Origin of the sequence: Actinoallomurus sp. CA-142502, assembly GCF_050936355.1 — a bacterium.
Lineage (GTDB): Bacteria > Actinomycetota > Actinomycetes > Streptosporangiales > Streptosporangiaceae > Actinoallomurus > Actinoallomurus iriomotensis.
In genome coordinates this window covers 7390725-7506067 of sequence record NZ_JBNJMY010000001.1, presented here as the reverse complement: position 1 = coordinate 7506067, position 115343 = coordinate 7390725, and the positions used below count along the sequence as shown (strand labels likewise).

General features: G+C 72.2%; 92 protein-coding genes (2 of these 92 cut by a window edge). 48 read left to right on the top strand and 44 right to left on the bottom strand.

Features of this window, described 5'->3' with window-relative positions:
* The 3 genes from ACQEV1_RS35185 to ACQEV1_RS35175 all read left to right on the top strand — a co-directional run.
* Window positions 1–114, top strand: the end of a protein-coding gene (locus ACQEV1_RS35185; RefSeq protein ID WP_285629656.1) for a hypothetical protein. Its footprint begins 621 nt before the window's first position; 114 of the gene's 735 nt are visible here — the last part of the coding sequence; the start codon falls outside the window, past its left edge; the stop codon is at window positions 112–114.
* Between the two features lie 444 nt (window positions 115–558).
* Window positions 559–1476, top strand: a complete 918-nt coding sequence (locus ACQEV1_RS35180) for a hypothetical protein (protein ID WP_433399793.1) — start codon at window positions 559–561, stop codon at window positions 1474–1476.
* A 123-nt stretch (window positions 1477–1599) separates the two neighbouring features.
* Complete coding sequence (locus ACQEV1_RS35175) at window positions 1600–1728, top strand: hypothetical protein (protein ID WP_433399791.1); 129 nt, start codon at window positions 1600–1602, stop codon at window positions 1726–1728.
* Window positions 1729–1733: 5 nt separating this feature from the next.
* Here the strand turns inward: ACQEV1_RS35175 and ACQEV1_RS35170 are convergent, their stop codons facing one another.
* Window positions 1734–2582 carry a spermidine synthase gene (locus ACQEV1_RS35170; RefSeq protein WP_433399789.1) on the bottom strand — a complete coding sequence of 283 codons (849 nt, stop codon included), beginning with the start codon at window positions 2580–2582 and terminating at the stop codon, window positions 1734–1736.
* 175 nt (window positions 2583–2757) lie between these two features.
* On the opposite strand from ACQEV1_RS35170, the gene ACQEV1_RS35165 reads away from it, so the two are divergent.
* The 6 genes from ACQEV1_RS35165 to ACQEV1_RS35140 all read left to right on the top strand — a co-directional run bounded on the left by ACQEV1_RS35165 (window position 2758) and on the right by ACQEV1_RS35140 (window position 8041).
* Window positions 2758–5106 (top strand): MFS transporter, encoded by a 2349-nt coding sequence (locus tag ACQEV1_RS35165; RefSeq protein ID WP_285629659.1) that lies wholly within the window; start codon window positions 2758–2760, stop codon window positions 5104–5106.
* Window positions 5103–5567 carry a MarR family winged helix-turn-helix transcriptional regulator gene (locus tag ACQEV1_RS35160; protein WP_285576913.1) on the top strand — a complete coding sequence of 155 codons (465 nt, stop codon included), beginning with the start codon at window positions 5103–5105 and terminating at the stop codon, window positions 5565–5567. Before ACQEV1_RS35165 ends, ACQEV1_RS35160 begins: the two co-directional genes overlap by 4 nt.
* 25 nt (window positions 5568–5592) lie before the next feature.
* Entirely contained in the window at window positions 5593–6369 is a 777-nt protein-coding gene (locus ACQEV1_RS35155; protein ID WP_285629660.1) for an MSCRAMM family protein, read from the top strand.
* A 14-nt stretch (window positions 6370–6383) separates the two neighbouring features.
* A complete protein-coding gene (locus ACQEV1_RS35150) occupies window positions 6384–7184 on the top strand; it encodes a YceI family protein (protein WP_285576916.1) in 801 nt (266 codons plus the stop codon).
* Between the two features lie 67 nt (window positions 7185–7251).
* Complete coding sequence (locus tag ACQEV1_RS35145) at window positions 7252–7611, top strand: hypothetical protein (RefSeq protein WP_285629661.1); 360 nt, start codon at window positions 7252–7254, stop codon at window positions 7609–7611.
* Entirely contained in the window at window positions 7604–8041 is a 438-nt protein-coding gene (locus ACQEV1_RS35140) for a hypothetical protein (protein WP_433399784.1), read from the top strand. The genes ACQEV1_RS35145 and ACQEV1_RS35140 overlap by 8 nt, the downstream gene beginning before the upstream one ends.
* Window positions 8042–8048: 7 nt before the next feature.
* Here ACQEV1_RS35140 and ACQEV1_RS35135 read toward each other — a convergent pair whose 3' ends face one another.
* Window positions 8049–8786: a hypothetical protein gene (locus ACQEV1_RS35135; protein ID WP_433399782.1), complete on the bottom strand. Its 738-nt coding sequence runs from the start codon at window positions 8784–8786 to the stop codon at window positions 8049–8051.
* 42 nt (window positions 8787–8828) lie between these two features.
* Entirely contained in the window at window positions 8829–9491 is a 663-nt protein-coding gene (locus ACQEV1_RS35130; RefSeq protein WP_433399780.1) for a PhzF family phenazine biosynthesis protein, read from the bottom strand.
* Between the two features lie 96 nt (window positions 9492–9587).
* Between ACQEV1_RS35130 and paaZ the strand changes: the two genes are divergently transcribed.
* Window positions 9588–11618: a phenylacetic acid degradation bifunctional protein PaaZ gene (gene paaZ / locus ACQEV1_RS35125; RefSeq protein WP_433399777.1), complete on the top strand. Its 2031-nt coding sequence runs from the start codon at window positions 9588–9590 to the stop codon at window positions 11616–11618.
* 19 nt (window positions 11619–11637) lie between these two features.
* Here the strand turns inward: paaZ and ACQEV1_RS35120 are convergent, their stop codons facing one another.
* Window positions 11638–12738, bottom strand: a complete 1101-nt coding sequence (locus tag ACQEV1_RS35120; RefSeq protein WP_285629666.1) for a lysylphosphatidylglycerol synthase transmembrane domain-containing protein — start codon at window positions 12736–12738, stop codon at window positions 11638–11640.
* A 465-nt stretch (window positions 12739–13203) separates the two neighbouring features.
* Between ACQEV1_RS35120 and ACQEV1_RS35115 the strand changes: the two genes are divergently transcribed.
* A complete protein-coding gene (locus ACQEV1_RS35115) occupies window positions 13204–13560 on the top strand; it encodes a BlaI/MecI/CopY family transcriptional regulator (RefSeq protein WP_285629667.1) in 357 nt (118 codons plus the stop codon).
* Between the two features lie 438 nt (window positions 13561–13998).
* On the opposite strand, the gene ACQEV1_RS35110 is transcribed toward ACQEV1_RS35115, so the two are convergent.
* Entirely contained in the window at window positions 13999–15471 is a 1473-nt protein-coding gene (locus tag ACQEV1_RS35110; protein ID WP_433399774.1) for a hypothetical protein, read from the bottom strand.
* A 430-nt stretch (window positions 15472–15901) separates the two neighbouring features.
* Between ACQEV1_RS35110 and ACQEV1_RS35105 the strand changes: the two genes are divergently transcribed.
* Window positions 15902–16444: a hypothetical protein gene (locus tag ACQEV1_RS35105; protein WP_285629669.1), complete on the top strand. Its 543-nt coding sequence runs from the start codon at window positions 15902–15904 to the stop codon at window positions 16442–16444.
* Window positions 16445–17191: 747 nt separating this feature from the next.
* Here ACQEV1_RS35105 and ACQEV1_RS35100 read toward each other — a convergent pair.
* Window positions 17192–18799: an MFS transporter gene (locus ACQEV1_RS35100; RefSeq protein ID WP_433399771.1), complete on the bottom strand. Its 1608-nt coding sequence runs from the start codon at window positions 18797–18799 to the stop codon at window positions 17192–17194.
* A 424-nt stretch (window positions 18800–19223) separates the two neighbouring features.
* Between ACQEV1_RS35100 and ACQEV1_RS35095 the strand changes: the two genes are divergently transcribed.
* Window positions 19224–22184: an FHA domain-containing protein gene (locus ACQEV1_RS35095; protein ID WP_433399769.1), complete on the top strand. Its 2961-nt coding sequence runs from the start codon at window positions 19224–19226 to the stop codon at window positions 22182–22184.
* Window positions 22185–22418: 234 nt separating this feature from the next.
* On the opposite strand, the gene ACQEV1_RS35090 is transcribed toward ACQEV1_RS35095, so the two are convergent.
* From ACQEV1_RS35090 to ACQEV1_RS35060, 7 genes are all read right to left on the bottom strand, one after another.
* Window positions 22419–23474 (bottom strand): glycosyltransferase family 2 protein, encoded by a 1056-nt coding sequence (locus tag ACQEV1_RS35090; RefSeq protein ID WP_433399766.1) that lies wholly within the window; start codon window positions 23472–23474, stop codon window positions 22419–22421.
* 514 nt (window positions 23475–23988) lie between these two features.
* The gene (locus ACQEV1_RS35085) at window positions 23989–24825 is read right to left on the bottom strand and encodes a TIGR02452 family protein (RefSeq protein ID WP_433399763.1); all 837 of its coding nucleotides are present in this window, start codon (window positions 24823–24825) and stop codon (window positions 23989–23991) included.
* Window positions 24826–24883: 58 nt separating this feature from the next.
* Window positions 24884–25825 carry a winged helix-turn-helix domain-containing protein gene (locus ACQEV1_RS35080; protein WP_433399761.1) on the bottom strand — a complete coding sequence of 314 codons (942 nt, stop codon included), beginning with the start codon at window positions 25823–25825 and terminating at the stop codon, window positions 24884–24886.
* A gap of 876 nt (window positions 25826–26701) precedes the next feature.
* Window positions 26702–27754 carry an agmatinase family protein gene (locus ACQEV1_RS35075; protein WP_433399758.1) on the bottom strand — a complete coding sequence of 351 codons (1053 nt, stop codon included), beginning with the start codon at window positions 27752–27754 and terminating at the stop codon, window positions 26702–26704.
* 23 nt (window positions 27755–27777) lie between these two features.
* Window positions 27778–28794: an ROK family protein gene (locus tag ACQEV1_RS35070; RefSeq protein WP_285629676.1), complete on the bottom strand. Its 1017-nt coding sequence runs from the start codon at window positions 28792–28794 to the stop codon at window positions 27778–27780.
* 327 nt (window positions 28795–29121) lie between these two features.
* The gene (locus ACQEV1_RS35065) at window positions 29122–30522 is read right to left on the bottom strand and encodes an amidase (RefSeq protein ID WP_433399755.1); all 1401 of its coding nucleotides are present in this window, start codon (window positions 30520–30522) and stop codon (window positions 29122–29124) included.
* Window positions 30522–31496 (bottom strand): D-2-hydroxyacid dehydrogenase, encoded by a 975-nt coding sequence (locus ACQEV1_RS35060; protein WP_433399753.1) that lies wholly within the window; start codon window positions 31494–31496, stop codon window positions 30522–30524. The genes ACQEV1_RS35065 and ACQEV1_RS35060 overlap by 1 nt, the downstream gene beginning before the upstream one ends.
* A 242-nt stretch (window positions 31497–31738) precedes the next feature.
* Between ACQEV1_RS35060 and ACQEV1_RS35055 the strand changes: the two genes are divergently transcribed.
* From ACQEV1_RS35055 to ACQEV1_RS35040, 4 genes are read left to right on the top strand one after another with little or no spacing between them, the layout of a single operon-like run.
* Window positions 31739–32233, top strand: a complete 495-nt coding sequence (locus ACQEV1_RS35055) for a DUF3830 family protein (RefSeq protein ID WP_285576957.1) — start codon at window positions 31739–31741, stop codon at window positions 32231–32233.
* 26 nt (window positions 32234–32259) lie between these two features.
* The gene (locus ACQEV1_RS35050; RefSeq protein ID WP_285630262.1) at window positions 32260–33009 is read left to right on the top strand and encodes a maleate cis-trans isomerase family protein; all 750 of its coding nucleotides are present in this window, start codon (window positions 32260–32262) and stop codon (window positions 33007–33009) included.
* Between the two features lie 39 nt (window positions 33010–33048).
* A complete protein-coding gene (locus tag ACQEV1_RS35045) occupies window positions 33049–33771 on the top strand; it encodes a maleate cis-trans isomerase family protein (protein ID WP_285629679.1) in 723 nt (240 codons plus the stop codon).
* Between the two features lie 2 nt (window positions 33772–33773).
* Window positions 33774–34442, top strand: a complete 669-nt coding sequence (locus ACQEV1_RS35040; RefSeq protein WP_285630264.1) for a GntR family transcriptional regulator — start codon at window positions 33774–33776, stop codon at window positions 34440–34442.
* A gap of 356 nt (window positions 34443–34798) precedes the next feature.
* Here the strand turns inward: ACQEV1_RS35040 and ACQEV1_RS35035 are convergent, their stop codons facing one another.
* Complete coding sequence (locus ACQEV1_RS35035) at window positions 34799–36268, bottom strand: NAD-dependent succinate-semialdehyde dehydrogenase (protein WP_433399749.1); 1470 nt, start codon at window positions 36266–36268, stop codon at window positions 34799–34801.
* A 153-nt stretch (window positions 36269–36421) separates the two neighbouring features.
* Here ACQEV1_RS35035 and ACQEV1_RS35030 point away from each other — a divergent pair, with 153 nt between their 5' ends.
* Both ACQEV1_RS35030 and ACQEV1_RS35025 read left to right on the top strand, forming a co-directional pair.
* Window positions 36422–37672, top strand: coding sequence for an aspartate aminotransferase family protein (locus ACQEV1_RS35030; protein ID WP_433399747.1), 1251 nt, complete (start codon window positions 36422–36424; stop codon window positions 37670–37672).
* 57 nt (window positions 37673–37729) lie between these two features.
* Window positions 37730–38182, top strand: a complete 453-nt coding sequence (locus ACQEV1_RS35025; RefSeq protein ID WP_285629682.1) for a MarR family winged helix-turn-helix transcriptional regulator — start codon at window positions 37730–37732, stop codon at window positions 38180–38182.
* 602 nt (window positions 38183–38784) lie between these two features.
* Here ACQEV1_RS35025 and ACQEV1_RS35020 read toward each other — a convergent pair.
* Window positions 38785–39669 carry an SGNH/GDSL hydrolase family protein gene (locus ACQEV1_RS35020; protein WP_433399743.1) on the bottom strand — a complete coding sequence of 295 codons (885 nt, stop codon included), beginning with the start codon at window positions 39667–39669 and terminating at the stop codon, window positions 38785–38787.
* Here ACQEV1_RS35020 and ACQEV1_RS35015 point away from each other — a divergent pair.
* The 3 genes from ACQEV1_RS35015 to ACQEV1_RS35005 are packed head-to-tail and all read left to right on the top strand — an operon-like array spanning window position 39650 to window position 42209.
* Window positions 39650–40324 (top strand): response regulator, encoded by a 675-nt coding sequence (locus ACQEV1_RS35015; RefSeq protein WP_433399740.1) that lies wholly within the window; start codon window positions 39650–39652, stop codon window positions 40322–40324. The genes ACQEV1_RS35020 and ACQEV1_RS35015 overlap by 20 nt on opposite strands.
* Window positions 40325–40326: 2 nt before the next feature.
* Window positions 40327–41733, top strand: a complete 1407-nt coding sequence (locus tag ACQEV1_RS35010; protein WP_433399737.1) for an ATP-binding protein — start codon at window positions 40327–40329, stop codon at window positions 41731–41733.
* A gap of 5 nt (window positions 41734–41738) precedes the next feature.
* Window positions 41739–42209: a hypothetical protein gene (locus ACQEV1_RS35005; RefSeq protein WP_433399734.1), complete on the top strand. Its 471-nt coding sequence runs from the start codon at window positions 41739–41741 to the stop codon at window positions 42207–42209.
* Here the strand turns inward: ACQEV1_RS35005 and ACQEV1_RS35000 are convergent, their stop codons facing one another.
* Complete coding sequence (locus tag ACQEV1_RS35000) at window positions 42210–43412, bottom strand: acyltransferase family protein (protein WP_433399732.1); 1203 nt, start codon at window positions 43410–43412, stop codon at window positions 42210–42212. It lies immediately after the preceding gene.
* A gap of 90 nt (window positions 43413–43502) precedes the next feature.
* Entirely contained in the window at window positions 43503–46301 is a 2799-nt protein-coding gene (locus ACQEV1_RS34995; protein ID WP_433399729.1) for a glycosyl hydrolase 2 galactose-binding domain-containing protein, read from the bottom strand.
* A gap of 208 nt (window positions 46302–46509) precedes the next feature.
* On the opposite strand from ACQEV1_RS34995, the gene ACQEV1_RS34990 reads away from it, so the two are divergent.
* Window positions 46510–48231, top strand: a complete 1722-nt coding sequence (locus tag ACQEV1_RS34990; protein WP_433399726.1) for a cellulose binding domain-containing protein — start codon at window positions 46510–46512, stop codon at window positions 48229–48231.
* 73 nt (window positions 48232–48304) lie between these two features.
* Here the strand turns inward: ACQEV1_RS34990 and ACQEV1_RS34985 are convergent, their stop codons facing one another.
* From ACQEV1_RS34985 to ACQEV1_RS34975, 3 genes are all read right to left on the bottom strand, one after another.
* Window positions 48305–51340, bottom strand: a complete 3036-nt coding sequence (locus ACQEV1_RS34985; RefSeq protein WP_433399723.1) for a BTAD domain-containing putative transcriptional regulator — start codon at window positions 51338–51340, stop codon at window positions 48305–48307.
* A gap of 320 nt (window positions 51341–51660) precedes the next feature.
* Entirely contained in the window at window positions 51661–52821 is a 1161-nt protein-coding gene (locus ACQEV1_RS34980; protein WP_433399720.1) for a permease, read from the bottom strand.
* 442 nt (window positions 52822–53263) lie between these two features.
* Window positions 53264–54484 carry a serine hydrolase domain-containing protein gene (locus ACQEV1_RS34975; RefSeq protein WP_433399717.1) on the bottom strand — a complete coding sequence of 407 codons (1221 nt, stop codon included), beginning with the start codon at window positions 54482–54484 and terminating at the stop codon, window positions 53264–53266.
* A gap of 113 nt (window positions 54485–54597) precedes the next feature.
* Between ACQEV1_RS34975 and ACQEV1_RS34970 the strand changes: the two genes are divergently transcribed.
* The 3 genes from ACQEV1_RS34970 to ACQEV1_RS34960 all read left to right on the top strand — a co-directional run bounded on the left by ACQEV1_RS34970 (window position 54598) and on the right by ACQEV1_RS34960 (window position 57957).
* Entirely contained in the window at window positions 54598–55752 is a 1155-nt protein-coding gene (locus tag ACQEV1_RS34970; protein ID WP_433399714.1) for a histidine kinase, read from the top strand.
* Window positions 55740–56384 (top strand): LuxR C-terminal-related transcriptional regulator, encoded by a 645-nt coding sequence (locus ACQEV1_RS34965; RefSeq protein WP_433399711.1) that lies wholly within the window; start codon window positions 55740–55742, stop codon window positions 56382–56384. Before ACQEV1_RS34970 ends, ACQEV1_RS34965 begins: the two co-directional genes overlap by 13 nt.
* 184 nt (window positions 56385–56568) lie before the next feature.
* Window positions 56569–57957 (top strand): gluconate:H+ symporter, encoded by a 1389-nt coding sequence (locus ACQEV1_RS34960; RefSeq protein ID WP_433399708.1) that lies wholly within the window; start codon window positions 56569–56571, stop codon window positions 57955–57957.
* 57 nt (window positions 57958–58014) lie between these two features.
* Here ACQEV1_RS34960 and ACQEV1_RS34955 read toward each other — a convergent pair whose 3' ends face one another.
* Window positions 58015–58515 (bottom strand): hydrogenase maturation nickel metallochaperone HypA, encoded by a 501-nt coding sequence (locus ACQEV1_RS34955; RefSeq protein ID WP_433399706.1) that lies wholly within the window; start codon window positions 58513–58515, stop codon window positions 58015–58017.
* 229 nt (window positions 58516–58744) lie between these two features.
* On the opposite strand from ACQEV1_RS34955, the gene ACQEV1_RS34950 reads away from it, so the two are divergent.
* The 3 genes from ACQEV1_RS34950 to ACQEV1_RS34940 all read left to right on the top strand — a co-directional run bounded on the left by ACQEV1_RS34950 (window position 58745) and on the right by ACQEV1_RS34940 (window position 61735).
* Window positions 58745–59557, top strand: a complete 813-nt coding sequence (locus tag ACQEV1_RS34950; protein ID WP_433399703.1) for an SAM-dependent methyltransferase — start codon at window positions 58745–58747, stop codon at window positions 59555–59557.
* Between the two features lie 304 nt (window positions 59558–59861).
* Window positions 59862–60560 (top strand): hypothetical protein, encoded by a 699-nt coding sequence (locus ACQEV1_RS34945; protein WP_433399701.1) that lies wholly within the window; start codon window positions 59862–59864, stop codon window positions 60558–60560.
* Entirely contained in the window at window positions 60557–61735 is a 1179-nt protein-coding gene (locus ACQEV1_RS34940; protein ID WP_285584711.1) for a zinc-dependent alcohol dehydrogenase, read from the top strand. Before ACQEV1_RS34945 ends, ACQEV1_RS34940 begins: the two co-directional genes overlap by 4 nt.
* A gap of 18 nt (window positions 61736–61753) precedes the next feature.
* Here the strand turns inward: ACQEV1_RS34940 and ACQEV1_RS34935 are convergent, their stop codons facing one another.
* Entirely contained in the window at window positions 61754–63358 is a 1605-nt protein-coding gene (locus tag ACQEV1_RS34935) for a serine/threonine-protein kinase (RefSeq protein WP_433399697.1), read from the bottom strand.
* A gap of 185 nt (window positions 63359–63543) precedes the next feature.
* Here ACQEV1_RS34935 and alaS point away from each other — a divergent pair, with 185 nt between their 5' ends.
* Together alaS and ACQEV1_RS34925 are read left to right on the top strand one after the other, a co-directional pair.
* Window positions 63544–66144 carry an alanine--tRNA ligase gene (gene alaS, locus ACQEV1_RS34930; protein WP_433399694.1) on the top strand — a complete coding sequence of 867 codons (2601 nt, stop codon included), beginning with the start codon at window positions 63544–63546 and terminating at the stop codon, window positions 66142–66144.
* 42 nt (window positions 66145–66186) lie between these two features.
* Entirely contained in the window at window positions 66187–69042 is a 2856-nt protein-coding gene (locus tag ACQEV1_RS34925) for a CHAT domain-containing protein (protein WP_433399691.1), read from the top strand.
* A gap of 166 nt (window positions 69043–69208) precedes the next feature.
* On the opposite strand, the gene ACQEV1_RS34920 is transcribed toward ACQEV1_RS34925, so the two are convergent.
* The 5 genes from ACQEV1_RS34920 to ACQEV1_RS34900 form a co-directional block, all read right to left on the bottom strand.
* The gene (locus ACQEV1_RS34920; RefSeq protein WP_433399688.1) at window positions 69209–69883 is read right to left on the bottom strand and encodes a DUF6338 family protein; all 675 of its coding nucleotides are present in this window, start codon (window positions 69881–69883) and stop codon (window positions 69209–69211) included.
* A 3-nt stretch (window positions 69884–69886) separates the two neighbouring features.
* The gene (locus ACQEV1_RS34915) at window positions 69887–70294 is read right to left on the bottom strand and encodes a hypothetical protein (RefSeq protein WP_433399685.1); all 408 of its coding nucleotides are present in this window, start codon (window positions 70292–70294) and stop codon (window positions 69887–69889) included.
* A gap of 82 nt (window positions 70295–70376) precedes the next feature.
* Window positions 70377–71192, bottom strand: coding sequence for a M15 family metallopeptidase (locus ACQEV1_RS34910; protein WP_433399682.1), 816 nt, complete (start codon window positions 71190–71192; stop codon window positions 70377–70379).
* Window positions 71193–71453: 261 nt separating this feature from the next.
* The gene (locus ACQEV1_RS34905; protein WP_433399679.1) at window positions 71454–72476 is read right to left on the bottom strand and encodes an extracellular catalytic domain type 2 short-chain-length polyhydroxyalkanoate depolymerase; all 1023 of its coding nucleotides are present in this window, start codon (window positions 72474–72476) and stop codon (window positions 71454–71456) included.
* A 29-nt stretch (window positions 72477–72505) separates the two neighbouring features.
* Entirely contained in the window at window positions 72506–73834 is a 1329-nt protein-coding gene (locus ACQEV1_RS34900) for a tannase/feruloyl esterase family alpha/beta hydrolase (protein WP_433399676.1), read from the bottom strand.
* 301 nt (window positions 73835–74135) lie between these two features.
* Here ACQEV1_RS34900 and ACQEV1_RS34895 point away from each other — a divergent pair, with 301 nt between their 5' ends.
* The 5 genes from ACQEV1_RS34895 to ACQEV1_RS34875 are packed head-to-tail and all read left to right on the top strand — an operon-like array spanning window position 74136 to window position 78684.
* Complete coding sequence (locus ACQEV1_RS34895) at window positions 74136–74891, top strand: ABC transporter ATP-binding protein (protein WP_285584690.1); 756 nt, start codon at window positions 74136–74138, stop codon at window positions 74889–74891.
* Window positions 74878–75570 (top strand): ABC transporter ATP-binding protein, encoded by a 693-nt coding sequence (locus ACQEV1_RS34890; RefSeq protein WP_433399673.1) that lies wholly within the window; start codon window positions 74878–74880, stop codon window positions 75568–75570. Before ACQEV1_RS34895 ends, ACQEV1_RS34890 begins: the two co-directional genes overlap by 14 nt.
* An 11-nt stretch (window positions 75571–75581) precedes the next feature.
* Entirely contained in the window at window positions 75582–76823 is a 1242-nt protein-coding gene (locus tag ACQEV1_RS34885) for an ABC transporter substrate-binding protein (RefSeq protein ID WP_285629720.1), read from the top strand.
* Window positions 76823–77686, top strand: a complete 864-nt coding sequence (locus tag ACQEV1_RS34880) for a branched-chain amino acid ABC transporter permease (RefSeq protein WP_285584683.1) — start codon at window positions 76823–76825, stop codon at window positions 77684–77686. The genes ACQEV1_RS34885 and ACQEV1_RS34880 overlap by 1 nt, the downstream gene beginning before the upstream one ends.
* Window positions 77683–78684: a branched-chain amino acid ABC transporter permease gene (locus ACQEV1_RS34875; protein WP_433399668.1), complete on the top strand. Its 1002-nt coding sequence runs from the start codon at window positions 77683–77685 to the stop codon at window positions 78682–78684. Before ACQEV1_RS34880 ends, ACQEV1_RS34875 begins: the two co-directional genes overlap by 4 nt.
* 14 nt (window positions 78685–78698) lie before the next feature.
* Here ACQEV1_RS34875 and ACQEV1_RS34870 read toward each other — a convergent pair whose 3' ends face one another.
* The 3 genes from ACQEV1_RS34870 to ACQEV1_RS34860 form a co-directional block, all read right to left on the bottom strand.
* Window positions 78699–80564 carry a helix-turn-helix domain-containing protein gene (locus ACQEV1_RS34870; protein ID WP_433399665.1) on the bottom strand — a complete coding sequence of 622 codons (1866 nt, stop codon included), beginning with the start codon at window positions 80562–80564 and terminating at the stop codon, window positions 78699–78701.
* 18 nt (window positions 80565–80582) lie between these two features.
* Entirely contained in the window at window positions 80583–81350 is a 768-nt protein-coding gene (locus tag ACQEV1_RS34865; protein ID WP_285629725.1) for a 3-hydroxybutyrate dehydrogenase, read from the bottom strand.
* Between the two features lie 97 nt (window positions 81351–81447).
* Complete coding sequence (locus tag ACQEV1_RS34860; protein WP_433399662.1) at window positions 81448–82083, bottom strand: hypothetical protein; 636 nt, start codon at window positions 82081–82083, stop codon at window positions 81448–81450.
* A 368-nt stretch (window positions 82084–82451) separates the two neighbouring features.
* On the opposite strand from ACQEV1_RS34860, the gene ACQEV1_RS34855 reads away from it, so the two are divergent.
* From ACQEV1_RS34855 to ACQEV1_RS34845, 3 genes are all read left to right on the top strand, one after another.
* Window positions 82452–82931: a hypothetical protein gene (locus tag ACQEV1_RS34855; RefSeq protein ID WP_433399659.1), complete on the top strand. Its 480-nt coding sequence runs from the start codon at window positions 82452–82454 to the stop codon at window positions 82929–82931.
* A gap of 149 nt (window positions 82932–83080) precedes the next feature.
* Window positions 83081–83362: a hypothetical protein gene (locus ACQEV1_RS34850; protein ID WP_285584675.1), complete on the top strand. Its 282-nt coding sequence runs from the start codon at window positions 83081–83083 to the stop codon at window positions 83360–83362.
* A 137-nt stretch (window positions 83363–83499) separates the two neighbouring features.
* Entirely contained in the window at window positions 83500–86574 is a 3075-nt protein-coding gene (locus ACQEV1_RS34845) for an NACHT domain-containing protein (protein WP_433399656.1), read from the top strand.
* Window positions 86575–86597: 23 nt separating this feature from the next.
* On the opposite strand, the gene ACQEV1_RS34840 is transcribed toward ACQEV1_RS34845, so the two are convergent.
* A complete protein-coding gene (locus tag ACQEV1_RS34840) occupies window positions 86598–87329 on the bottom strand; it encodes a TetR/AcrR family transcriptional regulator (protein WP_433399653.1) in 732 nt (243 codons plus the stop codon).
* A gap of 105 nt (window positions 87330–87434) precedes the next feature.
* On the opposite strand from ACQEV1_RS34840, the gene ACQEV1_RS34835 reads away from it, so the two are divergent.
* From ACQEV1_RS34835 to ACQEV1_RS34810, 6 genes are all read left to right on the top strand, one after another.
* Window positions 87435–88937 (top strand): FAD-dependent monooxygenase, encoded by a 1503-nt coding sequence (locus tag ACQEV1_RS34835; RefSeq protein WP_433399650.1) that lies wholly within the window; start codon window positions 87435–87437, stop codon window positions 88935–88937.
* An 87-nt stretch (window positions 88938–89024) separates the two neighbouring features.
* Window positions 89025–90422 (top strand): cytochrome ubiquinol oxidase subunit I, encoded by a 1398-nt coding sequence (locus ACQEV1_RS34830; protein WP_433399647.1) that lies wholly within the window; start codon window positions 89025–89027, stop codon window positions 90420–90422.
* Window positions 90423–90438: 16 nt separating this feature from the next.
* Complete coding sequence (gene cydB, locus ACQEV1_RS34825) at window positions 90439–91464, top strand: cytochrome d ubiquinol oxidase subunit II (protein WP_433399644.1); 1026 nt, start codon at window positions 90439–90441, stop codon at window positions 91462–91464.
* Window positions 91461–93116 (top strand): thiol reductant ABC exporter subunit CydD, encoded by a 1656-nt coding sequence (cydD, locus tag ACQEV1_RS34820; protein WP_433399641.1) that lies wholly within the window; start codon window positions 91461–91463, stop codon window positions 93114–93116. The genes cydB and cydD overlap by 4 nt, the downstream gene beginning before the upstream one ends.
* Window positions 93113–94831, top strand: a complete 1719-nt coding sequence (gene cydC / locus ACQEV1_RS34815) for a thiol reductant ABC exporter subunit CydC (protein ID WP_433399638.1) — start codon at window positions 93113–93115, stop codon at window positions 94829–94831. The genes cydD and cydC overlap by 4 nt, the downstream gene beginning before the upstream one ends.
* Before the next feature lie 106 nt (window positions 94832–94937).
* Entirely contained in the window at window positions 94938–96467 is a 1530-nt protein-coding gene (locus tag ACQEV1_RS34810) for an MDR family MFS transporter (RefSeq protein WP_433399635.1), read from the top strand.
* Between the two features lie 117 nt (window positions 96468–96584).
* On the opposite strand, the gene ACQEV1_RS34805 is transcribed toward ACQEV1_RS34810, so the two are convergent.
* From ACQEV1_RS34805 to ACQEV1_RS34795, 3 genes are all read right to left on the bottom strand, one after another.
* Entirely contained in the window at window positions 96585–96797 is a 213-nt protein-coding gene (locus ACQEV1_RS34805; protein ID WP_433399632.1) for a hypothetical protein, read from the bottom strand.
* A 92-nt stretch (window positions 96798–96889) separates the two neighbouring features.
* Window positions 96890–97744 carry an SAM-dependent methyltransferase gene (locus ACQEV1_RS34800; RefSeq protein ID WP_433399629.1) on the bottom strand — a complete coding sequence of 285 codons (855 nt, stop codon included), beginning with the start codon at window positions 97742–97744 and terminating at the stop codon, window positions 96890–96892.
* Window positions 97745–97859: 115 nt separating this feature from the next.
* Window positions 97860–98750: a LysR family transcriptional regulator gene (locus ACQEV1_RS34795; protein ID WP_285630266.1), complete on the bottom strand. Its 891-nt coding sequence runs from the start codon at window positions 98748–98750 to the stop codon at window positions 97860–97862.
* A gap of 90 nt (window positions 98751–98840) precedes the next feature.
* Between ACQEV1_RS34795 and ACQEV1_RS34790 the strand changes: the two genes are divergently transcribed.
* Window positions 98841–99401, top strand: a complete 561-nt coding sequence (locus ACQEV1_RS34790; RefSeq protein ID WP_285629750.1) for a NuoB/complex I 20 kDa subunit family protein — start codon at window positions 98841–98843, stop codon at window positions 99399–99401.
* A gap of 16 nt (window positions 99402–99417) precedes the next feature.
* Here ACQEV1_RS34790 and ACQEV1_RS34785 read toward each other — a convergent pair whose 3' ends face one another.
* The 8 genes from ACQEV1_RS34785 to ACQEV1_RS34750 form a co-directional block, all read right to left on the bottom strand.
* Window positions 99418–100812, bottom strand: coding sequence for a tryptophanase (locus ACQEV1_RS34785; protein ID WP_285629752.1), 1395 nt, complete (start codon window positions 100810–100812; stop codon window positions 99418–99420).
* Window positions 100813–101430: 618 nt separating this feature from the next.
* Window positions 101431–101955 carry a chloramphenicol phosphotransferase CPT gene (gene cpt / locus ACQEV1_RS34780; RefSeq protein ID WP_433399625.1) on the bottom strand — a complete coding sequence of 175 codons (525 nt, stop codon included), beginning with the start codon at window positions 101953–101955 and terminating at the stop codon, window positions 101431–101433.
* 21 nt (window positions 101956–101976) lie between these two features.
* Window positions 101977–102666: an ABC transporter ATP-binding protein gene (locus tag ACQEV1_RS34775; RefSeq protein WP_285629756.1), complete on the bottom strand. Its 690-nt coding sequence runs from the start codon at window positions 102664–102666 to the stop codon at window positions 101977–101979.
* Complete coding sequence (locus ACQEV1_RS34770) at window positions 102653–103600, bottom strand: ABC transporter ATP-binding protein (protein ID WP_285629757.1); 948 nt, start codon at window positions 103598–103600, stop codon at window positions 102653–102655. Before ACQEV1_RS34770 ends, ACQEV1_RS34775 begins: the two co-directional genes overlap by 14 nt.
* Entirely contained in the window at window positions 103597–106257 is a 2661-nt protein-coding gene (locus ACQEV1_RS34765; RefSeq protein WP_433399620.1) for an FtsX-like permease family protein, read from the bottom strand. The genes ACQEV1_RS34770 and ACQEV1_RS34765 overlap by 4 nt, the downstream gene beginning before the upstream one ends.
* Window positions 106254–109505 (bottom strand): FtsX-like permease family protein, encoded by a 3252-nt coding sequence (locus ACQEV1_RS34760; protein ID WP_433399617.1) that lies wholly within the window; start codon window positions 109503–109505, stop codon window positions 106254–106256. The genes ACQEV1_RS34765 and ACQEV1_RS34760 overlap by 4 nt, the downstream gene beginning before the upstream one ends.
* Before the next feature lie 205 nt (window positions 109506–109710).
* Window positions 109711–109929 carry a three-helix bundle dimerization domain-containing protein gene (locus tag ACQEV1_RS34755; protein ID WP_285583772.1) on the bottom strand — a complete coding sequence of 73 codons (219 nt, stop codon included), beginning with the start codon at window positions 109927–109929 and terminating at the stop codon, window positions 109711–109713.
* Between the two features lie 40 nt (window positions 109930–109969).
* Complete coding sequence (locus ACQEV1_RS34750; RefSeq protein ID WP_285583773.1) at window positions 109970–110371, bottom strand: luciferase family protein; 402 nt, start codon at window positions 110369–110371, stop codon at window positions 109970–109972.
* 140 nt (window positions 110372–110511) lie between these two features.
* Here ACQEV1_RS34750 and ACQEV1_RS34745 point away from each other — a divergent pair, with 140 nt between their 5' ends.
* Complete coding sequence (locus tag ACQEV1_RS34745) at window positions 110512–110961, top strand: type II toxin-antitoxin system PemK/MazF family toxin (RefSeq protein ID WP_285583774.1); 450 nt, start codon at window positions 110512–110514, stop codon at window positions 110959–110961.
* A gap of 69 nt (window positions 110962–111030) precedes the next feature.
* Here ACQEV1_RS34745 and ACQEV1_RS34740 read toward each other — a convergent pair whose 3' ends face one another.
* On the bottom strand, window positions 111031–111630 hold the full coding sequence (locus ACQEV1_RS34740; protein ID WP_285629763.1) for a hypothetical protein: 600 nt from the start codon (window positions 111628–111630) through the stop codon (window positions 111031–111033).
* Window positions 111631–111715: 85 nt separating this feature from the next.
* A complete protein-coding gene (locus tag ACQEV1_RS34735; protein ID WP_433399611.1) occupies window positions 111716–113386 on the bottom strand; it encodes a serine/threonine protein kinase in 1671 nt (556 codons plus the stop codon).
* A gap of 267 nt (window positions 113387–113653) precedes the next feature.
* Here ACQEV1_RS34735 and ACQEV1_RS34730 point away from each other — a divergent pair, with 267 nt between their 5' ends.
* Window positions 113654–115343, top strand: the 5' portion of a protein-coding gene (locus tag ACQEV1_RS34730) for a beta-glucosidase (protein WP_433399608.1). It continues 389 nt past the right edge of the window; the window shows 1690 of its 2079 coding nt (coding positions 1–1690); it begins with the start codon at window positions 113654–113656; its stop codon lies off the right edge, out of view.

Below are 115343 nucleotides of genomic sequence, written 5' to 3'. Positions count from 1 at the left end.
CGGGTGGAGCGGCTCCAGCGTGCGGTGAAGTTCGCCCGTGAGGAGGCCAACGGCGCAGAGGTCACCGACCAGCGCACCGGTGACGCCATTTTCGGCTACCTGTTCGAGGGGTAGTCTCAAAGACTCCCCCGCCCCGGGCGGGGGATGCGTGAGGAGCGCAAGCTGAAACTGAAGCTCAGTTTGAACGCGGAGAGAAAAGTGGGGGTTCGAATCCCCCTCCCGGCACCACACGCCGGGATGGCCCAATGGCAGAGGCGCACCAGCCGCTCAAACTCAGACTCTCGCTCCAGATTCAGCATTCGCCGTTCAACACCGGATCGACCGAGTGCGGACGACACTCGCCGAGGTGCCGGTTCGAGCCCGGCATGCCGCTCCACGTGCGGCGTTAGCTCAATAGGAAGAGCGCGGCGACCTCAGGACTGATCCGCTCTCTTAAACGTGCCGGTGTGTGCAAATGGGCGGCACACCGGGGTCCGGGGGATGGACAACGCCCCCGGACCCCACCGAACGCTCCCGCGTCCGATGAGGCGACGCGCCGGTTAGGGGAGGGAACACACGGTGAAGGGCGACGCCGAGGCGAGTCCTCTTCCGGCCGAGGTCGCAGCGGGGCTTGCCGAGGTCGCGTCCGGCTTCGCCCACGAGGTCGGTGGTCCGATCACTCTCGCGGAACTGCTGGAAGTCCTCGGCTGGGCGGTCCCGGCGAACAGTGAGGCCACCGACGGCACCTTCCCGCAGCCGCTGACGTATCAGGTCACCTTGGCGGGCGGCAGGCCGTACGCGGGCGGGCGGCCGTCCCGCGTGCCGGAGTTGAACGACGCCGTCTTCGTGGACGCGGGGGAGTGGCAGACCGCGCTGGCCGAGCGGCTCAGCGCCGTCTCCGGTGTCCCGGTCACCCCGCAGCGGTTCGCGGAGGCTCTGCTCCGGGTGCTGCGCTCCGGGTGCGTTCCGCTGGCCGACGTCCAGGGCGCGGACATCGGCGGGCTCACGGCCGAGGTGCCGGAGAAGCGCATCCCCGGACCGAGGCCCGGAGACGTGCTGGCGATCCCCGCACGCGAGGGTGGTCACCACCTGGCCCTCGTGCTGACCCGGAACCGCTTCGGCACCGCGCTCGGACTCTTCGAGGGGCGCTCACCGTACGGACGGCTCGGCCCGGACCTCCGTGCGAGGGCCCGGCGGCATCCGGTGTACACGGAGGAGAGCCAGATCAAGAACGGGACCTGGGCGGTCGTCGGTCACGACGAGAGCCTGCTCGCCCTCTTTCCCGCCGACCCGCCGATCTATCACCGGCCTGACGCCTGGCCCGGGATCGTGGACACCGGCGAGTTCGGCGCGGCGGAGACCGCCGAGGGCTCCCTGCGGTTCATCGACGCGGACGAAGCGCGCGAGGTCGGCCTTCAGGACGGGACGTACAGGTCCACCCATGTCGCCTCGTTCCTGCAAAAGGTGCTGGACGACGGTGGCGTGTCACGCTCGTGACAGGTTCTCGGCGCAGGTGGTGAGGAGCGCGGCCAGTCGCCGTACCTCGCCGTGGTGAGCCCGGCGAGCACGTCCCGCAGTGACGGGCGGGTGACGAAGGCGCGGTGTCATCGGGGGAGTGCCATGTCCGCCGACGCCTTCCACGCCATGCTCGACGATCCCGCGGCCCAGGAGCACATGCGCGAGGCCGCCGCCATCGCCGATCACCTCGAACCCCACCTGTACACCGTGAAGTCGGTCCACCATCGGTGAGCGGCTCAGCCGAAGACGCCCTCGGGCGGGGGCGGTGAGGGGCGGGCCGTCGCGTCGGTGACCGGGGCCGCGCCCGAGGCGAACCTCGTCAGCTCCTCCCCGTACACCACCCGGCCCGGGAACGGGTCGCCGGCGGCCCTGCGGGTCAGTTCGGCCACCGGCGGCGGTGTACGGCCGGCCACCAGGACGAGATTGCCGAACCGGCGGCCCCGCAGCACGGCCGGGTCGGCGATCAGGCAGACCTCGGGCAGGACCGTGCGCAGCGTCGCCACCTGCGCGCGGGCGAAGGACAGCGGCGCGCCGTCGGCCAGGTTGGCGGCGTAGTAGCCCCCCGGGCGCAGTGTGCGCGCGGCGGCGGCGTGGAACTCCGCCGACGTCAGGTGCGCGGGTTGCCGCCCCGCGGCGTAGACGTCCGCCACGACCAGGTCGAAGGTGTCCTCGGGCGCGCGTGCCAGGACGGCGCGCGCGTCGCCGACGCGGATCCGGATCCGTGCGCCGCGGTCCAGGGGAAGCCGCCGCCGTACGAGGTCGACCAGGGCGGCGTCGATCTCCACCACCTGCTGGGCGGACCGCGGCCGGGTGGCCGCGACGTACCGCGCGAGCGTCAGGCCGCCGCCGCCGAGGTGCAGCACGCGCAGCGGCCGTCCTCGCGGGGCGATCAGGTCGACGACGTGGCCGAGCCGCCGGACGTACTCGAAGTCCAGGTACTCCGGATCGTCCAGGTCGACGTGCGACTGTGGCGTGCCGTCGACCTCCAGCGTCCAGGAGCGCGGCCGGTCGGGGTCCGGGACGAGCGTGGCGACGCCCGAGTCGATCTCCTCCTCGACCGGAACCGGCCGCTGTCGATGCGCCATCAGTCCAGTATCGAGCAGGGGCGTGCGCGAATGATGACTCGTGGCCTGGTGAGTGGGTTGTCACACTCCGAAGGGGATTGAGAGCACTGTGCGTAGGCGTATAGTTAGTTAGCACTAAGCAACCTTTGTTGCGAAAAGATTACGAGCAAGAGAAGCACAGGAGCGCAGACCCCTTATGACAGCGCCCGCCCAGACGCACAGACGTGCGGAACAGGCACGGCCCCTCGGACCGCACTACAAGTGGATCGCCCTCTCGAACACCACGCTCGGTGTGCTGATGGTGACGATCAACCAGTCGATCGTCCTCATCGCGCTTCCGAATATTTTTGATGGAATCGGGCTCAATCCCCTCGATTCCGGCAACACGAGTTACCTGCTGTGGATGATGATGGGCTTCATGGTCGTCACCGCCGTCCTGGTGGTGGCGTTCGGCAAGCTCGGCGACATGTTCGGCAGGGTCCGCATGTACAACCTCGGCTTCGCGGTGTTCACGGTCTGTTCCATCCTGCTCTCGGTGTGCTGGATGCACGGCACGACCGCGGCGCTATGGCTGATCGGCTGGCGTATCGCCCAGGGAATCGGCGGCGCCCTGCTCTTCGCGAACTCCACAGCGATCATCACCGACGCGTTCCCCGCCACCCGGCGCGGCACAGCGTTGGGCATCAACGCCATCGCGGCGATCGCCGGATCGTTCATCGGCCTCATCCTCGGCGGTGTCCTCGGCCCGGTGAACTGGCACTGGATCTTCCTTGTGTCCGTCCCGGTCGGCATCTTCGGGACGTTCTGGGCCTTCATCAAGCTGCACGACACCGGCATCCGCCGGAAGGCAAAGATCGACTGGTGGGGCAACCTTTCCTTCGCGATCGGCCTCATCGCCGTGCTCGTCGGCATCACCTACGGCCTCCAGCCGTACGGCGGCCACACCATGGGCTGGACCAACCCCTGGGTGCTCAGCGCCCTCATCGGCGGCGTCGTCGTCCTGATCATCTTCCTGATCATCGAGAGCAAGATCAAAGACCCGCTCTTCAACCTGTCGCTGTTCCGCAACCGCACCTTCGCCGCGGGCAACATCGCCAACCTGCTGACCGCGCTCGGCCGCGGCGGCCTGCAGTTCATGCTGATCATCTGGCTGCAGGGCATCTGGCTGCCGCAGCATGGCTACAGCTTCGAGGACACTCCGCTGTGGGCGGGCATCTACATGATCCCGCTGACGATCGGCTTCCTGCTGGCGGCTCCGCTGTCGGGGGTGCTCTCGGACAAGCTCGGCCACCGCTACTTCACCGTCGGCGGCACGCTCATCACCGCCGCGAGCTTCGGGCTGCTCCTCGCCATCCCGGTGAACTTCTCCTACCCGGTGTTCGCCGTGCTGCTGATCGTCAACGGCATCGGGTCCGGCATGTTCGTCTCGCCGAACCGCGCGGAGATCATGAACTCCGTCCCCGCCGACCAACGAGGTGTCGGCGCCGGGATGAACGCCACGTTCATGAACGCCTCGATGGTGCTGTCGATCGGCATCTTCTTCAGCCTGATGGTGGTGGGCCTGGCGTCGAACCTGCCGGACACCATGTACAACGGCCTGGTCTCGCAGGGCATCCAGCCGCAGTCGGCGCAGACCATCGCGCACCTGCCGCCGATCGCGGTGCTGTTCGCCGCGTTCCTCGGCTACAACCCGATGAAGCAGCTGCTCGGGCCCGAGCTGGGCAATCTGAAGGACCACGGCGCCTACCTGACCGGCCGCAGCTACTTCCCGCACCTGATCACCAAGCCGTTCCACCAGGGCCTGGTCATCGCGTTCACGTTCGCCATCGTCGCCTGCGTCATCGCCGCTGCCGCGTCACTGCTGACCAAGCGCGCCAGGAAGACCGCCCAGCGCGAGTCCCTCGGTTCGGAGCTGGCCGGCGTGGCCGGTGAGGCCGGCGGCATGAGCGAGCTGAACGTCCCGCAGATGGTGCCCAACGGCTCGGGCCCGTCCCCCCGCGAGTCCTTCGTCCACGAGGGCACCGGCGAGTCCGGGTCGCACGGCGTACGGGGCCTGGTCCACGACGGCGCCGGCAACCCGGTGGCGTACGCGGCGATCACCATCGCCGGTCCGGACGGGCACCAGCTCGGGCGCACCAACACGGGACCCGACGGCCGGTACGCCTTCCAGGCTCCTCCCGGCGACTACCTCGTGATCACGAGCGCGCCCGGGTGGACGCCGCAGGCGGCGACGGTGCTCGTCGGCGCGTCCGGCGCGGTGCAGGACTTCGCCCTCGACGGCGACGACTCCGGCCCGACGGGGGAGATGCGCGGTGTCGTCCGCTCGCCCGACGGCATCCCGCTCGGCGGCATCACGACCACGGTCACCGACGAGACCGGCGAGGTCATCGCGACCACGACCACCGGCTATGACGGCACGTACCACCTCACCGGTCTGGCGGACGGGCACTACACCGTCGTCGCGGCGGGGCACCGTCCCGCCACGGTCGCCGTGCGCATCGACTCCGGCGAGCCCGCCACCGTACGCGTGGCACTGGGCGAATGAACACGGGTCCCGCGGAGACGGCCGAACGGGTCGCGTCGGCGGAACCGGCCGCGACGGCAGGACGGCTCAGGCTCGCGATGGCGAGCCTGAACCGCAAGCTGCGCAAGGACTGGCCCGACGACCTGACACCGAGTCGGCTGTCGGCGCTGGCCACCGTCGCGGCCGGTGAGCCGCTGTCGGTGGGGGAGCTGGCCAAGCGGATGGCGGTCAGCACGCCCACCGTGTCGCACATCGTCGACGCGCTGGACAAGCTCGGTCTCATCGACCGGCTGCAGGACCCGAACGACCGGCGCGTCTGCCGTCTCACCGCGAGCGCGGCCGGGACCGAACTGCTGGAAGAGCTGAGCAGGCGCACCACCGGAAGGCTCGCCGAACGCATCCATCAGCTGCCGCCCGCTCAGCGGTCTGCGCTGGAGGCCGCCCTGCCCGCCCTCGAGGCCCTCGCGGCGGCCCCGGAATAGCCATTAATCGGAGGAAGAGATACTCATGGTTGAGAACGCGGCGCTACGGGAGACGCTCACCGTCTTCGGCACCGTCCGGCGCACCGAGGGCCCGCCGGTCTCGGGGGCGGTCGTGACGCTGGCCGACATGGCGGGACGCAAGATCGGCTCGGCGTACACCGGGCCGGACGGGGAGTACCGGCTCAGCGTCAACAACGGCGGCACGTACCTCATCATCGCCTCGGCGCAGGGGCACGAGCCGATCGCCTCGCTCGTCGCCGTCGGCGACGACACCGTCCGCCACGACATGACCGTCGCCGGCGTCGGCGGGCTGACCGGCACCGTGCGGATCGCCGGCAGCGGCACGCCCGTGCCCAACGCCACCATCACCGTCACCGACGTGCAGGGGGAGGTCGTCGGCACCGCGCGTACCGGCGAGGAGGGCGGCTTCTCCTTCATCAGCCTGCCCGAGGGCATGTACACCCTGGTCGTGTCCGCGTCGTCCCACCAGCCGGCCGCCGCCGCCGTCACCATCCGCCAGGGCACCCAGGCGCGCCAGGACCTGGTGCTCGCCGCCCGCGGATCGCTGCACGGCGAGGTCTGGAACCACGACAGACCGTACGAGAACGCACGAGTCACGCTCATGAACGAGGAAGGGAAGATCGTCGCGAACACGATGAGCGACGCGAACGGTTCGTTCTCCTTCGGCGACCTCGCGCTGGGGAACTACACGCTCGTCGCCGCCGGACACGGTCCGGCCGCGGTGTCCGTCGAAGTCAAGGACGGCCAGGCCACCGACGCCGACGTCACCCTGAGCGCCTGAAAGGGGCCCCTCTCGTGAATCCTTCAGTCACGGTCCGGGTGCTCGCGCCCGGAGGCTGGCCGGTCGAGCACGCGGTCCTCACCCTCACCGACACGGCGGGCCAGCAGATCGGCCGTACGACGGTGGACTCGGCCGGACGCGCCGCCATCCCCCAGGTGGCGCCGGGCGCGTACACGCTCATCGTCTCCGCGCCCGGCCACCAGCCGGTCGCGCGCAGCGCGGTCGTCGGCGCCGGCGGCCTCGACCTGGGCGAGATCCAGCTCACCACCACCGGCGATCTCCGGCTGCCCGAGCCGGGCGTCTGGGACATCGACCCGGTGCACTCCTCCGTCCACTTCCGCGCCCGGCACCTCGGGCTGGCGAGTGTGCGCGGCCGCATCGCCGAGTTCGGCGGCGCGGCGACGATCACCGAGCCGGTGGAGAACTCCGTCGTCGAGGTCACGCTCCAGGCCGGCAGCGTCGACACCGGCAACGCCGACCGCGACACGCACCTGCGCAGCAAGGACTTCCTGCACACGGAGGCGTTCCCCGAGATCGCGTTCCGGAGCAAGAACCTGCGCCCGCAGGGCCAGGACCGCTGGGCGATGGACAGCGAGCTGACCATCCGCGGCGTGACCCGCCAGGTCGTGCTCGACCTGACCTACCTCGGCGTCGGCCCGGACCCGTGGGGCGGCACGCGCGCGGCCTTCCACGCGGTGACCGAGCTGCGGCGCGAGGACTTCGCCATCGACTGGAACCAGGCGGTGCGGGTCGGCATCGGCGTGGTCGGCGGCATCCTCCAGGTCGAGCTGGACGTCGAGATCGTACGTCGCTGACGCCTTCTACTACGTTGCGTAGTACTGTCTCGTCCCGTAATGGTCGGGTCGAGGGGAAGGCTGACGCGTGGTCGACACGCTGGCGGTGACACTGATCGTCGGCATGCTGGTCCTCGCCGGGCTGAGCCTGGTGATGACCGCGCTGGACCGCCGGGTCGGCAGGCTCCTGCTGGCCGCGGCGGTCCTCGGCGAGGCCGGGCTGCTCGTGCAGGTGGTGTGGGCGATCGTCCGCCTCGCCGCCTCGGCGCGGCCGGTCGGCGGAATGGCGATCTTCATCGGCTACCTCGCCGGGTCGCTGGTCATCCTGCCCATCGCCGCCGCGTGGGGGCTGGCGGAGCGCACCCGGTGGGGACCGGCCGTCGTCGCGGCCGGCTTCCTGGTGTCGGCCATACTCATCGTTCGAATGCAGCAGGTGTGGCATGGCTGAGAAGACCCCGACGGCATCGCCGGCGACCGACGAGCGGGCCGCCCGTCGCAGCGGTCCCGGTCGCGTACTGATCGCGGTCTACGGGGTGTTCGCGCTCGCCGCCGGAGCGCGGGCCGGCGTGCAGATCGCGACGAAGTACCACGAGGCGCCGGTGGCGTACCTGCTGTCGGCCTTCGCCGCGGTGGTCTACATCGTGGCCACGGTGACGCTGGCCCGGTCCGGACGCACCTCTCACCGCATCGCGGTCACCTCGTGCACGATCGAGCTGGTCGGCGTGATCGTGATCGGCACCTACAGCCTCACCGACAAGGCCGCCTTCCCGGACGCGACCGTGTGGTCCGGGTACGGCAGCGGGTACGGCTACGTGCCGCTCGTCCTGCCGATGCTCGGCCTGCTGTGGCTGTGGCGCACCCGCCGTACGGCGAGTTGACGAGGGTTCAGTTCGGCTCGTCGGTGCCGGTCATGATCCAATCGCCGGGTAGCTCGGTCCGTACCGTGGTCAGCGCCTCGCACGTGCGGGCGCGGACCCACATCCAGGTTCGCTGATCGTCGCGGATGATCACGTCGCGTCCGGCGAACCAGCGGATCGCGGGGACGGTCGTCTGGGACGTCGGGTAGTCCGGCAGGGGCAGGCGGGTGTAGTGCCGTTCCAGCAGGTCGGACTCGCCGTCGTCGATTCCCCGGTTGTCGCCGAGTTCCTCGGAGACGAACAGCGACTCGGACAGCACGATCTCGACGCACGCGAGCGAGAACCGGTCCAGCCACGGCTCCCAGCGCTCGGCGCTCGGGTCGGCCAGGCTCGCGCGTACCACCACCGAGGGGTCGGGCTCCTCCAGTTCGGAGGCGGGGACGCCCCAGTGGACGACGGCCTGGTTCTCGACGCGGAACACCAGCACCTCCCCGTCCAGGTGGAGCCGGTCGGGGCTCAGCAGCACGTCCTGGTTCGCGGTGAGATCCTCGCGGCGGCCGAACAGCCGGTACGCCTCGCGCAGCGCCGTGGGCAGCCGCAGCCCGAGTCGCGCCTCGGCGGCGTCGAGGTCCGACGCGGGGCAGCCGTCGTCGTCGGTCAGCGGCGCCTGCCAGCCGGCCGCGAAGCCGCGGATGAACCGCCAGGCGTCCGCCCGGTCACCGATACCCGTCGCGAGCTCCCGGCCGACGTCGAAGATCTTGGTCATGCCCCGAGACGTTATCGATTCCGCCCGGTGACCGCCGGGGAATCAGGCGCGGCGGACGCGGCCGCCGACCTCGATCAGCTGGTGGTTCCCCGCGCCGGTCCCGGCCGGGACGGCGGCGGTCAGGATCTGGGAGCCGCGGCCCTGGGTGATGGTCAGGGCGCGGCCCAGGCGGGCGGTCAGCAGGAGGGCCGCCGCGCCGGTGGCCTCGTCCTCGTCGATGCCGTCGCCCCGGCCCGGAAAGGCGCGGGCCCGGACCCGGCCGTCCGCCTCGTCCTGCCACGCCCACGCGTACACCCACTCGCCCGGCGGCGGTACGGGCAGTGCGTCCACCTCGGCGGGTGAGCCGTACCGCCGCAGCGTTCGGGGCGGCGCCCACGCGGCGCGCGCGGCGATCCACACGAGGCCGTCGGCGTTGCGTACGGTCACCTCGCCCGCGGGCGTGACCAGGCGCGGGACGCCGAGCAGCCAGGCCGCGCCGACACACGGATGGCCGGCGAACGGCAGCCGCAGCGTCGGCGTGTAGATGTCGATCAGTCCGCGGTCCGGGTCGTCGACGAACACGGTCTCGCTGAAGCCCAGTTCCCGGGCCAGCGCCTGCCGGCCGGACTCGTCCGGGACGGAGGCGCCGTCGCGTACGACCGCCAGCTCGTTGCCGTGCCGGCCGCCGGAATCGCAGAAGACGCGCAGAACCTCGTGGTCGGTCATCCCCGCAGTCAACCAGCCGTCTCACCGGCCTGGGGCGGCCGGGCGGGACGGGTTACGATCGGCCGGTACGGTCCACCGACGAGGAGGTCGGGTCCGATGGCACCACTGGCCAGTTACGTCTCCGGCGCCTGGCATGTCCCGCACGACGAGGGCGCGCCGCTGCACGACGCGGTGACCGGCGCGGAGATCGCCCGGATCTCCTCCTCCGGTGTGGACTTCCGCGCCGCGCTCGAGCACGGACGCCGGGTCGGCGGTCCGGTGCTGCGCGAGATGACCTTCCACCAGCGGGCCGCGCTGCTCAAGGCGCTGGCCTCGGAGCTGCGGGGGCACCGCGAGGAGCTGTACGACCTGTCCCTGCGCAGCGGCGCGACGCTGAACGACGCCAGGTTCGACGTCGACGGCGGCATCGGCGTCCTGTTCTCCTACTCCAGCAAGGGTCGCCGCGAACTGCCCGACGACACCGTGTACGTCGAGGGCGGCCTCGAACCCCTGAGCAAGAGCGGCGGGTTCGCCGGCCAGCACGTCTGTACGCCGCTGCGGGGCGTCGCGGTGCAGATCAACGCCTTCAACTTTCCGGTCTGGGGGCCGCTGGAGAAGCTCGCGCCCGCGTTCCTGGCCGGGGTGCCGAGCCTGATCAAGCCGGCCGCGCAGACCGCCTATCTCACCGCGCGGCTCGTCGAGCTGATCGTCGAGTCGGGCCTGCTGCCGGAAGGCTCACTGCAACTCGTCTGCGGCGACGCCGGTGACCTGCTGGACCACCTCACCGAGCAGGACCTCGTGGCGTTCACCGGGTCGGCCGCGACCGCCGCGCTGCTGCGTTCCCACCGGGCCGTGGTCAGCCGGTCGGTGCGCTTCAACGCCGAGGCCGACTCGCTCAACTGCTCCATCCTCGGCCCGGACGTACGACCCGGTGACCCGGAGTTCGACGTCTACGTCGGGCAGCTCGTCACCGAGATGACGGTCAAGGCCGGGCAGAAGTGCACCGCCATCCGGCGTGCCCTCGTTCCGGCCGGGATCATCGACGACGTCGAGCGGGCCGTCGCGGAACGCCTCGCGGAGGTGACGGTCGGCAACCCGGCCGACCCCTCCGTACGGATGGGTGCGCTGGCCGGCCTGGGGCAGCGCGAGGAGGTGCGCCGGTCGCTCAAGGCGCTGTCGGCCGCCGCGCGTACGGTCTTCGGTGACCCGGAGCGCGTGCGGGTCGTGGACGCCGACCCCGAGCGCGGCGCGTTCCTGTCCCCGATCCTGCTGCGCGCCGACGACACCGGCCGGGACGAGCCCCATGAGGTGGAGGCGTTCGGACCGGTCAGCACCCTGCTTCCGTACGGCACTCCCGACGAGGCCGTCGCGCTGGCCGCGCGCGGCCGGGGCAGCCTCGCCGGCTCGGTGGTGACCGGCGACCCGGAGTTCGCCCGCGCGATGGTGCTGGGTGTCGCGCCGTGGCACGGCCGGCTGCTCATCGTCGACGCGGAGACCTCGCGGGAGTCCACCGGGCACGGTTCACCGCTGCCGGCCCTCGTCCACGGCGGGCCCGGCCGTGCGGGCGGCGGCGAGGAGATGGGCGGCATCCGCGGCGTGCTGCACCACATGCAGCGCACCGCCGTGCAGGGCAGCCCGCGGATGCTCACCGCGGTCACGGGCCGGTGGACGCCCGGCGCCGAGCGTACGGTCACCGACGTCCACCCGTTCCGCAAGCACCTCGGCGAGCTGCGGGTCGGTGACACGGTGGTGGCCGGGCCGCGCACCGTGACGCTGGCCGACATCGAGCACTTCGCGGAGTTCACCGGCGACACGTTCTACGCGCACATGGACGAGGAGGCGGCGCGGGCCAACCCGTTCTTCGACGGCCGCGTCGCCCACGGCTACCTGATCGTGTCGCTGGCCGCCGGTCTGTTCGTGCAACCCGACCCCGGCCCGGTGCTGGCCAACTACGGCCTGGAGAACCTCCGCTTCCTCACACCCGTCTACCCCGGCGACGAGCTGACCGTGACGCTCACCGCCAAGCGGATCGAGCCGCGGCACGGCGCGGAGTACGGCGAGGTGCGCTGGGACGCGGACGTGACCAAACAGGACGGCTCGTCCGTGGCCAAGTACGACGTGCTGACGCTCGTCGCGAAGGGTGACTAGGGCCTGGCGGTCCGCGCGGTCAGAGGCCGCCGCGGCGGCGGAGCCAGCGCGTGCTCAGCACGCCCGCCGGCACCGGGGCCCAGAACGTCATGACCCGGAACAGCAGCACGCCGGTCGCGGCCTGGGCGGCCGGGATGTGCACGGTGGCCAGCGCGGCGATGAGCGCCGCCTCCGTCGACCCCACACCGGCCGGCGTGGGGACGGCGGCACCCGCTGTCGCGCCGAGGAGGTACAGCGCGATCAGTGAGCCGACCGACCCCGTCGGGACGCCGGGCACGGCCATGACGCTCATCGCGAAGGCCAGGGCGAGCGCCAGGTCTGCCAGCGTCGCGGCCGCCACCAGCGTCAGCAGGCAGCGGGGCCGCCGCAGCAGGTGACGGACGGAGTGCCCGACGCCGGCGAGCGCCTCTCCGAGCCGGAACCGCGTCTGCCGGCGTCGCCAGACCAGCGCGGTGGCGACCAGCGCGCACACGGCCACGCCCGCGACGATCGCCGCGGGCACCAGCATGCCGGAGTGGCGCGCGGCGAGGCGGCTGACGTTGCCGACGGGTCGCAGGGCCTGGCCCAGGCCGCTCCACAGTGCGATCGCCAGCGTGACCAGCGCGAGCTTGGTCAGCCCGCGGACCAGCCCGACGACGGCCACCGTCGTGGTCGCCGCGCAGGCCGGCAGGCCGCGCCGGGTCAGGTAACGGCAGGTGACGGCCGCGGTGCCCAGCCCGGCGGGCGCGAGCCGGTTCGCCGCGGCGCCGGCGAACTGCGCGCCGGTGATCTCCCAGACGCCGAGCCGGTCCGGCCGCGCGGACTCCGAGGCGCCGGAGGCGGTCGCCCGTACGCCGAGTGCCGAGGTCAGATAGTGCAACGCGGTGAGAGCCGCGATCAGGGGGACGAGTCCCCAGCGGATCCGCGCGGCGCCCTGGGAGACCCAGTCCGCCCCGTCCCACAGCCCGCCCGCGACGTCGACGTCGGCGAGCCCCGCCCCGGTGAGCCCGATGGCCAGCGCGGCCAGCAGCAGCACCGCGACGAGCCGCACGCGGACCGGACCTCGTGCGCCGACCGATCCGTCGGCCTGAATCGTCACGAGATCAGACGGCGGCTGCCGTACGAGGGCGCTTCGACTCATGGACTCTAATGTTCCCTTAGTGGATCGACACCGGTGAAACACGAGATGAAGAACGGGCACCTGGACCGGTAGTGGCCGGGTGACGAGGCGTCAGTGGCCGCAGGCGCTCAGCGGACCGGTGGGCCGGCCGCGATCATGCGCTGTCCGCGGCGTCGAGTGAGGCGACTGCTCGGTGGTCTTCGAACCGGTGCCGATTGGACTGCGGGCTCCTCGGCGGGTCGTTGACGATGTCGCCGCTCTCGTGGCGACTGTCGGCCCGTACCGCGGCATTCGCACGTGTCCGTCCACCGCTCCCGTGTATCGCGACTGCACTACTACCCAGATAGTACAGCCGCGCCGGTGACGGGGGGAACGATTGGGTCACGGCCCTTCCGCCGCCGGGCGTCCGGCCGGTACGGCGAAAGGGGAAGAATCGGGACAAGCATGTACCCGCATATCCGGATGTATCACCGGTAAAGTGACCATATGGCCGGAGGACGCCGAGGTGCCGGGCAGCTCGAGGAAGAGGTCCTCCACGCTCTGCGGGCGACCGATCGGCCGCTGACGCCATCCGAGGTCCAGACGCGGATCGGCGACGGCGAGCTGGCTTACAACACGGTGCACACCATCCTGAAACGCCTCTGGGACAAGGGGCTCGTCGTCCGCGACGCCGAGGGCAGGCGCGGCGCCTACCTGCCCGCCAAGGACGCCACCGAGCACGCGGCCCAGGTCATGCACGAGGCCCTGCGCCGCGAATCCGACCGCGCCGCGGTGCTGCAACGGTTCGTCACCGGCCTCGGCCCGGACGACGAGGAGATGCTCCGCCGCCTTCTCGCGGGCTGACGCCTCCCTGGCGCGGTGTTCACTCTTTCCCGACGTTGGTGGATCCTCAACGTGAGGCGAGCGACTCCTCGCCGCCCGCAGGGTGCGGGCGAGGCGGGCCACCGCAGGCCTAGGGGCCTGTCTCGCGTCGCCGTGATGAGGGCGACCGGCAGATCACGCCGGGATCGCAGGACGCCTGGCCGGCACCCGCCGATCTCGACGGTGCGTGGGACGACGGCGATCGCGGAGGCGTGGCCGTGTCACTCCACCGGCCGCAGCCCGGTGCGTGGCCGCGGCGCCAGGGTCTGTCTCGCCGTCCCCGTCCGTGGCGAGCGGTGTCCAGGCGTCGCGTCGCAGGGCGGAGAAGGGAGTCGGCCCGGTGCCGGCCGGCGACTTTTCCCCGCGGCGAGGCGTCGCCTGGACGCCGTGCGGTAGGACCGCGGGGCTTCGAGACAGGCCCTAGCTTCGCGGGGCGGCGGGTGGGCGTGGCGGCAGGAAGACGCGCCACGTACGGCCGGTCGGCGTGCTGAAGGTGTAGTGGTGCCACCCGCGGGTGTAGCGCGGGCGTGGGTTGGTGTGCTCCACGACGGCCAGGCGGGTGACGTCCGCCTGGGCCAGCAGGCCGGACACGCTCGTGGATGCGTCGTTCCCGGCGATCTGCATCGATCGGCAGCCGGCGTAGAACGCGAGCACGGGGGCCTGCTCGCCCGCCAGCGTGCACGGGGCCCGTACGCCGAGGCCGCGCAGTTCTCCGGCGATGACGCCGTAGTCCTGGCGTGCCTTGTGCTGGGTGCGGACCATGCGGCCGAGGACGATCTGCTGGCCGCCCGCGTGCACGGCCAGACCCACCGCGACCAGGCCGGCCGTCACGAGCCGCCAGCGCCCCTGGCCCAGCGTCGCCGCACCGCGTACGAGCTCCGCCGCGGGGATGGCCAGCAGCGCGTACGCCGGGATGAGGAAGCGCGGCGCGGCGTACCCGACGAGCAGCAGATAGGACACGCCGATCACGGCGCCGCAGACGGCGGGCAGCGCGACCAGCCGCCCGCGCCCGCCGCGCGCCGCGAGCACGAGCCCGGCGGCCGCGAGCGCGGGCATGAGCGGCCACCAGGCCGCGAACGGCGCCACGTGCCAGGTCGCGCCGGTGCAGGGGCGGCACAGCAGCCGGTCGTTGAGCGCGTGCAACTCCATCCGGACGCCCTCGGGATGCCAACCGAGGCCGCCCTCGGTGCGGCTCGACGCCCGCAGCCGCTGCAGCGGCCCGCCGAACCGTGTGTACGCCTCGACGATCCACTGGGCGGAACCGGCCACCGGCCCGGCGACCACCGCCGCCAGCGCGATGCGCCGCCGCCTCGGCGCGAACGCGACCGCGCCGAGCAGCGGAAGCACGAGCCACGCCGCGTCACCCGGCCGCATGAGTGCGACGAACGCCAGACTCAGCACGAGCCAGACCGGCGCGAGCCGGTTCGTGCCGCGGATCGTGTGCGCGAACCAGCCCACGGCCGCCACCGCCCCGTACGCGACGTAGACGTTGGGCATCACCTCGTTGCCGTAGAACTGCGTCACCCACAGGACGGTGAGCAGCAGCGCGGCCAGCGCCACGGTGACCGGCCGCAGCAGGCGGGTCCAGGGCCAGTACGCGACGACGAGCCCGGCCGAGGACAGCACGGTCATGTAGAGACGCAGCCCGGTCAGCGAGGAGGTCAGCCCGACGATCGGAGCGACCAGCAGGGTGATGCCGCGGGCCCGAGGAGCGCTGAAGAACGCCGTCGGCACGTGCGGGCTGACCTGGCTGACGTACACGCTCTCGTCCCAGCCGAGCCCGATGCGCGTCGTGACGGCGACGACCTGCGCGGCCGCGTACAGCGTGGCGACCAGGATCAGGGGGAGGCCGGGGTGGGTCAGGTGCCTGCCGTACCGGTCACGGGGGTTCACCCTACATATTGTAGGGTCGCTGTCATTTCCGCGTATCGAGTAGGTCAAGGTCCGGCGTGTCCGCCGAACCGTCCGCGACAAGGAACCGTACGCACCTGCTGCCTGCTGCACCGTCCGCACGCCGCACGCTGCGTCGCCCATCCGCTGCCCGCTGCCCGCTGCACCGTCCGCCCGCCATCCGCCGCCCAGCCGCCCGCTGCCTGCCGTGCGGCCTGGCCGTACGGGTGCGCGCGGTCAGGCCGGGGTCTGCCGGCACCGCGCGGCCGCACATCAACGAGGCATCAGACCGTCGGCGCGACCGCGACACGCCACGGTATGCGGGCGATTCGGCGCGATAACCCCGCGCTCACCATCCGATCCCTACAGGGGCCGTCGACGATCATCGGCCGGGAACACCGGCCCGCGACCCATCTCATCGAGGCGGAGAACCATGCTCAGCGATCATCTGGCCGTCGCACCTTGGCTGCACACCGCGGCCGTGGCGTGCGCGAAGGCGGACCCGGTGCTGTTCGCGGCCCTGCTCTGCTGGGCGTGGTGGGCGGCGCGGCGGGAGCGGGCCGGGGTCATGGCCGCCGCGCTCTGGGCGCCCATCGGCGCCATCGCCGCGGTGGCGGCGAACGAGCCGGTCGAGCGGATGCCCACCGTTCACTGGACCGCCTTCCACGGCCTGGTGGTGCACTCCTCGGACCTGCCGGCGCCGAGCGACCACGCCGCGCTGGCGGCGGCCACGGCCGCCGGACTGTTCCTCGCGGGCCGCCGGTTCGGCCTGGCGGCGTCCGGCGGATGGCTGGTCGTGGCCGCCGCCCTGACGCTCGCCGGTGCGGCGCCGGACGACATCGCCGGCGGCACGGTCGTCGGTGTCACCGTGACGCTGATCGGCTACGTGCTGTTCGAGGGCCCCATGAACCGCGCCGTGGTCTGGCTCCGCCGCACGCGCCTGCGCTCCTTCACCGGCGAGGGAAAGACCTCCTGACCTGAAGACACACCGCCACGCCGCTCGCGCCGGGTGGTCTCTCAGCGGCGCCGTAGGAGAACGCGAACCGCGGCCGAACCGGTAGCGGCCGGGGACCGGGGCGTACGGCCGGGGCCGCCTTTGGAGACCGTCCGGTGGTGCCACGCCGCCGGTGACGGGCGGTCTCTCCGGAGGGGTGTTGCCGGGGGGCAACCGCCGCCGAGCCGCCAGGGACCGGAGCCGTACGGCCGGGGCCGCCTCTGTGGACCGTCCGGTCGGTGCCGTGCCGTTCGCGACCGGCGATCCGTCAGCAGGCGGTGCCGCCGGGAGTTGGTGACTGCCGTCGAGCGGGCTTGGGCGGGCTCTGGGGACCGTCTGGTCGGTGTCGTGTGGTTCGCGGCCGGTGGTCCACCAGCAGGGGGTGCCGCGGGGGAGCTGGCGGCGGCGGTTGAACCGGTGGCGGTCGTGGACCGGGGCGTACGGCTTGGGCCGTCTCTCCGGAGGGTGCCGCGGGGGAGCTGGTGGCGGCGGCCGAGCCGGTGGTGGTCGGGGAGCGGGGCGTACGGCCGGGCTGGCTTTGGAGACCGTCTGGTCGGTGCCGTGCCGCTCGCGACCGGCAGGCCCTCAGCAGAAGGTGCCGCGTCGCCTCCAGAGGGGTGCCGCAGGGGAGCTGGCGGCTGTGGCCGAGCCGGGGATCGGGCCGTACGGCCGGGGTCGGACCTGGAGGACGGTCCGGTCGGTGTCGTGTCGTTGGCGACCGGTGGTCGCTCAGCAGGGGGTGCCGCGGGGGAGCTGGTAGCTGCCGCCGAGACGGTAGCGGCCGGGGACCGGGGCGTACAGCCGGGTCCAGTCGCCGGCCTGTGCCAGGCAGCCCGGGCCGCCGTCGCGTACGCCGACCCATGGCGACCATGGCACGCGGATGAGCACCCAGCCGCTGGACGGCACGTTGATGTCGAGTTCACCATCGTCGGCGCGGGCGACGGTGGCGGGCGGATCGGCCAGTGGCTCGGGGTCGGACAGCTCGTACAGGCGCCAGTTCGCGTCGTGCCAGATCTGCTTCAGCCACGGCTGCCCGCCCGCGACGATGCGGGCCTCCTCCATCGCCTGCCAGTCGGGCGTGGAGTCCGACAGCACCACGTAGCGCACGGCCCACTTCCTGAGCCAGGCGTGGTAGGTCTCGGGCGTGAGGGTGCCGTCGTAGAAGAGCGGGTTGCGGTCGACGTCGGCCTGGCGGTTCCAGCCGCGCGCCAGGTTCACCACCGGGGCGAACTCCGACGACTCCAGGTGGGTGCGCTCGGGCACGACCTCGACCCGGCCACGGTCGGCGCCGACGTTGCGCAGCTCCGACAGCACGCCGGCGGTGTGGCCGTCGGGCGAGCCGGTGTTCACCACGTCGAACACCGGCCGGATCACCTGGGAGATGACCGTCGCCGCGAACGCGACGTACAGGATGGCGATCTTGCGTTCCATCGCCGCGGCCAGCATCACCGCGCCGCCGAAGAGCAGGGCGAGCCGGTCGACGTTGCTGCCCACCTGCGAGGGGATCAGCCACGTGAGGACGGTGCCGACCGCGTACACCACCGCGCCGACGCGGACGTTGCGCCAGGACTTGGGCGCGTACAGCGCGAGGGCGATGGCGCTCGCCACCGGCGCCACGACGAGGAACCACGGGAACGGCTGCACGCCCTTGAACGGGAACAGCAGCGCCGACAGGCCGACGACGAACGGCGGCCCGGCCGCCACGGCGTACGCCGGCCGGCGCCGCCGCGTGAGGAACAGCGCCGCGGCCGCCACCTCGAGGAACAGCCCCGCCACCGGGCTCGCCAGCGTCGCCAGCACGCCGAGCGCGATGATGGCGGCGGCCCGCGGCGCGCGCGGCCCGCGTGCCGCGAACACCACCGTGATGGCGGCGAGGGCGAAGAACACGCCGAGGGCGAACGTCACCCGGCCGGACACGGCGTTGCACGACAGCGAGAAGGCGCCCCAGAGCGCGGGCGGCAGCGGCCGGCGGATCTCCGAGCGCGTCAGGATCAGCGCGAAGAGGCCGGCCGACAGCGTGCCCGCGAGCACGCCGGTCGTGCGGACGCCCAGCAGGGCCATCAGGTACGGGGAGATCACGCTGTACGAGGCGGGGTGCATGCCGCCGTACCACGCGAAGTCGTAGGCCGAACCCGGATGCCGCAGGGCGAACTCGGCCCACGCGCTCTGGGCGGCGAGGTCGCCGCCGCCCCGGGCGAGGAACAGCGCCCACAGCAGATGCAGGATTCCGGCAATGCTCGTAGCGGCCACGACGGGGTGCAGCAGCCACCGCCGGTGGCGCACCGGTCGTGCCCGTAGCGCGTCGGCGGGGCGTGGCGCCTCCAGTGTGGCGGTCACAGCCCGGCCGCGCTCTCCGCTAGCCCGCGATGGGGCGGGTGGGGAGCGGGGGACATTCGGCCAATGATCAACGATCGCGGCCCAGAGGGCAAATCAAGCGAGTTGTGAAATCGGCTACATCACGCTTACCGCGGAATGAGGCATTGCGTTACGCCGCCGTACGGGCGCCAAGGTGATCTTGAAGCCAGGGCAACGTCATCCAAGCGCGCACCAAGGGAAGGTCAAGCAACGGGAGACTCCCGTCCGCCCGATTCGGCGACGATCCGTGTTCGCCTGCCGGGAGATAGGGGCTGGTTGCATACTTTTCGAAGCATTGCCGCGTTTACGTGACAGGCCCTACGCTTTAGCGGCGGTCCTGGTGATGCGCTCCTCTTGACGCGCCGACACACGGGGCTTCGGGGTCGACGACGGGAAAGGCGATTTCGTGACTCAGCTTGTCGTGGAGAGCAACGGCGTTTCAGTGGCTCTGGATCCACGACGTTCCTACCGCGTCGGCCGCGATCCGGGCGCGGACATCGTCGTCTCGGTCGACGGGGTCTCGCGCACCCACGCCGTGCTGCGCTTCGAGGGCGGGCAGTGGATCCTCGAGGACGCGGGCAGCGCCAACGGCACGTACGACGGCGGCCGGCGGGTGCAGCGGCTCGTCGTGGCGCCGGGGAGCCAGGTACGGCTCGGCCACCCGGAGCAGGGCGTGCCGGTCGCCTTCCGCGCCGCGCCCGCGTCGGCGACGCGCGCGGAGCCCGGCACGGACCCGGCCGCCCATCCCGCTCCGGCGCAGGGAGGCTTCTCGCCGCACCCGCCCGGGCAGGTGTTCCCGCCGCCCGGCGGTCAGGGCCAGGCGCCGCCGCCCGCGCAGCAGCCGCCCGCCGGATACCCCGGCCAGGCCGCCGCGTCGGGGCCGCAGTCCGTGCCCCCGCCGTACGCCTCGCCGCCGGGTCAGGGTGACGGCACGGGCACGATGCCCCCTTATCAGCAGTCCGCGCAGGGCGGCGGCACGGGAACGATGCCGCCCTACCAGCAGCCGGCCCACGGTGACGGCACGGGCGGGATGCCGCCGTATCAGCAGCCCGCGCAGGGCGGCACCGGCGGGCTCCCGCCGTACCAGCAGCCCACCCAGGTGGGAGGTACGGGCACGATGCCGCCGTACCAGCAGCCCGCCCAGGGCGCGGGGGCGGCGCCGCCGTACCAGCAGCCGGCCCACGGTGACGGCACGGGCGGGATGCCGCCGTACCAGCAGCCCGCCCAGGGCGGCGGCACCGGCACGATGCCTCCGTACGACCAGGCCACGCAGTTCGGCGGTCCCGGCTCCATGCCGCCCGCCGCCCAGGGGTACGAGGCCGATCCGATCGGCTACCAGCCGACTCACGGCACCCCGCCGCCGCGGGCGCCGATGCCCACGATGAGCGGGCAGTACCGCGAGCCGACCAAGGTCCGCAACCTGGGCGGCCAGCAGGTCCTGCGCATCGGCCGGGCGCCCGAGAACGACATGGTCGTCGCCGACCTGCGCGTGTCGCGCCAGCACGCCGAGCTGCGGTCGTCCGGCGGGACCTACGAGCTCGTCGACGTCGGCAGCCGCAGTGGCACCTACGTCAACGGCCAGCGCGTCGAGCGCGCGATCATCGGCCCGAACGACATCATCGGCATCGGCCCGTCAACGTTCCACCTGGTCGGCGACGTCCTCACCGAGTACACCGACACGGGCGCGGTCAACTTCAGCGCGCACGACCTCACCGTCACGGTCGACAAGGGCAAGGTGCTGCTGGACCACGTGTCCTTCCCGCTCGGGGAGAAGTGCCTCGTCGCCGTCATCGGCCCCAGCGGCTCGGGCAAGTCGACCCTGCTGCGCGCGCTCACCGGCCTGCGGCCCGCCGACCAGGGCACGGTCTCCTACGACGGCCGTGACCTCTACCGTGACTACTCCGAACTGCGGTCGCGCATCGGCCTGGTGCCGCAGGACGACATCCTGCACACCCAGCTCACCGTGCGCCGCGCGCTCATCTACGCCGCCGAGCTGCGCTTCCCCGACGACACCCGCCAGCACGAGCGCAAGGCGCGGGTCGACGAGGTGCTCAAGGAACTCGGCCTGGACCACCGGCGCGACAACAAGATCTCGGCCCTGTCCGGCGGCCAGCGCAAGCGCGTCAGCGTCGCCCTCGAGCTGCTGACCAAGCCGTCGCTGCTGTTCCTGGACGAGCCGACGTCGGGCCTGGACCCGGGCCTGGACAAGTCGGTCATGCAGATGCTGCGCGGCCTCGCCGACGACGGCCGCACGGTCGCGGTGGTCACCCACAGCGTCGCGAACCTCGACATCTGCGACCGGTTGCTCGTCATGGCGCCGGGCGGCCGCATCGCGTTCTTCGGCCCGCCGAAGGAGGCGCTGCCGTTCCTCGGGTTCACCGACTGGGCCGACGTCTTCCAGGCGTTCGACGACCCGTCGATCGACTGGGGCGGCCGCTACCGCCAGTCGCCGGCGCATCAGAAGTACGTCACGGCCGACCTGGTCCAGCCGGTCGCGCAGGCGGGCCCGGTGAGCTACCAGCCGCCGCCCAAGCCGCAGAGCTGGCCCGAACAGCTGAGCACGCTGATCCGGCGCTACATCCGCAGCATCGCGGCGGACCCGTTGTTCCTCGGCATCACGGTGGCGCTGCCGATCATCATGGGCGCGGTGGCGCGCGTCATCCCGGCCGGTGACCTCACGTCGAAGATCCCGGGCTCGCAGGGCGGCGCGGCCAACCTCCTGATGATCCTGTGCATCGGCGGATGTCTCACCGGCGCCGCCAACGCGGTGCGCGAACTCGTCAAGGAAAGACCGATCTATCAGCGAGAACGCGCGGTCGGCCTGTCCAGATCGGCGTACCTCACCTCCAAACTGCTCGTGCTCGGTGTGATCACGATCGGTCAGGGCATCGTCCTCACATTGGTCGCCATGCTCGGCGTCAACATGAGGGACAAGGGCGTGGTCACCTCCCCGATGCCCGAACTCATCGTCGCCGTCGCGCTGCTGTCCTTCACCGCGATGACGCTCGGCCTGCTCATCTCCGCGATCGTCAAGACCAGCGAGATGACGATGCCGCTCCTGGTGCTGACGACGCTGGTCCAGATCGTGTTCTGTGGAGCCCTCGTGCACCTGGACGGCAAGGCCGTCCTGGAGGAGATCGCCTGGATCGTGCCGGCCCGGTGGGCGTTCGCCGCGATGGCGGGCACGCTGGACATCAGCTTCCTGCTGCCGCACAAGCACGGGGAATCACCGGACCCGCTGTGGAAGCAGCAGTTCAGCACCTGGCTGCTGGACATGGGGATGATGGTGGTCCTCACCGTGGTGCTCATCTTCCTCGTGGAGCGGATGCTGCGCCGCCAGGAGCCGGAGGTCATGCGGAAGCGGTAGGTCCTCCCGCCACGCGGCGGCCTAAGCCGCGGGGTGGCGGCCCCGTCAGCGCGGAGGCCCTCGGCGCGTGACGGGCTCGCCGCCGCGTGACGGCCCCCGCCGCGTGACGGGCTCGCCGCCGCGTGACGGGCTCGCCGCCGCTTGATGGGCTCGCCGCTGCGTGACGGGCTCGCCCCGTCACCGTTCGTCGGCCGCGCCTGAGTATTTCCCGTGGACGTCTTCACGGAGGAAGCCTCAGGCGCGGCCTTTCTCGTAGATGACGAGCCCCCGGGACAGGTGCAGGGGGACGAGGATGAGCTCGACGATGAGGGCCTTCCAGGCGTAGTAGATGTTGACGGCCTTCGTCAGGTAGACGAACGGAACGTTGGCCATCACGCCCAGCACCGGAAGTCTTCGGCGCCTGGCGGCGTACAGCAGTGGCGGGACGGTGAACAGCAGCTCCGGCCCGAGCCAGAACGTCAGGACGGTGCCCACGGATCGATGCATGCCCAGCGTGAGCACGAACGGCGTCGCCCACCACAGAGGCGCGGTGAAGATCTCGGCCAGGGCCAGGACGATCCAGACCGCGAGCATGGGTTTTCGTCTCACCAGGCCGCCGAGGTGGAGGCGGACGTTCTGGAAGAAGCCGGCCATCCACCGCCACACCTGCTTGCGGAGGTAGGTCAGCGTCTCCGGGTCGGCGGCCCAGGCCACGGCGTCGCCGACGTACACCGCGCGCCGGCCGGCGATCTGCATCGACCAGGTGAAGTCCATGTCCTCGACGATGGTGCGCTCGGGGAAGCCGCCGAAGCCGGTCAGCGTCGCCCGGCGGAAGGCCGAGCAGCAGCCCGAGCAGACGACCGGGCTGTTCGCGCCGTTCTGGATCGGGCGGTTCCAGTGGAAGCCGAAGAGGTATTCGATGGAGCGGCCGCGCTCCCAGACGGTGCGGGTGAAGCGGGTCTGCACGTTGCCGGCCGCGACGACGACCTCCGGATCGTCGAAGGCCGGTTTGATCTTTTCGATGTAGTCCGGGGCGAGCACGGTGTCCGCGTCGACGGCCAGGACGAGGTCGGTGTCGCACGCGGGAAGCGCGTGGTTCTGAGCTTTGGCCTTGCTGCCCAGGTTGTGCGGCGGTCTCAGCACGGTCGCCCCGTACGCCGCCGCGACCTCGCCCGTCCGGTCGGTCGAGCCGTCGTCGACGACCACGACCTTGTCCGGCGGGACCGTCTGGCGGCGGATCGCCTCCAGGGTCGCGGGCAGGCCCGCCTCCTCGTTGTGGGCCGGGACGATCACGGTCAGTGTCGCGGTCACTTGTGCCTCCGGAACCTCGTGACCGCGCCGCCGGCGGCCACGGCCAGCCCGACGACCCCGTAGACGATGGTGCTGAACCCGATGAAGGGCAGGCCCCCGTGCATAGTCGACCCCTTCGCGATGCCGATGGTGGAGCCCGGCGGCGGGCCCGCTCACTCCGGTGAAAGGGAGGGCCCGCCGCTGGGCATGTTCGCCATGATGGGCTGCCGGAGACCGGCACGTCGATGGCCGTGGAGCGCCTGTGGATAACTCGCGCGTCAACGTGTCCGGCCCGCGAAGCCGGCCCCGATGTCACCGTCGCCAGGCCCGCGAGGCGGGTGCGTTCAGGCGCCCCGTGGAGGCGCGGCGCGGGTGAGCGGTTCGGGATGGCGGTTGTCGTTCGCTCGTGGTGGGGACGCCGCTCAGGCGGGGTCGGTCGTGGGGGTGAGGCGTTCGGGGAACGCGGCGTGGTTCGCGGAGATGGGGTGAGCGGTTCGGGATGGCGGCTGCCGTTCGCTCGTGGTGAGGACGCCGCTCAGGCGGGGTCGGTCGCGGGGGTGAAGCGTTCGGCGAACGCGGCGCGGTTCGCGGAGACGGGTGAGCGGTCCCAGACGGCGAAGACCACCTGCTCGAAGGCGGACGAGAAGGCGCCGCCGGCCGTCAGATGCGCGTGGAACGCGCCCGCGACATCGTGCGGGTCGTTGCGGAACACTCCGCAGCCCCACGCGCCGAGGACCAGCCGGTGGGCGCCGTGGTGAGCGGCCACCGCCAGCACCCGCTCCGCGCGCCGGTGAAGGGTGCGCCGGATCGTGTCGCCCGCGGCGGGGTCGCGTCGCAGTACCTCGCCGGCGTTCGGCGCGGGCGAGGTCAGGAACGACACGGGGTACGGCTCGGCGAGCAGCCGCCCGTCGCCGCCCCGGTGCACCGGGACGTCGGGGGACCAGATGACGCGGTCGCTGTAGAGCAGGTCGGACGAGGCGCGGTGCGCGGCGTAGTAATCGGGGGCATGGAGCAGGCAGGGATGCAACAGCGCGGTACGGCACAGGTCCTCCTCCTGCGCCCGGGCGCCGCCGAGGTATCCGCCTCCCGGGTTCCGCGCGGAGGCGAAGTTCAGTACGGCGATCCGCCCGCCGCCGGCGAGATGCAACCGCCGCGCCGCGCCTAGGCTGCCCTCCGCGGTCACCTCGAACGCCGTGCGGTGAGTTCCCGTGGGTACGGACAGCGCGCCCTCCGGGGGATGGCTCACCGTGCCGCGGATCGCCGCGTCGAGGGCGGGCCGTACGACGACGCGCGTACCGTTCTCGGCGGTGTACGCGCCGTCGGCGACGATCCGCGCGTTCACCGCCGCGACCTCACGCAGTCTGCTGCTCATCGTCCGCATCGTAGATCGTCGCCGTACCGGCGATCGACCGCTTTTCGGGCAGGGCCGGTCACTCGCCGGCCTGGGCGAGACCGCTCCTGTTCACCAGATGGGGCCGGTAGGTGTAGCCCACTCGCCGTACGGTCGCGAGCTGGGAGCCCGCGCTGCCGAGCTTGCGGCGGAGGCGGTGGACGTGCACGTCGACCGTCCTGGTCGCGGCGTCCGCCGCCGGCCAGAGCGCCTGCATGAGCTCGGCCCGGCTGAAGACCTGCCACGGATGCTTCGTGAAGTGCACCAGCAGTTCGAACTCCTGGTAGGTCAGGCCGATCTCCCGGCCCCCCACCCAGACGCGCCGGGAGCGCTGGTCGATGCGCAGGGCCTGCGGCGGCGCGTCGTCATCTCGTACGGGCTCCGCCCCGCCCGGATCCGCCCACGGCCCCTTCCGCCCCGGCGAGTCCGATGGTGGGGACGCCTGGCCGGTGGGATCAGGCGAGGTCTCTTTCGCCGGGCCGGATGAGGGCCGGGCACGTACCGCGGAAGCCGGCAGGGGGGACCCTCCCGCGACGGTCAGCGGGGCGGTGTCCCGCCGTGTCTCGTCCGCCATCGGCGGCACCGGAACATGGCCTTCGGCGGACGTCGAGGCGTCGTCCGTGAGAAGCGTCTGGCTCTCGCCGGGAACGTGCGCGCCGTCGGCCGGGGCGTCATCCGTACTCGTCGCGCCGGCGGGGGCGCCGACCGTCGTCTGCGGGGGCGCCGGAGAGCAGGCGGGCCGGGTGTCGGCCGGGACCGCGGGAAACGCGCCCGGCAACGCGGCCGAGGCGGGGACGACGTGGGCCACGATCATCAGGACCTTCCCCGTGTCGGGGAGCGGGACCACGTCCAGGAGCGTGCCGTCCGCGGGGACCGTCTCCGCCGGGGCGAGAGCGTGGCCGCGGTGGAGACGCTCGCGGTAGCGGGCGTCCAGGTCGACGAGATGGCGCGAAGCCCGGTTCTGTGACCGGTGCTGGGTCATGACGAATCCTCTTCCTGCCAGGCGGGAGATCTAGCGGCGGGGCGAGGAGGGCACGCACAGAGCGCTGGCCTGCAGGCGAAGGTCGACATGCAGGCGCACCGTCAGGCGAACGTCATGGCTCACCCCTCAAGGTTGTGGCTGGATTCCCCGCTTTGTCAATCGATTAAGTGAATTAATATCGGGACCGGCTCCGGCCGGTGTGGAGCAGGCCCCTGGCCGAGTCCGGCGGCCGGCATGGGCCACACCGTCTGCCGGCCCCGGATCACCCCGGCACCGGCGAGGCCTACCACCGCGCGACCGGACGGGGCCGGGCGACGACGAACCCACCGCCGGGGAGACGCGCGGCCCGCCGCCTCGCGCCGGGCGGGGCGATCGCGCATCCGCCGTGCCGCGGCCGTGCGCTTGTCCGGCAGGGCGCCGCCGGCTGGTCGGGCGGAACGGTGGCGGTTCCACGGCATCGTGGCCGTGGGCGCCGAGCGCCTGTTCAGCAGGGTGGGGGCGTGCCGCGTGATGGCTCGCCGGGCGGGTCGATCGTGCATCCGCTCCGCCGTGGCCGTGCGCGCCGAGTGCTTGTTCCGCAGGCCGGGAGCGTGCCTGGCCCTGGTTCCTCGGGCCGGGCGGCCGTGGCTCCGGGGTGCCGGGACCGTACGTGCCGAGCACCCGTTCCGCAGGCCGGGGGAGTGCCGGGGCCAGGTTGCCGGGACCGTACGCGCCGCGTGCCGCGAAGCGGGGGGCCGTCGGGTCCTGGTTCGGTGAGCGGGACGGTCGTGGGACCGCTGTGCCGGGGCCGTGCGCGGCGAGCGGTCGTTCGATGATCGGCGCGTCGTTCACTAAGCCGGGGGTTTTCAGGCCCGCGCTCAAAGGTTCCCTCACCGGTCAGGGACCCTCCGGTGTCCGGTACGTGCGGCTTTCGCCGGGGCCCGTCGAGCGCGGGTCCAAGTAGTCCGGTTCGGTCAGGCCGATCCGTCGCATGGCCGTGCCCGTCAGCGCCTCCATCACCGCGCGCCGGGCCAGGAGGGCCGTGATGTCCGGGCCCACGTCGTACGGTGGGCTGACCTCCACCACGTCCATGCCGACCATTCCCACCTCGGCCGCCAGGCGCCGGATCGCCCACAGCACCTCGGCGCTCGTCAGGCCGCCCGGTTCGGGCGTTCCGGTGCCCGGGGCGTACGCGGGGTCGGCGACGTCCACGTCGAGCGAGATGTACAGGTGGTCGGCGGAGTCCAGTGCCTCGTCGACCGCGCGTTCGAGCACCGCACCGAAGCCGTCGCGGTGGATCTCGGCCATGAAATGCGTCCGGAGCTCGTGAGACTCCATCCACTCCAGGACGGGCGGCTCGGGCCAGTATCCCCGCAGCCCCACCTGCACGAAGTTGCGGCCGGGCACCGCGCCGCTCTCGATCAGCCGCCGCATCGGCGTGCCGTGGCCGTACAGCGAGCCCTGCATGTCCGGGGCGGTGTCGGCGTGGGCGTCGAAGTGCACGATGCCGACCTTGCCGTGCCCGTACGCGTCGGCCACCGCCGTGGCGGCGGGCCAGGTGACCCCGTGGTCGCCGCCGAGGATGATCGGGATCGCGCCGCCGGCGAGGATCTCGGCGACGAACGCGCGGACGTTCTCGTACGTGCCCTCCACGTCGCCGATCAGCACCTCGGCGTCGCCGTAGTCGGCCAGGACGAGGTGGTCCAGCGGGTTCACCCGGACGCCGAGGTGGGTGATGTGCCGCGACCCGGAGATGTAGTCGCCCTGCCGGATCGCGCGGGGGCCCAGGCGGGTGCCGCTGAGGCCGGACGCCGTACCGTCCCACGGCACGCCGCCGACCGCGACGTCCACCTTGCCGGCCCGCAGGTCCTCCGGGGTCAGGCACACCGGGGCCTTCATGAACGTCTGGACACCGCTCCACTCCAGCTCCGATGAGCGGTTGACGCGCATGGGCCCGTGCGGCCGCGGCGGGGTCACGGCGCGGAGGCGTCGCGGGCGGCGATCGCGGCCCCCCGGGCGCCGGCCATGTCCAGGTCGGGGACCAGGGCGAACGACGCGACCCGCTGCTGTTCCTCCCGCAGGACGGTGTGCTCGCGCACCTTGTCCAGGAACCACTCGCGGAACTTCGGGCCCGTCTCGACCACGCCGCCGCCGATGAAGTACGCGCTCGGGTCGGTGAAGTTGGCCGCGATCGTGAAGAGCCGGCCCAGCGCCATCGCCTGCTGCTCGAAGATCTTCAGCGCGAGAGGGTCGCCGTCCTCGCCGAGGGAACGGACGAGCTTGGCGGCCTCCAGGACCGGCACGCTCGCCAGCTCGTGCCCGGGGAAGCGGGTCAGCCAGTACGGGAGGAGGTTCGCGGCGATGCCGGTCAGGGAGGCGACGCTCTCGGCGTCGGCGCCGAACCCGCAGTTGCACATCGGCAGCGGCTGTCCCTCATCCAGCAGCCCCTGCATCGGGATGTGCACGTGCCCGAGCTCGCCCGCCATGCCGGCCGCGCCGCGTACGACCTGGCCGGACTCGATCACGCCGCCGCCCAGGCCGGTGCCGACGATGGCCGAGATCGAGGAGTGCTTCGCGGCCTCCGTGCCGAAGTGGGCGTGGTGGGCGTAGAGAGCGGCGGCGTTCCCGTCGTTGTTGTAGACGACCGGCAGGCCGAGCCGCTCCTCCAGCGCCGTACGGACGTCAAAGCCCCACCAGGCCGGCTGCGGGAAGTTCGTCGCGCCCTTGGAGGAGATCACGCCGTCGGCGCTGGCCGGGCCCGGGGTGTCCAGGCCGACGGCGCGGACCCGCGACCGCTCGACACCGGTGAGGGCCAGGATGCCGTCCAGGGCCTCGGCCAGGGCGCCGACCGCGATCTCCGGGCCCTCGGTGACGCGGCTGGGGATCTCCACCAGCCGGTCGACGAGGAACTTCCCCGACGAGTCGAGCACCGTCGCGTTGTTGCAGGTGCCCCCGTTGTCCAGGCCCACGACGACCCACGTGTCCGGCATTCTTCGCTCCTTATCCGAGCCCTCGACCGTGTGCGCGTCGAGGGCGGCCCGCCTCGTCGTACCACGCCTAGTGCCTGTCGGCGATGCCTCCACGCACGCCGGCGGCACGGACGGCTCGTGACGCGGGGTTCGCCTCGCGGCCGGACGATCCGCCGAGCGGGGAGTGCGGCACGGCGTCCGGGGCGGGCGGCTGTTCAGGGCCTGATGCCCGGTCCGCGATCTCCATCACGTCGTCCCCTTCAGCGGCCGCACCTGACTGTTGCGCCCTCATATTAGGGGTCTGGACCTGCTGAGCCCAGCTTTAGGAGGTGTGAGGCAACAAATGGTTCATTGGGAGGAATCGCCGGCGCCCGGGCGGCGGTCGTGCCAGGGGCGGGCCTGCTCGAAGGCACGGCAGGCCGCCAGGACGCGGGCGTCCGCGTGCCGCGGGCCCACGACCTGCAGGCCCACCGGCAGGCCGGCCGAGGTGAAGCCGCACGGCACGCTGGCCGCCGGTTGCTGGGTCATGTTGAACGGGTAGGTGAACGGCGTCCAGCTCGTCCACCGGGGCGACGGCCAGTCCGGCGGCACCTCACGGCCGGCCTCGAACGCCGGGATGGGCAGCGTCGGGGTGAGCAGCAGGTCGTAGTCCTCGTGGAAGGCGCCCATCAGGCGGCCCAGCTCCATCCGGCACGCGGTCGCCGTGAGGTAGTCGAGCGCGGAGTGCCGCGCGCCCTGCTCGGAGATCTCCCGCAGGCCCGGGTCGAGCAGCTCGCGCCGTGCGGGGGTGAGCGACTCCACCGACCTGGCGGCGCCGGCGAACCACAGGACGTGGAAGGCCTCCACGGGGTCGGCGAAGCCCGGGTCGGCCTGCTCCACCCGCGCGCCGAGGTCGGTGAAGACCGCGGCCGCCTTCTCGACGGCGGCCGCCACCTCGGCGTCCACCGGCGCGTACCCGAGTGTCGGGCTGAACGCGATCCGCAGGCCCCGCACGTCGACCGGCGCGGCCGGGACCGACGGCGGCAGCGCGGACCAGTCGCGGCTGTCGGGCCCCGAGATGACCTCGAGCAGCAGCTCGGCGTCGGCGACGCTCCAGGCGATCGGGCCCACGTGCGCGAGCGTGCCGAACGGGCTCGCCGGGAAGTGCGGCACCCGCCCGTACGTGGGCTTGTGCGCGAAGACGCCCGTGAAGCCGGCGGGAATGCGCACCGAACCGCCCCCGTCGGTGCCCAGGGCGAGCGGCGCCATGCCCAGGGCGACCGCCGCGGAGGCGCCTCCGCTGGAGCCGCCCGGCGTCCGCGAGGTGTCCCACGGGTTGCGGGTGACCCCGGTCAGCGGATTGTCCGTGACGCCCTTCCAGCCGAGCTCGGGCGTCGTGGTCTTGCCGACGATCACGCCGCCGTGCTCGCGCACACGCGCGACGGCGGGGGAGTCGTCCGGCCACGGACCGTCCGGCGCGATCGTGCGCGAGCCGCGGAGCGTCGGATGGCCGCGGGTCAGCAGGACGTCCTTGACCGAGACGGGGACGCCGTCGAGCAGCCCGAGCGGCTCGCCGCGCCGCCAGCGTTCTTCTGACGCGCGCGCCGCGTCGAGGGCCTCGTCGGCGGTGACGAGGCAGAACGCGTTGACCGACGGATCGGCCTCGGCGATCCGCGCCAGGACGGCGGACGTGGCCTCGACCGGAGACAGGCTCCCGGCGCGGAAGGCGGCCAGCATCTCGCTCGCGGTGAGGTACGCGATCTCGGCCATCAGGTCCCTCTCGTGACGTAACCCAGCTTCTTGTCGACCACATTCACCAGCGGACGTCCGTCCCGGTAGCGGCCCAGGTTGTCGAGGAAGAGCCCGGACAGCTCGTCGCGCCAGCCGATCGTGTCGCCCGACATGTGCGGGGAGACCAGGACGTTCGGCAGGGTCCAGAGCGGTGAGGACTCCGCCAGTGGCTCGGTGGCGAACACGTCCAGCGCGGCTCCGGCGATGCGGCCCTCGGACAGCGCGTCGACCAGTGCCTTCTCCACCACGAGTCCGCCGCGGCCGACGTTGATGAGCCGGGCGGAGGGCCGCATCCGGGCCAGCGCGCCGGCGTCGATCATGTCGCGGGTGAGGTCGGTGAGCGGCGCGGCGAGCACGACGTAGTCGGCGTCGGCGAGCGCCCGGTGCAGCTCGCCGAACGGCCGTACCTCACCCAGGTCCGGGTCGCCCGTACGGCCGGTGCGGCCGAGGCCGGAGACCGCCATGCCGACGGCGGACAGGCGGCGCCCGATGGCCCGGCCGATCGGGCCGGTGCCGACGACCAGGACGCGGGCGCCGGTGATCCGCTCGGTCTCGCGGTGCCGCCACTCACGCCGGTCCTGCAGACGCACCGTGGTGTGCAGGTCCTTGGCGAAGCTGAGGACCACACCCAGGACGTACTCGGCGATCGGCTCGTCGAAGACGCCCCGCGAGTTGGTGACCACGACGTCGCTCTCGACGAGGCCGGGGAACAGCAGCCGGTCGACGCCGGCGCTGGCGATGTGCACCCACCGGAGCGCGTCGGCGTGCGGCCACGCGGCGGCGACGGCGTCGGACCAGAAGTCCCACAGGAAGAGCACCTCGGCGCCCGGCAGCGCTTCCGCCAGGCCGTCCGCGCGGGTGCGCCGGACGTCGGCGAGCCGTCCGATGGCGGCCAACCGGGGTGGCGGGACGTCGCCTTCCAGCACGAGAACGGCCGGATTCCGCGTGGTCACAGCTGACGCTCCCGTGCGTATTCCGAGGTCACCAGGGGCATTGACACGCTAGGCAGACTTCGTATGATTGTCAACAATCAGCGCACGAGCTGAACATGTGCTGCAAGACCGTCGCAACCTGAACCCACCCCGGCCACCATCACCCGGACCAGAGGCCAGGACGGATCCCAAGGCGCCCGCAGGGAAAGTCATCGGGGTGAGCGACGTGCCTCACCTCGACCATGTGCAGTGGGAGGTCTGGCATGCCGAGACATATCAAGATCACGCTGGAGCGCCGCGGTGTGTCGTGCGTCGCGGAACTGCTCGACAAGGACGCGCCCCGCACTTGCGAGGCGGTGTGGCAGGCGCTTCCGCAGGGCGGCGACATCTACCACGCCAAGTACGCCCGTAACGAGGTCTACACCATGGTCGAGCGCTTCGCCGCCGAGGAGCCCGGCCTGGAGAACCCCACGGTCACGCCGATCCCCGGCGACGTCGTGTACTTCTCCTTCAACGGCGGCATGCTCGACCGGCGCTTCAAGGAGGAGAAGGGGATCGACGCGCTTCCGGGCGTGATCGACATGGCGATCTTCTACGGCCGCAACAACCTGCTCCTCAACGGCGACGTGGGCTGGGTGCCGGGCAACGTCTACGCCACGATCGTCGAGGGCCTGGAGCCGATGGCCGAGGCGTGCAACGATGTGTGGCGGTCGGGCAGCGTGGGCGAGCGCCTGCTGTACCAGCGGTACGAACGGTGAGTGCCGACGCACCCGCGGGCGGTCCGATGGACGTGGTCGTCGACTTCGAGCTGGTCGCCCAGGTGGGCGTCGGCGTCGTCGCGCCCTTCGACTTCGCCCTCGACCGCGAGCTGTGGCGCTGGGCGCCCGACCACGTGTCCCTGTTCATGACCCGGCTGCCCTTCGTGCCGGTGCCGGTGACCATCGAGATGGCCTCGGCGCTCGCCGACGTCGACACCGTACGCCGGGCGACGCGTGACGTGCTGGCGCCCGAGCCGCTGGTCGTCGCCTTCGCCTGCGCCTCGGGCAGCTTCGTGCACGGGGCGGAGGGCGAGCGGCTGCTGAGCCGGAGCATCCTGGACGCCGGCGCGCCCGCGGCCACGACGACCTCCGGCGCGCTGGTGGAGTCGCTCCGGCTCCTCGGCGTCAGCAGGATCGCGGTCGTCACGCCGTACATCGACAGCGTCACCGACCGGCTGCTCACGTTCCTCGGCGAGCACGGCATCGAGACCGGGTCGAGCGTCGGGCTCGGGCTGATGAACCACATCTGGAAGGTCGGCTACTCCGAGGTGGTCGCCGCGGTCCGCACGGTCGACCGGCCGGACGCCGAGGCGATCTTCATCAGCTGCACCAATGTCCCGACGTACGACATCATCGCGCCGCTGGAGCGGACGCTCGGCAAGCCGGTGCTCACCGCGAACCAGGTGACGATGTGTTCGGCACTGCGGGCGATGGGCGCCGAGGCGATGGGCGCCGGTCAGTGGCTCGTCGAGGCCGCGCGCCCCACCGCCGCATGAAGCGGTAACTTGTAAACAATCTGCCAAACTGGAGAGAAGATGGGCCACACGGTCGGGATCCTTTACCCGGGATTCAGCGCCGAGGACGACTACCCGCTGATGGAGCGTGTCCTGGGCGACGTGAGCCTGCCGGTGGTGCACACGCTCATGCGTGAGGACGCGCACCGTGTGGACGCCCTGCTCGACATCGGCGGTCCGGACGTACTCGCGGAGGGCGCGCGAAAGCTGCGCGCCCTCGGCGTGGGCACCGCGATCTGGGCCTGCACCAGCGGCAGCTTCGTCTTCGGCCGGCAGGGTGCGGCCGAGCAGGTCGCCGGGGTCGAGGAGGCCGCGGGCGTGCCCGCCTCCAGCACCTCGTTCGCCTTCGTGAACGCCGCCCGGCATCTCGGCGTACGCCGGGTCGCGGTGGCGGCGACCTACCCGGCGGACGTGGCCGAGCGCTTCGCCGGCTTCCTGGACGAGCACGACATCGAGGTCGTCGCGCTCTCGTGCCGGGGCATCGTCACCGCGGCCGAGGTCGGCACGCTGGGCCGCGACGACGTCCTCGGCTTCGTCGCCGCCAACGACCACGCCGACGCCGAGGCCGTGCTGGTGCCCGACACGGCGCTGCACACCGTGGCGTGGCTCGACGACCTCGAAGAACGACTGGGCAAGCCCGTCCTCACCGCGAACCAGGTGAGCGTCTGGGAGGGGCTTCGCCTCGCCGGTGACCACGGCCTGCGTACCGGAGCGGGCTCCCTTTTCCGTACGGAGGCGACTTGACGATGGGACGGCTGGGCGAGCTCGAGCCCGTACCCCGAAGATCTACCGTTGAGATCATCTCAGACGAGCTGCGATCCGCGATCATGTACGGATCGCTGGCCCCCGGCTCACAGCTCGGCGAGGCCGACCTCGCCGCGCGCCTCGGCGTCAGCCGCGGGCCGCTGCGCGAGGCCATGCAGCGCCTCGTCCAGGAGGGCCTGCTGCGCAGCGAGCCGCACCGCGGCCTGTTCGTGATCACCTTGGCCGAGGACGACGTCGAGGACGTCTACCTCGCCCGCCTGGCCATCGAGCGCGCCGCCTGCCGGATGATCATGGCGCGCAACCGGGGCGAGGCGCTCGTCCGGCTCACCGAGGCGCTCCAGGCGCTGGTGACGGCGGCCGGGGAGCGCGACCGCATCGCGATGAGCGACGCCGACCAGGCCTTCCACCAGGTGCTCGTCGCGTCGTCGGGAAGCCCGCGCCTCGAGCGCATGGCCCAGACGCTGCTCGTCGAGGCCCGCATGTGCCTGAACGCCCTCCAGGAGAAGTACCCCGAGCCGGACGACCTGGTCGAGGAGCACCGCAAGCTGGTCGACGCCATCAGCGACGGCGACGAGGAACGCCTGCTGCGGCTCATCGAGGAGCACATGACCGACTCCATCGAGCGCCTGCGCACCGTTCCTGAGGACTGAGCGTGGGTGGTGTCGTCCGTCGCCGGATCGGGTGCCCGAGGGCGCGTCGTCCGATCGCCACCGCTGCCGCCTGATGGCGGGTGACGGGGCGGTCGGTGGTGGTGAGGGGCTTCTGCCAGTGCTGGGCGCCCCACTTGATGGTGTAGGCGGAGTCAAAGGCCGTCAGCGAGGCCACGCCGCCCTCTCACGACCTCGACCAGGCTGCCCGACATCACGAACACGACTTCACGCACACTCGCGCACGCTCATCCGAGCACAGCTCACAACCTCCCGCGACGCCGAGAGAAAGCCGTTCCGCGGAACCGCCGGGCCGCCGCCCTTCCGGGCGGCGGCCCCTGAAGCCGGCCCTCGCAGCCTCAGCCCATGGCGACGTACTTGGTCTCCAGGAACTCCTCGATGCCGACCTTGCCGCCCTCGCGGCCGAGGCCCGAGTGCTTGACGCCGCCGAAGGGCGCCGCCGGGTTGGACACCACGCCGCGGTTGAGTCCGACCATGCCGGTCTCGAGCGCCTCCGACACCCGCAGCGCCCGGTCGAGGTCGCGGGTGTAGACGTAGGCGACCAGGCCGTACTCGGTGTCGTTGGCCCACGCGAGGGCCTGTTCCTCGGTGTCGAAGGCGGTCACCGGGGCGACCGGGCCGAAGATCTCCTCGTGGCGCATGCGCGCGTCGGCCGGCACTCCCGACAGGACGGTCGGCGGGTAGAAGTAGCCCGGACCGGCCGGCGCCGACCCGCCCGTACGGATCGTCGCGCCGCGGCTCACCGCGTCGTCCACCAGCGCGGCGACCTTCTGCCGGCCCGCCTCGTCGATGAGCGGCCCGACCTGGTTGGCCGGGTCGAGGCCGGGGCCGACGGTCAGCCCGCCCATCCGCTCGGCCAGCCGCCGGGTGAACTCCTCGGCGATCGGGGCCTCGGCGTAGAAGCGGTTCGCGGCGGTGCAGGCCTCGCCGATGTTGCGCATCTTGGCCAACATGGCTCCCTCGACCGCCGCGTCGAGGTCGGCGTCGGCGAAGACGATGAACGGGGCGTTGCCGCCCAGTTCGAGTGAGACCCGCAGCACCTGGCTCGCGCTCTGACCGAGCAGCAGCCGCCCGACCTCCGTGGAGCCGGTGAACGACAGCTTGCGGATCCGGCCGTCGCGCAGCAGCGGTTCGACCAGCGGGCCGGGGGCCGAGGTCGGCACGACGTTGAGCACGCCGTCGGGCAGCCCGGCCTCGCGCAGCACGTCGGCGAGGGCCAGCGCGGACAGCGGCGTCTGCTCGGCCGGCTTGAGCACCATCGTGCAGCCGGCCGCGACGGCGGGTCCGATCTTGCGGGTGCCCATCGCCATCGGGAAGTTCCAGGGCGTCACCAGCAGGCTCGGGCCCACCGGCTGCCGCATGACGAGGAACCGGCTCCCGCCGTCCGGCGCGACCGCGTGGTCGCCGCCGATGCGTACCGCCTCCTCGGCGAACCACCGGAAGAACTCCGCGGCGTAGGCGACCTCGCCCAGCGACTCGGCGATCGGCTTGCCCATCTCCGCGGTCATCAGCGCGGCGAACTCCTCGCGGCGCGCGAGCAGCAGCGCGTGCGCGCGGCGCAGGATCTCGCCGCGTTCGCGCGGCGCCGTGGCCGCCCAGGACGCCTGGGCCGCGACCGCGGCCGCCAGCGCCGCCATGCCGTCGGCGGGAGTCGCGTCGGCGACCGAGCACAGCGTCTTGCCGGTCGCCGGGTCCTCGACCGCGAAGGCGCCGCCCGCCTCGGCGTCACGCCACGAACCGCCGACGAACAGCCCCTTGGACACGGACTCCACCGCCGTACGGGCCGTCTCGAACGCGCCTTCGCTCATGAGCCCTCCTTCGTCGGGGGAGTGACCAGGCGCACGTGCTTGCCGCTTCGCTCGCTTCGCTCGCTCATGGAGCCCTCCTGACCTGCGTCTGGACAATGCCTTTGGAGCATGCTTGCATATCATCATATTGTCAACAATCTTCAGGAGCGACCCATGGCGCAGTTGTCCCCGGTTCTGACCCAGGCCACGCCCGTGCTGGCCGCCCGCGGCGAGGGCGTGCACCTCTACGACGAAGACGGCCGCCGCTACCTCGACTTCACCGCCGGGATCGGTGTGACGAGCACCGGGCACTGCCACCCGCGCGTCGTACGGGCCGCGCAGGAGCAGGTCGCCACGCTCATCCACGGCCAGTACACGACGGTGATGCACCGCCCGCTGCTCCGGCTCACCGAGCGCCTGGGCGAGGTGCTCCCGGAGGGCCTGGACGCGCTGTTCTACCTCAACTCCGGCAGCGAGGCCGTCGAGGCGGCGATCCGGCTGGCCCGCCACGCGACCGGCCGGCAGAACATCGTCGTCTTCCACGGCTCCTTCCACGGGCGCACCATGGGTGCCGCCTCGCTGACCACCGCCGGCACCAAGTTCCGCGCCGGCATCGGCCCGCTGATGCCCGGGGCGGCCGTCGCGCCGTTCCCGCAGGCGTACCGGTACGGCTGGAGCGAGGAGGAGGCCACGCGCTTCGCGCTGCGCGAGCTGGACTACCTGCTCGCGACGGTCAGCCCCGCGCAGGACACCGCCGCGTTCGTGGTCGAGCCGGTGCTCGGCGAGGGCGGCTACATCCCCGCCCCGCCCGGGTTCCTGGAGGGGCTGCGCGAGCGCGCCGACCGGCACGGCGGCCTGCTCATCGTCGACGAGGTCCAGACCGGCTTCGGGCGCACCGGGCGGTTCTGGGGGCACGAGCACGCCGACGTACGGCCGGACGTGCTCATCACGGCCAAGGGCCTGGCCAGCGGGTTCCCGCTGTCGGCGATCGCCGCTCCGGCCGAGCTGATGGGCCGCGCCTGGCCGGGATCGCAGGGCGGCACGTACGGCGGCAACGCCGTGGCGTGCGCGGCCGCGCTGGCCACACTGGACGTCATCCAGGACGAGGGGCTGGTGGCCAACGCCGACGCGATGGGCCTTCGCCTGCGCGACGGGCTGCGCAAGGTCGCCTCGGCCCATCCGGTCATCGGCGACGTACGCGGCCGCGGCCTCATGCTGGGCAGCGAGTTCGGCACCGGGGGCGAACCGGACCCCGCGGCCGCCCAGCGGGCCCAGCGGGAGGCGGCACAGCGCGGGCTCCTGCTGCTGACCTGCGGCGCGTACGGCAACGTCGTCCGGATGATCCCGCCGCTGGTGGTCGACGCCGCGCAGATCGACGAGGCCGTGCAGATCTGGTCCGAGGCGGTCGCCGCGGCGGTGGAGTGAGGAGACCACCCCTCGCCGACATAAGGGCGCTGACCCGCCCAAACTAGAATCGTGTTCGTGACTGAGACGCGATGGCTGAACGCCGATGAGCAGCGCATCTGGCGTGCGTATCTGAACTCGCACCGGCTGCTGCTCGACGCCATCGACGCCCAGCTGCGCCGCGACTCGGGCCTCCCGCACGCCTACTACGAGATCCTGGTCCGGCTGTCCGAGGAGACCGGCCGGGCCCTGCGGATGACCGAGCTCGCCGACGCCACCCGGATGTCGGCGAGCCGGCTCTCCCACGCCATCGCGCGCCTGGAGGAGCGCGGCTGGGTACGCCGGGAGAACTGCCCGACCGACCGGCGCGGCCAGATCGCGGTGCTGACCGACGACGGCTTCACGGCGCTGGAGGCCGCCGCCCCCGGGCACGTGGAGACCGTCCGCAGCGTCATCTTCGACACGCTCGACGCCGACCAGGTCCGCCGGCTCGGCGAGATCAGCGAGATCCTCGCCCGCCGGCTGACCTGACGCTCACCGGGGTGCGCCGGACATATTCCGTTGTGGGGGCGGACGCACGACCCTAAGGTCACCGGCATGTCCCTACGCCTTCGGATGCGTCAAGCCCTGCCCGAAGCGATGCGCGCCCGCGACAAGGCCGCGGTGAGCGCCCTGCGCTCGGCGCTCGCCGCGCTGGACAACGCCGAGGCGGTGCCCGTGGACGGATCCGGGCCACACGGCCTCCAGCAGTCGCCCGTCGGCGTCGGCGCCACGGAGGCGGCGCGACGCGAGCTGAGCGAACGGGCCATGACGGACATCGTGCGCGCGGAGGCCGGTGAGCGGCTGGAGATGGCGGCCCGGCTGACGGCGCCCGCGCAGGCGGACCGGGCGACGCGGCTGCGTGCCGAGGCCGCCGTGCTGACGCGCTTCCTCGACGGCCCCGACCCGAGGGGGCCCGCCGAGGGCAGCGGCGACCACCGGCCGCCCGGCCGGTGGTCGCGCGCGGCCCTCAAAGGTCCCGGTGCGCTGATGACCGGCGTCGCCGCGGTCGTCAGCTCCGGGGCCGGGTTCCCCGAGGGCGAACGGCTGATCGTGGTGGCCGTGCCAGGCGTGACCGGCCCACGGCTCGCCGGTCAGCAGCCCTTGAAGTGCTTGTCGGCGGACCAGCCGGTGTTGGCCCACGACCGGGGCGCCGCCGGCGTGAAGCCGGGGAACGACTTCGCCAGTTGGCCGAGCAGCCAGTTGGTGAAACGGGCCGCCCCTTGCGGGCAGGTGTGGATGCCGTCGGTGCTGCGGTCCGCCCTGCCGTCTCTGACCCGCTGATAGGTCCTGCCCCACACCGCGCCGGCGTCGAGCAGTTGGGCCCGCCCGGACGACTCCGCCGCGACCGCCCGGGCGACGTCCGGGGCGCGGTCCAGGTCGGCCAGGTGCGGCCGGTAGAAGTCGTCGGCCATGATCGGCGGCGCGGTGACCATGACCAGCTTCGCGCCCGTCCCGGTCACGGTGGTCAGGAGCCTGTCGTAGGCGGCCCGCTGCTGCTGCCGGCTGCCCCAGTCGTAGGTGGTGAGCTGGTAGACGACCACGGTGGGCCGGGCGGAGGCGATCTGTGCCGGCAGCTTCTTCCAGTTCTCGCCGGAGAACGGTCCGACGACGTTCCCGCCGCCGTCGGCGGCGATCGACTGGAACGCCACACCACCGGCCTTGAAGGCGGTCGCCAGCGGCAGCGCCTCACCGGCGGCGATGGAGTCGCCGAGGAAGAGCACCTTGGACAGGCCGGGGCCGGTGGGGGCCGCCGTCGCGGTGGACCCGCCGGAGCAGGCGGTCAGCAGGAGCAGCCCGGTCAGGCCCGGGATGAGGCCCGGGATGAGGCTTCGTGTCTTGGTCATGGCCTCGACGGTGCCGCCGCCGTGTCCCGGTGCCTGCGCCGTCGTGTCCCGGTTGTGTCGCAGGAGAACGCCGTCACCGTCGAGCCGGGCCGGTCCTGTCCATACTGGACGGGTGCCGGCGATTCTGCTCATCGAGGACGATCCTCTGGTTCGGCGCGGGTTGCAGCTCGCGCTGAGCCGGCACGGCCACGGCGTCCGCACCGCGGAGACCGGCGAGGTCGGTCTGCGCGAGCTGCGCTCGTCAGCGCCGGACCTGGTGGTGCTCGACCTCATGCTTCCGGGCATCGACGGGTTCGAGGTGTGCCGCCGGATCCGGGCGGCCGGTGACGTGCCGGTGATCATCCTCACCGCCCGCGGTGACGACTTCGACGTCGTCGGCGGTCTCGAGGCGGGCGCGGACGACTACGTCGTCAAGCCGGTACAGCCCACCGTGCTCGACGCGCGCATCCGCGCGGTGCTGCGCCGCGGCGCCGGCGGCTCCGGCGACGTGCGAGTGCACCGCGACCTGCGCGTCGACACCACCGCGCTGACGGTGTCGTTGCGCGGCTCACCGGTGTCGCTGACGCCGACCGAGCTGCGGCTGCTGCTGGCCCTGTCCCGGGCTCCCGGGCGGGTGTTCAGCCGGCAGCAGCTGCTGGAGGAAGTGTGGGACCACGACTACCTCGGTGACTCCCGGCTGGTCGACAACTGCGTGCAGCGGCTGCGGGGGAAGATCGAGGCCGATCCCGCGACGCCGGTGTACGTGCAGACCGTACGCGGGTTCGGCTACCGGTTCGGGCCGGTATGACCATGCGGCTGTGGCCGCGCGGGCTGCGTGTCCGGCTGGTGGTCGCGTTCGTGCTGGTGACCGTGCTCGGTGCCGCCGCGGCGGCCTGGTCGAGCGCCGGATCGGCGAGCGCCGCGCTGGTCGCCTCGACGCAGCAGCGGCTCACCGAGACCATCGCCGGGCAGATCGGTGCGATCACCCCCCAGCTGGTCTATCCGCCGGACCAGGGCGCGCTGGAACGGCTGCGCGCGGCCGTCGGCGCGGACACCCTGGTGACCTACCGGAACCTGCGTTCGGCGGAGGGCCCCGACACCGAGCTCGTCACCGATGCGCTGCGCACCGCCGTACGCACCCGGCACCGGCTCGTCACCGAGCGGATCATCGCGGGCGGCAAGCCCTGGCTGCTGGTCGGCATGCCCATCGCCCTCACCGCGCCGGACGGCGCCCGCACCCCGTCCGGCATCGAGGTGTACGCCGTGCGCGACCTCAGCAACGTCGAGCGGCGGATCGACGGCCTCGCCAGGACCGCGGCCGGCACCGCCGCGCTGGCGTTGCCGCCGGCCGTGCTGCTGGCGCTGATCGCCGCGGGCGGCGTGCTGCGCCCGGTGCGTGAACTCCGCGACACCGCGCGCCGGCTGGCGGCCGGTGATCTCGACGCGCGGTCGCCGCCACAGGGCGCCGACGAGCTGGCCGAACTGACCGTGACCATCAACGAGATGGCCGAGTCGGTGCAGGCGTCGATGGCGGCGATGCGGCGGATGCAGGCCGATGCCAGGAGGTTCGCCGCCGACGTCTCCCACGAGCTGCGTACCCCGTTGAGCACCCTGACGGCGGTGGTGGAGGTGCTGGCGACGACGACCGACGGGATGGAGGCGGACGCGCGCGAGTCCGCGCAGATGGCGATCACCGAGACACATCGGCTGGTCCGGCTCGTCGAGGACCTGATGGAGGTGTCCCGCTTCGACGCCGGCACCGCCCGGCTGCGGGTGGAGGAGGTCGACGCGGCCCGCGCCGTACGTGACTGCCTGCGGGCCCGTGGGCGGCTGGACCGGGTCGACGTGATGGCCCCGGACGGGATCCTTCTGCGGGTGGACCCGCGCAGGCTGGACGTCATCGTGGCCAACCTGGCCGAGAACGCGTTGCGGCACGGCGCACCGCCGGTGCGCGTGCGCGTCTCGGCGTCACGGGAGCAGGTGCTGATCGAGGTCACCGACGGCGGACCGGGCCTGCCCGAGCAGGTGTTGCCGCAGGTGTTCGACCGCTTCTACAAGGCCGACGCCGCTCGCACCCGTACGCCGGGCAACGGGCTCGGGCTGGCGATCGCCCGGGAGAACGCCCGTCTGCACGGCGGTGACCTCACCGCGGGCAATGCCGACGGCGGCGGTGCGCGCTTCGTGCTGCGGCTGCCGAGGAATCCGGAGGACCGGTGAGGCGGATGCGGATCTGGCCGGCGGTCGTGGTCCTGCTGCTCGCGGGATGCGGCGTCCGTCCTTCCGGGGTGGCCGACGGCGGCGAGGCCCCGACGGGCGTGGCGCCCGGGGTGACGCTGTACTTCGTCGGCGCGCGGGGCGAGCTCTCGCCGCAGCTGCGGCGAACCGGCCACCTGGGCGGGATCCCCGAGGCCATGGCGCTGCTCCTCTCGGGGCCCGGCGAATCCGGTCTGCGCACCGACATCTCGGCGAGCGCGACGACCCAGGTCGTGGTGACCGTCGCACCGGGCGTCATCCGGCTCCTGGTGCCGCTGTCGATTCACGAGGTGACCCCGCTGGGCATCGACCAGATCGTGTGTACGGCGCTGGGCGTGCACATCCAGAGCGGCGGATCCAAGCGCACGGAGGCGCAGGTCCGCTTCACCCTGCCCACCCCGGAGTCGGACAGGCGGCGAACCTGCCCGCTGTTCAGGTGATCAGCCCAGCCTGCCGATGTCGATGGTGACCGGGGCCGGGGCGGGCAGCACCGACCACAACACGGCCAGCCCGGCCATGACCGCCGCGAACGCGAGCAGCCCGCTTCGCCTCGTGGCCCACCCGGCACGGAACCGGATCGGGTCCTCGACCAGGTACTTCGAGAGCACGGCGAGACCGATCGACACGGCGCACGCCGCGACCGTACGGACCCACCCGCGCTGCGCGGAGAGCAGTACGAAGACGGGCCAGTGCCACAGGTACAGGCTGTAGGAGATCAGTCCCAGCCCGCGCAGCGGCCACGAGGCGAGGACCGTGCCGACCGCCGTTCGCGGCTCTCCCGCACACAGCCCGACCAGCAGCGCGGCGGCCAGCGAGTGCACGAAGAGCCCGCCGGTGAACAGCCACGCCGAGTTCACACCGTCGACGAGCGACCACGCCGTGCCCATTCCGATCGCCAGCGAGCCCGACACGACGCCCGCCCGCCGACCGGCCACGCGGGCCATCAGGGCGCGCACCGGCCGGGTGGCGACCATGGCGCCCAGCAACAACGAGAACGCCCGGGTGTCGGTGCCGGTGTAGACCCGGGTCGGGTCCGCCGGGTCGACCAGCGTGACCATCAGCACCAGTGAGACGACCGAGACCAGGGCCGCGACCAGGGCCGCAACCGTCGCGACCCGCCGTCCACACCGGGCGATGACCAGCAGGACCACCGGCCACACCAGGTAGAACTGCTCCTCGACCGCGATGCTCCACAGGTGCTCGAACACCCGGGACGGCCCGAACCGGTCCCAGTAGCCCGCCGACTCGGCGAGCAGATGCCAGTTGACCAGGTTCAGCTGCACCCACGGGCCGTCCGAGAGCGTGGTTCGCACCAGGTCCGGCGGCCCCACCGCACACACCAGCACGGTGACGCCGGCGAGCATGGTCGCCAGGGCGGGCAGCAGCCGGCGGGCGCGCCGGCCCCAGAAGGCGACCAGCGACACGGTGCCGGTCGCCTCGATCTCCCGCAGCAGCAGGTCGGTGATGAGGTGGCCGGACAGTGCGAAGAACAGGTCCACCCCGAGGAAACCACCGGGCAGGTGGCCGGTGTGGAACAACAGCACCCCGAGGATCGCGGCACCCCGTAGCCCGTCCAGCGCGGGCAGGTGCGGCCTGCGCCCGGTCGTCGCCCGAGTGGCCCTGGCCGGTTGAAGCTGCGTCATGGTGCCGACCGTGCCGGACCCGTGTCGAGATGCCGTCCGCGTCAGGTCGCAGTCGTGTCGTAACCGGCGGACGGCTTCTCGCGACAGGCCCTAACGGCCGGCGGCGATCGTCCGGTCGGGCAGGTTGCGGCCGGTGAGGCTGACGACCGGATGCGCGCCGTGCAGGTCCGCGGCGCGGTAGCGCGCGGTCAGCGTCTGGCTCTGGCCCGGCCACAGCGTCACGTAGTTGTCGCTCCAGGTGATCGGCAGCACCTGGTTGTCGCCGCTCGCCGCCCGGCCGTCGCCCGCGCCCCGCCGTACGTCGGCGCGGGTGAAGACGGTCGGCGCCTTGCCGGTGTTGCGGATCGTGACCGTGGTGACCGCGTCGGCGCCCTCACGGCGGGTCGACGCCGACGCCGCGACGGTCGCCGCCGGGAGCTTCTGCAGGCCGGTGAGATCGGCGTACCCGGCGGGCTGGAACGTGGCCCCGTAGCCCTGGCCGACCGTCTTGGCCCAGTCGACCTTGTCCGGCTTCGTGGACAGCCAGTAGACGTTCCGGCTCACCGTACGGCCGCCCTTGCTCAGTGTGAGCTCGAGGAAGTAGGTCTGCGAGGTCTGCGCCGGCACCTTCGGCGTCAGCACGGTCTGCACGCCCTGTGAGGCGAGGCCGGAGACGGCGACCCGCCGCTCGTCGCGGACCGCGCCGTTCAGGTCGATGACGCGCGAGGACGCGGTCAGGCCGTCCTGCCGGGAGCGGGTCACGTTGGAGACCTTCACCGAGCCGTCGGCGTAGTCGTACATGATGTGCACCGGTTCGCCGGCCTTGAGCGCGCCGAAGTACACGCCCGGCTGGTCGAAGTCGTAGTTGTAGATGTTCCAGTGCAGCGACGGCCACGCCTTGTTCAGCATCCAGTAGATGACGCCGGGGCTGGGGTTGGCCGGATCGCCCGAGCGCGCGAGGTAGGCCTCGAACTGCGCCCGCGTCACCTCGTACCCGCCCATCTGCGCGATCTTCTGGTACGAGGCCATGTCGGACCAGGAGCCGTAGCGGTTCCACAGCGGAGTGTTGTACTGCCCCATCCGCGCGGTCTTGGTGTAGGTGTTGAACGAGGCGGCGACGTGGAACAGGTCCGGCCCGGTGCCCGGTCCCTTCGTCGTGGACAGGTCCCAGATCTTCGCCTGGTCGGCCGGCGTCAGGAAGCGGTTGAGCGAGTCCTGCGTCGGCACGGTGTTGCCCGCACTGGTCTCGGTGTCGTACCCCCAGGCGCTGCCGGCGTTGGTGAAGCTCGGGTCGCTGCCCGCCGTCTCGGGGCCGTTCGCCCACCAGTAGCCCGGCGGCACGTAGTTGTACGGGCCCTCCTTGGCGCCGGACGGGCCGAGCTTCGGTGAGCTCTTGTACTCCGCCGAGGCCACCTGTGGCGTCTGCCAGTTCGCGTCCGCGAACGCCTTGAGGTAGATCGCCTCCTTGGCCGCCTCCGGCGCCTCGTCGCTGCCCTGGAACCAGGTGAAGACGCTCGGGTGGTTCCGCAGCCAGGACGCGACGCGGGTGGCCTGGTTGGCCGCGTTCGCCCGGAGGGCGTCCGGCCACTTGGCGATGGGGTCCTCCCACCGGTCGCAGCACTGCCAGCCGGTCATGGCGAGGATCCCGGCGCGGTCCATCTGGGCGAACATGTCATCCGGGGGCAGGTTGCCCTCGAACCGGATGGTGTTCAGGCCGAGGTTCTTGACGTACGCGAGCTGGTCGCGGATGTTCTGCGGCGAGTAGCGCATGAACATGTCGGGCGACCATCCGCCGCCCCGGATCACCAGCGGCACCCCGTTGATCACGAACCGCCGGTAGCCGTGGGGCGCGTGGGTCTTGCCCTGCGTGACCGGCGTGAGCGAGGACGTCACGGTGCGGATGCCGAAGTCCTCGCCGTACCGGTCGGACTCCTGGCCGCCGGTCCGTACGGCGGCGTCGAGGTGGTACATCGGCTGGCCGCCGAGCTGGTACGGCCACCAGATCGCCGGGTGGGACAGGTGGAGCTGCCGGTGGTCGGCGGGGGAGAGCGTGACCGTGCGCGTACTTCGCGCCGGCACGTCCGCGGTGGTGGTCACCCGTACGCGCGTCGCGCCGTGCGTGATGGTGGCGTCCAGCTCGCCGCGCTGGGCCGTGGAGGTGTCGTTGCGCAGGTCGGCCTTCACGGTGAGGTCGGAGCTGCTGAGGTCCTTGGCGTTGTTCTGCACGACGTGGACGTCGCGCAGCGAGATCGGCCCGGCCTGGGCGAGTTGCGGTGCGAAGCGCAGGCCCGTGCCCTCGTCGGGCGCGTGCGGGTTCCAGTCGAGCTGGCTGTCGGTGAGGTAGGTCTTCGGGTCGTTCTTGGCGACGTCGAGCGCGATCGCGTTGGCGCCGTCGTGGACGTAGGGCGTGACGTCGTACTCGAACCGCGAGTAGGCGCCCTGCAGTTGCGTGCGGTCGGCCACCTTGGTGCCGTTGACCCACAGGTCCGCGGTGCCCAGCACCCCGTTCATGATCAGGTACGTCCGGCCGCCGGCCCGCGGGTGCACGGTGAGCTGGTCGCGGTACCACCAGTTCACGTTGAACTGGTCCTTCGGCACGCTCTTGAGCCGGTCGGAGAAGAAGACGTTCGGGTACCGGCCGTTCTCCACCAGGCCCGCCATCAGGGTCTGGGGCTGGGAGAGCGGCAGCCAGCCGGTCGCGGAGTAGTCCGGGCGGGAGATCTGCGCCCCGGAGGTCCCGGCGACGGACGAGGACTGGATGCGCCAGCCGGAGGTGAGCGGTGCGGTGCCGGGGCCGGGCGCGATGACGGCGGCGGGCGGTGGGGCCGCGGTGGCGACGCGAGGCGGCGTCGCGGCCGCCGCGGTGATCGTTCCCGCGAGCGCCACCATGATCAATGGTGTCCTGACCATAGATAACCGTACCTTCCGGGTCCGATCCTCCAGGCTGACCGTCACCACGTTTGATTGGGAGCCTCCCTAACAATTGCCGAAGAAGGCCGCGCCCGCAAGGTTTCCGTGAATGCCGGTGAAAGCCACTTTTCTTGAAGTAAGGGGTCAAGTTACCGTCGTGGCGGCATGTGGGAGCGCTCCCATTGCGACTCGCCCCTTGGAGTGGCCAATGCGATCCCGACGCGTGATCTCCGCGATCCTCGCGCTCGCCCTGGGCGTCTTCGGCGGCGTCCTGGCCACCGGCGCGAGCCCCGCGTACGCCGCCGTGCGCTGCGCGGTGGACTACACGGTGAACGACTGGGGCTCCGGTTTCACCGCCTCCATCACCCTGCACAACCTCGGCGACCGGCTCGACGGCTGGACGCTGACCTACGCCTACACCGGGAACCAGACGCTCACCCAGGGCTGGAGCGGCGACTGGAGCCAGTCGGGCCGGACGGTGACGGTGACCGGCGCGTCCTGGAACCGCACGCTCGCCACCGGCGCGAGCACCCAGATCGGCGCGAACTTCAGCTACAGCGGGACCAACGCGGCTCCCGCGTCGTTCGCGGTCAACGGAACCACCTGTGGGGGAGGGGACGGCGGCGGCGCCACGCCACAGGTCGGCATCACCAGCCCGGCGGACGGCGCCACCGTCGCCGCGGGAGCGGACCTGCCGATCGCGGCGACCGCCACCGAGACGGGCGGCTCGATCGCCAAGGTGGAGTTCTACGACGGCTCGACGCTGCTCGGCACCGACACGACCAGCCCGTACGCCTACACCTGGGCCGGCGTCCCGGCCGGCGCCCACACGCTCACCGCCCGTGCCTATGACGCGGCCGGCGCCTCGGCGACCTCCGCCGCCGTGCACGTGACCGCGGGCGGCGGTGGCGGGAACACGACCGCGCCCAAGCTGCACGTGTCCGGGAACCACCTGGTCGACGCCGCCGGCGCCACCGTACGGCTCCGCGGCGCGAACCGGTCCGGCGGGGAGTTCATGTGCGTGCAGGGCTACGGCTTCTGGGACGGCCCGGTCGACGACGCGTCCATCGCGGCGATGGCCGCCTGGCACATCACCGCGGTGCGGATCCCGCTCAACGAGGACTGCTGGCTCGGCCTGAGCGACGTCGACTCCCGGTACGGCGGCGCGGCGTACCAGAGCGAGGTCGAGGGCTTCGTCTCCCGGCTGGAGGCGCACGGCATCACGCCGATCGTCGAGATGCACTGGAGCCACGGCACCTACACCGGCCCGTCCTCCGGCTGCTCGGACGTGAACGCGACCTGCCAGAAGCCGATGCCGGACGCGCAGTACGCCCCGGCGTTCTGGACCGGCGTCGCGGGTGCCTTCAAGGGCGACACCGCGGTCGTGTTCGACCTGTTCAACGAGCCCTACCCGGAGCGGGCGACCGGCGACGAGACCTCGGGCTGGACCTGTTGGCGCGACGGCGGCACGTGCGCCGGCATCCCGTACCAGGTCGCCGGGTTCCAGTCGCTGGTCGACGCGGTACGCGCGACCGGCGCGGACAACGTCGTCCTCGTCGGCGGGCTGGCCTACTCCAACGACCTGACCCAGTGGCTCGCGTACGAGCCGTCGGATCCGCGGCACAACCTCGCGGCGTTCGCGCACCTGTACAACTTCAACACCTGCTCCAACACGTCGTGCTTCGACTCCCAGCTCGCTCCGGTGGCGGCGAAGGTGCCGCTGACGCTCAGTGAGATCGGTGAGAACGACTGCGGGCACGGGTTCATCGACACCGTCATGAACTGGGCGGACGCCCACGGCGTCGGCTACCTCGGCTGGACCTGGAACACCTGGGACTGCTCTTCCGGCCCGTCGCTGATCAGCGACTACAACGGCACCGCCACGCCGTTCGGCGCCGGGCTGCGCGACCACCTGGCCGCGACGTCCTGACCGGCGGGGGAGCGAACACCGGGCACGCGGCCCGCCGCGGGGCGGGCCGCGTGCACCGGTCGCAGGGGCGCGCCTACAGCGTCGCGCCGGCCTTCTCCAGCAGCGCGGTGACCTCCGCGGCCCCGGCCGTGTCGGCCAGCTCCTCGAACAGGGTGCGGGCCTCCGCCCACGCTCGCACGGCGGCCGTCGTGTCGCCGGTCCCCGCGTGGGCGCGGCCGAGGCTGCGCAGCGTCTCGGAGAGGAAGGAGGTCCAGCCGCGGCTCCGCCAGATCTGCACCGACTCCTCCAGCCGGAGCGTCGCCGAGGCGTACCGCCCGGCGGCCAGGTCCAGGTCGCCGAGGACCCTCAGGGCGTCGGCCAGGTGGTGCGGCATGCCGAGCCGGCGGCTGACCGACAGGACCGCCTCGGCGGCCGGCCGTGCGCGGGGATCCTCCAGCGCGGCGTACAGCTTGGCCAGGTAGAGCAGCGAGAACGCCTCCGCGTAGCGGTCGCCGCGCGCGTGGCACATGGTGAGCGACGCGACGAGCAGGTCGTGCCCGCTGTCGAGCCGGCCGGCCGCGCAGTGCGCGGCGCCCAGGAACTGCATCGCGGTGGCCTCGAAGCGCGGGTTGCCCAGTTCGCGAGCGAGCTGCAGCGCGTGGGTCAGGTGCTCGATGGCGGCTTCGGCGCGCGCGTGTCCGCAGGCGACGCCCATCACCTGGCGCGCGCGTGCCTGCCCGCCGAGGTGGTCGTGGTCGCGCGCGAGCTCCAGCGCGCGGCCGGCCACCGCCAGGGCCTCGTCCGTGTCACCCCCGGCCACGAGCGCCCAGGCGCAGTTCACCAGCGCGTCGGCCACGCCGCGCGGCTCGCCCAGCTCCTCGAACATCGTCAGGAAACGCTGCGACCGTTCGTGCAGCGTGGCCATTGCCGTGCCCGACCGCGAGGACGAGATCCAGGTCGTCAGCTCGACCAGTCCGCGGGTCAGCACGGCCTCGCCGAGCCGGTTGCCGGTGGAGCGGCAGAGCCGCAGGGCGCGTTCGTGGACCGCCTGCCACTCCGCCGTCATGACCCGGACGTCGAAGTACTTCTCCAGGCATCCGGCCAGGTCCCAGGCGAACTCGTCGAGGCCGAGGTCGCACGCCTGGCCCACCGCGGCCACCAGCGCCGGCCATTCGGCGTCGAACCAGGCGGCCGGGTCGCGCAGCGCCGCCGCGGTGATCGTCGTCGGCAGCGGCCACCGGGGCGCGGTGCCGTGGACGGCCGCGTAGCAGGGGCCCGGCACGTGCTCGGCGGCGCGCTCGGCCAGGGCGAGCCACGCACTGAAGGCCCTGGTCAGCGCCTCGCGCCAGGTGTCCGGCTCCTCTTCGTAGCACCGCTCGCGGGCGTACAGGCGCAGCAGGTCGTGGAAGCGGTAGCGGAGCCGTCCGGTCGGGTCGGCGCCGGCGACGTCGAGGAGCCGGGCGTCGACGAGCGTCTCGAGGTGCTCCTGCGCCTCCTCCACCGAGGCGTCCAGCATCGCGGCGGCCACCCAGCCCGCCACGTCGCCCACGTCCAGCAGGCCGAGCCGCCGGAACAGGGCACGAGCGCCGTCGGGCAGCCGCGCGTAGGCGACCGAGAAACCGGCGCGGACCGCGAGGTCGCCGGCGGACAGCTCGTCGAGCCGCCGGTGCTGGTCGCCGAGGATCGCGGCCAGATGGCCGAGGCTCCAGCGGCGGCGGCCGGCCAGCCGCGCGCCGGCGATCCGCACGGCCAGCGGCACGTACGCGCAGAGCCGGGCGATCTCCGCGGCGACCTCCGGCTCGGCCTCGACGCGGTCCTGACCGGCGATCCGGGCCAGCAGGGCGGTCGCCTCGCCGGAGTCGAACACGTCCAGCTCGATCCGCCGGACCGACTCCAGCCCGGTCAGGTGGGCCCGGCTGGTCACGATCACCGCCGAGCCCGGCGATCCGGGCAACAGCGGGCGTATCTGGCGTTCACTGGCCGCGTTGTCGAGCACGATGAGGATCCGCCGGCCGGCGAGCAGGCTCCGGAACAGCGCGCTGCGCTCCTCCAGCGACTCCGGGACCGCGTGCGCCGCGATGCCGAGCGCGGTGAGGAACCCGCCGAGCACCCGGGCCGGGCTCGCCGGCTCGGCGCGTTCGGCGCCCAGGTCGGCGTACAGCTGCCCGTCGGGGAACCGTTCGGCCACACGATGCGCGGCGTGCACGGCCAGCGCGGTCTTGCCGACGCCGCCCATCCCCGAGATCACCACCGGCATGGTGGCCTGCCTGAGCACCCGGACCAGCAGGAAGACGTGCGCCTCCCGGCCGATGAAGTCGGCGATCGCGGACGGCAGCTGGGCGGGCGGCGGCAGCGCGGTCTCCACGAGCGGTCCGGGTCCGTGGTCGCGGTCCCGGGCGAGCACGGTGAGGTACGCGCGCTGGACGCGGGCACCCGGCTCGACGCCCATCTCGTCGATGATCCGCTCCCGCACCCGCTGGTAGCGCCGCAGAGCGTCGGCCGGCCGCCCGGCGATCGACAGCAGCTCGATCAGGCTCGCCTGGAGCTCCTCGTCCAGCGGATGTTCGTCCGCCAGGGCGTCGACCCGCGCCACCGCGGAGCCGGGCCGGCCCGCCGCGATGGCGGCCTCGGCGAACGCCACGGCGGCCCGGCGGACACCGGCGTCGGCCTCGCGGATGAGCGACCCGGCCCGGTCGAGATCGGCCAGGACGGGCCCCCGCCGCAGGTCCAGGGCGGACTCCAGCAGCTCGCACCGCACCGACGGGTCGTCGGTGGCCGAGGCGCTCCGCGCCAGCGCGCGGAACCGGCCGATGTCCACGGCCTCGGCGGGCACGACCAGCCGGTAGCCCGCGCCGTCGTACTCGACCGGCGGTGTGTCACCCGGCAGCCGGCTCAGCCAGTCGCGCAGGCGCGAGACCGCGGCCTGCACCGATCCGCGGCCGGTACGGTCCGCTCGGTCGGCCCACACGAGCTCGATCAGCTGCTCGGTCGTCAGCGGGCGTCTCCCCGCGAGCAGCAACACGCCGAGCAGCCCGCGGACCACCGCGGACCCGGGCGGCGGCACGGGCCGCCCGTCCACTTCGATCACCAACGGGCCGAGCACGCCGAACCGCGGCTCACCGGTGCCCATCTAGCCTCACGCCTCCGTCATCGGGTCCGATCCTGCCGCCCTTGGACTCCGCGCGTATCGATTGGGTTGCATCCGGAAGGCAGACAAGTCTCATCCGCAACGGTCGTTCGGTAGCGCATGTCGACGCGGAGGTGACCATAGTCTTCCTTGCCCGTCAGGGTGACCACGGCGCACGATCGGGACATGCGCAACTGCTCATGTGGTCACGGCTCGGGCTGCTCCTGCCCCAAAGGCTGTTCGTGCGGATGTAACGGCTGACGGTTCTCCTCAGCCATGACAGCCGGCGTCGCGAAGCCGGTTGGAGCGGGTGAGCGTGCCGGCTACCCGTGATGGTGGGCAGTCTGGTCCTTTTCGGGGTCGCCGCCCATCATGGTAAGCATCGGCACGCCGCCCGTACGGACGAAACGGGCAACAAGGATGGCGGTGATGGCCAGGAAGGCGATGTTGAGCCAGGTCGTGTAGTTCCAGGAGACGTGCGCCGCCATCACGGCCGCGTGACGTCTCTCCGGGACGAGCCCGGTCGTGCCGAAGACCAGCTCGACGACGTATCCGGCGGCGACCATGGCGGCGTAGAACGTCGCGGTGACGAACAGGGCCATCCGGATCCCGTAGTACTTCCGGTAGATGTTGATGATCGGCAGGATGATCAGGTCGCCGAAGATGAAGGCGATCACCCCGCCGAAGCTGATGCCGCCGTTCCACAGCACCGCGGCGAGCGGGACGTTGCCGATCGAGCAGACGAAGCTGACGACGGCGACCAGCGGCCCGACGAGCGGACCCCAGAGGGCGGCCGCCGTCGGATGCCCGCTGAGGAAGAAGTGGCGCCAGAACGAGTCGGGCACCCACGCGGCGACGGCGCCGGCGACGAGCAGCCCGACGACCAGGTCCCGCAGGATGGCCGCCCACTCCATCACGAACACGTGGGAGACCGCCGTGAACGCCTCCCTGGAGAACAGCCGCTGCCAGAACGACCCCTCCCGGCGCACCGCCATGTCCATCGCCGCGTGCCCCTCCATCGACCCGGCGACGCCGCGTTCGGCCTGGTGACGCGCCTCCCGCAGCAGGCGTTCGCGCAGGAACAGCCGGAACAGCAGCGCGATGGCCACGATCATGACGGGCCCGCCGACGAACTCCGCCGCGGTGAACTCCCAGCCCATCAGCAGCGCCAGCACGATGCCCAGCTCGATCACCAGGTTGGTCGAGGCGATCTCGAACGCCATCGCGGCCGTGAAGCTCGCCCCCTTGCGGAACAGCGAACGCGCCAGCGCGACGGCGGCGTACGAGCAGGAGGAGGACGCGGCGCCGAGGCCGGTCGCGACGATGAGCGTGCCCGGCCGGTCGTCGCCGAGCAGCCGGACGATCGTCGATCGCCGTACGACGGCCTGCACGACCGCCGACAGTGCGAACCCGAGGATCAGCGCCCACAGGATCTCCCAGGCCATCGACCCCGCTATCGCCAGAGCATGCCCGATCGCGCCCATTGCGCCCCTTCCCGGCCGATGACGTGGTCCCTGGCGATGTTATTACCCCCAGGGGGTATATGCCAACGGCCGCGGGATCTCCGGGCACACGAAATGGGCGACCGGGAGGCTCTCCCGATCGCCCACGGGAACTCTCTTCCCTCGCGCCGGCCGGCCATGCGGCCGCGGCGGGCAGGGTCGCCGACGCCGCATCCCCGCGCCACCGGGATGCGGCGTCTCCTGCCCTCGGGTTTCGCGCGGTCACATCTCCGAGCGACCGGCCGCGGACCGAGTTATCCGGCTGGCGATAAATGCGCCATCGCATTCCGAATCGACCGCAGAAGTGCACAATGTGCGATCTCTTCTACTGTCCGCTGGCGCGGTGTTCGCCGTCAAGAGCGCCAGGAGTAAACAACTTCGCCCGTTACGTCACAATTAATCTTCTCTGGCGTCCCAGGCGGCTTCAACGCCGCTCGGGGCCGTCGTCCGGGGCCGCGCACAGGGCGTCGTCGATCAGCTTGCTCTCGGCCTGTTCCACGCGCAGGACGTCGTCCGATGATGCGGCGAACACGCCCGACAGCGACGCCGTGACGGCGCGCCGGCCGTCGGCGGTGACACCGTCGGCGGTGATCCAGCCGGAATCGCCGCCCTCGTGGCCCCAGTACACCCCGCCGCACGACAGCGGGCGGGAGAAGACCCCCAGCCCGTCACGGGCGCCCGGCATGAGCTTCTGGAACTCCTCGCTGACCGGCATGGTGTGTTTCATCTGCGCCAGCTGCGCCGGGCGCAGGAGCCGGCCGCCGAGCAGGGCACGGAGGAATCGGTTGAGATCGGCGGTCGTGGAGACGAGCCCGGCCTCTCCATTGGTGCCCTGGCCGACCTGCTCGGTGACGTCCACGGGTGGCTCGCCGGGCGCGAAGCTCTGGTACGTCTCGGCGTGTGGCCGGGGCAGCTCGGGTGAGGTACCCGGCCAGAAGGTGTGCCGGAGGCCGAGCGGCCGGACGATCCGATCCCGTACCTCCTCGTGCCAGGGGTGTCCGGTGACCCGCTGGACGACCATGCCGAGCAGGACGTAGCCGGTGTTGCAGTAACTCCAGTCCGTGCCGGAGCGGAAGTCCGGCCGGTGGCGCATCGCCCGTGCGACGGTCTGCTCGGGTGTGTAGGTGTCGTATCGGTGCCGGTGGAAGTCCTCCGCCGAGGTGTAGTCGGGGTAATCGTCGTGGATGCCGCTGGTGTGCTGGAGCAGCTGGCGGATGGTGATCGCATGGCCGTCGTTGCCGTTCCCGGACACCACGCCGGGCAGCCATCGTTCGACCGTGTCGTCCAGGGAGAGCCTGCCGTCGCCGGCCAGTTGCAGGATCACGGTGGCGACGAACGTCTTGGTGGTGCTGGCGATCCGGAAGTAGCCGTCCGGGGGGACCGGCCGCCGGGTCGTCCGGTCGGCGACGCCGCTGGTGGCGGTCAGGTTCCGGCCGTCAGGGCCGATCAGGCGGGCCTGCACCCCCGTCACGCCGAGTGCGGTGATCGCGTCGGCGTCGCGCTGGAGCCGAGCCTGGCCGTCGTGCTGCCGGGCCGCGCTCGCGCCGGACGCGCAGCCGGTGGAGAGGGCCCCGGCCACGATGGCGGCCAGGGCCAGGTTCCGCGGGATGGAGCGGCCGCGCCGCCGGGTGGATGATCTCGTCATGGGCAGCGACGCTAGGCCGGGCGGGGCGCGGCGGACGATACCGCTGACCAGTGGGAAAAGGAGGTAGCAGGCTGTAGTGCCGGGCTCGGTCGCCATGGCTCAGACTTGGGCGAATGAAGCACCACGGGGTCGGCCGGCTTTCGGCGATGTGGCGCGGTCTGGGCTACCTGCTGGGAAGCCTGCTCACCGCTCCGGTCGCCCTGTTCGCGCTGCCCGTACTCCTCGTCCCCACGATGGCCCGTGCCTGGGCGTCCTGGCATCGTCGCCGCGCCGACCGGTTGCTGCTCTTCTCGCGTTCTGGTCCCGTCCGTGTCGGTACGTGGCGGGTCCTCGGGTGGCTGGGCACGTACATCGTGACCAGTCTGGCGTTCGGGCTCGTCGTGGTGATGTGCGCCGGCAACGCGGTGGCCACGGCCGTCACGGTGCCGCTGTGGTGGGCGTTGCCCGCCGGCACCCCCGCGGGCGGCTTCTTCGCCGGTGTCCCCCTGTCCGGGTGGGGTACGGCGTTGACCCTGGGGACCGGACAGTTCGTCGTCTTCGCGGCCCTGACCTACTGGCTGGTTCCGCCGCTGGCGCGCCTGCACGCCCGGATCTGTGTCGCGCTGCTGTCCCCCTCGGCCACCGAGAGGCTGGCGCGGCGGGTGGAGACGCTGACCGAGACGCGGACCGGCGCCATGAACGCGCACGGCGCGGAACTCCGCCGGATCGAACGTGACCTGCACGACGGCACCCAGGCTCGGCTGGTGGCCATCGCCATGCGGCTGGGCGCGGCCCGTGAGTCGCTGGGGGAGGACCCGGACTTGGTGGGCCGGCTCCTGCGGGAAGCGCATGAGGGTACCGAGGAGGCCATGGCGGAGCTGCGTGCGGTGATCCGGACGATCTACCCGCCGATCCTCGCCGACCGCGGCCTCGCCGGGGCGCTGACCGCCCTCGGAACCCGATCGGCGATCGACACCACCCTCGATGTCGGCGACCTCGGCACGATCCCGGCCGCGGTCGAGGCCGTGGCCTACTTCACCGTCGCCGAGACGCTCACCAATGCCGCCAAGCACGGTCAGGCCACCCGGGCCGCCGTCCGCGTCGCGCGCGCCGGCGACCGGCTGGCGATCGAGGTCGCCGACGACGGGATCGGCGGCGCCGACGAGACGCGGGGCACCGGCATCGCCGGGATCCGCCGCCGCGTCCTGGCACTCGACGGCACCATCCAGATCCACAGCCCGGCCGGCGGCCCGACCACGATCACGGTGAGCCTGCCATGCGCGTCGTGATCGCCGAGGACAACGTCCTGCTGTCCAGCGGGCTGGAGCTCCTGCTGACCGCCAAGGGCTTCCACGTCGCCGCGATCGCCCAGGACGCCCCCGGCTTCATCGACGCCGTCGACGAACACCGGCCGGACCTCACCATCGTCGACGTACGGCTACCGCCGTCCTTCCACGACGAGGGCATCCACGCCGCCCTCCAGGCCCGCCGCCGGCACCCCGGCCTGCCGGTGCTCGTGCTCTCCCAGTACGTGGAGCAGCAGTACGCCGGCGAGCTGATCTCCGATGAACGCGGCGGCGTCGGCTACCTCCTCAAGGACCGGGTGAGCCGGGTGAGCGAGTTCGTCGACGCGCTGCGGCGGGTCGCCGCCGGCGGCACCGTCATGGACCCCGAAGTGATCGCGCAGCTCCTCACGCGTTCCGCCCGCGACCCGATCGCCGGCCTCACGCCACGCGAACGCCAGGTGCTCGCCCTCATGGCGGAGGGAAAGGACAACACCACGATCGCCGCCCGGCTCGTGATCACCGAGAACGCCGTGCACAAGCACATCGGCAACATCTTCGCCAAGCTCGGCCTCTCGCCGACCGACCGCGGCCACCGCCGCGTCCTCGCCGTCCTCACCTACCTCAGCCACCGGTGAACGCGATGACTGAACCGCGTCGATGAGGGAAAGCGAGGAAAGCCTGGTACCTGGCGGTTTGTCGGTAGAGGAGTGAGGATGGACGCTGTGATCGTTTCCCGAGCGCCGCCGGCGTCGTACTCCGCCTGTCCAAGGGATGACCCCCTCGAACCCCCACCAGCCTCACGACAGGAAGAGAGCCCCCATGACAGCGCTCGCTGGTCCCGCGCTGGCCGCGTCCTCCTGGAACGGCCACGACACCCGGCTGATCGTGGCAGCCGTCATCGGTGTCGCCGTCATCGTCGTACTGATCACGCAGTTGAAGGTCCATCCGTTCCTCGCGCTGGCGCTGGGGTCCGGAGCGCTCGGTGCCGTCGCCGGCATGTCCCTCGAAAACATGATCACCAGCTTCAGCAAGGGCGTGGGCGACGTCGTCGCCAGCGTCGGCGTCCTCATCGCCCTCGGGGCGATGCTCGGCAAGCTGCTCGCCGAGTCCGGCGGGGCGGACCAGATCGTCGACACCATCCTCGCCAAGTCCGGCGCGCGATTGCTGCCCTGGGCGATGACCCTCATCGCCGTGCTGATCGGGCTGCCGATGTTCTTCGAGATCGGCCTGGTCCTGCTCGTGCCCGTCGTCCTGCTCGTCGCGCGGCGCTCCGGGCGGCCGCTCATGCTGCTCGGCATCCCGGCGCTCGCCGGTCTGTCCGTGCTGCACGGCCTGGTGCCGCCGCACCCCGGCCCGCTCGTCGCGATCAGCACGGTCAAGGCCGACCTCGGCGTCACCCTCGCCCTCGGACTGCTCGTCGCCGTCCCCACCGTGATCATCGCCGGGCCGCTGTTCGGGCGGGTCGCCTCACGCTGGGTGCACGCCGAGCCGCCCGCCGGCCTGATGGACGACGACGAGGGCCGCGAGGAGGAGGCGGACCGGAGGCGGCCCGGGTTCGGGCTCACGGTCGGCACCGTCCTGCTTCCCGTCGTGCTCATGCTCGCCAAGGCCGTCGCCGACGTCTGGCTGGACGACGGCGCCGTCCGTACCGCCCTCGACGCGATCGGCACGCCGCTGTTCGCCCTGCTCGTCGCGGTCATCGTGGGCATGTTCACGCTGGGCGTGCCGGCGGGGTTCGACAAGGAGCGCGTCTCCGCCATCGTCGCCGAGTCCCTGCCGCCCATCGCGAGCGTGATGCTCATCGTGGCCGCCGGCGGCGGCTTCAAGCAGACCCTGATCGACGCCGGTGTCGGCAAGGCGATCACCCAGGCCGCGAACGGCGCGAGCATCTCCGCGCTGCTGCTCGGCTGGCTGGTCGCGGTCGGCATCCGGCTCGCGACCGGCTCGGCCACCGTCGCCACCATCTCGGCGGCCGGCATCGTGGCCCCGCTCGCCACCGGCATGAGCTCATCGCACACGGCCCTGCTGGTCCTGGCCATCGGTTCGGGATCGCTGTTCTTCTCCCACGTCAACGACGCCGGCTTCTGGCTCGTCAAGGAGTTCTACGGGCTGAGCGTGGGCCAGACCATCAAGACGTGGTCGATCATGGAGACGATCATCTCGGTCGTCTCCATCGTGCTCATCATGCTGCTGAACCTGGTGCTGTGAGCCGGCCCGCGGACGCCGAAGCCGGACGAGGCGCGCCGCCGGACGTGGGCGCCGCGCTCAGGCCGACGGCTCGTGTCTCCGCTCGGACTCGGTGAACTCCACGGACTCCAGTACGAGCCCGTCGCCGCTGTGCAGGTCCAGCCGGGTGCTGCCGCAGCCGGAGCAGGTGGCGAGGATCCGGTCGGAGGTCACGACGCGTCCGCACGACCGGCAGCCGAGCCGTACCGGCTCGACGACCACGTCGAGGTGCGCGCCGTCCGCCACGGTGCCGTCGGACACCGCGATGAACGCCTGGTTCAGGGCGGGGCCGCTGATGCGGAGCAGGGCGCCGGCGCGTACGCGCGCCCGCCGTACGCGGCGGCCGGCCGCTCGCCGCTCCACCGCCCGGAGGACGGCTCCGGCGATCCCCAGCTCGCGCACCGTCTTCGCCTGCCGCTGGTCCTTCGGCGCCGGCGGGCGTCCGGCGTCGGCGTGATCGAGGCGCCGATCGCGCGCGGGCGGCCGGGAATCGTCCCTTCTCGGGCGCCTCCGTAGATGGAGCCGGAGCCAGGCGTTCATTCGGCCTCCCCACGGATCGTGAAATACGGCGGCATCCCGATGATTAGTAACTGACGTTATGGGCGTTCCCTGACGAATCGACACCCATAATCGGACAACGGGGAGTAAAGGCTTCGATAGGTACGGGACGTCGTATTCCAGCGGTCGCTGGGCGCTTCCCGGCATTCACGGTGTGGCGCGGATTCTCCGTGGATACGATGCTTCGACGATCATCCGGGAGGAGCGCGCCGTGCCGGAGCCGCAGGATCAGCCGGAGCCACGGACGGCCGACGTCAGCAGGCCGAGCCCCGCGCGCCTTTACAACTACTACCTCGGCGGCAAGGACAACTTCGCCGTCGACCGCGAGGCCGCCGAGTCGATCCTGGCGGTCATGCCCGAGGGTCGGCAGGTCGCGCGGGAGAACCGCGCCTTCCTGCGCCGCGTGGTCCGCCATCTGACGCTGGAGACCGGCATCCGGCAGTTCGTCGACCTCGGCACCGGCCTGCCCACCGAGGGCAACGTGCACGAGGTCGCGCAGGAGGTCGCGTCCGGGGCGCGCGTCGTGTACGTCGACAACGATCCGATCGTGCTCGCCCACGGTGAGGCGATGCTGGCCACGGACGACCAGACCGCGTTCATCGGGGCGGACATGCGGGAGCCGGACGCGATCCTCGGCGATCCCCGGCTCAAGGCACTGATCGACTTCGACGAGCCGGTCGCGGTGCTGTTCGTCTCGGTGCTGCAGTTCGTGCCCGACGACGAGGAGGCCGCCGGGCTCGTCCGCAGGTTCGCCGAGGCGGTGCCGCCGGGCAGCCGGGTGGTCATCTCGACGATCACCGGCACCGGGCAGCGGGAGGACAAGGTCGCGACGATAACGGCCGCCTACGCGAACTCCACGGCCCCGGCCGTGCTGCGACCCCGGGAGCGGATCGAGCGCCTGTTCGGCGGCCTGGACCTGGTGCCGCCCGGGCTCGTGCCGGCGCCCGAATGGCACCCCGGCGTCCACGGCGAGACCGGTGACGGCACGTCCTGGGTGCTGGCCGGAGTCGGCGCGGTCTCCTGATCCCAGGGACAGGGCAAGGCGCGGCGTGGCGGCGGTAAAGCTTCGTCCGCGGACCGCGCGTCGCGCATGACGCGCTGGTGGGCGCGGGTACGGCACATCGCAGGTCAAAGCGATATTCCAGCGACACGAACGGTGCCGACGCATGCAGCAGCAGATCCGCGGGTGGCGCTTCGCCGCCGAGAGAATACCCAGACGCCGAGTCATGCGCGACGGACCGCTCGCGCACTCGGCCCGAACGCTCGTCAGCGCCTGTCAGGAGCTCGGCGACCGGGCTCGGGGCATGAGTGCTCCCACCCACGGGCGAATGTCCGCCGCCCAGGCCATGGCGGCGCGGATGCCCGCACGTGTGGCGGAGTACATGCCCGGCCGGACGCCGACCGGCATGATGGGCCGGATGCCCGCTCGCATGGCGGCGCGGATGCCCGGTCAGATGATGGGGCGGAGACCCACCCGGATGCCCGCTCGCATGGCGCGGCGGATGTCCGGCCGGATGGCGGGCCGGATGACGATGCCCACGGCGATGCCGACGGGCATGACCTCGAACATGAAGCGGGTCGCCGGCGGACTGGGACTGCTGGCCGCCGGAATGGGCGTCGCCCGCTGGGCGATCAACCGGCCGAGCGCACGGGAGCGCGAGCTCAAGAACCGCTGGATCATGGTGACCGTCAACTGCTCGCCACAGCGGCTGGCCTCCCGGGCCGACCTCCCAGAGCCGATCACCCGGCTCGGCGACGCGGTCGACATCAAGATCGCTCCCGCGCCCGGGGACCGCGGCACCGAGCTCGGCGCGCGACTGCGCGACCTGCCGCGTACGAAGGTCGCCGGAATGGTCACCCGGCACCCCGAAGAGGATCCCCGGCGCATGGTCGAACAGGCGCTCCGCGACGCCAAGGCGATCATCGAGACGGGGGAGGTGCTGCGCGGGGAGTGGCCGGCCGCCGCGCAAGCCGCGCAGGCGGGCAAGCTCCTGGAGTTCGCCGGCCGCCGAGGAGGCCGGCAGTGAAGGCGCTGTGCTGGGAGGGCGTGAACCGGCTCTCGGTCGAACGGGTCCCGGACCCGCAGATCCTCAATGACCAGGACGCGATCGTCAAGGTCACGCTGACCACGACCTGCGGCTCGGACCTGCACCTCATCAACGGCTACATCCCGACCATGCAGGCGGGCGACGTGATCGGCCACGAGTTCATGGGGGAGATCGTCGACATCGGCCGCGGGGTCCGCCGCCGCAAGGTCGGCGAGCGGGTCGTCGTGTGCTCCTTCATCGGCTGCGGCCGGTGCTGGTACTGCACGCACGACCTGTGGTCGCTGTGCGACAACACCAATCCCAACTGGGAACTGGCCCAGGACACGCTCGGCTTCGAGACCGGCGGCGTGTACGGCTACTCCCATGCCATGGGCGGGTTCAAGGGCAGCCATTCGGAGTACATCCGGGTCCCGTTCGCCGACTTCGGCACCTTCCCGGTGCCCGACGGCGTCAGCGACCTGGACGCCCTGTACGCCTCCGACGCGGCGCCGACCGGCTGGATGGGCGCCCACATGGGCGGCGTGAAGCCCGGCGACGTCGTCGCGGTGTGGGGCGCGGGCGGCGTCGGCCAGATGGCGGCACGCGCGGCGCAGCTCCTCGGCGCCGAACGCGTCATCGTCATCGACCGGCTGCCCGAGCGGCTCGCCATGGCCGAGCGGTACATGGACGTCGAGACGATCGACTTCTCCCAGACCGACGTACGGGCCGACCTGCACGAGCGTACGGGCGGACGCGGCCCGGACGTGTGCATCGAGGCGGTCGGGATGGAGGCCACCGGCGCCCCGGACGGCCAGTACGCCTACGACCGGGTCAAACAGCAGCTCCACATGCAGCAGGACCGGCCCATCGCGGTGCGCGAGGCGATCCAGGTGTGCGCCAAGGGCGGTTCGGTGTTCGTCCTCGGCGTGTTCGGCGGCATGGTGGACCGGTTCCCGCTCGGCATACTGATGAACAAGGGCCTGGTGCTCGCCGGGGCGCAGCAGCACGGGCACCGCTACATCCCGATGCTGCTCAAGCGCATGGCGAGCGGTGAACTCTCCGCGAGCCAGCTGGCCACCCACGAGATGTCGCTCGACGACGCGCCCCACGGCTATGACATGTTCAAGCACAAGAAGGACGGCTGTGTGCGCGTGGCGTTCCGACCGCACGACTGAGCGCGCCCTGCCGGCCTGTCAGAAGTGCAGGACGACGAACTCGTACTCGGCGGGCCCGGTGAGCCGGGCCCTCCCGTCCTGGTTCTTGTCGATGAAGATCGTCAGGTACACGTCGCCGTGCCACTGCTGCAGGGGCGTCTCCTGCTGGTCGCGCCAGGTGTGGGCGATGTAGACCTTGTCCTGGCCGGCGGACTGGTGGGCGACCCTCGTGCCGACGAACTCGTTGTGGCCCTCGTTGTCCAGGTACAGCGTGCCGCTGCCGTACTCGTAGTCCGCGAGCCCGGTGCCGGGCCGGAAGCAGGGGTTCTCCGCGACCGACGCGCCGTCCTGGAGGTTGAAGACGCCGTCGTCGGTCCAGGCGCAGACCTCCAGGGAGACGTCCTTGGCCTGTCGGGGGAAGCGCAGCTCGAACGGCGCCCTCTTCATCGCGACCGTCACGACGTCCTTGTCGCCCCGCTGCGCGAACGACATGGCGTCCTGGGCGCCGCCCTGCCAGAACTCCAGGCCGAGGCGGGGCGTACGGGACAGCTGACCGGTGTCACCGGAGAGCGCGGACGCGGAGGCCGACGGCGACGGGGTGGGCCTGCGGACGGCGCCGTTTCCGCGCAGGCCCGGCCAGACCACCAGGCCGCCCACGGTGATCACGGCCGCCGTCGCGACGGCGGCGCCCGCGAGCGCCAGGCCGCGGCGGCCCGTGGGCCCTCCCGGTACGGTGCCGGGCGGCGGCGCGCCCGTGTCGGGCAGCTGCTCGTCGGGCAGCACGGACGTCCGGCGGCCCGCCGCGAGCGCCTCGCCGATCGGTGCCCGTCCCGCGTCCGGCCGGCCGAGGAGCCAGATCAGCACGTCGCGCATTGACGGGCGCGCCCGCTCGTCCTTGGCCAGGCACGCCAGGACGAGGTCCCGCAGCGGCCCGGACAGCGGTCCGAGGTCGGGCTTCCCCCGCAGGACGCGGTTGCTGATCGCGGCGATGCTGTCCCCGCCGAACGGCGAGGAGCCCGACGCGGCGAACACCATCACGCAGCCCCAGGCGAACACGTCGGCCGCCGGCCCGATCGTCCGCTCCTCGAACTGCTCCGGCGCCATGTACGCCGGCGTGCCGACGATGCCGCCGGTCAGGGTGGGACCGCCGTCGAGCGTACGGGCGATGCCGAAGTCGATCACCCGTGGCCCGTCGGTGCCGAGCAGCACGTTGGCCGGCTTGAAGTCCCGGTGCACGACGCCGGCCTCGTGGATCGCGGCGAGCGCCGTCGCGGTGGCCACCGCGAGCCGGTGCAACGCCGGACCCGACCGCGGGCCCTCGGCCCGTACCGACTGCAGGAGTGTGGGACCGTCGACGAACTCCGTGACGACGAACGGCGGAGACTTCGCCAGGTTCGCGTCCAGCACCTGGGCGACGCAGAACGGCGCCACCCGCCGGGCCGCCGCCACCTCCTTGGCCAGGCCCGCCCGCATCCGTCCGTCGGCCGCCCACTCGGTGTGCAGGACCTTCAGCGCCACCCGGGAACCGTCCGGGGCGGTCGCCGCGTAGACGACACCCTGACCACCCTCGCCGAGGCGTCCCGTCAGACGGTAACGGCCGAGCTTCCGGGGGTCCCCCGGACGCAGGGACGAGATCTCGGGCATGGGCTCCCCCCGTCGGCTGCCGATCATGCGAACATCGCCACCGTAGGACCCCGCGCGGCGCCGGACCAGAGCGGCCGGAGCCGGGAAATTCGTTCGTGTCCTCACGACTCGTCTTCCTACGATGCCGCGAAGACGTGAACGACCTGGACGGCCGGATTCCCGGTCGCCGGAGGGAGGGCCGTGCGGTGTCCGCGACGGACGGCGACACGATTCGTGAGACCTTTCTGCGTTTCTTCGAACGCAACGGTCACCGGCGCATCGAGGGCGCCTCGCTCGTGCCGGTGGGCGATCCGACGCTGCTGTTCGTCAACTCCGGGATGGCACCGCTGAAGAAGTACTTCACCGGGGAGAAGGTGCCGCCCGCGCCCGACCTGTGCGACGTCCAGGGCTGCGTCCGCACCAAGGACATCGACGACGTCGGCGACCGCCACCACATCACCTACTTCGAGATGCTCGGCAGCTGGTCGATCGGTCACTACTTCAAGGAGCGCGCGGTCGAACTCGCGTACGCGCTGCTGACCGGCGACTTCGGCCTGGACCCGCGGCGTCTCTACGTCAGCGTGTTCGGCGGCGACGAGGCGCTGGGCCTGCCGCCGGACGAGGAGTCGGCGCGCGCGTGGGAGCGGGCCGGAGTCCCGCGCGACCGCATCGTCGCGCTGCCCGCGGAGGACAACTTCTGGGGTCCGGCCGGCCAGAGCGGTCCCTGCGGGCCGTGCACGGAGGTCTTCCTCGACACCGGCGAGGAGTTCGGGCCCGCCTACGTGCCCGGCGGCGTGTTCGACACGAAGCGGCGCTACATCGAGATCTGGAACGCCGGCGTCTTCATGCAGTTCGACAAGGGGCTGGACGGGGTGCTGCGGCCGCTGCCGTTCACCAGCGTCGACACCGGCTCGGGCCTGGAACGCATGGAACTCGCGCTGAACGGCCTCGACAGCGTCTACGACACGAGTCTGTTCGCGCCGCTGGTCCGTACGGTCCAGGACGTCCTGGGCGAGACCGGCGAGGTCCTGCACCACCACCGGGTGATCGCCGACCACCTGCGCGCGGCCGTCGCGATCATGTCCGACGGCGTACGGCCGGGCAACGAGGGCCGCGGCTACATCCCGCGCCGCCTCATCCGCAAGTGCGTGACCCTGGCGATGGGCCGCCACCGGGAACGCCTCGACGTCGCACCGATCGTCGACGCGGTCGTGCGCTCGCTCGGCCCGACGTACCCGCGCATGGCCGCGGAGCAGGCGGCGGTCACGGCGGCGATCGCGGAGGAGCGCGACGAGTTCGGCGACACCGTACGGCGCGGCCTCGACCAGCTCGACCGGGTCGTCGCCCGGCACGGCCGGGTGAGCGGCACGGACGCCTTCCACCTGTTCGCGACGTACGGACTGCCGGTGGAGATCACCCGAGACCTGGCCGCCGCGCGGGGTGTGAGCCTCGACCGTGAGGAGTTCGACGAGGCGCTGCGGCGGCACCGGGAGCTCAGCCGCGGCACCAGGACGGATCGGCGGCTCCGGGTGGACGACGTGCTGCCCGCCGCGATCGCGAGCCGTCCGGCGACGGAGTTCCTCGGCTACGACACCCTGTCGGCCGAGGCCACGGTCCTGACGCTGTTCTCCGACGGCACGACGGCAGAGGCGGTCGCGGCCGGTTCCGACGCCGACCTGATCGTGGACCGCACGCCCTTCTACGGCGAGGGCGGCGGGCAGGTCGGCGACCGTGGCACCGTACGCGTCGTCGGCCGCGACGGGGTGCTGGGCGACGTCATCGAGACCGTCGTGCACGCCGGCGGCGGCCACCTGCATCGCGTGAGCGTCCGGTCGGGCGTCCTGCGGGTCGGCGACACGGTGACCCTGACCGTGGACCCGTCCTCCCGCGCGGACACGGCGGCGAACCACACCGCGACGCATCTGCTGAACGCGGCCCTGCGCACGGTGCTGGGCCCGCACGTACGCCAGGCGGGGTCGCTGGTCGAGCCGCGACGGCTGCGGTTCGACTTCACCCACCCCGGCCCACCGGCGCCCGAGGAACTCGCCGCGGTCGAGCGGCTGGTCAACGAGTGGATCCTGACCGACGCGCCGCGTCGCGTCGAGGTCATGCCCGCGGAGGAGGCGAAGGCGTCCGGCGCCGTGTCGCTGGAGGGCGAGGACTACGGCGAGGCGGTACGCGTGCTGTCGTTCGGCGACTTCTCCAAGGAGCTGTGCGGCGGCACGCACGTGGAGCACACGTCACAGCTCGGCTCGTTCCGCATCGTGTCCGAGCAGAGCGTCGCGGCGGGAGTCCGCCGCGTCGTCGCGGTGACGCGGCGGCGAGCGGTGGACCACTCGATCGAGCAGGGGGCGGCGCTGTCGGACGTGGCGGCCACACTGAGGACGTCACCGAAGGACGTCGTGCCCGCGGCACGCCGTCTCGTGGCGGCGGCCAGGACACCGAAGACGGCGCGCGACACCGCGACGCTCGCGAACGCGGTCGAGACCGTGGTCGACGACGTACCGGTCATGCTGGCCCAGGCGGGCGGCACGGTCGGCGCCCTGCGTGAGCAGGCTCGGCGCACCGCCGGCGAACGCGACCGGGTCGTCGTGCTCTGGACCACCTCGGGGGAGAAGAACACCCTGGTGGTCAGCGTCCCGGCGAGCCTGGCCGACCGCCTGCGCGCCGACGCGCTGGTCAAGAGCGCCACCCGGCGGCTGGGCGGCGGTGGCGGAGGCAACGCCCGCATCGCCCAGGGCGGCCTGACCACCGCCCCGACCACCGAGTCATTGATCGAGGTCCTCACCGAAGCCGTTCCGGATTGAACGCCGCCGACCCGACCGGGCCGGTGATTAGTCTTGGCTCCCATGTGGTGGATCGTGGTGGCGCTGTTCTATGGGAGCGTCGCGTTGATCTTCGGCTTCGCCGGCGATCGCCACATCAGCAACACCGTGCGCAGGTCAGGGCTTTTCGGTGTGATGACGGGTCTGATGACGGTGATCCAACACCCGATGCCGCATCCATGGGCCAAGCAGGTCGCGCTCTCCATGGTGTTGGTCGGCCTTTTCGCGTCCGTCGTACGGCGCGGGCGGATCCGTGCCCGACAGCGTGTGCATCCGCCTCTGGATCCGGCCGCCGCCTTCGAGGCGAACGAATCGGGCCTCCTCTCCTTGCGGAGGTTCGATCTGACCGGCACGGTGGAGACGCTGAACGACAGCGTTGAGAAGCTCCGGTTGGCCGTCCAGGCGAGTGTGGGCGAGCGGGTCCGGATCGAGTATGCGGCGAACCTGGTGATGGCGTTACGCGGCAGGTACGAGCGTCTGCGGAACCGGGAGGATCTGGACGAGGCGATCGCGACCGGCCGGGAGGTGGCCAAGGCCGAGTCCGCACGTGAGCGACGCCGAGGCGCCCTGCTCTCACAACTGAGCTGCGCACTGCGCGTGCGCTATGACCACTTCGGAGACGCCACCGATCTTGAGAACGCGCTCAAGATCAGCCGGGAGGCCGTGCGCGTCGTACCCGCCGGCTACGTGGGCGACCGCGTCGCCTGTCTCGGCGAACTGAGCGCCGTGCTGCGCAGCCGGTACGAGCGCACCCAGTGTACGGACGACCTCGATGAGGCGATCGAGACGCTGGAACACGTCCTGACGATCACACAGTCGGGCGATCGGCCGTACGTGCGGGTGGTCCATCTGACCACGCTCTGCAGCCTGCTCGTCCAGCGTCACCGGGCGACCGGCCGGTGGACCGACCTCGACCGGGCGCTGGCCGTCGGCCGGCAGGCCGTGCGGCGCATGCACGCTGACCATCGCCTCTACAACGTCTGCCTGAACAACCTCGCCCTCGTGCTGCGCGTGCGGTGCGAGCACACCCCGAACGCGGCGGAGCTGGAGGAGGCCGTCGAACTGGCCCGTGCCGCCGTCAACAACGCCCCCGGCGACGACCCTGCCCGTGCCTATAACCAGTTGAGCCTGGCACTGGCGTTGCACGGCCGATACCGGGCCGCCGGCCGGCCCGCCGACCTGACCGACGCGCTGACGCTGGCGCGCGACGCGACGAGCAGCCCGGTGGCCGACATCCCGGCCCGGGTGGCCGCCGGGATCGCCGGTGGCGGCATCGCCGCCACGGCGGGGGAGTACGCGGAAGCGGCGGAAGCCCTGGAGATGGTGATCGAATTGCTGCCACGGCTGGCAGCACGCGAGCTGCGCAGGAGCGACCAGGAGCACCGGCTCGGCCAGGGATCCGGCATCGCGGCCTCCGCCGCCGCCTGTGCGCTCGCCGCCGGGCAGCCCGAAAAGGCCGTGAGATTGCTGGAGCAGGGCCGAGGAGTGTTACTCGCACGCGCCCTGGACACCCGCGCCGACCTGACCGCACTGCGCCATCACCATCCCCGGCTCGCCGAGGAATTCGAGGAGTTGCGCGACGTACTCGACGCCGTGCACGTCCCCGAGCCGCTCATGGACGCCGGCCAGGAGGACGGCGAGGAGCCGATCGGGACGGTCCCGGCTTCGGACGACGGTGCCGTCCGGGGCGGCGAAACGGACCGGAATACGCGGCTTGCGCTGGCGAGCCGCTGGGACTCATTGCTGGAACGCATTCGAGACCAGCCCGGCTTCGCGGCCTTCGCCCGCGGCCCCGAGCTCGCCGCACTGCAGGCCACCGCGGAGGCGGGACCCATCGTCTTCCTGAACGTCAGCACGTACCGGTCCGACGCGATCATTCTGGAGTCCGGCGGCGTGCGGACGATCCGCCTGCCCGCCGTCACGCCACAGGCGGTGGCGGAACAGGTACGCAAGACGACCGACGCGGTACGGCGCGAGCACCTGCTCGATCTGGGCCGGCAGGAGTGTTTCGGCGAGGTGCTGGCCTGGCTGTGGGACGCGGTGGCCGAACCGGTGGTGAGGGCCCTCGACCTCCACCGGCCGCAGCCGGGTGAGGCCCCGCCCCGGGTGTGGTGGGTGCCGACCGGGCCGCTGACACTGCTGCCGGTACACGCGGCGGGCCATCACGACACACGTGATCATCCGGATCCCAAGACCCTGCTGGACCGGGTGGTCTCCTCCTACGTGCCCACGGTGCGTACCCTGCGCGCGGCCAGGGCGGGTCGATCATCCCGCACGGCGCCCCGCCCTCTGGTCGTCGCCCTTCCGGAAACACCCGACGCACCCCCACTACGCGGAGCACTGGCGGAGGCCGAGGCGGTGCGGCGCCTGTTCACCGGTGCCCGGGTGCTGTCCGGCCCTGAGGCGGTGGCCGAACGCGTCCTGGCCGAACTACCCCACTCGCCCTGGGTCCACTTCGCCTGCCACGCGGTCACGAACCCGGACGCGCCGTCCCAAGGGCGGCTGATCCTCCATGACCACCAACGGCGTCCGTTCTCCGTGGCCGACATCTCCCGCCTGCGGCTGCGGAACGCCGAACTGGCCTACGTCTCCTCCTGCTCGACCGCCCAGCCAGGGGAGCGCCTGTTCGACGAGGGGATCCACCTGGCGTCCTCCTTCCAACTCGCGGGCTTTCGGCAAGTGGTCGCCACGCTCTGGCTGCTGCACGATCGTGTCGGCGTGGAGTTCGCCACGCAGGTCTACCGGCATCTGACTGCCTCGGGCACCTCGTCCGGAGCGCCGGCCGCCGCGGCCGCCGTGCATCAGGCGACGCTCACGGCACGTGATCGATACCCGAACTTTCCGGCGCTGTGGGCCGGACACATCCATGTAGGTCAGTGACACTCATTCATCGGATCGTGGTGTCCGTCCGGGAGTGGACTGCTGCGCCGGCTGTTGTGCGGGCGTCGAGGCGCCGGCACGCCCGATCGGCCCCTGAGCGGGCTCTGGCATCTGGTCAGAGGGCGTGTAGCCGCGGAACTCACCGGACTCGGCGAGCAGTTCCAGCTCATACGGCGTCAGTTCGGGCAAGGGTCTCTCCCGGGTGTCTCAGGCCTTGATCCGGTGGGTGGATGAGCTCGACGACATCGGCGTCGGCACCGCGGATGTGCAGTCCAGCGGTTCTCTCGACCCGGCCGGCGAAGCTGCCGTCGGAGTTCATCCGCCAGGCGGACTCCAGGAAGAGCTCCGCCGGTTCGGGGTAGGACGTCGCGTAGGACTCGGACCCGTACCATCCGCCGACCCAGGTCCCGTCCTTAAGGCGGACGCGCACGAAACACGAACCGCGATGCCGGAACATGCGGTCCCACGCGCTGGGCGCCGCCCGGTACCGAGAGGGCAGCCGACGGCGCTGCCACAGCGACACGCATCCGGCCGCGGCCGCCGGGACGGCGACGAAGAGGACCAGCGCCAGCAGACCGGCGAGGCGTGGCTGGTGCCGGACGCCGTCCCAGCCCCCTCCGCGCCCCTGAGCGGCGCGTACCAACATCGGCCCCGAGATGATCGCGTACAGCGAGTCGAGCAGCACCGAGGCCGTCACAGCCCGCAGCACCCGCTCGCCCAGGTTGCTCTCTCGCGCGACGGGACCGCGCAGGCGCTCACGCAGGAACTGGTAACTCACCCCGGGCAGCACGAAGAACACCAGGAGGAGCGCCTGCAGCACGGTGGACGGAGCCTGGTCCATGGCTCAGAACCCCGACAGGTCGTGCGGGTCGTACCGGACCGTGATGCTCCGTCGATGGCCGTGTACTGCCAGCACACCCAAGATGAGCGCGCCGGCCGCGCCACCGAGGGCGAGCCACGACCGCCTGACGTCCACCCACGCGATGAGTTCGTGTCTCTGCGACAGGAGAAGAGCCAGGCCGGTGAGGCCCAGCACGCCCCACATCAGCGGGACGAGCAGATTCTTGTTGCTCGTGGCGATCTCCGCGAGGAACATCAGTCCCGCCTCCAGGGACATCACGCCGTTGACCAAAGCGCCGCCACCCGCGTGGCCGAGGAGGATTGCCTCCCCCGCCACCACTAAGGCGACGGCGAGTAACACCCTTAGCCGCACGCGTCCGTTTCTGGGCAGGAAACACACGGTCATGACCACGACCACTCCGGCAAAGTTCGACCAGTTCACGCCCGGCGTCCTCTTCTCGTGAGTGCGTTGTCCTGCCGCACTGTACGACGGGTCAACCGGCGTTCGGGCTCCTTCGCGCGTTCTCGGTCCTGCTGTGGGTGACGGAGGCGGGCGAGACGGTCACGTCGAAGTAGGTGTCCGGGTACGGCTCCTGCCGGTAGGTGAAGTGCCACCACTCCTCCGGGATGCCGGTGAAGCCCGCGCCCTCCATCAGGCGCTTCAGCCACAGGCGGTCCGTGTGGGCCGTACCGGTGATGCGGCCGTCCAGCGTGTGGGCGCGCTCGTCGAAGCAGTCGAAGCCGGTGCCCATGTCGATCGAGGCGTCCGGGAAGCGCTGGGCCTTCGGCGCGTAGCAGGAGGTCAGGTGCTCGCCCGGCCGGTACGGGCGGGTGGGCGTGGCCGGCAGCCTCACGATCGAGAGGTCGACCGTACTGCCGCGGCTGTGGCCCGACCGGCGGGCGATGTATCCCTCGTCGAACAGCCGGGACTTGTCGACCTCGGGGTAGAACTCGGCCTTCATCGCGTGGTCGCCGGGGTCGCCCGACCACGCCACGAACCGGTCCACGGCCCGTTGCGGGCGGTAGCAGTCGTACACCTTCAGCGAGTAACCGCGGTGGAGGAGCCCCTGTTGCACCCGGTGCAGGGCCCGCGCCGCCGGAACGGTCAGGAGGCACAGCGGCGCCTGGTAGCCGGTGACGACCCGCCCGGTGAAGTTGTGCGGCGTGGCGTACCGGATGTCCTGGATGATCGTCGAGTCGACCGAGCTCAGCGCGACGAAGTGCGGACGCGGCTCGGCGGCCGCCGTCCCGGCCGGGGCGAGTAGCGCGGCCACGACCAGACCGCAGAGCGCGAAGACAGCTCTCTTCATCCGTACACGATAGGCGTCACGTGGAGTGACGGTCCCGCGCCGGGGGACGCGAGGCTGCACGGAGAGTGATCGTCGCCTGCCGAGGGCATGCGGCACAGGGCACCGAGCTTTTCCACTCACCGACCACGTCACCGACCTGGCGTCCGACAGCCGTCCCCATCGCGCCCTGTGGGACGCCACCGCAGCCGCACTCCTCCTCACGGAACTGGGCGACGACGGGCCCGCCCACCGTGGTGGTGCGGGCCCGTACGGGGGTGAGTGTCAGCCGCCGAGGGCGTGGACCATGTTCATGATCGCGGTGATCTGGGCGCCGCCGTGGGTGTCGTAGTTGCCCGCGTTCAGGTATCCCCACCAGTCCCAGCAGCCCTGGGGGTTGCTGCCGAAGTTCGCGACGGCCTGCGGGTAGAGGACGATCATGTTGTTCGTGTCGCCGTACTCGTTCAGGTGCGCCTTGGTGACGAACGTCGTGCCGATGGAGCCGGCGCCCTGCAGGCAGCCGTGCAGTGCGACCATGAGCCGGCACGAGGTGCCCGAGGCGCAGGCGGGCGGCACGTAGGCGTAGCCGGTGGCGCCCATGCTGATCGCGCTCGCGCTGCCGCCGGGCGCGTAGGCGTTCTGGTCGAACGACACGACGCTGCCGGACGGGCTCGCGGCCGGTGCGGCGACCGACCCGAACAGCTGGGTGAGCATCGTGCGTTCCGGGTCGGTGCCGCAGTTGTTGATGTAGGGGGTGTAGCTCGTGCCGCAGGCGTTCGGGCCGAGCGGGCTGACCCAGGAGTGTGCCGCCGGGGTCGTGTTGTCGTACGTCACGTTCGCGCCGAAGTCCTTGTAGAACTGCACGAGGTCGTTGGAGGAGCCGACGCTGACGGTCGTGTCGGCGGTGCCGTGGAAGACGTACACGCGGTGGCCCGACAGGTTCGCGACGTTGTCGATCGTGCCCTGCGCGGACCGGGTGCGGGCCGTCTGCTCCAGCGAGGACAGGTTCCGGCTCTGGATGTTGTACATGCACGCCAGCTCGGCGGTGGTGAGGCTGCCCTGGGCGCAGTGGTACGGGCCGCCCGCGAAGACGCCGGTGCCCTTGATCGTGCCGGAGTAGGCCACGTGGAGCTGGTCGGCCATGAAGCCGCCGGAGGACACCCCCGAGTCGTAGACGGCGCTGACGTTGTAACGGCCCAGCGTGGCGGCGTGGGCGGGTGCGGCGACCGCGGTCGCGGCGGTGCCGAGCAGGCCGGTCGCCGCGAGGGCGACGGCACCCCGGCGGAGGCGGCGCAGAGTTAATCTCATCGTGCTCCTTTCCTCAAGCGGCTCGCTGGTCAGGACGCCAGCGAGCAGGTGTTGGCGAGGTCTCCGGAGGCCGGCCTGGGCAGCGTGGCGCTGGGCGGCGGCGTGTGACCGGCCGACCAGCCCTCCATCGCGGTGAACGCGGCGCGGAAGCACGGCAACATGGGCCGCAGCCGGTCGGGATACGTGTCGTACAGCCCGTCGACGTGGTTGCCGCCCTCGACCCGGTAGTAGCGGAACGGCCCGCGCACCATGCGGGCGTACACGTCGCCGTCCTGGGAGATCGGCAGCAGCGTGTCCAGCGTGCCCTGGAGGGTGATCAGCGGTTTGCGGATCCGGCCGGTCAGCGACACGCGGGCCACCGCCCGGTGCACCGAGCGGGGCCGGGCGGCGTAGTCGTAGTCGGCGTCACAGCCCGGCGTGCCGCTCGCGCAGTACGGTGTGCCCGCCTCGGTGGCGCCGTCGTAGGAGGGGTCGAACTCCTCCCGGTAGATCCGCTGGGTCAGGTCCCAGTAGACCTGCTCGTGGTACGGCCAGAGGAACTCCGAGCCGGGCGCGAGGCCGGCGTCCAGCAGCGCCCGGTGCGCCTCGGCGGAGCCGGCGGCGTAGGCGGGGTAGTTCCTCAGCAGCGCCGGCAGGTAGGTGAACAGGTTCGGGCCGTCCGCGCGGAACAGCGTGCCCTCCCAGTCCACGCCGCCGTCGTACAGCTCCGGGTGGTTCTCCAGCTGCCAGCGGACCAGGTAGCCGCCGTTGGAGATGCCGGCCGCGTACGTCCGCGCGGGCGCCCGGCCGTACCTGCGGGCGACCGCCGTCCTGGCCGCACGGGCGAGCTGGGTGACGCGGGTGTTCCACTCGGCGACGGCGTCGCCGGGTCGCCGTCCGTCCCGGTAGAACGCCGAGCCGACGTTGCCCTTGTCGGTCGCCGCGTAGGCGTACCCGCGGGCGAGCACCCAGTCGGAGATCGTGAAGTCGTTGGCGTACTGCGCGCGGTTCCCGGGCGTGCCGGCGACCACGAGTCCGCCGTTCCAGTGGTCGGGCAGGCGGATCACGAACTGGGAGTCGTGGTTCCAGCCGTGCGTGGTGTTCAGCGTCGAGGTGTCGGGGAAGTAGCCGTCGATCTGCGTGCCCGGCACCCCGGTCGGGTTGCGCGTCCCGGCCGGTTGCAGGCCCGCCCACTGCGCCGGGTCGCTGTGCCCGTCGGCGACGGTGCCGGCCGTGGTCAGGTCGGGCAGGCACGCGCCGACCTCGTACGCCGCGCCGGGCACGGCGACCTCGCACGAGCGCGGGGAGGCCGCGACGGCCGGTGGCGCGGTGAGCGTGAGACCCAGGGCCATCGCGGCGAGGAGGCGAATACGCGGCATGAAGTCTCCCTGCGTCGTCGGCGCCCCCCGAGAACGCCGTAATCGTCACCGCGCGGGCGACCGTGTTCCATCGGCCGCCGCCACACTTTCGCGCCACCGGAGGTGTGCGTGACCCACATCAGCCACTCGTGGGGGGTACGGACCCGGCGGTCGCGGCCGTGGTGACCGGGGTCCTGTGGAGGAGAGGAACGCCTCTTCGCGGCCGAATGTGTGTTCGCGGCACATGGTCGGTCGCTGACCCGCGTCCTAGGGTTCCCGGTCAACGAACGGTGTGATCGACGCGACAACGGCAGGAGAGCGGATGGCAGCGGTTCTGCGCGCCCGGGGCCTGGCCAAGGAGTTTCGCGGCTTCCGTGCCGTCGACGACGTGGACCTCGACGTCCCCGAAGGCGGCGTGCACGCGCTCGTGGGCCCGAACGGCGCCGGCAAGACGACGCTGTTCAACCTCCTCACCGGGTTTCTGCGGCCGACGGCGGGCCGCGTGACGTTCGGCGAGCACGAGCTGTCCGGGCGGCCGCCCGAGCGGATCGCCCGTCTCGGGGTCGCCAGGTCCTTTCAGATCACGAGCCTGTTCGCGCAGCTCACCGCGCGGGAGCACGTCGAGCTGGCGTTGCAGGGCGGCACCGGCCTCGGCTGGCGGTTCTGGCGTTCGGACAAGCGGCTGGGCCGGTTCGGCGACCGCGCGCGGGACCTGCTCGCGCAGGTGCGCCTCGCCGACCTGGCCGACACGCGTGCGGGCGCGCTCTCGTACGGGCACAAACGGGCGCTCGAACTGGCGCTGGCCCTCGCCCTGGACCCGAAGGTGCTGCTCCTGGACGAGCCGACCGCAGGCATGGGCGCCGAGGACGTCGACGCCACCGTCGAACTGATCGGCCGCGTACGCGACGGCCGGACGGTCGTGCTGGTCGAGCACAACATGAACGTCGTCGCCTCGCTCGCCGACAAGGTCACCGTCCTGCAGTCGGGCCGGGTCCTCGCCGAGGGGCCGTACGCCGAGATCCGGCGCGACCCCCGGGTCGTCGCCGCCTACCTGGGAGACGCCGATGCTACGGATTGACCGCCTGTCCGCCTGGTACGGCGAGGCGCGGGCGTTGCGCGAGGTGTCCCTGGAGGTCGGCGAGGGCGAGATCGTCACCCTGGTCGGCCGCAACGGGGCCGGCAAGACGACCCTGCTGCGCTGCGTCATGGGCCTGCACTCCCAGGCCGAGGGCACGGTGGAGTTTCTCGGCGCCGACGTGTCACGCCTCGCGCCGCACCGGCGGGCGCAGCGCGGGCTCGGCTACGTGCCGGACGACCGGGGGATCTACGCGAACCTCTCGGTCGAGGAGAACCTCCTGCTGCCGCCGGTGGCCGGCCCGAAGCCGTGGTCGCTGGACCAGGTGTACGACACCTTCCCCCGGCTGCGCGAACGGCGCCGTTCGCCGGGCACCAGGCTCTCCGGCGGCGAACAGCAGATGCTCGCGCTCGCCCGGGTGCTGAGGATGGGCGCGCGGCTGCTGCTGTGCGACGAGCCGACCGAAGGCCTGTCCCCGCTGATCATCCAGCAGATCGGCGGGATCCTGCGCGACGTCAAGGACCAGGGCGTCACCGTCCTGCTCATCGAGCAGAACGTGCACTTCGCCGCCACGGTGGCCGACCGGCACTACCTGCTCGCCGAGGGCCGGATCGCCGAATCGATGGACAACGCCGAGGTCAAGGCGCGCGAGCACGAGCTCCTCGGCTACCTCGGAATCTGAAGGAGAACGCGATGAGGACTTATCGTCGTACGGCCGCGCTGGCCGCCGGGGTGGCCCTGGTCACCGCCGGATGCAACGGCGGTCCCGGCGGAGGCGGCGGGAAGATCAGCGACGGCAAGATCGAGATCGCCGTCCTCAACGACCAGTCCGGCGTCTACGCCGACCTTTCGGGCAAGGCCAGCGTCGAGGCGGTCAAGATGGCGATCGCCGACTTCAAGGCCAAGTACGGCGGCAAGGCCGTGGCCAAGAAGATCGAGGTCACCACCGCCGACCACCAGAACAAGCCGGAGGTCGCGAGCTCCAAGGCCCAGGAGCTGTACGACCGGCAGCGCGCCGACATCATCCTCGACGTGCCGACCTCCTCGGCCGCCCTCGCCGTGGCGGGCGTCGCCAAGTCCAAGAAGAAGATCTTCATGGACATCGGCGCGGGCACCACCGCGCTGGAGGGCGCGCAGTGCAACAAGTACACGTTCCACTACGGCTACAACACCTACATGCTGGCGCACGGCACCGGCGACACCATCACCCAGGACGGCGCGAAGAACTGGTACATCATCTACCCGGACTACGCGTTCGGGCAGGACATGACCAAGAGCTTCAGTGCCGCGATCAAGGGCGCCGGCGGCACGATCGTCAAGAACGACCCGACGCCGTTCCCCAGCGACAACTTCTCCACGTTCCTGCTCAAGGCGCCCGGGCTGAACCCCAAGCCGCAGGTGCTCGGCGCCATGCAGGCCGGCGGTGACCTGGTCAACCTCGTCAAGCAGTACAACGAGTACGGGCTGAGGAAGAAGGGCATCGGGCTGGCCGTCGGGCTGATGTTCCTCACCGACATCCACTCGGTCGGCCCGGACGCCCTGGCGGGCACGAAGTTCAGCGACGCCTGGTACTGGAACGCGAGCCCGGACAACCGGGCCTGGGCGGACCGGTTCCTGGCCAAGACCGGCAAGCGGCCGACCTTCGCGCACGCGGCGAACTACTCCGCCGCCCTGCAGTACCTCGAGGCGGTCCAGCGCGCCGGCACCGACAAGTCCGACGCCGTGGTCAAGCAGCTGGAGGGCTACAAGTTCGGCGACGTGTTCGCCAAGAACGGCACGATCCGCGCGCAGGACCACCTCCTGCTGCACGACGCCTACCTCGCCCAGGTGAAGCCGTCCGCTGAGGTCAAGGAGCCCTGGGACTACGAGAAGATCCTCAAGACCATTCCCGCGGACCAGGCGTTCCAGCAGCCCGACGCGGCGTGCGGGCTCTGATGCTGCAACAGGCATTCGACGGCCTCGTCAGCGGGGCGTTCTACGCCCTGCTGGCCCTGGGCCTGGCGGTCATCTTCGGCATGCTCGGCGTGGTCAACTTCGCCCACGGCGCCTTCTACATGCTCGGCGCGTTCGGCGCGTACGTGCTGCTGGACCACTGGGGCGTGAGCTTCTGGATCGCGCTGCCCGTCGTACCGGTCGTGCTCGGCGTCGTCGGCGTGGCCGTCGAACGGCTGCTGGTCCGCCGGCTCGCGGCGCTCGACCCGCTGTACAACTTCCTGCTCACCTTCGGCATCGCGCTCGTGCTGCAGGACCTGGTCAAACGGGAGTACGGCGTGCAGTCCCAGCCGTACCCGCGCCCGTCCGCGCTGTCCGGCTCGGTGAACCTCGGGCTGTTCTCCTATCCGTCGTACCGGGTGTTCGTGCTCGGCGTCGCGGTCGTCGCCTGCCTGGTGGTCTGGTACGCGCTGTCCCGTACGCGGGCGGGGATGATCGTCCGGGCCGCCACCGAACGGCCGGAGCTGACCCGCGCGCTCGGCATCGACGTCGGGCGGTGGGTCACCCCGGTGTTCGGCGCCGGGATCGCCCTGGCCGGGCTCGCCGGGGTGCTGGCCGCGCCGATGCGCGCGGTCAACCCGCTCATGGGATCGGACCTGATCATCGCGGTCTTCGCGGTGGTCGTGATCGGCGGGCTCGGCTCGATCTTCGGCTCGGTGGTGTCCGGCTTCGCGGTCGGCGTGCTCACCGCCGTGACGAACTTCTACCTTCCGTCGCTGTCGCAGACGCTGGTGTTCATCCTCATGGTCGTCGTCCTGCTCTGGCGGCCCGCGGGGCTGTTCGGACGCGAGGAGGGAGTCGCGTGATCCTCCGGAGACTGGCCGCCCGGCCCGTCCTGCTCGCCGCGGGCCTGCTGGTGGCGCTCGCCCTGCCGTGGCTGATCTATCCGCCGGTCGCGATGGACATGGTCTGCTGGGCCCTGTTCGCGGTGGCGGTCGACCTCCTGCTCGGCTTCACCGGGCTGCTGTCGTTCGGGCACGCGGCGTTCTGGGGCTCCTCGGCGTACCTGACCGGGCTGATCGCGCTGCACAGCGGGCTGCCGTTCCCGGTCGCGGTGCTCGGCGGAGCGCTGGCCGCGGCCGTGCTGGCGGTGCCGATCGGCTGGCTGTCGGTGCGGCGCACCGGCATCTACTTCGCCATGGTGACGCTGGCGTTCGCGCAGCTGGTCTACTTCGTCGCGAACCAGTGGCGCGGCCTGACCGGCGGGGAGAACGGGCTGCAGGGCATCCCGCGCGACTTCTTCGGCGTCGACCTGTCCGACCCGTTCTTCTTCTACTACGCGGGCCTGCCGATCGCCGTGCTCGGGCTGTGGTTCGCCTGGCGCGTGGTGCGTTCGCCGTTCGGCCGGGTGCTGGTCGCGGTGCGCGACAACCCGGCGCGCGCCCGTGCGCTCGGCTACCCCGTCGACCGGTACAAGCTGCTCGCGTTCGTGCTGTCCGCCGGGCTGTCCGGGCTGGCCGGGGGACTGTTCACCATGGGGCACGGCTTCGTCTCGCTGGAGGAGGTGTACTGGACCACCTCGGGCCAGGTCGTGATGATGGTCGTCCTCGGCGGCATCGGCACACTGTGGGGCGGCGTGCTCGGCGCGGTCCTGATCGTCGAGCTGGGCGACTACCTGTCCACGGCCGGCTTCGAGGAGACCGGCATCGTCACGGGGACCGTGTTCGCCCTCACCGTGCTGGTCTTCCGGCGCGGCATCTGGGGCACCGCCGCCTGGCTGACGGCCGGCCGCCGCGAGCGCGCCGCGGCCGGGGCGGCCGTACCCGTCGGCGAGAGGGAGAACGGGGAGCCGGTCAGAGCGTGAACGCGAGGGGCCGGTCAGAGCGGGAGGCTGCCGCGCAGGCGGTGCAGGTGCAGCGCGAGCTGGATCTGCAGCGCCCGGTCGGCCCGCTGCCAGTCGGCGCCGATGAGCCGGCCGATCCGCTCCAGCCGCTGGGTGACGGTGTTGGTGTGGATGTGGAGCCGCTCGGCGGTGCGCGCGAGGCTGCCGCCGGTGCCGAAGTAGATCGCCATCGTCAGTGTCAGCGCCGTTCCCCGGCGTTCGTCGTAGGCGATGACCGGGCCGAGCGTGCGCTCGACGAACGCGCCCGTGTCGCCGCCCTCGCCGATCAGCAGCCCGACGAAGCCCAGGCCGTCCGCGCTCGCGCCGTCGCCCTCGCGGCCGAGGGCCAGCAGCGCGTCGGCGCAGCGCCGTGCCTCCCGGCGCGCCGCGTCCGCGCCGCCGGGCAGGTCGACCGGGCCGGCCGCGCCGGCGGTGGCGGGCAGGCCGAGCGCGGCCCCGAGTTCCCTGGCGACACGGGCGGCGGCCTCCTCCGGACGATGGCCGGGCAGCAGCAGCACCACCTCACCGGAGTAGGCGGTGCTGAGGCCGTGTTCGGCCGCGGAGAACGACGACGCCCAGAACGCCGCCCGCTCGCGCCGGCCGCCGTGTCTGGCGACGACGAGGACGTGGTCGGCGCCCAGGTCGACGCCCAGCCGGCGGGCGCGGGCGTCGAGCGCGTCCGGGTCCGAGACGTGCCCGGCGACCAGGTCGTCCAGCAGCTCGCCGCGTACCCGGCCCTCGACCTCGGTCATGTTGCGGCGGAACAGCAGCAGCAGCGCCATGACCAGGGCGGCGCGCTCCAGGATCCGCTCGTCGGCGTCGGCGATGTCACCGGAGGCGTGCAGCGCCAGCGTGCCGAGCACCTCCGCGCCCGCGCCGATCGGGATGACTCGCAGGTCGCCCCGCCGCGCCGTACGGCCCAGCGTGCGCGCTCGTGTGATCAGATCCTCGTCCACCCGATCGACCCGGCCGACCTCGGCGAGGCGGCGGCCGTCGGCGTCCAGCACGACGAGTGAGCCGCCGAGGATGTCGGTCACCACCGACGCGACGTCCTCGACGCCGCCGCCCCGTACGACCAGGTCGGTCATGCGGTCGTGCGCCCGCGCGGCCCGTTCGACCGCGTCGCCGCGCACTCGTGCGGCCTCGCTGGCCGCGCTCAGCTCCTCCAGCGTGACGCGGGTCTCCTGGAGCAGGCGGGCGTTGTCGATCGCGACCGCGGCGTGGGCGGCCAGCGAGCACAGCAGCGCCACCTCCTCCTGGGCGTAGGAGCGTTCGGCCCGGTCGGCGGCGAACAGCACGCCGATGACCCGCTCGCCGAGCCGCATCGGCACTCCGAGAATGCCGACGAGCCCCTCCTCGGTGACCCCGCCGTCGATCGACCCGGTGTGCCGGAACCGTTCGTCGTTCAGGTAGCCGGAGCTGGCGTACGGCGCGCCGGTCTGCGCGACCAGCCCGCCGAGCCCGGAGCCGAGCGGCAGCCGGAGCGTCTGGAAGGCACGCGAGATGGAGCCGTCGGTGACGCGCATGTACGTGTCGCCGCGGCTCGGGTCGTTCAGCGTCATGTACGCGACGTCGGCGCCCAGCAGCTGGCGCGCCCGGCGCACGATGGCGTTCAGCACCGCGTCGAGGTCGCGCAGCCCGGCCAGGTCGCTCGCGGTCTCGAACAGCGCGGACAGCTCCACCTCCCGCCGCGCCCGCCGGGCCAGCAGCGCGCGTACGCGCAACGCGGCCGTCTTGGCCTGTTCCAGCTCGGCGAGGTCGGCGGGGGAGGCGCCGGCGGCCCTCGCCTCGGCGATCGGCGTCTCGAAGTCGACCGCCGGCGCCTCACGGGCGAGCAGTTCGAAGAAGATCCGGGTGTTCACGGGGGGTGTTCTCGCGGGTCAGTGCGCGGTCCAGCCTCCGTCGATCGGCATCGAGGAGCCGGTGATGAACGCCGCCTGTTCGGAGCACAGGTAGGCCACCACGTCGGCGACCTCGGCGGGTTCGAGCAGCCGCTTGATCGCGGCCGGCTCCAGCATGACCTGCTCGACGACCTCCGTCTCGCTGAGGCCGTGCGCCCGGGCCTGCGCGGCGATCTGCTTCTCCACCAGCGGCGTACGGACGTAGGAGGGGTTGACGCAGTTGGAGGTCACGCCGTGCTCGGCGCCCTCGAGCGCGATCACCTTGGACATGCCCTCGATGGCGTGCTTGGCCGTGACGTAGGCGACCTTGTACGGCGAGGCGACGAGCCCGTGCACCGAGGAGACGTTGACGATGCGCCCCCAGCCCTGGGCGTACATGCCGGGAAGGAGCCGGCGCGCCAGGCGGAAGGGCGTCTCCACCATGAGCCGCTGGATCCGCGCGAACTCCTCCGGCGGGAACTCGTGCACCGGCGCCACATGCTGCAGGCCGGCATTGTTGACGAGGATGTCGGCGGCCAGATCCAGGGTGTCCACGACGTCCGGTTCGGACAGGTCGGCCACCCGGAACTCCCCGCCGGCCTCGCTCGCGGCCTCCTTGGCCCCGTCGGCGCTGACGTCCACCACGATCACATGCGCGCCCGCCTCGGCGAGCCTCCGCGCACAGGCCCGCCCGATGCCACTGGCCCCGCCGGTCACGACCGCGGTCCTGCCGGTCAGCTCCCGGTGCTTCGCCGTCTCACCACTCATGCCAGCGAACCTAGACCGCCGGCCCCGGTCGCTCCACATGGGAGGCCTCCATGACTCGGAGCCGACCAATGTGGTACGGCACATGTCCGGCGGTGGGTCAGTGGCGGGTTGGGCGGGACAGGTCCGGGGCCGCGGCGCCCGGGACGGCCGAGCCGACGGTCAGCAGCAGCCGGCCCGCGACCGTGGGCAGGCCCTCTCTGGTGGCGCAGGACTGGGGCCGGGCGGTGGACATCGTGTAGGCCGCGCTCCACTTCTGCCCGTCGAACTCCCCGTCGGTGACCGTGCCCTTGATCGCGACCACGCTCTGGCCGGCGTTGACCGAGACCACCGCGGTGAAGGACATCGTGCTGGTCCGGCCGTTGTTCCAGGTGACCTTCCGGGTGCCGGAGTACCGGCCGGAGACGCAGGACAGCCGGCCGGTGGCGTGGAAGGTCGACCGGGCGGCGGTGATGGCCGGGTCCGCGCTGGAGACGCACCGGGTGAGCGTGGACGTGCCGTGGATGGTGATCTCCTGCGGCCGCGTCGTCAGGCCGGGGGAGTAGGCGACGGTCTGCGAGCCGCCGCAGGCGGTGGTCCCCGCCGTTCGGGCCGCATGCGCGCGGCCTGCTCGTGGGCGGGAGACGGCGCCGGCGGAGTCCGGGGTGAGCGCGGCGGCGGACAACGCGAGCCCGGTCATCGCCATCACCGCGGGTAGGAATGGGGAGGAGCCGGATGAGGGCCTGCGAACCAGCATGTCTTCTCCTTACCGCGGCGGCACCACCGCGCCTGTCGTCCTGGATCCGCCGACGAATGGCGCGTTGCTCACTGTCACATGTCGATTACTGACAGTCAACGAAATCTGTTGTGCGAGGCAGGCCGGTGTCGCATGATCAACGGCCCGAAGTGGCGCGTTCTGGTCGGTATCCGGGCGTCTTGATCATGTGGCATCGCCGTACGCTGCGGCGTTTCGACGACCCGAGGTCGTGATCGGCGACGGCCGAGAGGCGGGTGGCCGGCGGAAACCATGGCGATCTCTCGTCTTCGCGGCCGGGTGAATGGCCGGTGTGCCAGGCGATTTCCACTCTTCGTAGCCGATGATTACCGAGAGTAGTATGCCGCCTGATGATTACGGACCCGCGTACGAACGCCGCCCACGGACACCGCTGGGTGCTGTGGCTGTTCGTGTTCGCGGGCGTCGTGATCCATTCGAGTCTGTGCCCGCCGAACGTCCACGCCGGTGTGCTGAGCGCCACGACGCGAGCGTGCGTCTCATCGGCCTCCGGCACGCCGCCGCCCGCCGAGCAGAGCCGCGGCGAGACGCCGGACACCGACAGCGTCGCCGACGCCGGCCGCCCGTGCGCGCCGGCGCCCCACCCGCACCACCACCCGCCGTGCGGCGTCATCGACCACCGCGGCTCGGCGCAGCAGCGCGCGCTCGGGCCGTGGCATGCCGCGGCGGTGCCGTGGCTCCTGCCGGCCACGCCGGACGCCGGCGCGGCCGCCCGGCCGGCGGGCGTCCGCTCCGGCGGCCGCTGGTCGCGTCCGCCCGCGGCACACGCGGGTGCGGGCCTGCTGATCGATCTGTGCTCCTCGCGTACGTGACGGCGCCGGCGCACCCCTGACACACGCCGCGACGTGGTCCCGGCCGCTCCGAGCCGCCGCGACCGCTCATCCTCGCGCGCCCGTCCGGGGTCCGCGCCCACGGTGATCTGCCAGCACGTCCTGCCGGATTTCCAGGAGCGCAGCGAGTCATGAGAGAACCGCACATCATCCTTCAGACCTGGCCCTTCAACTGCCTGACGTGCCAGCACGCCTGGGAGGGCGTGTACGAGGCGTGGCACTGCGACGACGGCCGCGGCGGCCAGGTGGTCACCTGGCGCTACAAGGGGACGGCGAGCATGCCGCCGTGGATCGACCCGTCGTGCCCGTCCTGCTCCAGCCTGCGCGTGAAGACCCTGCCGCCGGGCGCCCGCCCACCCGCCGACGACGAGCGGCGAGAACCGCCGATCGTCCCGCGCCAGCGACGACCCTGACCACGAACGGCCACCGCGTTCGAGCGGAACGGCCGCATCGGGGTGGCCCGCGGTCGGGGGCCGTGCTTGGGTGGGGCGAGCCGCGGTGGCCGCTCAGGTCGTCCGGCCGCTGGCACCGTTCCGGGGCGAGGTGGACGATGGGGCTGAGTTATCGGGACGCGGTTCGCCTGCTGGGCGGGCAGAGCGGCACCGCCAAGGCTCTGGACCGGCTCAGCGGCGGGCTGCTGCTGGCCGCCTCGGCGACGGGCAGCGCGTTCGTCCTCAGCCTCTTCGACGCCCGCGGGGAGCTGGCCCGGCTCAGCGGCGCTCTGGTCATCGAGCTGGGCGACCGGATCCGGGGGCTGGACCGCTTCCAGCGCAGTGAGCGGCTGGCGGCGGCCCACGCCGTCATCGTCCTCACGGCCTACTTCGAGGCGCTCGCCGGCCTGGATCTGCCCTTCGACGTCGAGCGGATCGAGCCGTCGGAGCAGGTGGCGCTCGCGGGAGGCGGCCCGCCGGGGACGAACCGGCCGGCCGACCTGGCCACCGGCCTGCTCAAGGCGGAGGTCCCGATGCCCGCGCCGCAGTGGCCGTACGAGGTGACGCTCGACACCCTCGGCGGTTTCTACGTGGGGCTCTCGAAGGAGGTGGTGCGCTTCCTCTCCGGGCTCGCCGCCTGGGACCGGCTCGACGAGACGCAGCGGGACCGGCTGACCGGGACGCTCATCACCGAGACGCCGGGCCGGGCCGTGGTGCGCTACGAGGAGCTGTTCCGCCGGCTCGCGGTGGAGTTCCCCGAGGTCGCCTTCTGGGCGAACGCGGTGGACCATCAGGCCACGCGGGAGCGGCTCCGGGAGCTGGGCGGCGCCCTCGCGGGACTGGAACGGACCCTCGCCGGCATCGCGACGGGCCGGCTTCCGGACGAGCGGCGGCTGAGTCTCTCCCGTGCCTACCGCGCGGCGCTGGACCGGCCGATCCTGACCTCCAACGACGCGTTCCCGGGGGTCCGCCTGCCGTCACTCGGCATGGCCTACGTGAACCCCGACTACCGCACCGCCGTGGTCGATCGGCCCGAGGGCGTGGGGGAGGAGTCCTGGTGGGAGGAGCAGCCCGTACGGGAGGACCTGGAGGCCTTCCTGCTCGGCCGTCTCACCGTCCCGGAGGCGACCCGCGCTCCCCTGATGGTCCTCGGCCAGCCCGGGTCGGGAAAGTCGGTGCTCACCCGGATCCTGGCGGCGAGGCTGCCGCCGAGCGAGTTCCTGACCGTACGCGTCGAACTTCGCGAGGTGCCCGCCGACGCGGATCTGCAGGCGCAGATCGAGCATGCCGTGCGAACCGCCACCGGAGAGACCCTGTCCTGGCCCGAGCTCGCGCGCAGCAGGGGCGACGCGCTCCCGGTGGTCTTACTGGACGGGTTCGACGAGCTGTTGCAAGCGACCGGGGTCAGCCAGACCGACTATCTGCAGAAGGTCGCCGAATTCCAGAGTCGTGAGGCCGATCAGGGGCGTCCGGTGGCGGTGTGGGTGACGAGCCGGACGGCCGTCGCCGACCGGGCCCGTCCGGTCGCGGGGATGGTGGCGGTGCGCCTAGAGCCGTTCCGCGAACGGCAGGTCGGCGCATGGCTTCGCGTGTGGAACGAGACCAACGAGACCAACGCCGGCTGGCGGCCCCTGACCTCCGAGGCGGTGCTGGCCCAGGGCGAACTCGCGCGCCAGCCGCTCCTCCTCCTGATGCTCGCCCTCTACGACGCCGGCCGGAACCGGCTGCGCGGCAGCGACGCCTCCCTCGGTCAGGGCGAGCTCTACGAGCGGCTCCTGCACGACTTCGCGGAGCGGGAGGTCCGCAAGGCCGGAGCCGCACTCGCGCGGCCGGACTTCCAGCGAGCGGTCGAGCGCGAGCTGACGCACCTGTCGCTGGTGGCGTTCGCGATGTTCAACCGGGGCCGGCAGTGGATCACCGAGGTCGAACTCGACGCCGACCTCGCGGCGCTCGCCGCCGAGGTCGACCAGCCGATGGCGGCGGCGGGCCTCCGCTCCCGGCTGACCGCCGCTCAGATCGTTCTCGGCCGGTTCTTCTTCGTTCACGAGGCGCAGGCCACGCGCGACGACCGGCGCCTCTCGACGTATGAGTTCCTCCACGCCACCTTCGGCGAGTTCCTCGTCGCCCGGTGCGTCGTCAACGAGATCGCCGAGCTGGCCGAACTGATGAGCCGGACGAGGGAGCGTGGCCGGCACGTGCCGATCGACGACGCGTACCTGCACGCCGTCCTGTCGTTCATGCCCCTCACGATGCGTAACACGACCGTGGGCTTCGTGGAGGAACGGCTCCGGGACATCACCGAGGAGCAGCGCGTCCTGGTCCGGGAGCTGTTCCTCGAGCTCTTTCACGACGCCCTGCTCCCGAGACGGGACACCCGCCACGCCGACTACGCTCCCCAGCCGGTAACGGTGCCGCGCCGGCCCGCGGTCTACTCGGCCAACCTGGTGCTCCTGCTGCTGCTCACCGGCGGCGAGTTCGCCGGTGACGAGCTGTTCCCCGCCGCGAGTGATCCGGTCGCGGAATGGCGCAGGACCGCCCTTCTCTGGCGTTCCCAGCTGCCCCCGGAAGGCTGGCTCGCCTTCGTCGAGTTCCTCGACCTCGACCGCGTGTGGGAGGGCGATCGACGGCGACTGCGGATAAGAGGGCGTTCCGACGGCGAACTCTCGCCCACCGATCCGTTCTGGACCTACAACATCACCCCAGGAAACCGCTATTTCGCCTGGGTCCGGACGGACGCCGACCTTCTCCGACGGCAGGCGCGGGTCCTGTGCGATGACGGCGACGACGTCCTCGTCCACGCCCTCGAGCCGCTGGCCGGGGAGCTGGGCAGCACCGTGACGACGTTTCACGTGCACGGCGGAAAGCCCCCGTTGTCGGCGGCGCACGCGTTGATCCGTCTGTGGCTGGAACTCGTGCGTGACGAAGGGCCCGCGGAGCTCACCGAGGCGTTCGAGGCGTGCCTGCAGATCGCGCTCTACGGTTTCGCGCCGGCGGACCGCCACACCCGCCGCCGTTTCCGCCGGCTCTTCCTGAGGCACCTGGCCGAGCACTGGCTACGCCTGGACTCCGGCTGGCTGGACCACGCGATGAGGTTGATCGGAGGAAGCGGCGGAGATCCCGTGGAGGAACGGGACGAACTGCGGCGGGACGCGATGAGAATTCTCGCTGAGGACCTGCTGGGCCGAGCCGGATGACCGGGCCTCGGTGATCCGCGCGACTAGTCGCGAGCGCCGAGGCCGCCGACGATCAGGTTGAGGGTGAACTCGAACCGGTCCAGGGGGGTGCCGGACGTGAGCTCGGCCGCGTACCGCTTCGTGTGGGGGAAGGCGCCGGGCAGCGCGGCGAACCGGCGCAAGAGTTCGTCGCGGCCGACGGCCCACCCCTCCTGGTCGACATGGCGGTCCATCAGAGAGGTCTCGAGGCAGAAGGCGTTGACGTAGAGGGTCAGCGCGTCGATCGCCCAGGCGGCCGTCCGCGGGTCGACGCCGCCCGCCAGCACGATGCCGAGCATGCCCTCGCTCACGCGCAGGGTCTCCAGGTTCGTCGGGGCCACGGCGAGCGCCGCCAGGGAGACTCCGGGGTAGCGCAGGTACTGGTCACGGAGCTGGGCGCAGACGTCGATGATCTGCGCGCGCCAGGTGTGCGGGTCCGGTTCGGGGAGCTCGATCTCGGCGCAGAGCCGTCCGATGAGGAGGTCGTCCAGGTCCTCCTTGTTGACGACGTGGGCGTAGAGCGACGCGGGGCCCGTTTCGAGTGCGGTGGCCACTCGTCGCATCGTCAGGGCGTCGTATCCCTCGCGCTCGACGATGCCGAGTGCGGTCTCGACGATGGCGTCCACGGTGATCGGCCTCTTGCGCCCCGCCGACGGCCCGCGACGGGTCGCGGTGGTGTCGTCGGCCAGGGGCTGCTGGTGCCGCGCCGCGCGCCGTCGCTCAGCGGGTGATGCCATGCGGCACAGTCTAGCCACCCGCGAGCAACGTTCTAGTTGACACGATCAGTGTTCTTGTTTCATGGAATAGTGTTCGTATCACTGTTCCCTGAGGAAGAAGACCAGATGTCCATGAACGACACCGGCCCGGACTACGACGTGCTCGTGGCGGGCGCCGGACCGGTCGGCCTGATGCTCGCCACCGAACTGGGGCTGGCGGGGGTCCGGGTGCTCGTCGCCGAACGGCGGGAGGAGCCCGACACCGCCGTCAAGGCGGGAGCGATCAACACCGCCTCCGCGGAGGCCTTCGAGCGGCGCGGCCTGCTCCCCGCGGTGGAGGCGCTGCTCCCCGACAGGTCCGGGGCCGCCGGCCCGGGGCGGCCTTCCGTCGGGCACTTCGGCGGGATCCAGGTGCCGGCGGGCCCCGTCGACGAGGAGGACCCCGAGCTGCGTGGCCGGGGACGGGCCGGTTGGTACCTCCAGGTCCCGCAGGTCGAGGTGGAACGGATCCTCGGCCGGCGCGCGGCCGAGCTCGGCGTCGAGGTCCGGCGCGGGGTCGAGGTGCGCGGGTTCGACGCGGACGAGACCGGCGTCACCGTTCACCTGGACGGCCGGGGCGACGTGCGCGTGGGGTGGCTCGTCGGTTGTGACGGCGGCCGCAGTCTGGTCCGGCGCCTGGCGGGCTTCGAGTTTCCCGGCACCGACCCGCGGATCACGGGCCGCCACGCGGTGGTCACCGTGGAGGGGGCGGAGCGCCTGGGGCGGGGCTGGCAGTACACCCCCGCCGGCGTCTACGTCCACGGGCCGATGCCGGGCCGGGTGCGCACCGTCGAGTTCGACGGCCCCCCGGCGGACCGGGACGCGCCGGTCACCGTGGCCGAGATCGAGGCCAGCCTGCGGCGCGTCAGCGGCGTCGACGTCCGCGTCACCGAGGTCATCGGCAGCGCCGGGCGCTACACGGACAACGCGCGGCAGGCGACGACCTATCGGCGCGGTCGCGTGCTCCTGTGCGGGGACGCCGCCCACGTGCACTCGCCCTTCGGCGGCCAGGGCCTGAATCTCGGGCTCGGCGACGCCGTCAACCTGGGCTGGAAGCTCGCCGCCACCGTGCGCGGGTGGGCGCCCGAGGGCCTGCTCGACACCTACACCGGCGAACGGCATCCGATCGGCGCCTGGGTGCTCGACTGGACGCGTGCGCAGGTGGCCGTGATGCGCGGCGATGCCGACAGCCGGGCGCTCAGGGGTGTGGTCTCCGACTTCCTCGGCACCCGGGACGGGGCGACCTACTACGTGAAGCGGATCTCCGGGCTGTGGCAGCGCTACGACCTGGGGGACGGCCACCCGCTGGTCGGCTCGGCCGTGCCCGGCCTCCGGTTCGACGACGGCACCCGGCTCGCCGACCACGCCCACGAGGGCCGGACCCTGCTCGTCGATCTCGCCGGAGACGACCGGCTTGCGGCTCTGGCCGAGCCGTACGCCGGGCGGCTGACGCTGGTCCGGGGAAGCTCGGCCGGCGCCGGGGTGAGCGGCCTGCTGGTGCGTCCCGACGGCTTCGTGGCCTGGGCGTCGGCCGACGGCGACCCCGCCGGCCTCGAGACCGCCCTGACGCGCTGGCTGGGTGTGGCCTAGATTACGACGGCGTGTAGTACTACGGCCGGTAGTATTTACGACGAGAGGTAGTACTACACGTCGTAGTAGTTATATGGGGGCCGCGGAATGAATCCGCTCGACATCGCCCGGTGGCAGTTCGGGATCACCACCGTCTACCACTTTCTCTTCGTCCCCCTGACGATCGGGCTCTCCGCCCTCGTCGCGGGGCTGCAGACGGCGTGGGTGCGCACCGGCAAGCCGCACTACCTGCGTGCCACCAAGTTCTGGGGCAAGCTCTTCCTGATCAACTTCGCGATGGGCATCGTGACCGGCATCGTGCAGGAGTTCCAGTTCGGGATGAACTGGAGCGCCTACTCCCGGTTCGTCGGTGACATCTTCGGGGCGCCGCTCGCGATCGAGGGCCTGCTCGCCTTCTTCGTCGAGTCGACCTTCCTCGGCCTGTGGATCTTCGGCTGGGACCGGCTGCCCAAGCGGATCCACCTCGCCTGCATCTGGATCGTCTCGGTCGGGACCCTGCTGTCGGCGTACTTCATCCTCGCCGCCAACTCCTGGATGCAGCACCCGGTCGGCTACCACCTCGACACCGCCACCGGCCGTGCCCGGCTCACCGACTTCTGGGCCGTGCTGACCAACTCGACCATGCTCGTCGCCTTCCCGCACACGATCACCGCCGCCTTCGTCACCGCCGGTCTGTTCGTCGTCGGGATCAGCGCCTGGCACCTGGCCCGGCGCCGGCACGTCGAGGTCTTCCGGCCCTCGCTGCGGATGGCACTGGTCGTCACGTTCGTCGCCTCGCTCGGCGTCGCCGTCACCGGCGACCAGCAGGGCAAGGTGATGACCGCGCAGCAGCCGATGAAGATGGCCGCCGCCGAGGCGTTGTACACCACCGAACGGCCCGCGTCCTTCTCGATCTTCACCGTCGGCACGCTCGACGGAGGCCGCGAGATCTTCAGCGTCAAGGTGCCCGGCGTGCTGTCGTTCCTGGCCACCGGCCACTTCGACGGCAAGGTGCTCGGCATCGACGACGTGCAGGCCGCCGAGCAGGCCAAGTACGGCGCGGGCGAGTACCGGCCGATCGTGCCGCTCGCGTACTGGAACTTCCGGCTCATGGCCGGCATCGGGTTCCTCACCGCGGGCATCGCCCTGCTCGGCCTGTGGCTGACCCGGCGCGGGCGGCTCCCCGCGAACCGCTGGGTCTGGCGGGCCGGCGTCGTCTCGCTCACCCTGCCGTTCATCGGCAACTCGGCCGGCTGGATCTTCACCGAGATGGGCCGTCAGCCCTGGTCGGTGTACGGGGTGCTGAAGACGTCCGCGAGCGTCTCGCCGGGCGTCGGCGCCACCTCCATGCTCGTCTCGCTGCTGTCCCTGACCGCCCTGTACGGCGTGCTCCTCGTGATCGAGACGCGGCTCCTGATCCGGTACGCCAAGGCCGGTCCGCCCTCCGAGGAGGAAACCCTCGGCGGGGACGACCGCGCCGAGCCGTCGCTCACGTTCGCCTACTGAGAGGGGGAGACGCGTCATGGCCCTCACGACCGTCTGGTTCATCCTCATCGCCTTCCTGTGGACCGGCTACTTCTTCCTGGAGGGCTTCGACTTCGGGGTCGGCGTCCTGCTGCCGGTGCTCGGCCGGGACGAGGCCGAACGCCGCGTGATCCTCACCACGATCGGCCCGGTCTGGGACGGCAACGAGGTCTGGTTCATCGTCGCCGGCGGGGCCACCTTCGCCGCGTTCCCGGAGTGGTACGCCACGCTCTTCAGCGGCTTCTACCTGCCGCTGCTGGCGATCCTGCTCGCGCTGATCGTGCGCGCCGTCGCGCTGGAGTACCGCGGCAAGCGCGACGACGCGCCGTGGCGCCGCCGCTGGGACCGGGCGCTGTTCTGGGGCAGCCTCGTGCCGGCGTTCCTGTGGGGCGTGGCGTTCGCGAACCTCGTGCGCGGCGTGCCGCTGGACGCCGCCCACGAGTACGCCGGAACCGTCGTGGACCTGCTCAACCCGTACGCGCTGCTCGGCGGGCTCGCCACGCTGACGCTGTTCGTGCTGCACGGCGCGGTCTTCGTGGCGCTCAAGACGACCGGCGAGGTACGGCGGCGGGCGGGCCGGGTCGCGCGCCTGGCCGTGGCCGCCGCGATCGTGGCCGGTGGGGCGTACCTGCTGCTCACCCAGCTGCTGTACGGCAAGCCGGTCACCTGGCCGGCGGTCGCGGCGGCGGCCCTCGCGCTGGTCGGCGCGGCGCTGGCGAACGCGCGGGGCCGGGAGGGCTGGGCCTTCGCCGGCACCGGCGCGGCCATCGTGCTCGCCGTCGTGACGATGTTCCTCGCGCTGTTCCCGTACGTCATGCCGTCGACGATCGCCGCGGCGAACGGGCTCACCACCTCCAACGCCGCCGCCTCGCCGTACACGCTGAAGATCATGACGATCGTCGCCCTGGCGATCACCCCGATGGTGCTGTTGTACCAGGGCTGGACCTACTGGGTATTCCGCCGGCGGATCGGCGTGCCGCCCACACCCCGGCAGCCGCAGGCCTCACCGCGGCCGGTCCGGTGAAGCCGCTCGACCCCCGGCTGCTGCGGTACGCCCGCGCCACCCGGGTCTACCTGGCCCTGTCCGTGGCTCTCGGGGCCGCCACGGCCGGGCTGGTCATCGCGCAGGCCACGCTGCTGGCCGACCTGATCGCGCGGGCGTTCCTCGGCGGCGCGTCGCTCGCCGCGCTGCGCACGCCGCTGCTGCTCCTGCTCGGCGTCGTGGCCGGCCGGGCGCTCGTCGCGTGGCTGCAGGAGGTCGCCGCGCACCGTTCGTCGGCGGCGGTCAAGTCGCAGCTGCGCGGGCGGCTGCTGGCCCAGGCCGTACGGCTCGGCCCGGCCTGGCTCTCCGGCGAGCGCGGAGGGGAGCTGGCCACGGTGGCGACGCGGGGCGTCGACGCGCTGGACGGCTACTTCTCCCGCTACCTGCCGCAGCTCGTCCTCGCCGTCATCGTGCCGCTCGCGGTCGGCGTGCGAATCCTGTCCGGTGACTGGGTGTCCGCGCTGATCATCGCGTTGACGCTGCCGCTGATCCCGGTCTTCGCGATCCTGGTCGGGCTGTCCACCCGGGCGAAGATGGACCGCCAGTGGCGGACGCTGTCGATGCTCGCCGGCCACTTCCTCGACGTCGTGTCCGGCCTGCCGACGCTGAAGGTGTTCGGCCGGGCGAAGGCGCAGGCGCGGACCGTACGCGAGGTCACCGACCGGTACCGCCGGGCCACCATGGCCACGCTGCGGGTGGCGTTCCTGTCGGCGCTGGTCCTCGAACTGCTCGCCACCCTCTCGGTCGCCCTGGTCGCCGTCTCGATCGGGCTGCGGCTGGTGAACGGGGAGATCGGCCTGCGGACCGCGCTGCTCGTGCTCATCCTGGCGCCGGAGGCGTACCTGCCGCTGCGGCAGGTCGGCGCGCAGTACCACGCGAGCGTCGAGGGGCTCACCGCCGCGGAGCGGATCTTCGAGGTGGTCGAGACGCCGGCGCCCGCGGGCGGGACCGTGACCGACGTCCCGGACCTGACCCGGGCGACGATCCGGCTCGACGGCGTCACGGTCGGCTACGACGGCCGCGACGCGCCCGCGCTCGCGGACCTCTCGCTGACCGTCCATCCCGGCGAGACGGTCGCGCTCGTCGGGCCCAGCGGCGCGGGCAAGTCCACGCTGCTCGCGGTCCTCCTCGGCTTCGTCCGCCCGGACGCCGGCCGCGTCCTCGTCGACTGGACCGACCTCGCGGCGTTCGACCCGGACGCCTGGCGCGCGCGGATCGCCTGGGTGCCGCAGCGGCCGTACCTGTTCGCCGGGACGGTCGCCGACAACATCCGGCTGGGCCGCCCGGACGCGACGGATGACGAGGTGCGGCGCGCGGCGTCCGACGCGAACGCGCTGGAGTTCGTCGAGGCGCTGCCGGACGGATTCGCCACCCGGCTCGGCGACGGCGGCGCGGGGCTGTCGGCCGGTCAGCGGCAGCGCGTCGCGCTGGCCCGCGCGTTCCTGCGGGACGCGCCGCTGCTGCTGCTGGACGAGCCGACCTCGAACCTGGACGCGGAGAGCGAGGCCGCGGTGGCCGAGGCGATCCGGCGGGCCGCCGCCGGACGTACGGTCGTCCTCGTCGCCCACCGCCCGGCGCTCGCGGCACTGGCCGACCGCACCGTACGGATCGAGCCGGCGGGGGTGGCGGCATGACGGGGGTCCGGCCGGCGCGGCTGCTCCTGGCCCTGTTCTTCGGCGTGCTCGCGCTGGGCTCCGGCGTGGCGCTGATGGCCACTTCGGCCTGGCTCATCTCACGCGCGGCCCAGCACCCGCCCGTGCTCACGCTCATGGTCGCGATCGTCGCGGTGCGGGCGTTCGGCATCGGACGCGGCGTGTTCCGCTACGCCGAGCGGCTGACCGGCCACGACGTCACGTTCCGCGTGCTCGCCGACCTGCGGGCACGCGTGTACGAGCGGCTGGAGCGCGTCGGTCCGCTGCGCGGCGGCGACCTGCTCGGGCGGCTCGTCGCCGACGTCGACGCGGTCCAGGACCTGTACCTGCGGGTCCTGCTGCCCGGCGCCGCCGCCGCGGTCGTCGGCGGCGCCTCGGTCGGGCTCGCCTGGGCGCTGCTGCCCGCCGCCGGTGCCGTGCTGCTCGCGGCGCTCCTGGTCGCCGGGCTGCTGGCCCCGTGGCTGTCCGCGGTCGCCGCCCGTCGAGCGGAGAGCCGGGGAGCCGAGCTGCGCGGTGAGCTGACCGCCCACGTCGTCGACACGCTGCGCGGCGCCCCCGAGCTGATCGCGTACGGGGCGGCTCCCGAGCGGCTCGCCGAGGCGGCCCGGCTGGACCGCGCCCACACCCGTACGGCGGCCCGCTCCTCCGCCTCCGCCGGCGCGGGCGCGGCGCTGGCGACGCTGGCCGGCGGCCTGGCCGTCTGGGGCGCGCTGGCCGTCGGCGTGCCCGCGGTACGGTCCGGGCGGCTCGACGGGGTGCTGCTCGCGGTCGTCGTGCTGCTGCCGCTGGCGGCGTTCGAGGTGGTGGCGGGCCTGCCGCTCGCCGCCCGGACCCTGGGCGGCGTCCGCCGGTCCGCGGATCGGGTCCGCGCGGTGCTCGACCGCCCCGACGCCGTGCGGGAGCCGGTGTCGCCGGAGCCCCTGCCCGCGCCGCCGTACGCCCTGCGGGTCCGGGACCTGCGGGCCCGGTGGACGCCCGGCGGCCCGTACGCGCTCGACGGCGTCTCGCTCGACCTCGCGCCGGGGCGACGGTGCGCGGTGGTCGGGCCGAGCGGCTCGGGCAAGACGACGCTGACCGCGGTGCTGCTGCGGCTGCTCGACCCGGCCGGCGGCGAGGTGTCGCTGAACGGCGTCGACCTGCGTGAGATCGCCGGCGACGACGTGCGGCGCGCCGTCGGGGTGTGCGGCCAGGACGCGCACCTGTTCGACACGACGATCGGGGAGAACGTCCGGCTCGCCCGCCCGGACGCCACCGAGGAGGAGGTACGCGACGCGCTGCGCCGCGCCCGGCTGCTGGACTGGGTGTCCGCTCTGCCCGCGGGCCTGGACACGTACGTCGGCGAGCACGGCGCGCGCGTCTCCGGCGGCCAGCGGCAGCGCGTCGCCCTGGCACGTACGCTGCTGGCCGACTTCCCGATCCTGCTGCTGGACGAGCCGGCCGAGCACCTCGACGTCGCGACCGCCGACGCTCTCACCGCCGACCTGCTCGCGGTCACCGAGGGCCGTACGACCCTGCTCGTCACCCACCGCCTGGCCGGCCTGGCGGCGGTCGACGAGATCCTGGTCCTGTCCGGCGGCCGGGTCGCCGACCGGGGCACGCACGCCGGCCTGCTGTCCCGCCCGGGCCCGTACCGGGACATGTGGGAGCGGGAACGCGAGCACGACGATGCGCTCACGGCGGGCCGGATCGCGCCATGACGGAATGGTTCGGGTGGGCGATGAGTTGAGCAGTGCCGGGGCCGGTCACGTTCTCGGGCGCCGGGACCGGCCCCCCGAGTCCCCTCCGTAGGAAGGTCCCTCCCACGTGACGACGACTTCGGCCGCACCCGTCAAGGGGGTCGGCTTCCGGTCGGAACGCGGGCCCGTGCTCGCCGCTCTCATGCTCAGCACCGGGCTGGTCGCGCTGGACAGCACGATCATCGCCACGGCGGTGCCGTCCGTGGTCGGCGACCTCGGCGGCTTCTCCCAGTTCCCGTGGCTGTTCTCGATCTACCTGCTGACCCAGGCCGTCACCGTGCCGCTGTACGGCAAGTTCGCCGACGTCGTCGGGCGCCGGCCGGTGATGTTCTTCGGCATCGCCGTGTTCCTGCTCGGCTCGGTGCTGTGCGGGGCCGCCTGGGACATGCCGGCGCTGATCGCCTTCCGCGCCGTGCAGGGCGTCGGCGCGGGCGCGGTCCAGCCGATGAGCATGACGATGGTCGGCGACATGTACACGGTGGAGGAGCGGGCCCGGGTCCAGGGGTACCTCGCGAGCGTCTGGGGGATCGCCGCCGTGATCGGCCCGACCCTCGGCGGCGTCTTCTCCCAGTACGTCTCATGGCGCTGGATCTTCTTCGTCAACCTGCCGCTGGGCGCGGTCGCCGCCTGGATGCTCGCCCGCCGGTTCAAGGAGAAGGTGACGCGGCGCTCCCACACGATCGACTACGCGGGCGCGGTGCTGCTGACCGGCGGCTGCTCGCTGATGATCCTCGGGCTGCTCGAGGGCGGGGTCTCGTGGGGCTGGGCGTCCACGACGAGCCTGGCGGTCTTCGCCGTCGGCGCGGTCATGCTCGCGGCGTTCGTGCTGGTCGAGCGCAGGGCGGCGGAGCCGATCCTGCCGCTCTGGGTCTTCGGCCGCCGGGTGCTCACCGGCGGTAACCTCTCCGCGGTCGTGGTCGGCGCCGTCATGATCGGGCTCAGCTCGTATGTGCCGACGTACGCCCAGGCCGTGCTCGGCACCGGAGCGCTGCTGGCCGGGTTCGTGCTGGCCGCGCTCTCGGTCGGCTGGCCGCTCACGGCGACCTTCTCCGGCCGTGTCTACCTGCGCATCGGCTTCCGCGACACCGGGCTGACGGGCAACGTGATCCTGGTCCTGGGCACCTCGCTCTGCCTCTTGCTCGGCACCCGCTCGCACGTGTGGGAGGTCGGGGCGGTCTGCTTCCTCGTCGGCGCGGGGCTCGGCCTGATGGCCAGCCCGGTCCTCGTGGCCGCTCAGTCGGTCGTCGGCTGGGAGCGCCGCGGCGTCGTGACCGGGATCAACATGTTCAGCCGCTCGCTCGGCAGCGCCGTCGGCGCGGCGGTGTTCGGCGCGATCGCCAACGCCACCCTCGCGGACCACTTCGCGCACCCGCCGGCCGCGCTCGCCGGGCGGCTGCCCAGGAGCGTCGACGCGTCGAGCCTCGCGCTCACCGGGCACGGCGGTACGGACGCCCCCGACGTGAGGGCGTTCGTGCGCGAAGGCCTGTACGGCGCGGCGCACCACGTCTTCGTCGCGATCGTCGTCGTGGCCGTTCTCGGGGTGGCGGCGCTGCTGCTCATGCCGAGGAGGATCGACCGGCCGGCCGTCGAGGGCTGAGGGTCCGCCCCCCGCGCCGGTGAATGCAGTTCGTCCGAGACGTCGGCTCGTCCGAAGACGGGGGAGGCGGACTCACTCAGTTTAAATCTACGTGTATGTAGAAATATAGTGCTCGGGCTACCAGACGGCCAGGCCGCTCGTGAGGGCCGGACCCTCACTCCGCAGCAGGCGCGTGAACGCCTGCGCGGGCAGGCCCTCCGCCCCGGCCGCGCGCACGATGCGCACGTCACGTCGCCACAGCGGGCCCGGGAGTTCGAAGATCTCGGCGCCTTCGCCGAGGATCCCGACGCCGAGCCGGGCGCGCGCGAACGCGGTGACCGTGGTCGGCATGGTCGTGACGATCACCCGTGCCGGTTCCCTGCCTCCGATGCGTGATCCACAGGCGGTGACGCATCACCAGGAATCACTCGTCTAGTGGTGGTTCAGGGTTTGCGGGCGATCCCGCCGTACATGGCGATGTCGGTGTCGTCGATGTGGCCGCCGGTCGCGTCGGGGTGCCACTTGTGGATCTGCACCACGCCCGGCTCCTGGAGTTCGAGCCCGTCGAAGAACTTCTCCGCCTGGGCCAGGGTGCGCCAGCGAAGGGTCTCGCCGTGCGCGTGGTAGATCTCCCGTACCTTGCCCAGCACCTCGGGGTCGAAGTCGTCGGTGGCGATCGCGGCCGCGAAGTAGCTGCCCGAGGGCAGGATGTCGATGATCTGCCGCACCACGCGGTAGGCCTCTTCGTCGTCCTCGATGAAGTGCACCATGGCGATCAGCGTCAGCCCGATGGGGCGGCTGAGGTCGAGGGTCTCGAGCAGCTCGGGCGCCGAGATGATCTTCTCCGGCTCGCGCATGTCCGCCTGGATGTAGGCGGTCCTGCCCTCGCGGGTGCCGTTCATCAACGCCCGGGCGTGGACGAGCACGACGGGATCGTTGTCGACGTAGACGATCCGGCATTCGGGCGCGATCTCCTGAGCCACCTCATGGAAGTTGGGTGAGGTGGGGATGCCGGTGCCGATATCGAGAAACTGACGGATCCCTTTCTCCGCGGTCAGATGGCGAACCACGCGATGCATGAAGGAACGGTTGGCGTGCATATGAACGCGCAGCGCCGGCCATACCTTGAGGGTGGCGTCACCCGCCGCTCGATCCGCGGCGTAGTTGTCCTTGCCGCCGAGGATGTAGTCGTAGATCCGCGCGCCGTGGGCCACATCCGTACGAAGCGCCGCCGAAGGTCTGGTCGTGAGCTCGTCGGCGATGGTGTCGTCGGGCACGTCGCCATCCGCCTTGCTCACAGCCGTTTTCCTCCTGTCGCTCGGGCAGGCTCCCAGGTAAAGCATAGGCCAATTCGCGTACCGTCCGTCCGTCTGACCGACCTTTACCAGCGTGTGTCGAATGGCGCGGCGAAAATCATCTCTCCGGCGCCGGGAACGCCTGCGCGGCGGCTTTCGCGAAGTCACGGATCGGGTCGGTGTCGGTGAGCCATACGGGCGCGCAGACGACGGGCGGCAGGCCCGACACGGGCACGGTGACGACGTGGGGGTCGTCCGGACGCAGCGACGCCACGGTCAGGTGGATGAGCTCCCCTTCGGCGACCAGCAGGATCGCCTCCTCGATGGACGCGGAGGTGTGCACGGGCATCCGGCGAAGCGGGCGTCCGCCCGGGGTTCGCGAGGGTATCCACGTGTCGGCGAACCGCGCCGGGAAGTCGCTCGGATAGAGGATGTCGTGGTCGGCCAGCTGCTCGGCGTCGACGACGGCGCGGCGGGCCAGCGGGTGTCCCGCCGCGACCAGCACCGCGCGCTCCTCGCGCAGCAGTGCCGGCCCGACGCGGAACTCCGGGTCGTCGCGGAGGGAGGGGTCGGAGGACAGCCAGCCGACGAAGACGTCGACCGGCCAGTGCCTCCCCCAGCGAGGCGGATCGGTGTTGGGATGCGCGGACCGGACCACGGCGCACTGCGGGCGCAGCCCCTCGAACGCCTCGATCAGCCGTGGCGCGACCGCGCCCGGGATGCTCGTCGCGAAGCCGACCCGGAGGAACTCGCGGCTCACGGACCGCCGCACCTGGCGCAGCGCCTGGTCCATCCGCTCGTAGGCCGGCCGGAGCTCGGCCAGCAGCCGTTCGCCCACCGGCGTCAGCCGGACGCGCCGGCTCGTGCGTTCGAACAGCGGAGCGCCGACCCTGCGTTCGAGCGCGCGCACCGCCTGGCTGACCCGGGGAGTGCTGACGCGCAGGCGCTCGGCGGCGCGGCCGAAGTGGAGTTCGTCGGCCACCGCCAGGAACGCCTCGATCTCCCGCATCTCCACCCGGCCATTATGTCGCCGTGCTTAACGATCGTGGCGGAACCCGGCATTGATCGCCGCAGGTCCACCGGGAAGCCTCGAAGTGTTATGGGACTCGAAGAAAACCTGCCTGGCGGCTTCCTCCTCACCACGGTCGAGAAGGTGCTCGGCCACGCGCGCAAGTCGTCGATGTGGCCGATGACGTTCGGCCTCGCGTGCTGCGGAATGGAACTCATGGCGGTCGGCGACCCTCGGCACGACTTCTCGCGCTTCGGCATGGAGCGCCCGTCGGGCAGCCCCCGGCAGGCCGACCTGATGGTCGTCGCGGGCCGCGTCAGCCAGAAGATGGGCCCGGTGCTGCGGCAGCTCTACGACCAGATGGCGGCGCCACGGTGGGTGATCGCCATGGGCGTGTGCGCGTCGTCGGGCGGCATGTTCAACAACTACGCGGTCGTCCAGGGCGTCGACCACATCGTCCCGGTCGACATCTACCTGCCCGGCTGCCCACCGCGGCCGGAGATGCTGCTGGACGCGATCGTCAAGCTGCACGACAAGGTGGGGAACGAGAAACTCGGTGCCCACCGGCGCGCCCAGATCGTCGCGGAGGAGCGGGCCCGGCTCACCGAGCTCCCGATGATCGACCTGCCGCTCACGGCGAAGCCCGGGTGACCGATCGCTACCACCGCTACTCCTGAAGAGCGGTAGAGGGGGCGGAAGTGGAAAACGGCTCCAGGCGTGCATTGAAATGCCGGAGGATGGGCGGAGACTCGATCACCCGATAGCCGGGTACTCGTTCTGGGTATTTCGCGATGTCGGCGATCACTTGGCCGACATACTCCAGGTGGCTTTTGGTGTACACGCGCCGGGGGATGGCCAGTCGGACCAACTCGTGCGTTGCCGGGGTGACCAGCCGGCCTTGTTCGTCGACCTCTCCCGCGAACAGCGAGCCCATCTCGACGGTACGGATTCCGCCCTCCAGGTAGAGCGCACAGGACAGCGCGTGGCCGGGGAACCGGTCCGGGGGAATGTGCGGCAAGAGCCGTCCGGCGTTCAAGTAGATCGCGTGAATCCCCACTGGCTGGACGATGTCGACTCCCGCCAGAGTGACGAGCTCGGCCAGGTGTGCGGTGGCCTCCGCTCTGGACCTGAGGTAACGCGGATCCGTGACTTCCGCCAAGCCCTGCGCGAGCATGTCGAGATCGCGACCGGCCAGGCCGCCATAGGTACGAAAACCCTCGGTCGCGGTCAGGAGATTCAGGCAGCGATTGGCCAGATCGTCATCCCGTATCCCCAAGAACCCTCCCATATGGGAGATCCCGTCTTTCTTCAAGCTCGCCATGCAGCCATCGGCGAGTTCGAATGCGGCCTGCGCGATCTCCCGTGGAGTGTTGTCCTTGTATTCTGCCTCGCGCTGGGTTACCAGCCAGGCGTTCTCCGCAAATCGCGCCGCGTCAAGAAACATCGGAACGCCGTGCCGGCGGCACAGTGCGGCAGCGGCCTTGAGATTGGCCATTGACACCGGTTGACCGCCGCCGCCATTGTTGGTGATCGTCATGATCACCAGATCGATCTTGCCGGCGTCAGGGCTCTCGAGGGCCTCCTCGAGCGCGGCCAGATCGATGTTGCCCTTGAACGGATATCTGCTGTCGATGTCCTTTGCTTCTGGGCAGGGAAGATCGCGGGCTTCGCACTTGGCAAGTTGGACATTTGCCCGAGTGGTATCAAAATGCGTGTTGCTGATCACAATGTGGCCGGGTTCGAGTAGCGCGGTGAACAGAATGCGCTCGGCGGCCCGGCCCTGATGGACGGGAAGGATGTGCGGGTAGGACGTCAGGTCGGTGATGACATCGTGGAACCGATAGAACGACGTCGAGCCGGCGTAGGTTTCGTCTCCGATCGCCGCGGCGGCCTGCTGGGCGACGGAAAGCGCTCCGGTGCCCGAGTCCGTGAGCAGGTCGATCGTGACCTCGTCCGAGCGGAGATTGAACATGTTGTAGCCGGCCCGGGCAAGTGCTTCCTCGCGTTGGTCACGCGCAGTGATGGGGATCGGCTCGACGACCTTAATGCGGTAAGCCTCCATCGGGTCCTCCTTGGGCGGGAAACATGGGTGGCGATCGGGGCTGACCCGGCGTGGACTGGGTTAGGGCATGACGAAGGGTGGGCGCGATCGGATTGAAGGGGGCCGCGCGTCGCGCTAGGTGGTTCGTTGCCGAACGTCCCTTTGAGTTACTGGCTGTAAGGTACAGCTAGTTTCGGGCTGTTTGCTACCCCCGTCAAGTACTGTTCAAAAATGTCCTAAATGATGACTCCGGAGACCCGCGCGAGGCGGCCCGCACGGGAGATCCGGCAGCTGAAGCGCAAAAGTCGCGCTTTCTCCTCACCGCGGTGGAAAAGGTGCTCGGCCGCGCGCGCAAGTCGTCGACGTGGCCGACGACGTACGGGCTCGCGTGCCGCGGAATGGAACTCATGGCGGTCGGCGACCCTCGGCACGACTCTCGCGCCTCGGCGTGGAGCGCCGTCGGGCCGCTTCCGGCAGGCCGACCTGATGGTCGTCGCGGGGCGCGTCAGCCAGAACCACGGCGCCCACCGGCACGTTCAGATCGTCGCGGAGACGCTCGCCTTGTTCACCCACTCCCGCTGGTGGACTCGCGCTGATCCGGCCGGCGCACCGGCGATGAGGCCCGGCCTGCGGCCGGTGTCAGCCGACGTGTGCGGCGATGATCCGCGCGCACTCCAGCGACTCGGTGCGCGCGGTGTCCACCTCCAGGTCGTACGTCACGCCCCGATGCACCAGGTCGGCCTGGCGGGCGGCCATCCCCGGGACCCGGTCGCCGCGCGCGATCTCGCGGCCCGCGGCGACCGTGCCGTCGCACCGGACCCCGACCCACAGCACGTCCAGCCCGCGGAGCGCCTCCCGCCACCGCCGCTGGGACTCCGGCCCGCCGAGGAAGACCTCGTCGACGATGAGCCGCGCCCCGCTACGGGCCATCGCGGCGACGCCCTCGATCCACGCGGCCTCCAGCCGCCGGAACTCCGGACCCGTGCCGACCTCCCCGTCCGCGCTGATCGGGACGTCCGAGACGCGGACGGCCAGGGGCATCGCCTGGATCAGCGTGTCGACGCCCAGTGTCAGCCACGCGTCCGGCAGCACGGACTGCAGACAGCGGGCGAGCCCCGACTTCCCGGAGCTGGATCCGCCGTTGAGGACGATCACCTGGGTCATGCCGTCACTCTACGGAGGACCTCACCGGGCCGAAGACGTCTCCGCGTCGGTGACGAGAACGCCGTCGCTGAGCTCGATCGTGCGGTCCGCGTGACGCATCAGCAGCGGGTCGTGGGTGGCCACGACGGCGGTGACGCCCTGGTCGCGGACGACCGCGCGGATCAGCTGCATGATCGACTGGGCGGTCTCCGAGTCGAGCTGTCCGGTCGGTTCGTCGGCGATGAGCACCCGTGGGCGGTGGGCCAGCGCGCGGGCGATGGCGACCCGTTGCTGCTGCCCGCCCGACAGCTCGTACGGGCGCTGGCGTGCGTGGTCGCTCAGGCCCACCATGGCCAGCAGCAACCGCACCCGTTCCTCGCGCTCGCGGGCCGGGGTCCGGGTCAGGCGGAGTGCGACGCCGACGTTCTCGGCGGCCGACAGAACCGGGATCAGGCCGAACGACTGGAACACGAACCCGACGGTCTCGCGCCGCATCCGCTGCAGGCCGGCCTCGCTCAGCGCCGTCACCTCGTGTTCGCCGACCACGACGCGGCCCGACTCCGGCGAGTCCAGGCCGCCGATGAGGTTCAGCAGTGTCGTCTTGCCCGACCCCGACCGGCCTCTGACGGCCAGGAGCTCGCCCTCGGCGACGTGCATGCTCACGTCCCGCAGCGCCCGTACCGGCGTGTGGCCGGTACGGTACGTCTTGTTCAGGCCCTCAACGGTGATCATCGTTGCTCCGGTCCGGCCAGACGCCGATGTGGTCGGTCTCCAGCGCGAGGCGTACCCGGTCCTTCATCTCCAGGGCCGAGGTGAACTCCCGTGGCAGTTGCAGCCGGCCCGCGCGGTCGAGCACGGCGTACTCCTCGGCGATCACCTCTTCGCGGCCCGACGCGTCGCGGGTGGTCCGGCGCAGGATCTCGCTGCTGGTGCGGCCGTCGCGGATGCCGACCGTACGGTCGACGCTGCCGGCCACGTCCGGGTCGTGCGTGACGATGACCGTGGTCACCCCCAGTTCGCGGTTGGCGCGGCGCAGCGCGCCGAAGACCTGAGCGCCGGTCGCGGTGTCGAGTTCGCCGGTCGGCTCGTCGGCCAGGACGACCTTCGGCCGGTTGGCCACGGCGACCGCGATGGCGGTGCGCTGCTGCTCACCGCCGGACATCTCGGCCGGCCGGGCGGCGGCCCGGTCACCGACGCCCATGAGGTCGAGCAGCTCCGCCGCGCGCGCCCGGCGTTCGCGCCGCCCGACGCCGGCGAACCGCATCGGCATCTCGACGTTCTCGGCGGCCGTCAGGTACGGCAGCAGGTTCCGGGCGGTCTGCTGCCAGACGAACCCGACGAGCTCGCGGCGGAACCGCAGCCGGTCGCGCCCGGACATGTCGAGCAGGTCCGCGCCGGCGACGCGGGCCACGCCCGCGGTCGGCACGTCCAGCCCGGCGAGGATGTTCAGCAGCGTGGACTTGCCCGACCCGGAGGCGCCGACGAGGGCGACCATCTCACCCTCGCCGACGAGCAGGTCGAGCCCCTGCAGCGCGATCACCTCGACGCCCTCGGTCTGGTAGATCCGTACGAGGTTGTCGCAGACGATGTGCGCCTTCTCGCCGTACTCCGGACCGCGCCCGGCGGCCCGCCGCTCCAACTCGGCGAGATCGGGTGCGTCGTTCATGTGTCTCCGATCCGCAGGACGCCGCCGAGGCCCCGGCGCGCGGCGGTCACGGCGTCGATGAACACGGCCAGCACGGCGAAGACCAGCAGGCCGCCGGCCAGCCCGGCCGCCTGGGGCAGGTCGGGCACGTAGTGGGTGACCGGGGAGCCACCGGTGTACGGGCGCAGGTCGATGGCCGGTCCCAGCAGTCCGGGCAGCACCAGGCCCAGCACCCAGCCGGCCGCCGACGCGGCGAGGAGCGTCGGCGCGATCTCCACGAACGCGAGCGACCGCGCCTGGCGGCGGCTGAGCCCGAGGGTGCGCAGGTACGAGACGGCCCGCCCGCGTTCGGCCGCCCCGGCGAACAGGATCACCAGTACCGCCAGCGTCCCGTAGCAGGCGACGAGGACCCCGGTCAGGCCGAACCCGCGGCCGACGAGACGGCCGAGCTCGCCCTGCGTGAACGCGTCGTGGGTCATCCGGTACGTCGTGACGGTGCCGGCGCCCGCGTCGCCCAGGTCGGCCTGCACGACGTTACGGCGCAGCGCGGCCACGTCGAGGTGCTCGCCGCGGACGAAGACGGAGACCGATCCGGCACTGCCGCCGGTGGCGCGGGCGAGGGCGTCGGCGGGCACCAGCACGAACTCCTCGCCCGGCGCCCGGCCGGGGAACCGCGCGACCGTGCCGGCGATCCGTACCGGCATCCGCCGCCCGTAGTCGGTCGACAGCGCGAGCCCGCCGCCGGTGGCCTTGCGGCGCGCGGCGGGGGACAACAGCGCCGGCACCGGATCTCCCGGGCGGGTACGCGGCCAGGCGGGGATCCGCAGCCCGGTGCCGGCCATCATCCGCCGGTACGCGCCGAGGTCGACGCCGACGGCCGTCAGCTCGTCGGCGACGTCGCCGTTCGACAGCAGGCGGGCCCCGTCGACGGTCTGTGCCGGTACGGCGGCGCGGACGCCGGGCGAGCGGCGGACCCGGTCGACCACCCGGGCGTCCATGGTCAGCGCGTCGGCGCGCGCGTCGCCGCCCACGTCCTCGTACGTCGCGATCCGCTGGGTACGGGCCAGGCTCGTCTGGACCGTCGAGCCGAATCCGATGACCGCGACGGCGAGCAGGAGGACCACGAGGGGGAGCACCGCCGTGGCGTCCTGGCGGGAGGCCCGCGCGACGCCGACGAACGGCACGGCGGAGCGGCCCCGCGCGAGGAACCGGCCGGCCAGCCGCAGCGGCACGGGCAGCACCCGCAGCAGGAGCAGGCCCGCCGCGACGGAGAGGAGCGCGGGCACCGCCGACAGGAACGGGTCGACGCCCGAGGCCCACGTGTCGCTGGTGAGCCCGCGCCGCCGCAGGAGGTAGGTGCCGGCGACCGCCAGCACGACGAGCAGCGCCTCCGCGACCAGCCTCCGGTGTGCGGGGCGGACGCGGCGCCGGGGACGACGCCCGGCGGCCACGGCCGGCAGCGCGATCGCGATCACGGCGGATACGACGGCGGCGGCGAGCGACACCGGCTGCGCGGGCCCGTTCACCAGCAGGGCCGAGGCCGGCAGGCCCAGCGCCGCCGCGGGCAGCGTGACGAGGGCGGCCAGGCCGCCGGCCAGCCCGGCGAGCTGGGCCCGCGACGCGCCGCGCGCCGCCTGGACCGCGAGGTCCGCGCCGAGCCGGGCCGACAGCAGCCGGGCGGCCAGGAGCAGCACGCCGAGGGCCGCGGCGAACAACCCGGCGAGGGAGAGCGACAGCAGCGTCTGCGTCGTGTGCAGCCGATGTACGAAGTCGTCCAGGATGTCGTCGAACCGGGTGTCCAGCGCCGGGCCCGCCGCGTCGACGCGTACCGTCGGCAGCGCCTCGCCGGCCCGATGGACGTCCTCGACCAGCGCCGGCGCGTCGCGTGCCGTGACGCGTGACGCCGCCGGGGTGTAGGTCCAGGTCAGATCGATGCGGAACGGCGTTCGCCCGCACAGCGCGCGGTAGCCGGACGGGTCGACCAGCGCGGTCGCCAGGATGATGATCTGCCCGCTCTGGAGCTTCTTCAGCTCGGCGTCCTCGTACCGGTGGTGCGCGGCCCAGTAGCCGCTGCCGGGGTCGGCCGGGGTGAACAGGCCGGTGACGCGGACGTCGAGCGCCGGCTGGCTCGTGGTCGTCACCACGTCACCGGCCTTGACGCCCAGCCGCTGGGCCGCGCGTACGGGAAGGGCGGCCTCGAAGCGCGGGCCGTGCGCGGTGGGTTCCGGCGCGCCGGGGGGACGTCCGGACACGTAGCGGACGTGGCCGGGCGCGGTGCTGGAGAAGGCCAGCGACAGCTCGCGCGAACCGGCGCCGGTCAGGCCCATGAACTGGGTCGCGGCGTTCGTGTCGGCGGTGGCGATGGTGCGCCGCAGCGTGGGTGGGAAGAGCCCCAGCCACCGTCTCTGCTCCGCCGCGAGTCCCCCGGCGGTCGCGGACGGGAACCGCGCACGCAACCGTTCGTCCGTCGGCGCGACCGGGCTGATCTGGGCCGTCGCGACCAGGTCGGTGCTGCCGAACGGCGCGCCGGCGACCGTCTCGCGCGCCGCGCGGTCGTACCCGGCGACCAGCGTGCGCGGCCCGGCGCCGGCCAGGAACGCGGTGACGAGGACGAGCAGCCCGAGGATGAGCAGCGGCGCCCACCGGGCGCGCGCCGTACGGCGGAGCAGGAGGCTCATGAGTCCTCCCCGAGCCGCAGGGTCTGGCCTGGGCCGCCGCGGCGCAGTGAGCGGACGAGCAGGAGCAGTACCGCGGTGAGCAGGACGACGATGGCGGCGAGCATGGCGAGCACCACCGGCCATCGCAGGATGACCTGCGCGGGCGGGTACGGCGCGGTCGCGCTCACCGTCAGCACGACGTGCGGCACGACGAGGCGGGCGACGACGATGCCGAGCAGCAGGCCGCCGGCCAGGCCCATGCCGACGAGGAAGGCCTGTTCGACGGCGACCAGCCCGAGGACCTGCCGTCCGCGGACGCCGAGGGCGCGCAGGATCGCGAACTCTCCCGCCCGCTCCCGCGCGGACACGGCGGTGTTGACCGCGAACCCGATCGCGGCGAACACGAGCGCCGCGCCGAAACCGAGGATGAGGGCGCCCTGCAGTGCCCCGCCCAGCGGCGCGTCGCGGAGCCGGTGCCGCAGCGCGGCCCGGTCGACCGTCGTGCCGGTCCAGGACGGATGGGCGCCGAGCACGCGCGCCGCGGCGGTCCCGCGTGTGGCCAGCCACCACTCGGTCGGCGGCGGCACGGACAGACCGTTCGCCAGTGCCTCGTCGCCGAGGTCGGTCCAGTCGACGAGGACGGCCGGGGCGCCCGGCGCGGTGGAGGGGAGCGCCGCGACGATCCCGGCGACGGTGACGGGCTGGTCGATGCCGTTCTCGGTCAGGTCCAGCCGGCCGCCGGTGGTGACGTGGGCGCGGGCGGCCAGGTCACGGGTCACGATCGCCGGGATCGGGCCGGGCCGCGGGACGGCGTGCCCCGCGGCGGCGGACCCGGTGCGCAGCGCGATGCTGCCGGCGACCTGCGGGGTCGGTGTCGTGGGGTCGATCGTGGTGGGCAGGCGCGCCGTCATCAGCCCGCCGGAGCCGAAGCCGATCGGCGAACCCACTCCGGCGCTGAGCGTGATCTGCCCGGACCAGTGCGTCCCCGCGGGCCGCCGCACCGCGGGCCCGAAGCCCTTTGCCGTACCGGGCCGCAGGGACGTCACGGCGAGCCGGGATGAGGGCGCGTCCTGGGAGCGGACGTAGGTGAAGCGGAGACCGCGGAAGGCCAGGGGATAGGAGAGCACGCCGTCGCGGCCGGCGAGCGCGGACACGTCGATCACCTTGGTGTGGGTCGCGCCGTCCGCCGGGACGGTACCCGCATCGATCTCGTACGTCGTGTGCAGCGCGTCGCTCACGACCAGGGACACCGCGACCGGTTCACCGTCCGCGGACGGCCCGAAGCGGAGACCGGCCGAGAGCCGGGTCGGCCGGCCCGGGACGGGGACGGCGGTCAGGCCGGTGCCGGTGCCGGTGGAGGCGAGCCGCGCGGACATGGCCTGCCAGCCGGACCCCGGCGGGAGGCCCGCCCGGGTCCGCAGCAGCCCGCCGAGCGTGCCCGCGTCGGCCGCGAGGAGCGCGACGTCGGTGCTGCCGGTGGAGGCGGTGTCCCGCAGGACGGGGCTGACCGCGGTCACCCCGGGCAGCCGTGCGTAGCGTCCGCCCTGGCCGGGCGTCGCGGGGGAGCCCTGGTCGCTCGGCGCGCCGATCCGCAGGTCCGTACCCGCCTGGAAGTCGGCCTGGTCGATCTGCGACTGCCGCCAGGTCACCCCCGTCACCACCGACAGGACGCCCACGGCGACCGTCATGACCAGGAGCAGCGCCGGGCCGGCGGTGCGCAGCGGGCGGCGGCTCACCTGCCGGGTGCCGAGCGCCGGAGCAAGGCCCCGGCCGCGGGTCGTGGCCCGCTCACCGGCGCGCGAGGCGACCGGGACCAGTCGCAGGATCACCACGCCCCCGGCCAGCAGCGCGAGCGCCGGACCGGCGACGATCAGCGGGTCGACGCCGGCGCCCGCGGCGGTCGCGGTGACCGGACCGCCGTAGTGCGTGAGCTGCCAGACGGCGAGCGCGGCGAGGACGACCAGGGCGAGGTCGGCCCCGGCCCGCTGGAGCATCGCGCGGCGTTCGCCCCGGCCGCGCGCGGCCATCGTCGCGACGTAGGTCCGCCGGATCCCCCGCAGCGGCGGCAGGGTGATCGCGACCACGCACATCAGCGCGCCGGCGACCGCGATCGCCCAGGTCAGCGGGGTCGGTGCGAGGTCGAGGCGCAGTCCGGGCGTGCCGAGGAGCGGGGTGGCCATGGCGGCTCGCACCAGGAGGGGCGCGAGGAACGGCGCGGCCACCGCCGCGGGCAGGCCGAGCAGCAGGCCCTCGCCGACGGCCAGTGCGGCGATCTGCCGCGTGGAGGCCCCCCGGGCCCGCATCAACGTGACCTCCAGGCGGCGGTGCTCGGCGAGCAGCCGCGCGACGAGCATCAGCGTGTACACGGCCAGCACGACGAGTTGCAGCGCGGGGATGAGCAGGGTCGAGCGCGAGACGAGCAGCGCGCGGTCGACCTGCGTCAGCAGGTCCGCGACGGAGGACTTGACGGCGTAACCCGAGCCGAGCGTCGTGGGCAGCGCGCGGGCCCGCGCCGCGACGTCCGCGAGCTGCCCGGACCGGATCTCCCGTACGACGGGCAGGACCAGCCAGCGGGCCGTGACCGAGGCGGTGAACCGTGTCGTGAAGGTCGGCGGGGGCACGACCAGCGGCCCGAAGGTGGTGTAACCGAGCCGCTCGACTCCCGTCGTGACGAGCCGGTCGCCGCCCCAGAAGTAGTCGTCGGCCCGGTTCGGCGTGAACTGGCCGGTGATCCGGACGGAGACCGGCGGGCCGCCGACGCGGCTGTGCAGCGTGACGACCTGGCCGGTGTGGAGGCGCATCGCGCGGGCGGCCGTCACCGGCACCGCGGCCTCCATGGTGCGGCCCGTCGTGGCGGCCGGCCACCGGCCGCCGGTCAGGCGGGCGTGGCCCTCGATGCCGGAGTAGGTGGCGAACGCGGTGAGCTGCGGGTGGGCGCTGTGCTCCTGCCCGGGGACGGCGTAGGAATCGCCGCGCGCGCTGAGCGACATCGCCACCGGGACGCGGCCGTAGACCTTCGCGACGGCCGCCGTGACCTTACGCTGCTCGGCGGGGATGTCGCGTGCGGCGACGGAGGTGGTGATGCGGGTGCCCGCGCCGTTCCAGGTCGCGCCCGCGAGTGTGGCCCGCAGTCCCTCACCGGTGACGGACGCGGTGTACCCGCCGAGCGCCGCCAGCACCGTGACGGCGAAGAGGGCGGTCGCCGAGGCGGCGACGACCAGCAGGCGATGACCCAGCGCACGGCTGACCACCAGGCCTGATCTGTGCACCCCGTCGCCTCCAGCGCGCTCCCCGAAAGGCTCATGCTCGCGCGCGGCCGGGAGGCCCGGCAAGGAAGGTCACGAAACGGTGCCGCGTTCGAGATCTTCCCGTGAGCGTCCGCGGGCGCCGGACACGACACGGCCGCCCCGCGGGTGCGGAGCGGCCGTGTCGTGAGGGCGCGACGTCGGTTGTGGGAAGGACGCGTGCGGTCGTTCAGCCGGTTTCGGGCGGTGCGTGTCTCAGTTCGTCGCGGGCGATGCGTTCGACCAGGACGGGCACGAACTCGCGGATCGGGCTGCCGTCGAAGCGGTGGTGGATGGCGTTCACCGTCGCGTCGACCCGGTTGGGGGAGACGCGGCCGGAGAAGGACCGGGAGAGGCGGTCGGTGACATGCTCGAGGGCGTGCCGTTCACGAATGGTGTCGGCGCTCACGAAGACCTCCGTTCACGTGGCTGGCGTCCTCGCCGCAGGGTTACCCCGACGAGCCCGCGTGACACGGGGAGATCGAAGCATTCTGCCCGGCCGTCCCGGAGGAGCCGTTCGCCTGCAGCGCGACGCTCGCGAGCGACATCACCAGGGCGACGTCGGACTCGGTGTCGAGGCGCACGCGGACCCAGTCGCCGCCGGGCGTGACCGCCACCCGGCCGGACTTGAGGAGCGCGTCACCGAGGCGTGCGATGACCGGTCGCGTGAGATGGAGCTCGGCCTCGTCACCGCCGTGCAGGTGGACGATCTGCGCCTCCACCCGCTGCGCCGGCGAGAACCCGGTGCCCACGCCGCACCCGGCCCGGCCGGCGCGCACCGCGGGCCAGGCGTCCAGCTGCGCCGTGAGGCGTCCGGCGAGGGAGCCGGTGGACTGATCGAGTGTCTTCACAACATGCATACTTGTCGGGAAAAGACCATGATCGGAAGTGGAACGCCCGAATTTGTTACCGGTCCGGTCATCGGCGCGCCATCCTCCGTTTCCGTTCCACATCGGTCCGTTCGTCACGGCCGGACCGATAGGCTGCGCGAATGCTTGATCATGGCGAGGTTCCCCGGCCGGCACGGGACGCGGTACGCGAGATCTACACCGCCGAGCGCGCGGCGACTCTGGAGTACTCCCCGGACCTCGACGGGCTGGCCGACCCCGGTGAGATCGTCTGGGCGTGGGTGCCGTACGAGGAGGACCCCGAGCGCGGGAAGGACCGGCCGCTGCTCGTCGTCGGCCGCCACGGGCGGCGGCTGCTGGCCATGATGCTGTCGAGCCGCCGCCACGAGCACTCCGACGACTGGCTGGACCTGGGCTCGGGCACCTGGGACCGCGAGGGCCGGGACTCCTACCTGCGGCTGGACCGCGTGTTCGCCCTGGACGAGGACGACATCCGCCGGGAGGGCGCGGTGCTGGACCCCGAGCGGTTCGCGCGCGTCGCGGCGGTGCTCATGCGGCTGCACGGCTGGACGCCCACCCGCGCACGGGCCTGACGCGACCGGCACTCACTCAGAACCGTGAAGGGCTCGCCCGCGGATGCGGGCGGGCCCTTTCGCGGTGGCTCAGCGGTGCTGCAGCGCGTCGAGCGCGACCGCCTGGGCGATGACGAGCCGGCGGTCCAGGCGCTCGTCCTTGATGTCGACGACGTACCGGTCGCGCAGGCCGAACTTCTTGTCCACGCTGAACGTCTCCTGCCCGTCCGCGGTGAAGTCGAAGTGGTACGGCCAGGCGAACGGGAGGCTGTCGACGTACGGGATGAAGTCCCAGACCCGGCGCAGGATCGCGACGGCCTTGTTGCGCTCCGAGCCGGTGGTCACGCCCAGCCCGGGCTGCTCGAGGTGCCACGTCGAGGCGAGCAGCGACGCCTTGAAGTCCTTGCGGAACACGCCGATCGGCCGCCCCTGCGGATCGGTCACGTCGTAGGCGGAGGCGAGGTCGAGCCGCTTGCGGGCCTTGAAGGCGAACAGGGGGTGCTGCTTGCTGTCGTCCGTGTAGATGGTCACCTCTTCTTTGAACGCCATACGCTTCTGCTGCGCGAAGGCGACCAGCTCACCCTCGGACCCGTCCGCGGTCTCGGTGTGCACCTCGTACTGGTTGACCATGAGCCGGACGCGCTGCCGGATGAGCAGGCGCTGCTGGGCCTGGAGCGTTTCGAAGTCCATCGGATATCCCGTTCTCGCGGCGTCGAATGGCGAGAAAAGGTACACGAACGGTAAAGAGTTCGCCCTGTGCCCGGAAATGCCGGGGTCATCCCGCCTGGGCGGGTCCGGTGTCGGTCGGCGTGGGCGTCGGGGTCGGCGTCGGTGTGTGCGAGGCGGGCGGGGGAGAGGACGGGTGCGGCGACCCCGGCTTGTGCCCGCCGGTCGGCCGGCTCGCCGTCGACGTCCTCGACCCGGCGTGCCGGCGGGGTGTGGCCGACGGTGAGCCCGAGGGTGCGTGCGCGGCCGCGGCGTGACGCGGCCCGTACGACCGGCGCCCGGGGGCGCCCGGCGCGGGTGTCGCCGGACCCGCGGAGTCCGCCGGGCCGTCGCCCGGCCGTACGGCGCTGCTCGGCCCGGCCGGCTCGCCCTTCGTGCCGGTGGCGACCATCGCGATGACGGTGGCGAGGACGGCCACGAGCGCGGCCGGCGCGGCGACCATGGCGACGGCCCGGAGCCGCCGCGGACGCCGTTCCGGTTCGGTGCGCGGCCGGCCGCCGGTGCCCGAGGAGTAGTCGACACGACGCGGCGGCGCCTCGCCCGGGAGCGCGGCCTCGACGGCACGCCGCGGAGGCGCGGCCGGAGCGTCGTCCCGCCCGCCGTCCTGGAGGCGGGCGGTCGCGAAGCCGCCGGTCGCGGCCTCGGCCAGGGCTTCGGCCGCGGCGGGCTCGGCGGCCTGCTGGGAACGGCGCCGGGGCAGTTCGGGCACCGGGTCGCGCGCCGGTACCGGCACGGGCGGCGCCTCACCGGTGAGCTCGGCCAGGATCTCCGGTGCCACGACGGACATCGGGGCCGTCGGCGCGTCGACGGACGACTCGACGGGACGCACGGACAGCTCTCGTACGGCGGGCGGGGAGACCGGCCGCGGCTTCTCGGCGGCGCCGCCGAGCCGGGAGGCGATCTCCCCGGTGGAGGGCCGGTCGGCGGGGTTGACCGCCAGCGCCGCCTCGACCAGGCCGCGGACCGGCTCGTCCAGTGCCGTCAGGGTCTCCTCGCCTGCGACGCTCCACCGTCCGTCCCCGCCGTCGCCGTCGTAGGGGCTGCGCCCGGTCGCGGCGTACGCGATGAGGCAGCCCCAGCCGAAGATGTCGGAGGCCGGGCCGGCCGGGAAGCCGGCGACGCGCTCCGGCGCCACCCACCCCGGCCCGTACGGCACGGTGCCGAGCTCGGCGGGGCGGCCGGAGACCGGCGCCTCCTGCGCCATGGAGAAGCCGATGATCCGCGGGCCGTTGGACGCCAGGAGGACGTTGGCCGGCCGGAGGTCGCAGTGGATCAGGCCCGCGGCGTGAACGGCGGCGACGGCCCGCCCGAGGGCGACGGCCAGCGCCATGAGCCGCTCGGCGTCCAGCGGGCCGAGAGCGTCGACGTACTGCTCCAGCGACGGGCCCTCGATGTACTCGCGGACGAGGTAGGGCGGCGTGTGGTCGGTGCCGTCGGTCAGCAGGGCGACCGTGCAGAAGGGCGGCAGGCGCCGGGCGCAGGACGCCTCCATCCGCAGGTCCCGCCGCGCCTGGACCTGGTCGGGCGCGCGGGTCGTCTTCACCGCGACGTGCTCCCCGGCGGCGTCGTGGGCGAGGTAGACGATGCCCGTGCCGTCGGACGACAGCCGCGCCGTCAGACGGTGGCCGTCGATCTCGGCCGGGTCGTCGGCCGCCAGCGGCTCCGCGCCGGGAGGCAGGACTTCGCCGCCGATGGTCTTCGGTGCGGACGGTCTGTCCACGAGCACACCTTTCTCGGCCCCCACGGTCAAAGATCTTCTTGGGGCATAGATCTTGCAACCGACCACAGCCCGCCGCAACCTGAACGTCACTGTTCGTGTTCTTTTCTAATGATCTGCCCGAGTTAGGAGCGGCGGAGAGATCCGATGTATGTCCTGCTTTGGTGGCCTGACCCGCCCTTCTGACGCCCATGGCGGGCGTGGCGATATTGACGCATCGGATGTCTGGTGTTTGTCTGACAGCCGCCCGGCCGACCTCAGGGAGGACCCATGAGTCGCCTGCCCACCGCGTTGGCCGCCACGGCGGCCCTCACGCTCGGCGCGCTCGCCGCCGCGAGCGGAGCACCGGCGGGCGCGGCGCCGCCGACGCCCGAGCGCCGCGCCGCCGCCCTCGTCGCCCAGATGACCCTGGACGAGAAGATCTCCCAGGTACACACGACCGGCACCGGGGCCGGGGGCGTCTCACGCCTCGTTCCCGGCATACCGCGGCTGGGCGTCCCCGACTTCCTCATCTCCAACGGCCCGGCCGGCGTCGGCACCGGCGCGGTGCCGCGACAGCCGAACGCCACCGCGCTGCCCGCGCCCGTCGCCCTCGCCGCCGGCTTCGACCCCGAGCTGGCCCGACGGTACGGCGAGGTCGAGGGCCGCGAGACCGGCGACGTCGGGCACAGCCTGATCGAGGCCCCCGACGTGAACATGGTGCGCGTCTACCGCAACGGCCGCGCCTTCGAGAACTACGGCGAGGACCCCTATCTCGCCGGCCGGCTCGCCGTGGCCGACATCCGGGGCATCCAGAGCCAGGGCGTGCTGGCCGAGGTCAAGCACTACACCGCCAACGACCAGGAGACCAACCGCAGGACCATCGACGAGGAGATCGACGACCGTACCCTCCACGAGATCCACCTGCCGGCCTTCGAGGCCGCGGTGAAGGAGGGCCACGTCGCCTCGGTGATGTGCGCCTACCCGTCGGTCAACGGCGCCTTCATGTGCGAGAACCGGCACCTGCTCGCCGACGTGCTGCGCGGCCAGTGGGGCTTCGGCGGATTCGTCCAGTCCGACGCGAGTGCCACGCACACGGCGGTCGGTTCGGCCGGGGCCGGCCAGGACCTCGAACTGCGTGACAACGGCCCGTACGACGAGGAGCTCAAGCAGGCCGTCCTCGACGGCACGGTGAGCATGGCCCAGCTCGACACGATGATCGAGCGCCGGCTGGCGGTCGAGATCCGCGCGGGCCTGTTCGACCACCCGCGGACGGTCACCCCGATCGACGCGGCCGCGGGCGGCGCGGTGGCGCGGTCGGTCGCCGAGCAGACCAGCGTGCTGCTGAAGAACTCCGGCGCGGCCCTGCCGCTCGACGCGCGCCGCCTGCACTCGATCGCGGTCGTCGGGCCGTACGCCCAGGCCGCGCATCCGGGCGGCGGCGGCAGCGCGCACGTCAACCCGCTCTACACCGTCAGCCCGGTCGACGGCATCACCAAGCGGGCCGGCGCGGGCGTGACCGTGCGGAGCTCGGACGGCGCCGACCCCGCCGCGGCCGCCGCGCTCGCCAAGTCCTCGGACGTGGCCGTCGTCATCGTCGGTGACGTGGAGAAGGAGGGCACGGACCGTACGAGCCTGTCGCTCAGCGGCGGCCAGGACGACCTCGTACGGTCGGTCGTGGCCGCCAACCCGCACACGATCGTGGTGCTCGACAGCGGAGCGCCCGTCCTGATGCCGTGGCTCGGCGACGTCCCCGCGGTGCTGGAGGCCTGGTACCCGGGCGAGGAGGACGGCAACGCGCTCGCCGCGCTGCTGTTCGGCGACGTCGATCCCTCGGGGAAGCTCCCGGTGACCTTCCCTCGCAGCGAGACCCAGACGCCGGTGAGCTCGCCGGAGCGCTACCCCGGAGTGAACGGCGTGGCGACCTACTCCGAGCGGCTCCAGGTCGGCTACCGCTGGTACGACGCGCAGGGACAGGATC

Bases quoted from the DNA above. Each gene is read 5' to 3' on its own strand.
- ACQEV1_RS35175 (WP_433399791.1), top strand. From the start codon at position 1,600: ATGTCCGCCGACGCCTTCCACGCCATGCTCGACGATCCCGCGGCCCAG.
- ACQEV1_RS35170 (WP_433399789.1), bottom strand. From the start codon at position 2,582: ATGGCGCATCGACAGCGGCCGGTTCCGGTCGAGGAGGAGATCGACTCG.
- ACQEV1_RS35165 (WP_285629659.1), top strand. From the start codon at position 2,758: ATGACAGCGCCCGCCCAGACGCACAGACGTGCGGAACAGGCACGGCCC.
- ACQEV1_RS35160 (WP_285576913.1), top strand. From the start codon at position 5,103: ATGAACACGGGTCCCGCGGAGACGGCCGAACGGGTCGCGTCGGCGGAA.
- ACQEV1_RS35155 (WP_285629660.1), top strand. From the start codon at position 5,593: ATGGTTGAGAACGCGGCGCTACGGGAGACGCTCACCGTCTTCGGCACC.
- ACQEV1_RS35140 (WP_433399784.1), top strand. From the start codon at position 7,604: ATGGCTGAGAAGACCCCGACGGCATCGCCGGCGACCGACGAGCGGGCC.
- ACQEV1_RS35135 (WP_433399782.1), bottom strand. From the start codon at position 8,786: ATGACCAAGATCTTCGACGTCGGCCGGGAGCTCGCGACGGGTATCGGT.
- ACQEV1_RS35130 (WP_433399780.1), bottom strand. From the start codon at position 9,491: ATGACCGACCACGAGGTTCTGCGCGTCTTCTGCGATTCCGGCGGCCGG.
- paaZ (WP_433399777.1), top strand. From the start codon at position 9,588: ATGGCACCACTGGCCAGTTACGTCTCCGGCGCCTGGCATGTCCCGCAC.
- ACQEV1_RS35120 (WP_285629666.1), bottom strand. From the start codon at position 12,738: ATGAGTCGAAGCGCCCTCGTACGGCAGCCGCCGTCTGATCTCGTGACG.
- ACQEV1_RS35115 (WP_285629667.1), top strand. From the start codon at position 13,204: ATGGCCGGAGGACGCCGAGGTGCCGGGCAGCTCGAGGAAGAGGTCCTC.
- ACQEV1_RS35105 (WP_285629669.1), top strand. From the start codon at position 15,902: ATGCTCAGCGATCATCTGGCCGTCGCACCTTGGCTGCACACCGCGGCC.
- ACQEV1_RS35085 (WP_433399763.1), bottom strand. From the start codon at position 24,825: ATGAGCAGCAGACTGCGTGAGGTCGCGGCGGTGAACGCGCGGATCGTC.
- ACQEV1_RS35080 (WP_433399761.1), bottom strand. From the start codon at position 25,825: ATGACCCAGCACCGGTCACAGAACCGGGCTTCGCGCCATCTCGTCGAC.
- ACQEV1_RS35075 (WP_433399758.1), bottom strand. From the start codon at position 27,754: ATGCGCGTCAACCGCTCATCGGAGCTGGAGTGGAGCGGTGTCCAGACG.
- ACQEV1_RS35070 (WP_285629676.1), bottom strand. From the start codon at position 28,794: ATGCCGGACACGTGGGTCGTCGTGGGCCTGGACAACGGGGGCACCTGC.
- ACQEV1_RS35065 (WP_433399755.1), bottom strand. From the start codon at position 30,522: ATGGCCGAGATCGCGTACCTCACCGCGAGCGAGATGCTGGCCGCCTTC.
- ACQEV1_RS35055 (WP_285576957.1), top strand. From the start codon at position 31,739: ATGCCGAGACATATCAAGATCACGCTGGAGCGCCGCGGTGTGTCGTGC.
- ACQEV1_RS35050 (WP_285630262.1), top strand. From the start codon at position 32,260: ATGGACGTGGTCGTCGACTTCGAGCTGGTCGCCCAGGTGGGCGTCGGC.
- ACQEV1_RS35045 (WP_285629679.1), top strand. From the start codon at position 33,049: ATGGGCCACACGGTCGGGATCCTTTACCCGGGATTCAGCGCCGAGGAC.
- ACQEV1_RS35040 (WP_285630264.1), top strand. From the start codon at position 33,774: ATGGGACGGCTGGGCGAGCTCGAGCCCGTACCCCGAAGATCTACCGTT.
- ACQEV1_RS35035 (WP_433399749.1), bottom strand. From the start codon at position 36,268: ATGAGCGAAGGCGCGTTCGAGACGGCCCGTACGGCGGTGGAGTCCGTG.
- ACQEV1_RS35030 (WP_433399747.1), top strand. From the start codon at position 36,422: ATGGCGCAGTTGTCCCCGGTTCTGACCCAGGCCACGCCCGTGCTGGCC.
- ACQEV1_RS35020 (WP_433399743.1), bottom strand. From the start codon at position 39,669: ATGAGCAGAATCGCCGGCACCCGTCCAGTATGGACAGGACCGGCCCGG.
- ACQEV1_RS35010 (WP_433399737.1), top strand. From the start codon at position 40,327: ATGCGGCTGTGGCCGCGCGGGCTGCGTGTCCGGCTGGTGGTCGCGTTC.
- ACQEV1_RS35005 (WP_433399734.1), top strand. From the start codon at position 41,739: ATGCGGATCTGGCCGGCGGTCGTGGTCCTGCTGCTCGCGGGATGCGGC.
- ACQEV1_RS35000 (WP_433399732.1), bottom strand. From the start codon at position 43,412: ATGACGCAGCTTCAACCGGCCAGGGCCACTCGGGCGACGACCGGGCGC.
- ACQEV1_RS34995 (WP_433399729.1), bottom strand. From the start codon at position 46,301: ATGGTCAGGACACCATTGATCATGGTGGCGCTCGCGGGAACGATCACC.
- ACQEV1_RS34990 (WP_433399726.1), top strand. From the start codon at position 46,510: ATGCGATCCCGACGCGTGATCTCCGCGATCCTCGCGCTCGCCCTGGGC.
- ACQEV1_RS34985 (WP_433399723.1), bottom strand. From the start codon at position 51,340: ATGGGCACCGGTGAGCCGCGGTTCGGCGTGCTCGGCCCGTTGGTGATC.
- ACQEV1_RS34980 (WP_433399720.1), bottom strand. From the start codon at position 52,821: ATGGGCGCGATCGGGCATGCTCTGGCGATAGCGGGGTCGATGGCCTGG.
- ACQEV1_RS34975 (WP_433399717.1), bottom strand. From the start codon at position 54,484: ATGACGAGATCATCCACCCGGCGGCGCGGCCGCTCCATCCCGCGGAAC.
- ACQEV1_RS34970 (WP_433399714.1), top strand. From the start codon at position 54,598: ATGAAGCACCACGGGGTCGGCCGGCTTTCGGCGATGTGGCGCGGTCTG.
- ACQEV1_RS34965 (WP_433399711.1), top strand. From the start codon at position 55,740: ATGCGCGTCGTGATCGCCGAGGACAACGTCCTGCTGTCCAGCGGGCTG.
- ACQEV1_RS34960 (WP_433399708.1), top strand. From the start codon at position 56,569: ATGACAGCGCTCGCTGGTCCCGCGCTGGCCGCGTCCTCCTGGAACGGC.
- ACQEV1_RS34955 (WP_433399706.1), bottom strand. From the start codon at position 58,515: ATGAACGCCTGGCTCCGGCTCCATCTACGGAGGCGCCCGAGAAGGGAC.
- ACQEV1_RS34945 (WP_433399701.1), top strand. From the start codon at position 59,862: ATGTCCGCCGCCCAGGCCATGGCGGCGCGGATGCCCGCACGTGTGGCG.
- ACQEV1_RS34935 (WP_433399697.1), bottom strand. From the start codon at position 63,358: ATGCCCGAGATCTCGTCCCTGCGTCCGGGGGACCCCCGGAAGCTCGGC.
- ACQEV1_RS34925 (WP_433399691.1), top strand. From the start codon at position 66,187: ATGTGGTGGATCGTGGTGGCGCTGTTCTATGGGAGCGTCGCGTTGATC.
- ACQEV1_RS34920 (WP_433399688.1), bottom strand. From the start codon at position 69,883: ATGGACCAGGCTCCGTCCACCGTGCTGCAGGCGCTCCTCCTGGTGTTC.
- ACQEV1_RS34910 (WP_433399682.1), bottom strand. From the start codon at position 71,192: ATGAAGAGAGCTGTCTTCGCGCTCTGCGGTCTGGTCGTGGCCGCGCTA.
- ACQEV1_RS34905 (WP_433399679.1), bottom strand. From the start codon at position 72,476: ATGAGATTAACTCTGCGCCGCCTCCGCCGGGGTGCCGTCGCCCTCGCG.
- ACQEV1_RS34900 (WP_433399676.1), bottom strand. From the start codon at position 73,834: ATGCCGCGTATTCGCCTCCTCGCCGCGATGGCCCTGGGTCTCACGCTC.
- ACQEV1_RS34895 (WP_285584690.1), top strand. From the start codon at position 74,136: ATGGCAGCGGTTCTGCGCGCCCGGGGCCTGGCCAAGGAGTTTCGCGGC.
- ACQEV1_RS34890 (WP_433399673.1), top strand. From the start codon at position 74,878: ATGCTACGGATTGACCGCCTGTCCGCCTGGTACGGCGAGGCGCGGGCG.
- ACQEV1_RS34885 (WP_285629720.1), top strand. From the start codon at position 75,582: ATGAGGACTTATCGTCGTACGGCCGCGCTGGCCGCCGGGGTGGCCCTG.
- ACQEV1_RS34880 (WP_285584683.1), top strand. From the start codon at position 76,823: ATGCTGCAACAGGCATTCGACGGCCTCGTCAGCGGGGCGTTCTACGCC.
- ACQEV1_RS34865 (WP_285629725.1), bottom strand. From the start codon at position 81,350: ATGAGTGGTGAGACGGCGAAGCACCGGGAGCTGACCGGCAGGACCGCG.
- ACQEV1_RS34860 (WP_433399662.1), bottom strand. From the start codon at position 82,083: ATGCTGGTTCGCAGGCCCTCATCCGGCTCCTCCCCATTCCTACCCGCG.
- ACQEV1_RS34855 (WP_433399659.1), top strand. From the start codon at position 82,452: ATGATTACGGACCCGCGTACGAACGCCGCCCACGGACACCGCTGGGTG.
- ACQEV1_RS34850 (WP_285584675.1), top strand. From the start codon at position 83,081: ATGAGAGAACCGCACATCATCCTTCAGACCTGGCCCTTCAACTGCCTG.
- ACQEV1_RS34845 (WP_433399656.1), top strand. From the start codon at position 83,500: ATGGGGCTGAGTTATCGGGACGCGGTTCGCCTGCTGGGCGGGCAGAGC.
- ACQEV1_RS34840 (WP_433399653.1), bottom strand. From the start codon at position 87,329: ATGGCATCACCCGCTGAGCGACGGCGCGCGGCGCGGCACCAGCAGCCC.
- ACQEV1_RS34835 (WP_433399650.1), top strand. From the start codon at position 87,435: ATGTCCATGAACGACACCGGCCCGGACTACGACGTGCTCGTGGCGGGC.
- ACQEV1_RS34830 (WP_433399647.1), top strand. From the start codon at position 89,025: ATGAATCCGCTCGACATCGCCCGGTGGCAGTTCGGGATCACCACCGTC.
- cydB (WP_433399644.1), top strand. From the start codon at position 90,439: ATGGCCCTCACGACCGTCTGGTTCATCCTCATCGCCTTCCTGTGGACC.
- cydC (WP_433399638.1), top strand. From the start codon at position 93,113: ATGACGGGGGTCCGGCCGGCGCGGCTGCTCCTGGCCCTGTTCTTCGGC.
- ACQEV1_RS34805 (WP_433399632.1), bottom strand. From the start codon at position 96,797: ATGCCGACCACGGTCACCGCGTTCGCGCGCGCCCGGCTCGGCGTCGGG.
- ACQEV1_RS34795 (WP_285630266.1), bottom strand. From the start codon at position 98,750: ATGCGGGAGATCGAGGCGTTCCTGGCGGTGGCCGACGAACTCCACTTC.
- ACQEV1_RS34790 (WP_285629750.1), top strand. From the start codon at position 98,841: ATGGGACTCGAAGAAAACCTGCCTGGCGGCTTCCTCCTCACCACGGTC.
- ACQEV1_RS34785 (WP_285629752.1), bottom strand. From the start codon at position 100,812: ATGGAGGCTTACCGCATTAAGGTCGTCGAGCCGATCCCCATCACTGCG.
- cpt (WP_433399625.1), bottom strand. From the start codon at position 101,955: ATGACCCAGGTGATCGTCCTCAACGGCGGATCCAGCTCCGGGAAGTCG.
- ACQEV1_RS34775 (WP_285629756.1), bottom strand. From the start codon at position 102,666: ATGATCACCGTTGAGGGCCTGAACAAGACGTACCGTACCGGCCACACG.
- ACQEV1_RS34770 (WP_285629757.1), bottom strand. From the start codon at position 103,600: ATGAACGACGCACCCGATCTCGCCGAGTTGGAGCGGCGGGCCGCCGGG.
- ACQEV1_RS34765 (WP_433399620.1), bottom strand. From the start codon at position 106,257: ATGAGCCTCCTGCTCCGCCGTACGGCGCGCGCCCGGTGGGCGCCGCTG.
- ACQEV1_RS34745 (WP_285583774.1), top strand. From the start codon at position 110,512: ATGCTTGATCATGGCGAGGTTCCCCGGCCGGCACGGGACGCGGTACGC.
- ACQEV1_RS34740 (WP_285629763.1), bottom strand. From the start codon at position 111,630: ATGGACTTCGAAACGCTCCAGGCCCAGCAGCGCCTGCTCATCCGGCAG.